The sequence below is a fragment of the Butyricimonas synergistica DSM 23225 genome (genome assembly GCF_000379665.1).
GTDB classification, from domain to species: Bacteria; Bacteroidota; Bacteroidia; order Bacteroidales; family Marinifilaceae; genus Butyricimonas; species Butyricimonas synergistica.
On record NZ_KB903359.1, the window covers coordinates 1,038,085 to 1,153,427 of the forward strand.

The 115,343-nt window shown below is 44.5% G+C and carries 90 protein-coding genes, 7 tRNA genes and 3 pseudogenes (2 of these 100 only partly in view); 41 read left to right on the top strand and 59 right to left on the bottom strand.

Annotated elements, in window-relative coordinates:
* The 7 genes from A3CY_RS0104570 to nfo all read right to left on the bottom strand — a co-directional run.
* Positions 1–75, bottom strand: partial view of a S41 family peptidase gene (locus A3CY_RS0104570; protein ID WP_018336723.1) — the 5' end (the start) only. Its footprint begins 1,515 nt before the window's first position; 75 of the gene's 1,590 nt are visible here — the first part of the coding sequence; it begins with the start codon at positions 73–75; its stop codon lies off the left edge, out of view.
* 96 nt (positions 76–171) lie between these two features.
* Complete coding sequence (locus A3CY_RS0104575; RefSeq protein WP_018336724.1) at positions 172–660, bottom strand: metallophosphoesterase family protein; 489 nt, start codon at positions 658–660, stop codon at positions 172–174.
* Between the two features lie 26 nt (positions 661–686).
* Entirely contained in the window at positions 687–1,616 is a 930-nt protein-coding gene (bla, locus tag A3CY_RS0104580; protein WP_018336725.1) for a class A beta-lactamase, subclass A2, read from the bottom strand.
* Between the two features lies 1 nt (position 1,617).
* Positions 1,618–3,081 carry a DUF4062 domain-containing protein gene (locus tag A3CY_RS0104585; RefSeq protein WP_018336726.1) on the bottom strand — a complete coding sequence of 488 codons (1,464 nt, stop codon included), beginning with the start codon at positions 3,079–3,081 and terminating at the stop codon, positions 1,618–1,620.
* Complete coding sequence (locus tag A3CY_RS0104590; protein WP_169503555.1) at positions 3,082–6,171, bottom strand: AAA family ATPase; 3,090 nt, start codon at positions 6,169–6,171, stop codon at positions 3,082–3,084. It lies immediately after the preceding gene.
* 46 nt (positions 6,172–6,217) lie between these two features.
* A complete protein-coding gene (locus tag A3CY_RS0104595; RefSeq protein ID WP_018336728.1) occupies positions 6,218–7,435 on the bottom strand; it encodes a metallophosphoesterase family protein in 1,218 nt (405 codons plus the stop codon).
* A complete protein-coding gene (gene nfo / locus A3CY_RS0104600) occupies positions 7,432–8,277 on the bottom strand; it encodes a deoxyribonuclease IV (protein WP_018336729.1) in 846 nt (281 codons plus the stop codon). Before nfo ends, A3CY_RS0104595 begins: the two co-directional genes overlap by 4 nt.
* Positions 8,278–8,714: 437 nt before the next feature.
* Here nfo and A3CY_RS0104605 point away from each other — a divergent pair, with 437 nt between their 5' ends.
* From A3CY_RS0104605 to A3CY_RS21885, 6 genes are all read left to right on the top strand, one after another.
* The gene (locus A3CY_RS0104605; protein WP_018336730.1) at positions 8,715–10,292 is read left to right on the top strand and encodes a peptide chain release factor 3; all 1,578 of its coding nucleotides are present in this window, start codon (positions 8,715–8,717) and stop codon (positions 10,290–10,292) included.
* A gap of 505 nt (positions 10,293–10,797) precedes the next feature.
* Positions 10,798–11,940, top strand: coding sequence for a DUF3575 domain-containing protein (locus tag A3CY_RS21875; RefSeq protein WP_018336731.1), 1,143 nt, complete (start codon positions 10,798–10,800; stop codon positions 11,938–11,940).
* Between the two features lie 7 nt (positions 11,941–11,947).
* Positions 11,948–12,991 (top strand): DUF6562 domain-containing protein, encoded by a 1,044-nt coding sequence (locus tag A3CY_RS0104615; protein WP_018336732.1) that lies wholly within the window; start codon positions 11,948–11,950, stop codon positions 12,989–12,991.
* 12 nt (positions 12,992–13,003) lie between these two features.
* On the top strand, positions 13,004–13,795 hold the full coding sequence (locus tag A3CY_RS0104620; RefSeq protein ID WP_018336733.1) for a DUF6562 domain-containing protein: 792 nt from the start codon (positions 13,004–13,006) through the stop codon (positions 13,793–13,795).
* 31 nt (positions 13,796–13,826) lie between these two features.
* Positions 13,827–16,817 (top strand): DUF6562 domain-containing protein, encoded by a 2,991-nt coding sequence (locus tag A3CY_RS21880; protein ID WP_051082679.1) that lies wholly within the window; start codon positions 13,827–13,829, stop codon positions 16,815–16,817.
* A gap of 99 nt (positions 16,818–16,916) precedes the next feature.
* Positions 16,917–19,970, top strand: a complete 3,054-nt coding sequence (locus A3CY_RS21885) for a DUF6562 domain-containing protein (protein WP_051082680.1) — start codon at positions 16,917–16,919, stop codon at positions 19,968–19,970.
* A gap of 247 nt (positions 19,971–20,217) precedes the next feature.
* On the opposite strand, the gene A3CY_RS0104635 is transcribed toward A3CY_RS21885, so the two are convergent.
* Both A3CY_RS0104635 and A3CY_RS0104640 read right to left on the bottom strand, forming a co-directional pair.
* The gene (locus tag A3CY_RS0104635; RefSeq protein WP_026207307.1) at positions 20,218–20,841 is read right to left on the bottom strand and encodes a DUF4923 family protein; all 624 of its coding nucleotides are present in this window, start codon (positions 20,839–20,841) and stop codon (positions 20,218–20,220) included.
* Positions 20,842–21,443: 602 nt separating this feature from the next.
* Positions 21,444–21,516 (bottom strand) — tRNA-Thr (locus A3CY_RS0104640).
* 118 nt (positions 21,517–21,634) lie between these two features.
* On the opposite strand from A3CY_RS0104640, the gene A3CY_RS0104645 reads away from it, so the two are divergent.
* Entirely contained in the window at positions 21,635–22,207 is a 573-nt protein-coding gene (locus A3CY_RS0104645; RefSeq protein WP_051082703.1) for a phosphatase PAP2 family protein, read from the top strand.
* Between the two features lie 114 nt (positions 22,208–22,321).
* The gene (locus A3CY_RS0104650; RefSeq protein ID WP_026207309.1) at positions 22,322–25,153 is read left to right on the top strand and encodes an outer membrane beta-barrel protein; all 2,832 of its coding nucleotides are present in this window, start codon (positions 22,322–22,324) and stop codon (positions 25,151–25,153) included.
* A 43-nt stretch (positions 25,154–25,196) separates the two neighbouring features.
* On the opposite strand, the gene A3CY_RS0104655 is transcribed toward A3CY_RS0104650, so the two are convergent.
* The 11 genes from A3CY_RS0104655 to htpG form a co-directional block, all read right to left on the bottom strand.
* Positions 25,197–25,745: a flavodoxin family protein gene (locus A3CY_RS0104655; protein WP_018336740.1), complete on the bottom strand. Its 549-nt coding sequence runs from the start codon at positions 25,743–25,745 to the stop codon at positions 25,197–25,199.
* 61 nt (positions 25,746–25,806) lie between these two features.
* Complete coding sequence (locus A3CY_RS0104660) at positions 25,807–28,386, bottom strand: beta-mannosidase (RefSeq protein WP_018336741.1); 2,580 nt, start codon at positions 28,384–28,386, stop codon at positions 25,807–25,809.
* Positions 28,379–30,013 (bottom strand): beta-N-acetylhexosaminidase, encoded by a 1,635-nt coding sequence (locus A3CY_RS0104665; RefSeq protein WP_018336742.1) that lies wholly within the window; start codon positions 30,011–30,013, stop codon positions 28,379–28,381. The genes A3CY_RS0104660 and A3CY_RS0104665 overlap by 8 nt, the downstream gene beginning before the upstream one ends.
* A 60-nt stretch (positions 30,014–30,073) precedes the next feature.
* Positions 30,074–32,173, bottom strand: coding sequence for a KamA family radical SAM protein (locus A3CY_RS0104670; protein WP_018336743.1), 2,100 nt, complete (start codon positions 32,171–32,173; stop codon positions 30,074–30,076).
* A 237-nt stretch (positions 32,174–32,410) separates the two neighbouring features.
* Complete coding sequence (locus A3CY_RS0104675) at positions 32,411–32,884, bottom strand: nucleoside deaminase (protein ID WP_018336744.1); 474 nt, start codon at positions 32,882–32,884, stop codon at positions 32,411–32,413.
* A gap of 26 nt (positions 32,885–32,910) precedes the next feature.
* On the bottom strand, positions 32,911–33,771 hold the full coding sequence (gene lgt / locus A3CY_RS0104680; RefSeq protein WP_018336745.1) for a prolipoprotein diacylglyceryl transferase: 861 nt from the start codon (positions 33,769–33,771) through the stop codon (positions 32,911–32,913).
* A gap of 88 nt (positions 33,772–33,859) precedes the next feature.
* Positions 33,860–37,147 (bottom strand): preprotein translocase subunit SecA, encoded by a 3,288-nt coding sequence (gene secA, locus A3CY_RS0104685; RefSeq protein WP_018336746.1) that lies wholly within the window; start codon positions 37,145–37,147, stop codon positions 33,860–33,862.
* 96 nt (positions 37,148–37,243) lie between these two features.
* Positions 37,244–37,564 (bottom strand): hypothetical protein, encoded by a 321-nt coding sequence (locus A3CY_RS0104690; RefSeq protein WP_148375460.1) that lies wholly within the window; start codon positions 37,562–37,564, stop codon positions 37,244–37,246.
* A 72-nt stretch (positions 37,565–37,636) separates the two neighbouring features.
* Positions 37,637–38,293: a uracil phosphoribosyltransferase gene (gene upp / locus A3CY_RS0104695; RefSeq protein ID WP_018336748.1), complete on the bottom strand. Its 657-nt coding sequence runs from the start codon at positions 38,291–38,293 to the stop codon at positions 37,637–37,639.
* Between the two features lie 44 nt (positions 38,294–38,337).
* Positions 38,338–38,955, bottom strand: a complete 618-nt coding sequence (locus A3CY_RS20245; RefSeq protein ID WP_018336749.1) for an HdeD family acid-resistance protein — start codon at positions 38,953–38,955, stop codon at positions 38,338–38,340.
* 96 nt (positions 38,956–39,051) lie between these two features.
* The gene (htpG, locus tag A3CY_RS0104705) at positions 39,052–41,103 is read right to left on the bottom strand and encodes a molecular chaperone HtpG (protein ID WP_018336750.1); all 2,052 of its coding nucleotides are present in this window, start codon (positions 41,101–41,103) and stop codon (positions 39,052–39,054) included.
* A 204-nt stretch (positions 41,104–41,307) separates the two neighbouring features.
* Here htpG and A3CY_RS22410 point away from each other — a divergent pair.
* From A3CY_RS22410 to A3CY_RS0104715, 3 genes and pseudogenes are all read left to right on the top strand, one after another.
* Positions 41,308–41,496: pseudogene (locus tag A3CY_RS22410) on the top strand (tyrosine-type recombinase/integrase); the annotation flags it as partial.
* A 409-nt stretch (positions 41,497–41,905) separates the two neighbouring features.
* Positions 41,906–43,234, top strand: coding sequence for a tRNA (N6-isopentenyl adenosine(37)-C2)-methylthiotransferase MiaB (gene miaB / locus A3CY_RS20250; protein WP_018336753.1), 1,329 nt, complete (start codon positions 41,906–41,908; stop codon positions 43,232–43,234).
* A gap of 37 nt (positions 43,235–43,271) precedes the next feature.
* Positions 43,272–43,847 carry an RNA methyltransferase gene (locus A3CY_RS0104715; protein ID WP_018336754.1) on the top strand — a complete coding sequence of 192 codons (576 nt, stop codon included), beginning with the start codon at positions 43,272–43,274 and terminating at the stop codon, positions 43,845–43,847.
* Here A3CY_RS0104715 and folP read toward each other — a convergent pair.
* Positions 43,790–44,620: a dihydropteroate synthase gene (gene folP / locus A3CY_RS0104720; protein WP_018336755.1), complete on the bottom strand. Its 831-nt coding sequence runs from the start codon at positions 44,618–44,620 to the stop codon at positions 43,790–43,792. The genes A3CY_RS0104715 and folP overlap by 58 nt on opposite strands.
* Before the next feature lie 102 nt (positions 44,621–44,722).
* On the opposite strand from folP, the gene A3CY_RS0104725 reads away from it, so the two are divergent.
* The 3 genes from A3CY_RS0104725 to tpiA are packed head-to-tail and all read left to right on the top strand — an operon-like array spanning position 44,723 to position 47,332.
* On the top strand, positions 44,723–45,259 hold the full coding sequence (locus A3CY_RS0104725; protein WP_018336756.1) for a DUF1599 domain-containing protein: 537 nt from the start codon (positions 44,723–44,725) through the stop codon (positions 45,257–45,259).
* Positions 45,260–45,286: 27 nt separating this feature from the next.
* Positions 45,287–46,531, top strand: a complete 1,245-nt coding sequence (locus A3CY_RS20255) for a BT_3928 family protein (RefSeq protein ID WP_018336757.1) — start codon at positions 45,287–45,289, stop codon at positions 46,529–46,531.
* Between the two features lie 30 nt (positions 46,532–46,561).
* Positions 46,562–47,332: a triose-phosphate isomerase gene (tpiA, locus tag A3CY_RS0104735; protein WP_018336758.1), complete on the top strand. Its 771-nt coding sequence runs from the start codon at positions 46,562–46,564 to the stop codon at positions 47,330–47,332.
* Between the two features lie 58 nt (positions 47,333–47,390).
* Here tpiA and A3CY_RS0104740 read toward each other — a convergent pair whose 3' ends face one another.
* The 12 genes from A3CY_RS0104740 to A3CY_RS0104800 form a co-directional block, all read right to left on the bottom strand.
* Entirely contained in the window at positions 47,391–48,065 is a 675-nt protein-coding gene (locus tag A3CY_RS0104740; protein ID WP_240388121.1) for a nuclease-related domain-containing protein, read from the bottom strand.
* A gap of 105 nt (positions 48,066–48,170) precedes the next feature.
* Positions 48,171–48,878: a hypothetical protein gene (locus tag A3CY_RS0104745; RefSeq protein WP_018336760.1), complete on the bottom strand. Its 708-nt coding sequence runs from the start codon at positions 48,876–48,878 to the stop codon at positions 48,171–48,173.
* Positions 48,879–50,431: 1,553 nt separating this feature from the next.
* Entirely contained in the window at positions 50,432–50,974 is a 543-nt protein-coding gene (locus A3CY_RS0104755; protein ID WP_018336762.1) for an RloB family protein, read from the bottom strand.
* 8 nt (positions 50,975–50,982) lie between these two features.
* The gene (locus A3CY_RS0104760) at positions 50,983–52,227 is read right to left on the bottom strand and encodes an AAA family ATPase (protein ID WP_026207311.1); all 1,245 of its coding nucleotides are present in this window, start codon (positions 52,225–52,227) and stop codon (positions 50,983–50,985) included.
* 389 nt (positions 52,228–52,616) lie between these two features.
* On the bottom strand, positions 52,617–53,696 hold the full coding sequence (locus A3CY_RS0104765; protein ID WP_018336765.1) for an Mrp/NBP35 family ATP-binding protein: 1,080 nt from the start codon (positions 53,694–53,696) through the stop codon (positions 52,617–52,619).
* 71 nt (positions 53,697–53,767) lie between these two features.
* Complete coding sequence (locus A3CY_RS0104770; protein WP_018336766.1) at positions 53,768–54,283, bottom strand: O-acetyl-ADP-ribose deacetylase; 516 nt, start codon at positions 54,281–54,283, stop codon at positions 53,768–53,770.
* Complete coding sequence (locus A3CY_RS0104775) at positions 54,261–54,824, bottom strand: NUDIX domain-containing protein (protein WP_018336767.1); 564 nt, start codon at positions 54,822–54,824, stop codon at positions 54,261–54,263. Before A3CY_RS0104775 ends, A3CY_RS0104770 begins: the two co-directional genes overlap by 23 nt.
* Before the next feature lie 10 nt (positions 54,825–54,834).
* Positions 54,835–55,545: a M48 family metallopeptidase gene (locus A3CY_RS0104780; RefSeq protein ID WP_018336768.1), complete on the bottom strand. Its 711-nt coding sequence runs from the start codon at positions 55,543–55,545 to the stop codon at positions 54,835–54,837.
* A gap of 110 nt (positions 55,546–55,655) precedes the next feature.
* On the bottom strand, positions 55,656–55,946 hold the full coding sequence (locus A3CY_RS0104785; RefSeq protein ID WP_018336769.1) for a hypothetical protein: 291 nt from the start codon (positions 55,944–55,946) through the stop codon (positions 55,656–55,658).
* A 64-nt stretch (positions 55,947–56,010) separates the two neighbouring features.
* The gene (aroC, locus tag A3CY_RS0104790; protein ID WP_018336770.1) at positions 56,011–57,084 is read right to left on the bottom strand and encodes a chorismate synthase; all 1,074 of its coding nucleotides are present in this window, start codon (positions 57,082–57,084) and stop codon (positions 56,011–56,013) included.
* A gap of 162 nt (positions 57,085–57,246) precedes the next feature.
* The gene (locus A3CY_RS0104795) at positions 57,247–57,792 is read right to left on the bottom strand and encodes an FKBP-type peptidyl-prolyl cis-trans isomerase (RefSeq protein ID WP_018336771.1); all 546 of its coding nucleotides are present in this window, start codon (positions 57,790–57,792) and stop codon (positions 57,247–57,249) included.
* A 154-nt stretch (positions 57,793–57,946) separates the two neighbouring features.
* A complete protein-coding gene (locus tag A3CY_RS0104800) occupies positions 57,947–59,119 on the bottom strand; it encodes an OmpA family protein (RefSeq protein ID WP_026207312.1) in 1,173 nt (390 codons plus the stop codon).
* Positions 59,120–59,478: 359 nt separating this feature from the next.
* On the opposite strand from A3CY_RS0104800, the gene A3CY_RS0104805 reads away from it, so the two are divergent.
* Positions 59,479–59,552, top strand: a tRNA-Asp gene (locus A3CY_RS0104805).
* A gap of 115 nt (positions 59,553–59,667) precedes the next feature.
* On the opposite strand, the pseudogene A3CY_RS0104810 reads toward A3CY_RS0104805, so the two are convergent.
* The 10 genes and pseudogenes from A3CY_RS0104810 to A3CY_RS0104860 form a co-directional block, all read right to left on the bottom strand.
* A pseudogene (locus A3CY_RS0104810) lies at positions 59,668–59,915 on the bottom strand (helix-turn-helix domain-containing protein); the annotation flags it as partial.
* Positions 59,916–60,227: 312 nt separating this feature from the next.
* Positions 60,228–61,625, bottom strand: coding sequence for an alpha-L-fucosidase (locus A3CY_RS0104820; protein ID WP_026207314.1), 1,398 nt, complete (start codon positions 61,623–61,625; stop codon positions 60,228–60,230).
* A gap of 70 nt (positions 61,626–61,695) precedes the next feature.
* Positions 61,696–64,002 carry a Gldg family protein gene (locus tag A3CY_RS0104825; RefSeq protein WP_018336775.1) on the bottom strand — a complete coding sequence of 769 codons (2,307 nt, stop codon included), beginning with the start codon at positions 64,000–64,002 and terminating at the stop codon, positions 61,696–61,698.
* A gap of 12 nt (positions 64,003–64,014) precedes the next feature.
* Complete coding sequence (locus A3CY_RS0104830; protein WP_018336776.1) at positions 64,015–64,941, bottom strand: ABC transporter ATP-binding protein; 927 nt, start codon at positions 64,939–64,941, stop codon at positions 64,015–64,017.
* A 118-nt stretch (positions 64,942–65,059) separates the two neighbouring features.
* A complete protein-coding gene (locus tag A3CY_RS0104835; RefSeq protein WP_169503557.1) occupies positions 65,060–66,643 on the bottom strand; it encodes a PKD-like family lipoprotein in 1,584 nt (527 codons plus the stop codon).
* Positions 66,644–66,659: 16 nt separating this feature from the next.
* Positions 66,660–67,355, bottom strand: a complete 696-nt coding sequence (locus A3CY_RS0104840) for a DUF4843 domain-containing protein (RefSeq protein ID WP_018336778.1) — start codon at positions 67,353–67,355, stop codon at positions 66,660–66,662.
* A gap of 16 nt (positions 67,356–67,371) precedes the next feature.
* Positions 67,372–68,865 carry a RagB/SusD family nutrient uptake outer membrane protein gene (locus A3CY_RS0104845; protein ID WP_081619446.1) on the bottom strand — a complete coding sequence of 498 codons (1,494 nt, stop codon included), beginning with the start codon at positions 68,863–68,865 and terminating at the stop codon, positions 67,372–67,374.
* A 23-nt stretch (positions 68,866–68,888) separates the two neighbouring features.
* Entirely contained in the window at positions 68,889–72,281 is a 3,393-nt protein-coding gene (locus tag A3CY_RS0104850) for a SusC/RagA family TonB-linked outer membrane protein (RefSeq protein WP_018336780.1), read from the bottom strand.
* Between the two features lie 167 nt (positions 72,282–72,448).
* Positions 72,449–73,561, bottom strand: a complete 1,113-nt coding sequence (locus tag A3CY_RS0104855; RefSeq protein ID WP_018336781.1) for a FecR family protein — start codon at positions 73,559–73,561, stop codon at positions 72,449–72,451.
* A gap of 62 nt (positions 73,562–73,623) precedes the next feature.
* A complete protein-coding gene (locus A3CY_RS0104860; protein ID WP_026207316.1) occupies positions 73,624–74,205 on the bottom strand; it encodes an RNA polymerase sigma factor in 582 nt (193 codons plus the stop codon).
* 336 nt (positions 74,206–74,541) lie between these two features.
* Between A3CY_RS0104860 and A3CY_RS0104865 the strand changes: the two genes are divergently transcribed.
* From A3CY_RS0104865 to A3CY_RS0104880, 4 genes and pseudogenes are all read left to right on the top strand, one after another.
* Positions 74,542–75,648, top strand: a complete 1,107-nt coding sequence (locus tag A3CY_RS0104865; protein WP_018336783.1) for an SPFH domain-containing protein — start codon at positions 74,542–74,544, stop codon at positions 75,646–75,648.
* Between the two features lie 3 nt (positions 75,649–75,651).
* Complete coding sequence (locus tag A3CY_RS0104870) at positions 75,652–76,740, top strand: hypothetical protein (protein WP_018336784.1); 1,089 nt, start codon at positions 75,652–75,654, stop codon at positions 76,738–76,740.
* Positions 76,741–77,035: 295 nt separating this feature from the next.
* Positions 77,036–77,809 (top strand): annotated as a pseudogene (locus A3CY_RS20265) (class I SAM-dependent methyltransferase).
* Between the two features lie 19 nt (positions 77,810–77,828).
* Positions 77,829–78,440 (top strand): GNAT family N-acetyltransferase, encoded by a 612-nt coding sequence (locus A3CY_RS0104880; RefSeq protein ID WP_018336787.1) that lies wholly within the window; start codon positions 77,829–77,831, stop codon positions 78,438–78,440.
* A gap of 81 nt (positions 78,441–78,521) precedes the next feature.
* On the opposite strand, the gene A3CY_RS0104885 is transcribed toward A3CY_RS0104880, so the two are convergent.
* The 5 genes from A3CY_RS0104885 to A3CY_RS0104905 all read right to left on the bottom strand — a co-directional run bounded on the left by A3CY_RS0104885 (position 78,522) and on the right by A3CY_RS0104905 (position 83,153).
* Positions 78,522–79,760 carry a competence/damage-inducible protein A gene (locus A3CY_RS0104885; protein WP_018336788.1) on the bottom strand — a complete coding sequence of 413 codons (1,239 nt, stop codon included), beginning with the start codon at positions 79,758–79,760 and terminating at the stop codon, positions 78,522–78,524.
* 12 nt (positions 79,761–79,772) lie between these two features.
* Positions 79,773–81,014, bottom strand: a complete 1,242-nt coding sequence (locus A3CY_RS0104890; RefSeq protein ID WP_018336789.1) for a M48 family metallopeptidase — start codon at positions 81,012–81,014, stop codon at positions 79,773–79,775.
* Positions 81,015–81,372: 358 nt separating this feature from the next.
* Positions 81,373–81,894 (bottom strand): DapH/DapD/GlmU-related protein, encoded by a 522-nt coding sequence (locus A3CY_RS0104895; RefSeq protein WP_018336790.1) that lies wholly within the window; start codon positions 81,892–81,894, stop codon positions 81,373–81,375.
* Positions 81,887–82,726: an SDR family oxidoreductase gene (locus A3CY_RS0104900; protein ID WP_018336791.1), complete on the bottom strand. Its 840-nt coding sequence runs from the start codon at positions 82,724–82,726 to the stop codon at positions 81,887–81,889. The genes A3CY_RS0104895 and A3CY_RS0104900 overlap by 8 nt, the downstream gene beginning before the upstream one ends.
* Positions 82,727–83,080: 354 nt before the next feature.
* Positions 83,081–83,153, bottom strand: a tRNA-Lys gene (locus tag A3CY_RS0104905).
* 214 nt (positions 83,154–83,367) lie between these two features.
* Here A3CY_RS0104905 and A3CY_RS0104915 point away from each other — a divergent pair.
* Both A3CY_RS0104915 and A3CY_RS0104920 read left to right on the top strand, forming a co-directional pair.
* Positions 83,368–83,922, top strand: a complete 555-nt coding sequence (locus A3CY_RS0104915; protein ID WP_026207317.1) for a ComEA family DNA-binding protein — start codon at positions 83,368–83,370, stop codon at positions 83,920–83,922.
* Positions 83,923–83,992: 70 nt separating this feature from the next.
* Complete coding sequence (locus A3CY_RS0104920) at positions 83,993–86,503, top strand: AsmA family protein (RefSeq protein WP_018336794.1); 2,511 nt, start codon at positions 83,993–83,995, stop codon at positions 86,501–86,503.
* Positions 86,504–86,571: 68 nt separating this feature from the next.
* On the opposite strand, the gene A3CY_RS0104925 is transcribed toward A3CY_RS0104920, so the two are convergent.
* The 3 genes from A3CY_RS0104925 to A3CY_RS0104935 all read right to left on the bottom strand — a co-directional run bounded on the left by A3CY_RS0104925 (position 86,572) and on the right by A3CY_RS0104935 (position 89,552).
* Complete coding sequence (locus A3CY_RS0104925; RefSeq protein WP_018336795.1) at positions 86,572–87,543, bottom strand: hypothetical protein; 972 nt, start codon at positions 87,541–87,543, stop codon at positions 86,572–86,574.
* Positions 87,544–88,449: 906 nt separating this feature from the next.
* The gene (locus tag A3CY_RS0104930) at positions 88,450–89,406 is read right to left on the bottom strand and encodes an alpha/beta hydrolase (RefSeq protein ID WP_051082704.1); all 957 of its coding nucleotides are present in this window, start codon (positions 89,404–89,406) and stop codon (positions 88,450–88,452) included.
* A 73-nt stretch (positions 89,407–89,479) separates the two neighbouring features.
* Positions 89,480–89,552, bottom strand: a tRNA-Arg gene (locus A3CY_RS0104935).
* A gap of 179 nt (positions 89,553–89,731) precedes the next feature.
* Here A3CY_RS0104935 and A3CY_RS0104940 point away from each other — a divergent pair.
* From A3CY_RS0104940 to A3CY_RS0105000, 11 genes are all read left to right on the top strand, one after another.
* The gene (locus A3CY_RS0104940; RefSeq protein WP_018336797.1) at positions 89,732–90,523 is read left to right on the top strand and encodes a M48 family metallopeptidase; all 792 of its coding nucleotides are present in this window, start codon (positions 89,732–89,734) and stop codon (positions 90,521–90,523) included.
* A gap of 48 nt (positions 90,524–90,571) precedes the next feature.
* Positions 90,572–91,399: an NAD(+) diphosphatase gene (gene nudC, locus A3CY_RS0104945; protein WP_018336798.1), complete on the top strand. Its 828-nt coding sequence runs from the start codon at positions 90,572–90,574 to the stop codon at positions 91,397–91,399.
* Positions 91,400–91,864: 465 nt separating this feature from the next.
* On the top strand, positions 91,865–92,887 hold the full coding sequence (locus A3CY_RS0104960; RefSeq protein ID WP_026207321.1) for a sensor histidine kinase: 1,023 nt from the start codon (positions 91,865–91,867) through the stop codon (positions 92,885–92,887).
* Between the two features lie 7 nt (positions 92,888–92,894).
* On the top strand, positions 92,895–93,644 hold the full coding sequence (locus A3CY_RS0104965; RefSeq protein WP_018336802.1) for a LytR/AlgR family response regulator transcription factor: 750 nt from the start codon (positions 92,895–92,897) through the stop codon (positions 93,642–93,644).
* Between the two features lie 137 nt (positions 93,645–93,781).
* The gene (locus A3CY_RS0104970; protein WP_018336803.1) at positions 93,782–95,269 is read left to right on the top strand and encodes a 4Fe-4S binding protein; all 1,488 of its coding nucleotides are present in this window, start codon (positions 93,782–93,784) and stop codon (positions 95,267–95,269) included.
* 12 nt (positions 95,270–95,281) lie between these two features.
* Positions 95,282–96,682 carry an aldo/keto reductase gene (locus A3CY_RS0104975; protein WP_018336804.1) on the top strand — a complete coding sequence of 467 codons (1,401 nt, stop codon included), beginning with the start codon at positions 95,282–95,284 and terminating at the stop codon, positions 96,680–96,682.
* Between the two features lie 106 nt (positions 96,683–96,788).
* A complete protein-coding gene (locus A3CY_RS0104980; RefSeq protein WP_018336805.1) occupies positions 96,789–99,080 on the top strand; it encodes a TonB-dependent receptor domain-containing protein in 2,292 nt (763 codons plus the stop codon).
* Between the two features lie 11 nt (positions 99,081–99,091).
* A complete protein-coding gene (locus tag A3CY_RS0104985) occupies positions 99,092–99,604 on the top strand; it encodes a hypothetical protein (protein ID WP_018336806.1) in 513 nt (170 codons plus the stop codon).
* Positions 99,605–99,615: 11 nt separating this feature from the next.
* Positions 99,616–99,807 (top strand): Sec-independent protein translocase subunit TatA/TatB, encoded by a 192-nt coding sequence (locus tag A3CY_RS0104990; RefSeq protein WP_026207322.1) that lies wholly within the window; start codon positions 99,616–99,618, stop codon positions 99,805–99,807.
* On the top strand, positions 99,804–100,610 hold the full coding sequence (tatC, locus tag A3CY_RS0104995; protein WP_018336808.1) for a twin-arginine translocase subunit TatC: 807 nt from the start codon (positions 99,804–99,806) through the stop codon (positions 100,608–100,610). The genes A3CY_RS0104990 and tatC overlap by 4 nt, the downstream gene beginning before the upstream one ends.
* Positions 100,607–101,581: a DUF362 domain-containing protein gene (locus tag A3CY_RS0105000; RefSeq protein WP_018336809.1), complete on the top strand. Its 975-nt coding sequence runs from the start codon at positions 100,607–100,609 to the stop codon at positions 101,579–101,581. The genes tatC and A3CY_RS0105000 overlap by 4 nt, the downstream gene beginning before the upstream one ends.
* Positions 101,582–101,605: 24 nt before the next feature.
* Here A3CY_RS0105000 and A3CY_RS0105005 read toward each other — a convergent pair whose 3' ends face one another.
* Positions 101,606–101,794 (bottom strand): HU family DNA-binding protein, encoded by a 189-nt coding sequence (locus tag A3CY_RS0105005; RefSeq protein WP_018336810.1) that lies wholly within the window; start codon positions 101,792–101,794, stop codon positions 101,606–101,608.
* Between the two features lie 221 nt (positions 101,795–102,015).
* On the opposite strand from A3CY_RS0105005, the gene A3CY_RS0105010 reads away from it, so the two are divergent.
* Positions 102,016–102,089: transfer RNA gene (locus A3CY_RS0105010), tRNA-Arg, on the top strand.
* Positions 102,090–102,164: 75 nt separating this feature from the next.
* On the opposite strand, the gene A3CY_RS0105015 is transcribed toward A3CY_RS0105010, so the two are convergent.
* Positions 102,165–102,650, bottom strand: a complete 486-nt coding sequence (locus tag A3CY_RS0105015) for a DUF1062 domain-containing protein (RefSeq protein WP_240388122.1) — start codon at positions 102,648–102,650, stop codon at positions 102,165–102,167.
* Positions 102,651–103,369: 719 nt separating this feature from the next.
* On the opposite strand from A3CY_RS0105015, the gene A3CY_RS0105020 reads away from it, so the two are divergent.
* From A3CY_RS0105020 to tpx, 4 genes are all read left to right on the top strand, one after another.
* A complete protein-coding gene (locus A3CY_RS0105020) occupies positions 103,370–104,488 on the top strand; it encodes a DEAD/DEAH box helicase (RefSeq protein WP_026207323.1) in 1,119 nt (372 codons plus the stop codon).
* 85 nt (positions 104,489–104,573) lie between these two features.
* Positions 104,574–105,032: a cold-shock protein gene (locus A3CY_RS0105025; protein ID WP_018336813.1), complete on the top strand. Its 459-nt coding sequence runs from the start codon at positions 104,574–104,576 to the stop codon at positions 105,030–105,032.
* 71 nt (positions 105,033–105,103) lie between these two features.
* Positions 105,104–105,313 (top strand): hypothetical protein, encoded by a 210-nt coding sequence (locus A3CY_RS0105030; protein ID WP_018336814.1) that lies wholly within the window; start codon positions 105,104–105,106, stop codon positions 105,311–105,313.
* A 274-nt stretch (positions 105,314–105,587) separates the two neighbouring features.
* Positions 105,588–106,088, top strand: coding sequence for a thiol peroxidase (tpx, locus tag A3CY_RS0105035; RefSeq protein WP_018336815.1), 501 nt, complete (start codon positions 105,588–105,590; stop codon positions 106,086–106,088).
* A gap of 32 nt (positions 106,089–106,120) precedes the next feature.
* Here the strand turns inward: tpx and A3CY_RS0105040 are convergent, their stop codons facing one another.
* Both A3CY_RS0105040 and A3CY_RS20270 read right to left on the bottom strand, forming a co-directional pair.
* Positions 106,121–107,497 (bottom strand): tryptophanase, encoded by a 1,377-nt coding sequence (locus A3CY_RS0105040; protein ID WP_018336816.1) that lies wholly within the window; start codon positions 107,495–107,497, stop codon positions 106,121–106,123.
* Positions 107,498–107,746: 249 nt separating this feature from the next.
* Complete coding sequence (locus A3CY_RS20270) at positions 107,747–109,051, bottom strand: DEAD/DEAH box helicase (RefSeq protein ID WP_018336817.1); 1,305 nt, start codon at positions 109,049–109,051, stop codon at positions 107,747–107,749.
* A 234-nt stretch (positions 109,052–109,285) separates the two neighbouring features.
* Between A3CY_RS20270 and A3CY_RS0105050 the strand changes: the two genes are divergently transcribed.
* Both A3CY_RS0105050 and A3CY_RS0105055 read left to right on the top strand, forming a co-directional pair.
* Positions 109,286–109,534 carry a hypothetical protein gene (locus A3CY_RS0105050; RefSeq protein WP_018336818.1) on the top strand — a complete coding sequence of 83 codons (249 nt, stop codon included), beginning with the start codon at positions 109,286–109,288 and terminating at the stop codon, positions 109,532–109,534.
* Positions 109,535–109,684: 150 nt separating this feature from the next.
* Positions 109,685–110,863, top strand: coding sequence for a class I SAM-dependent rRNA methyltransferase (locus A3CY_RS0105055; RefSeq protein WP_018336819.1), 1,179 nt, complete (start codon positions 109,685–109,687; stop codon positions 110,861–110,863).
* A 34-nt stretch (positions 110,864–110,897) separates the two neighbouring features.
* Here A3CY_RS0105055 and glmM read toward each other — a convergent pair whose 3' ends face one another.
* On the bottom strand, positions 110,898–112,280 hold the full coding sequence (gene glmM / locus A3CY_RS0105060) for a phosphoglucosamine mutase (RefSeq protein ID WP_026207324.1): 1,383 nt from the start codon (positions 112,278–112,280) through the stop codon (positions 110,898–110,900).
* A gap of 179 nt (positions 112,281–112,459) precedes the next feature.
* Positions 112,460–112,834 (bottom strand): glycine cleavage system protein GcvH, encoded by a 375-nt coding sequence (gcvH, locus tag A3CY_RS0105065; protein ID WP_018336821.1) that lies wholly within the window; start codon positions 112,832–112,834, stop codon positions 112,460–112,462.
* 299 nt (positions 112,835–113,133) lie between these two features.
* Between gcvH and A3CY_RS0105070 the strand changes: the two genes are divergently transcribed.
* Both A3CY_RS0105070 and A3CY_RS0105075 read left to right on the top strand, forming a co-directional pair.
* Positions 113,134–113,207: transfer RNA gene (locus A3CY_RS0105070), tRNA-Asp, on the top strand.
* A gap of 20 nt (positions 113,208–113,227) precedes the next feature.
* Positions 113,228–113,301, top strand: a tRNA-Asp gene (locus tag A3CY_RS0105075).
* A gap of 96 nt (positions 113,302–113,397) precedes the next feature.
* Here A3CY_RS0105075 and A3CY_RS0105080 read toward each other — a convergent pair.
* Positions 113,398–114,147 carry a GNAT family N-acetyltransferase gene (locus tag A3CY_RS0105080; protein ID WP_018336822.1) on the bottom strand — a complete coding sequence of 250 codons (750 nt, stop codon included), beginning with the start codon at positions 114,145–114,147 and terminating at the stop codon, positions 113,398–113,400.
* A gap of 178 nt (positions 114,148–114,325) precedes the next feature.
* Positions 114,326–115,343 carry the 3' portion of a ribosome small subunit-dependent GTPase A gene (gene rsgA / locus A3CY_RS0105085; RefSeq protein WP_018336823.1) on the bottom strand. The gene runs 38 nt beyond the window's last position, so the window shows 1,018 of its 1,056 coding nt (coding positions 39–1,056); its start codon lies off the right edge, out of view; the stop codon is at positions 114,326–114,328.

Genomic DNA, 115,343 nt, shown 5'->3' on the forward strand with positions numbered 1-115,343 from the left:
CCGCTGTGCCGAAACACTTTGCCAACTCAAACAAGCGATTAACAGAGCAACCGCCGATAGTAAAACTCTTTTCATATAATAATATATTTAGTATTCTTTCTCTTTTACGAGTAATAATTGCAAATGTAACAATCGGAAGGTATTAAATCTATTAACAGAGTCTTAAATTAATTATTTTTCCAATTCTATTAATTCTAAATTCTCAATCCGATCACCGTTGATCTCAAAGCGGACAGCCGTTCTCACCGTATGAAAACCGAATTTTCCCGCCGCACCCGGGTTAATATGCAAACAATCCAACACCTGGTCATATTTCACTTTCGCGATATGCGAATGTCCGCAAACAAACAATTTAGGACGTTCCCGCCGCAAAACCTCTACCGCCTTCCGGTCATAATGACCGGGATACCCCCCGATATGAGTCATCATCACCTTTACCCCCTCGCATTGAAACACCTCCGTCCGGGGAAATATTCTACGTAACAAATCCCCGTCTATATTCCCATACACCGCCCGCAATTGAAAACGTTTCGACAAAGCATCCGTCACCGCCACATCCCCGATATCCCCACAATGCCACACTTCATCACACTCCTTGAAAAACTCCGCGATCTTCGGGTCCAACCACCCGTGAGTATCCGATAACAAACCAATTTTCATACTTCAGATTTTCAACGTTTAATAATTTAGAGTTGTGCCAATAACGCGTACACGATAGCCGATACGCATGCCACAGCTTTCGAGGCTTGCGCTTCATTGCCCTTGAAATCCTTAACAAACACGGCTAAAGAGTAACAGACATTATTGGGCAGCCGGATATAGGCAACATCATTGTGGGCAGCGAGTTCCCCGTTCTCGTTGATGTAACCGGAACCCGTTTTATGTGCAATGGTAATCCCTTCTTTTCCAAGCAACGGTGCCACGATCCTATCTTTCCCGGTAATACATTCTTCCAGTGTATTCATCATGAAACATTGCTTCTCGCGACTGACCAGACTGTCGGTAAACAAACGGTTCATCAGCATCGCCGCACCGAGAGGCGACGTGTAATTGGAATACGCCTTGTCATGATCTACAGACATCTCCCCTTCCGTGTAAGCGATCCGGAAACTCGTACGGGGGATGAGAGTGGCAATAAAACTATCGGTACGGGCAACGCTGACCAATTCCTTGAACATGATATTGCTGGCGTTATTATCGCTTTGAATAAGCGTATAGCGCAATAAATCTTTAACCGTCAAAGAAATCACGGGCTCCGAATGTTCCTTCATCATGGGACTCCACGTCCGCGGGTCAAGCTCGTCCCTTTTTATACACATCAAAGAATCAAGAGAAAGCCCTTTACGGTCAAAATCGTTACAAACGGCTATTGCTTGATGAAGCTTGAACACGCTCATCATGGGATAAATACTCTTGTTATTGACGGTAACGGTATCCATATTATTAATGATTACCGCCACCCCGATCTCTCCCGGATAACCCGATACAATTTTAGAAATCGTATCGGTAAGCATACCCGTGTACAACACAGAACCGTCCTCCTTTTTCGCCGATTCCGACAACAATACCCCCGAAAACCAAACGGCAACACAAACTAAAAATTTCAAACTATTCATACTATTTCTCAATGATTATCCATTCACCCGTTTTGCCTCCCTTTCGAATCAACCTTTCTTCTGCTCTCAACAAATCCAGCATCTTTCGCACTTGTCGCTCGCTTAAATCAAGCGACCTCGCAAGTTCTGCCCTTGATATTGAAGGATTATTTTTTATTAAACCGATAAGATCTTCTATTTCTTTTGGATCGCCTTGGATCACCTTTGGATCGCCTTGGATCGCCTTTGGATCACCTTGAATTTCAGTCGCCCTCCAAATCACTACCCTGAAATCTTCTTCTTGAAAAAACTCGGGTGTTTTCAATCCATAATCACGACATTTCTCTATAATATCTTCTGTACCTGTACCCACTTTCTCTATATAGCCTTTCCAATACATCGGGTCGGCAATCAGAGGATTAGCAGGCAACGACTTGTGAGGTCCTTGCAGTTTCTGCACGGTAAGCCCATACGGCAATTGACCGGGATTCCATATTTCCAACCTATTGCGGAACAACATCACTTGAACACTCGCGTTACTTGTATAATCTCTATGACACACAGCATTGACAATGGCCTCTTTAACCGCATCAATGGGTAATTCCGGACGTGTTGGAACAGATGCCGTTTCTCCCTCATCGCGAGTTCCCACCCAATTATCCACGCGGCTCATCACAAAAGCGGTAGCTTGATCCACCAATTCAAAAACATCTCCCCGGTATATCTGGTATGCCGGCATAGGCTTTCTCACGACATCTCCATAAAACTGAACACATTTGACCTCAGAAGGGATGAAATACTTTTGAGGTTTCTTCCCGAAAAGCAAAATGGCAGCATTGGCAATCCTATCATTATCATCAATCAAATCTAGATGAACAAGCAATTCCTTCATCGGGGTATCTACCGTAAGCGGAAAATTTCTCTTTGAACGGGCCACTTGGACGAAACTATGAATTTTATCTTCACTCAAATCATCCATCGTAGCCCCATTATCAAATGAAGCATCAAAAGGCTTCCACCTGATATACTCTTTCTCTTCCAGGTATCGAACCAGAGAAGCATACACCGAAGTACGCAATCCGTCCAAATCTACAAAGGTCTTGCGAACAATATCGCGCTCCACCTTTTTTATCAATGCAGTTTCTTTCGGATGCCTTTTATCTTCACCCACGCTCTTGATATACACCAAACGACTTTTGTGTAATAAAGCCGCCAAATCATATTCACGCTCTGTCGGTGACACTCCTTCTGCATCTTCATATCCGTACAAATTCCCATACAAACCCAAATAAATGTCGCACAATTCTACTTCTTTCAGATAAACATGACTTGTAGGATATTCATTTGCTGGGACTTCTTCAAAAATAAAAGGTTCAAAAAACTTTCCCAACAAAACATCTGCCCGGATATAATGGCAAAGCATCGCTCGCTCTTCCGCGAACTCACTCTGCACACTACTTATAAATATTTTGATTCGTTTCATCATTTATATAAATATATCCCCATTTTCAATTGTTATCACGCTTCCCCGTTCCGTCGTGTTCTCCACGAACAGGCACGCGGGCAATTCCTGTTGCATCTCTTCCACGTGGGAAATCAAGCCGACCACCCGGTTCTCCTCCCGCAACGATTTAAGGGTCTCAAAAACGACACGCAAAGACTCCTTGTCCAGCGAGCCGAACCCCTCGTCCAAGAAAAAGAAGTTCTGGTTACTCCCCGTCAGATGCCGGATATTATCCGTCAACGCCAAAGCTAACGAGAGGGAAGCCTGGAAAACCTGTCCCCCGGAAAGCGTACGGGCACTCCGGGTGCGCCCCTCGTTCATGAAATCCCGTATCACGAAATCATTATCCTCGTCCAACTCCAACTTCAAACGCTGGCGAGTCATCCGGTAGAAACGCTCGTTCGCCGCGTTGCACAAATTCTGCAAATAAATCGACGACACGAATTTCACGAAATCATTCCCGCGGAACAACCCTTTCAACACCTGCAAATTCCGAAGACGGGCATCCAAAACCTCCAGCTCCTTCCCGATTTCCACGCGGGCAGCCAACCGCGTCTCCATATCCTTGACCCGATTCGCCAAAGCGCCATGTTCTGCCAACAACTCCCTCTCCCGCCGACGGGTCTCCTCCAGCTGCCGGAGTAACTCCTCGTGCTCTTCAACGTTATATTCAACCCCGGCAAGCTGCTTTTCCAATTCCAATTTCCGAACCTGCACCACGTGAAGCTGCTGGTTAAATTGATTAATCCGCTTCCGGCATGCCGGCAAATCCAATTTCTTACCCAACACGTCCCTCACCGCTGAAATATCCTTATAGACACTCTCTTTCAACAATTCGCCCAACTTATTCTCGCTCGTTTTTTTCTCCCCGTTAAGCAGCAATATCTCCTTCTCCTTTTCCTCGACACCGCCTTCCCACTTCCGGTATTCATTCTCCATCTCGTTCAACTTGTCGCTCCCCGCCTGATAATCTCGTCCCAATTTCTCAAAAACAGCCAGACACTTCTCCACCTCATCCTTCAGACCTGCCAAAGTTACCTCCGCGTACGCGGCTGTATCGAAATCTTTCAACTGTTCCCGCAACAACTCCATCTGAGTTTCCCGTTGCACCACCTCCCGGTTGATCTCTTCCAAACGTCTAGAATACTTTTCCAGGTTCCCTCGCTTCAAATCGATCTCCCCTTCCGTCTTTTTCACTTCCCCCTCCTGCCTTTTTCGCTCATCGCCCAACAAAGCGGCTCTATTTATCTCTTCCTGAAGATGTTTCACATCATCCGGGGTAAAACCTTCCCAAACGAAACGGGATAAATGCTCCCGCAATTTTTGCAGGACATTCACTTGCTTTATCTTGACTTGCTTCTGTTTATCCAAATTCGAACGATAGCGCTCTCCCGCGATAGCCAACCGGGAATTCCATTGATTCAACTCCCCCTGTTCCCCTTCCAATGCCGCTATTCTCTCCGCACTTGATCGCAACACACCCTCCACTTCTTCCACGTGCAAAGGCTTAGGGTGCGATAACGCACCACACAACGGGCAAGGTTCCCCCTCGTTCAACTCTTTGGCAAAATCAGCCAAACGCTGGCGGGTATTCAAATGTACCCATTCATCCCGACACGTCTTCAACTCCACGCCTATCTGTTGTTGCCTCTTCCGGCAAGCCTCTGACAACGAATCATACGCATCCTCCTCCACGTCTGCAAACAAAGGATGCGCCCTTTTCCACGCGACAAGCTCCTCCCGATCTCTTGCCAAAGCATTTTCCACTTGCGCACCCTCCTCCCGCGCTTGTTTTTCCTCTTCCTGTAAATGGTGATACACCCCGTACCATTCCCGAATATCGGACAATAGCTTCATATCCGGTATAGACTGCACCAGCTTCTCGAGATTCTCTTTTCGCTCGACCAACTGTTGCCCCAACACCTCCACTTCCTTTTTAGTGGAAACCACCATAGCCTCCCCTTTGGCATATCGTCCCTGCAAATCCTTCTGTTCTTCCGCCAACATTCGCGAACGAGCGAGCCTTTCCAACTGCCCGGCACGCTCTTTCAATCGATCCCGCCCCTCGTACTCCCGCTTCAATACATCATATTGCTCCTTAAAACGCACGAGTTCCCGCCGCATCACGCCCAATCGCTCCCGATAACCCGACAACACGTTCTCCGACTCGGACAAACGACGAGAAACATCTTCCCAATAATGGAGGGGCTGTTGAAAATATTGCAAACAAAACTCATACTCTTCCACTTGCACCAACAAGGCGGCAATCTCATCCTTTTGTTCCAACAGTCGCTTCTCTTCCTCCCCCCGCACCCTTTGTTCGTCCGCCAACAGCTTCACTTTCTTCAACTTCGCTTCCCGTTCCCCGGCCTCCTGTATCGCCTTCTTCAAACATTCCGCTTCCCCTTGCAACTCCACCAACCGCTTTCTACCCTCCGCCAGCATATCCTCGTTCACCTCGCCCAATCCCGTTAACTGCCCCTTCAAATCAATAACTTTCTTGTTGGTTTCTCCTTCCAGGTAAGCCACTTTGCCACCCAAATCATACCGCCGCAACTCCCCGAAAAGCTCCATCATCATCTCCGTGCGCTCCTTGTCCCGAAGCATGAGAAAATCCTGGAACTTCCCTTGAGGAATAATCACGACCCGCTTGAAATTCTGCACGTTAAGCCCGATTGCCGCAATCACATCCTCCCGGCTACACGGCATCCATTCCCCCTCCTCCCGTGCATGATAAAGGAACTTCGGCACCGATATATCAGTAAACTTTTTCTTGTTTCGCTTACATTCCACCGTGGCCCTATACTCTCTAGCCGACTCGCCCGCCTTAAACTCAAAATCCACGAACAAACGATCGGACTGAAGGTTCATCAAGTTATATTTCACCTCACTATTCAGGCGATCGATCACCCCGTATATCACGTAAATCATCGCCTCCAAAATCGTCGATTTCCCACTCCCCACCGGACCGAAAATCCCGAACAAACGGGCTTCCGTCAATCGATTGAAATCTATCGTCTGACGTTCCCTGTATGAATATATACCCTCCAACGTTAACCTAACCGGAACCATAATATAATTGAAAATTGAGAATTGAAAATTGAAAATGAACTTCTTTTCAATTTTCAATCGATAGTGTTTCTTTAAACAAAGCCATAATCTCCTCGTTGGGCTCTTGCCCTTTGCGCTGACGGAAATACTCGGCAAAAAGAGCATTCACGTCCGAACGCAAATCATGAATAGACGCCACCCGCTCGTCCGCACCGGACGCCCCCTTCACCTCGGGAATCAAACACACAATTCCGTCATGTGATTCAAGTATCGCCTTATTCTCGGCAGCCGTCAAGTAAGTATCGGTAGCGACAGTCACCTCCACCCAGACACCGGGATGCCCGGTCAGCCACGCGACGGCTTCATCCACTCCTTCAAAACGCTTACGCGCCAAGGGATACCCGCTCGTCAAAAGGCATCTCTCGTACCGGGCAACCCCTCCCGGCTCCGCTTCCACGATCGTGACATATTTATCCTGTTCCGCCTCACTGAAACTATAACTCAAAGGACTCCCGCAATACACCGCCGGACAAGGCTCCGTATCGACAACCTGCCAACGGTGCAAATGCCCCAAGGCCGCATATTGTATACCCTCGGGTATCATAGATGAATAAACCGCATCCGCCCCGCCAATATTAATCGGGCGCTCATCCTCGGGTTCCTCCGGCATATACCCGCCTTCCCGCGTCACGTAAAGGTGAGTCACCAACAGATTCACCCCCGCCCCGTCACAATATTTCGCGGCTAACGCCCCCCAGTGCTCCCGGAGCACGGCACGCAACTCGACATCCTGTTCTTCCACACCAAGAAAACGACACATCCGCACGCTGTTCGCGTAAGGAGTATGCACTACCCGCAACGGGTAATCGTACCCCGGCAACCGAAACTCGGAGAATCCTTCTTCCGAACGAATTAATCTTATCCCCCCGTCCGTTACCGCGGACGTGAAATTCACCAGCGGATTACCCACGAAAAAAATACCATGCAGCCGAGCCAACACGTCAGGAGAATCCACCCGATCGGGAGAATCATGATTCCCGGCTATCGCCACGACCAACCGTTTCCCCCCGTTCGCCAAACGATATAACGTACCGTACAACAACTCGATCGCCTCCACCGAAGGATTAAACGTGTCAAATAAATCTCCCGCGACCACGACAGCATCCACAGCCCTCTCTTCCGCAACCCGCACGATCTCATCCATCACCTCCACCTGCTCCCGTATCCTCTCCCGATCGTTCAATCGCTTCCCCAAGTGCCAGTCCGAAGTATGCAATATCCTCATTTCACGAATCCTTTCAACATTTTGATCTCCTCCGCCCACAACGACTCGTCCGGGGTTTCGAGAATCAACGGAATCCCGTCAAACCGCTCATCCTGCATAATCCACTTGAACGGTTCGATACCTAACGTACCTTTCCCCAAACTATCGTGCCGGTCAACACGTGACCCCAACTCCTTTTTAGCATCGTTCAAGTGCATTCCCCGCAAATATTTAAAACCTACCACGTTATCGAAATGCTCGAAAGTTTCGGTAAAACCGGAAGCGGTTGCCAAGTCATACCCCGCCGCGAACGAGTGGCAAGTATCCAGACAAACCCCGACACGGGTCTTATCCTCCACCCGGTCGATAATATAGGCTATCTGCTCGAACTTGTATCCTAAATTAGAACCCTGTCCCGCCGTGTTCTCAATCACAGCCGTCACCCCTCGCGTCCGGTCCAAAGCCATATTGATCGACTCCGCAATCAAAGACAAGCAAGCCTCGTCACTGATCTCTTTCAAAGTACTGCCCGGGTGAAAATTCAATCTGTCCAACCCCAACTCCTCGCATCGCTTCATTTCATCAAAAAATGCTTCCCGGGATTTCTCCAGCCCGGCAGCTTCCGGATGCCCGAGATTAATCAAATAACTATCATGCGGCAATATCTGCCCCGGCGCATAACCGTACTGTTCACATCGCTCTTTAAACAGCTTTATACTATCCGCCGACAAGGGGGCAGCCTTCCATTGCCGCTGGTTTTTCGTGAACAAGGCAAAAGCCGTTGCACCTATCTCGTGCGCATTAACCGGCGCATTTTCAACTCCTCCCGATGCACTCACGTGCGCTCCTATATACTTTCCCATATTTCCTTTTTTATTTTTACAAATTTACGATTTAAAAAGACAAAAGGTAAATCCCACGGCAAAAAGTTCATTTTTCAAGCAATTCCCTCCCCTCGCGAGCCAAACAAAAACCTCTTTCCCCCGGCATTTTAGTTAAAATAAGTTACATGAAATGTATCAAATATAAATATCACTTGTAGTTCATTCATACCATCTCCTATTCAATTCCCATTCAACTCCTATTCATCTCCTATTCCAAAGGCAAATAAATAGAATTTAAATTGTATTTGTATAAAATTTAATAACTATGAAATAACTTATATCAATACTAATAGTTACAAGAAGAGTACTGAACACGCCAGAAACTTACTTGATCTCCCTATATTCCCTAAATACAAATTTAAAATTTATTTCTATCTTTGCACCCGCTAAAATAGAATCTAAAATCATCAAGACAAATGGGTTTCAAGGAAGAGATTTTAAAAAGACGAACGTTTGGTATTGTCAGCCACCCGGACGCGGGTAAAACAACATTGACGGAAAAATTATTGTTATTCGGGGGAGCTATCCATATAGCGGGAGCCGTGAAATCAAATAAAATCAAGAAGACGGCGACCTCGGACTTCATGGAAATAGAACGCCAGAGAGGAATCTCCGTTGCCACCTCCGTCATGGGATTTGAATACAAAGACGTAAAAATCAATATTCTTGACACTCCCGGCCACCAGGACTTCGCCGAAGACACCTTCCGCGTGCTGACGGCTTGCGACAGCGTGATTATCGTGATCGACTCGGCAAAAGGCGTCGAGAGCCAAACACGCAAACTCATGCAAGTGTGCCGGATGCGCAAAACTCCCGTGATTGTATTTATCAACAAACTCGACCGTCCCGGACAAGACCCGTTCGACCTGCTGGATGAAATAGAAAAAGAATTACAGATACAAGTGACCCCCTTGAGCTGGCCTATCGGCAACGGCGACGTGTTCAAGGGAATATATAATATCCACAAGGAAAACCTATGCCTTTATTCCGCCAGCGTGCAAACCATTCAAGACGGCATCGAAATCAACGATATCGACTCTGGCGAACTGGATAACCATATCGGCGAGAGATCCGCCGCTAAACTACGGGAAGATCTGGAACTCGTGCGTGAAGTATATCCCGCCGCAGACAGAGAAGAATACTTACAAGGGAAATTGGCTCCCGTATTCTTCGGGTCTGCCTTAAACAATTTCGGTATCCGGGAAATGCTGGATTGTTTTATCGAGATCGCCCCCACTCCCCTTCCTCGTGAAACAGAAGAACGGATCGTACAACCCGCTGAAGAGAAGTTTACCGGATTTGTCTTTAAAATCCACGCGAACATGGACCCCAACCATCGCGACCGTATCGCCTTCGTGAAGGTATGCTCCGGCACGTTCAAGCGCAACACGAACTACTTTCACGTGGGACTCGGGAAGAATCTCAAATTCTCAACCCCGACGGCATTCATGGCTTCCAAGAAATCCATTATCGACGAAGCGTACCCCGGTGACATCGTCGGGCTGCATGACACGGGTAACTTCAAAATCGGCGATACCCTCACGGAAGGCGAAAAACTGCACTTCAAGGGCATTCCCAGCTTCTCGCCGGAATTGTTCAAGTATATCGAGAATGCCGATCCCATGAAATCGAAACAATTGGCGAAAGGCATCGACCAGCTCATGGATGAAGGTGTCGCCCAGCTCTTTACCAATCAATTTAACAACCGGAAGATTATCGGGACGGTGGGTGCCCTCCAGTTTGAAGTCATCGAATACCGCTTGCTTCACGAGTATAGCGCCGCCTGCCGGTGGGAACCGATCAACCTCTACAAAGCTTGCTGGATCGAGGCGCAGGATAACAAGGAACTGGAAGACTTCAAACTTCACAAGGCGCAGTATCTGGCCAAAGACAAATGGGGACGCGACGTGTTCCTTGCCGAATCGCAATACATGCTCCAGATGGCACAAAGCAACTACAAGAAGTTAATCTTCCATTTCACCTCGGAATTCTAACGCACAGGAGATGGTTGTTTTAGTTACTCTTCCTTGCCGCCGAAATTTTCAATCTTCCGAGTTTATACACCATCGGGGAAATCGGGATTCCTATTGGCACTATTATTTTTCTCATTTATACCCGATGTGGAGAAAGGTATCGTAAATAGGGACATTCAGTAAATACCACAAAAAAGCCAACTAATTCGTTATGAATCAGTTGGTTTTTTCTATATTATTTTCCGAATGTCCCCACCTCCGAAACACGTATTTAAAAAAGGGATATGTATCAATAAACGATCGTTTATTGCGATACAAAAGTATGAATTATTTTCGAAAAACGAAAACATAAATATATATTTATTACTTTTTGACACACAAACGTTTATATTTGTTGTGATTTTAGACACGCTATGACGAATTCTTACAGTTATTAAACGATCGTTTAATAACTGTACACAGACATGATAAACGTAAAAAAAATAAGATTCGTCAATATTTTGAATTCATCGCAGATTATGGCGGAATGACGGCACGCCAATACCGAAAACGTGTTTTTCCGATAGCTTATTCTTCACTTGCATTTTTTGCATTATTATGGGTTCAACTTCCTTCTTTCGCCCAGAAGCCACACGAGAGGGACAGCGTGATAGAACAAATTGTACAAGACACTGTCATTTTCCGGTTTGCACCCGGTGAAAAACTATTCCGCGAAGATTATAAAAAAAATAAAACGGCAATCTTTCTTCTCCGTCAATCCATTCAAGAACATCGTCAAGGAATTAAAACAGGAGAAATCAAAGTGCGGGTACGTGGTTTTTGTGGTTCATTCGGTTCGTCAAGAATCAACCTACAAAGCGCCAAGAACCGGAGCAATCAAGTGAAAAGTTATTTTATCACCCACGAAGAATTGAAAGAAGATAACTTCCAAACCACGAACTCAGTCTACTCGTGGAACAATATGTCGGATTTAGTGGTCATCAGCTATCTATTCCGGGAGAAACAGAACGAGATTGTACCGCTACCTCCCCTCCCGGAGGACACCACGCTCATCACGAAAATAATTGCCGACACGATTGCCCCCGAATCAACCTCACAAGTATATTCAAAAGCCGACACGACAAAACACCAGACTCCGGAATCCATGCTCACGGTTTCGCACGAGGAGGAATCGCTCTACCGGTGGGCAATAAAGACAAATATTGCCTATTTGGCAGCCACGGTCGCCAACATCGGTGCAGAGAGAGTCCTCGACGAACATTACTCAGTGGACTTCTCTTTCATTTACAGCCCGTACACCGTGGCTCGAAATTACCGTTTGCGTTTTCTCGTCATTCAACCGGAGTTCCGTTACTGGCCGGACTCACCCATGAAAGGACACTTCTTCGGCTTCCATCTCAATATTGGGGCGTTTAACATTTCCGTGGACAAAGAGAACCGTTACCAATCTCCCGATGGTTTTTACGGTGCGGGAGTCAGCTACGGCTACACGCTCCCCTTCGCCCGGCGATGGGCAGTGGAGTTCACAATTGGAGCGGGTTACATCCACACGAAATATGATACATATTACAATATTCCGAATGGCTCTCGCTATAAAAAAAATACACCATATAACTACTGGGGATTAACGAAAGCCGGTATCAACATGGTTTATAAATTCGGTAAATAAAGGAGGTATGGACATGAAAAAACGAACCATCTATATCATTTGCCTACTTGTTCTCGCCATGACGGGATGCGACAAAACTGTTTTGGAATTCCCGAAAGACGAGGGTGTCGACCCCACTCTGGTGAACGTAGACCTGACATTTGAAATCGACCCAAGCATAGAACCCTACACATCGTCGCGTTCCGAAACCACAATCCCCGGCGGACACGACACACGCTGGATCATCGAGGTGTTTCGTGACGAGATCGACGGTTCCCCCGCCGCACGTCACGTGCTCTGTTGCGACCCGGCTGTTGACGGCAAACATACCATCAGCACCTCGCTACCGTTGCACGCCGCCAAATATCATATCGTAACCTGGATGGACTACGTGCAGGACGGATCGTTAAAAGACAAATACTATATCGTGAATTCACTCGCGTCGATCAGCATCCCCGACACCAAAACGTACATCGGGAACAACGACCACAAGGACACGTACGTCGCTCGCCAGGAACTAGACTTGACTGGGTACCGCAACCAGTGGAACGCAACAGTAAAACAGACTGTCACGCTCCGACGACCGATGGCAAAGATCGAGTTCATCACCACCGACCTTGACAAATTCCTTGACAAACTTTCCGAACGACGATCGAAAACCGGCGTCGCCGCAGACAACTCGCTCTCCCGAACACCTGATCTTTCCACAATTCAAGTAGAGGTGGAATACGCCTGTTACTTCCCGTGCGGTTTTAACGCCTATACCAACAAACCGAACGACGCCCGCCTGGGGATGGCATTCAACAGCAATATAATCCGACTCTCGGAAAAAGAAGGACACCTCGCCAGTGACTATATTTTCGTGAACGGCACTGAGTCCGCGGTAACAGTAAACCTGATTATCCGAGATCACGAAGGCTCTGTGCTCAATAGGGTAGAAGGTATTAACGTACCCATCGTGCGGGGGAAACTGACAACTATACGCGACGAGTTCCTGACACGCAGTTACTCCCCCGGTATTGGTATAGATCCCGATTTCGACGGAGAAATAAATATTGTTATACCCGACTAAAAAGATACGTTGATGAAAAAAATGCTTGCTATATTTCTTACTCTCGTGACCTTCGTCAGTTGCGACAAAAACAACGAAGAGTTTTCCACTCAGACCTCCGTGAAGGGGACGCTCTCTCTCAATACCCAAGCTACCTGGGAAAACGAACCTGATGCCATAAGCCGTGCGAATGCCGATAACACCCCAATAACCTACACGTTCGAGGCGTGGAGCCACGATGCAGTCCCTCGTTGCGTCCTGCATGCCACAGCAACCGGAACACTTGCCGGGGCGGCTATAGAGATTGCACTGGTACCCGGCAATTACGATTTCTTATTCTGGGCAGACTACGGTCGAGAATATTATGACACCGAAAACCTGCGTCAAGTAAAGATTGCTACGACATCTTACACGTCCCCCGCCGACGATAGCCGCGATGCCTTTGCTGGTGTGCTAACGGGCATAACGTGGAAAGGCGGATCGGGTACCGGCATCACGCTGTTACGCCCGCTTGCCAAGCTGCAACTACAGAATAACGCGCCATTCGCCACAGAGCACGAAACGGTAAAAGCGGTCTACCGAAATACCCCGACACGATACGACGTACTCACAGGCAAAACATCCGAACCGCAAGCAATAGAAGTATCCTTCCCGAAAGTGAATGCCGGAACAACGTCTGCAGGCATGGATTTTCTTTTCCCCATTTCTGGGCAAGGAACGGCTATCGGGTTGGAAACGACCGTGGACGGAGTGGAGAAACGACTTGACGTATTACCCTTGCACACCAATTACATCACCAAGGTTACGGCAAAATTTGGAGAATAAATACACAAGAAACACTAAAATCCCATATATTATGAAAAAAATGTTTTTAATAATCGCAAGCCTTGCCCTGACGCTTGTAGCTTGCCAAAAAGACGAGATCGAAGGATTTGATGCCGCAAACTCGCAAACAATCAGCGTAACTATCCCGCGAACGAGTTCCGTGAGCCGTGCTGCCGGTGACGGTACACAAATAAACCGCTGTATCATGGAAATTTACCGGAACGGGGAATTGTACGGGGAACGAAAAATTGCGACTGTATCCGGTAACAAAGCCTCTTTCACGGACTTGCGCCTGGTGACCTCGCAAACCTACGACTTCGTGTTCTGGGCTGATTGCGCTGAAGGTGAAGCGGATAAACACTACACCACGACCAATGGTCTTACAACTATCAAGGCGACAAGGTACGCCGGAAACAACGAGGAATTCGATGCGTTCTTCGCCAAAGAAACGTTCGAGGTAATCGGGGCATTCACGAAAGAAATTACACTTACCCGTCCTTTCGGGCAGTTGAACGTGAAAACGCTTGACTTGGGCGCAATCAAGGACGAAAACTTGAAACCGACCCATGTAAAAGTGAACTTCAAAGCCGTCCCCTCCACGTTCAACGCATTAACCGGAGAAGCGAGCGAGGAAACTCCCCTAGAGTACACCGCCGAAGTTTCCGATGCTGCAACCGGTTTGTTGACCATCGACTACATTTGGGCTACCCCGGAAGAAGACGCCCTGGCAGACTTCTCGATGACATTCACCAATAACGGTAACGAGATCACTACCAACGACGCATTCACCAACATCCCCATCCGCCGTAACTACAAGACCAACGTATCCGGTAACCTACTGACGAAGGCAGGGAACATCAACGTGACCATCGACCCGAATTTCGAGGATAACATCGACCAAAATGTCTATAAAGTACAAAACATCGCCGAGGCTAACGAAGCTTTCGCTAATGGCGCAACAAACGTGATTGTGACCGAAATTCCGACTGAAGCAGCAACCCTCATCCTACCTAAAACGAGGGCTACCGTATCTGCCACCCTACCTAAGTTAACGTACAAATTGACAGTTCTGTACGCCAATGAAGCTAGCGATGAACAAAAACCTGCTATGTTCTATTTGACAACAGAAGCTGATGAAATCGAAATTGAAACACCCAATACAACCGTTACCCTTCTTGGTGCAATGTACCAAAATGTAACGGCTAAAACTGCCGAAAACACCTTAATCGTGGGGGAAGAAACAATTATTGAAAATCTTATCGTGCTACAAGGTAACGTGGATGTTTACGGGACTGTGAAAAAAATCGTCAAAAAAGCTTCTAACACGCAAGTTATACTCCATGCCTCAACTGCCGGGAAACTCTCGGAATTTGCAGAGAACTTAAACAATACAACCAATATATACAACAAAGTAGTACTTAACGCCGACATTGACTTCAAGGGTACCGCCTTCTCGATCAAAAAAGCTAATAAAATCACGTTTGACGGTCAAGGACACACGTTGTCCAACTTCAAAGTGGAAAACACTCAGACTGCCGGTCTTTTCTGTGATGCCATTTCGGTAACTGTTACCGACCTGACAGTCAAAGGTGCCACCGTGAAAGCGGTAAATGATGGCAATGGCAATGCTTATGCCGGCGTAATAATCGGTCGTTCTTATGGAACCATCATTCTCGACAATTGCATCGTAGAGGGTTCAACCGTGGAAGGAGTGAATAAAGTCGGCGGCATGATCGGTTTCGTGGCTGAAAATCATGTCGAAGCTACCAATTGCAAGGTTGTTAATAGCACAATTTCTAACGAGAATGTAAATTCAGAATCCGGTCAAATCGGCGGATTTGCAGGTTACATCGGTAATTGTTACAAATCGACTTGTTTATTCACGAACTGCTCAGTAGAAAATTCTGAAATCAACGCATACCTGTTCCTCCCCTCCTCACGTCATATCAGTAAATTCATCGGTACTTTCCAAGGTAGTGAAGACACTGATGGACTAACTATTGATAATTGCAGCGTGAAGGACGTAACGCTCAACGGAATGAACTCCACTGCCCAATCATTTGTTTCTCTCTACGGTGACTTACTCGGCGGTAATCGCTATGGCAAAGGCAAAATCACCATCACAAATTGCGATGAGAATATCTACATTTCATCACAAGCACAATTAGCCCAATTGGCTTCTATGGTAAATAAAGGCACAAACTTTAAAGGAAAAACACTCAAATTAACAAACAATATCGATCTGGAGAACAAAGAGTGGAAACCTATCGGTTTACAAGACAAAGCATTCCAAGGAACTTTTGACGGTTGCGGCTACACTATCAGTAACTTAAAAATCAATCAACCCTCGAACCAGAACGTGGGACTGTTCGGTTACACGACCAACGGGGAAATCAAAAACTTCACGCTTCATAATGCAACTGTTTCCGGTTATTTAAATGTAGGTGCAATAGCAGGAACTCCCTATACTTCAACATATTCTGACATACGACTGACCGGGAAGGTACAAATTAACGGTTATGCTTACGTGGGAGGCATGTTGGGCAAAAATGCCTATGCAAACCTGAATAACCTGACAATCGATGTAGAAGAAGGAAGCCTAGTTCACGCCCAAAGTGAAGCATATCGTAGCTACGTGGGTGGTTTAGTCGGCTTCATGGGCGAAGGAAATATTCTCGTATCCAACATCACATCAAATATCAACGTGACAGGCTCCACTTGCGATGTTGGAGGTATCACCGGTATAGCCCATTACAATAACACGTTTGAAAACTGCATCTGCACGGGCAACGTGACTTTACAAAACGCAAATGACCCCGGTGATGAACAGGAAATTGGTGGTATCGCCGGGGTATGGAATAACACAAACGGAACAAAAGTTATTTTCCGCAATTGCCGATTTAACGGAACTCTCTCATCAACACTAAAAGGCGAGGACAAATCGGAAGAAATTGCCGACAGTAACCGAATTACCGGTCGCAAATACAGCACAGACGGAACAGGAGAATTAATTATAGAATAATTATATGCAACCAGACCACCCGGGCGGAGCTTGATCGCTCCCCCGGGTACAAAATTAACTTCGGGGTTGCGAATGGCAACTCCCTTAAAATAACAAAACATGAAAAGATTCCTTTTAACAGCAGCAAGCTTTGCGATGATGCTTATCGCTTGCCAAAAAGATGAGATCGAGGGGTTCGGAACGAACTCGCAAACGATCAGTGTAACTATCCCACAAACAAACACAATGAGCCGTGCCGTTGGTGACGGAGACGGAGCTCAAATCAATCGTTGCATCCTAGAAATCTACCGGGACGGTCAATTGTACGGGGAACGGCAGGTAACCACCGTAACCGGGAACAAAGCCTCTTTCGACCTGCGCCTGGTGACGTCACAAACCTATGACTTCGTATTCTGGACTGATTGCGCGGACAACGGACAAGACAAATACTATGACACGAAGGACTTAACCCAAATCAAAGCGGTGGACTACACCGGAAACGACGAGGGATTCGATGCCTTCACCGCCACAAAAACTTTCACGATAAAAGAAAGTTTCGCGGAGAACGTAACCCTCACCCGTCCTTTCGGTCAATTGAACGTGAAGACACTTGACCTGGATGCCATTCCCGATGACGAGTTGAAACCCACGAAAGTCAAAGTAGCCTTTACCGCTGTTCCCGCATCATTCAACGTCTTGACTGGCAAAGTAAGTGAAGATATGATCGCAGTGCAATACGAGAAAGAGGTCGTGAACGGGGAAGGTTACCTCACCATGGATTACCTTTGGGCTCCCAGCGATGAATCCACGCTGGCGGATTTCACGATGACGTTCTATAACGACATGACCGAAATCACGAGCAATGACAACTTTAAAAATATCCCTATCCGCCGCAACTATCGCACCAACGTGTCCGGTAATCTGCTGACGAAACAAGGTACGATAGAAGTTACCATCGACCCGATATTCGAAGGAGAATACCCCGTGGTTGTCAACGGTGCCCTCAACCTCTCTACCAACAAGGAGTACTCCTCGTTGCAAACAGCCATCAACGAAGCATCTGACGGGGACGAAATTTGCGTATGGGGTGTAATCGACGAAGACATCGTGGTCAACAAAAAGGTTACGATCAAGGGAGGCTCCGACGGTATCATGACTGCCTCCGCGGAAGAAAATGCCGTGTACGCAAAAATTCGCACGTTGAACGTGGCAGCCGGCACAACCGCTACTTTCGAGAACATCCAATTCTTTGGAGCCAAGGACATTACCAACTCCAAAACCAGCGTATTGGTCAACAACGTGAAAGAAGTGACATTCAAGAACTGTCTATTCGCGCAAGAAAATGTGACGGAAGAAGATATGCGCCCGATAGAAACGGCTTACAAGATGACCGGTAAATTGACACTCAATAACTGCGTGGTAAAAGCAGGCAGCAAGAACGCGTATTTTAACGCATTGGGCAGTGAAGGAACTCTCGAGATCACCAATTCCGTGTTCGAACAAATCGTCACGATCGATCCATTGATTGCAACCACGCAAAGTGCAGGAACATACCTAATCCAAGAAAACCAGTTCATGAAGGGTGTGGCAATAACGGCTCTATCAGGAGCATCTGACGCAAACGGTCTGAACGCTGCCGAAAAAGCATTTACCAACAGCATTATCAGTAACGGTAATGTTTTTGATAACGAGGAAGAAAAAGTAAAGGTATACGGTAGTCAAACTTTCTGGGTAAACGATATAGCTCCCGCTATCTATAACAAAGAAACGGGTACAGCTTATGAAAGCGTGCAAGAAGCCCTCACTGACGCCCAAAACGGAGAAACGGTAATCGTGAGCGGTACCACTTGCACTGAAACGCTCGAGGTTCCTGCCGGCGTTACACTCGACGGGAACAATACCACGACCTTCACGGGCACCCTTGCCGCGGCAGAAGGTGCAACGCTCCGTAACTTCACGGTAAACTCTGCTACTCACCGTTGTCTCAAGATTACAGCTTCAAATGTAACCTTGGATAATCTCAATATGGTTTACGAAGGAAGTGAAAAGAGACAAGAAGGCGTATCTTTCTATGAAAACGTTAAAAACGTGACCGTCAAGAATTGCCATTTTACCGGCTACTGGAAAGGAATGTACGTGGGAAACGGTGCCGAAAACTTAACGATCGAGGGATGCACGTTCGAAAGCATGAATCCGTTCGGCATGGACCAATGGTTCCCGACGTTGACCGTGAAAAATAATACTTTCACAGGAAATGGTTCCAGGAGTAAAGCTATCCACCTCACCGTGGCAAAAGGCACGGAAGGAATGGAAGGAACCACGAAATTCCAAGAGAGTTGGCCAAAAGAATTGAAAGAAAGCGTGTACGCCATCATGACTGAAAACACATTCACCAGTACTCCTTACATACGTATTAGTCACAGGAAAAATGCCCAAGAGTACTATTGGGATTACAATTTTCTCTACTTCTCTCTTAACGACTTCAACAACGGATACTTGAAAAACGCCGAAAACGCTTTCACACAACCTGATCGTTACCAACCTTCCGCTGTCGACTTCATTGAATTTGACAGTAAGAAGAATGTATTACACTACACATTAGACAGTCGTACCAATCAAGCAAATCGTGGCACGACTTATAGCGGGCACTTCTACAACACCCAAGGACGCCACTTCAACGTGTTCAACCCCGCCGAACTCACGAAATGGGAAGTAAGCGGTAGTATTTATGTCAACGAAGACTACATCACCAGCCAGAAACCTTTCCGTTCCGAATTGTGGACCGCTGCCAAAAACACAACCACCGGCGAAGATGCCTACCCGATGCTCGGCATTGCCAACGTGGTAGAAGATGAAGGCGGCATTTACCAAAGCACGAGAGAGAAAGCCGTTGTACGTATCTGGGGTGACAAGGGTTGGAGCGCAATTGAAAACGTAGAGGTAACTGCCGGATGGCATACCGTGAAGATGGTATCTGACGGCACGAACGTAACCTACTATTTCGACGGAGCCGAGATAGGTAAACTTTCTGCCTCACCGGCTTCTATCACAATCCACTCCATTATGCCACAGGCATTCCATTACGATTATCAACACACGGATGGAAACTGGTTCGCAGAAGGTTATACTTGCGACACCTATTTCTGTGATATTCAATACAAATTGAACAAATAACAAATACCAGTAAAGGTTTAATAAAAGTGGGTGTGTCAAAACACACCCACGGGTCCATAAGGTCGAAAAGTCCATAAAGTCGTAAGGTCAAAATATTACGGAATCACGAACAATTATACTGACAACCAGTAATTTGTGTAACGTTTGACTTTATGAACTTTCAGAACCGAAGGTTCGACTTTATAGACTTTATGAACGAGGAGGTGTGTTTTGACACACCTCCTTCACTTTTACAGAATACAAGTCATTATTTCTTCATCTCGAACCCGAGAAGCATCCCGTCATAACCTTCCATGAGAGAAGTCAAAGTAGAAGATGTATCCGATTTTTTCACCATCGCCGACAACACCTTCACAAATTTCATCAACCCGTCGACATTAAAAAGCAATGAAACTTGATCGCCCGACTTTGCCAATTGTACCTCGGTTCTCTTCACGGTAAAGGCGTTCCCCAGCGTGTAGTTCAATACCAACACTTTATTCTTTTCGTCTAAAGAATAAGTTCCTTTCAGCGTCTTCTTCCCGATAACATTCGTGAAAGTACTATCACTATTGAAAGTGTACGAAAACTTACCGGGGACAATACCCACTTTCGTGTAAACCGCCATGATCTTCTTCTCCAACGCCGAAGACATCAATGCTCCTCCTGCCTCCTTCAACACATCCTCGCTCGTCATCTTGCACGCGGGTTCCACGTAATTCCAAGTTCCCTGCAAATCAGAAAATTTAATCACATTCCCCGTGAGCGTGTTCACAACGTCCTTTACCGTCGAAGAGCTTAAAATATCCTTCCACGACTGTGCATTTGTATCATTCACGCCCAACAAAACACTACAAGCCAATAGGCTTAAAAAAAATCTTCCTTTTTTCATAAATACAAGTAAATACATATAAATTAGTACATTCAGACCTAAAAATCATATCATTTATCGGTACAAATTTAATAAATTTTGCCATTTGCCCGTCGTTTCACAATCGCAGATTCAACTTAAAAATAAACACAATTCAGTTCAAGTGGAAAAAATGATCCGATCATCAGACAGGCAACACGACATATAATTAAGATTTTTTTTATTTCAACTTTTCTATCAATTTCGTAAATTTGCAACTCAAATAAACCAAGTTATTTGGTTCAACAAACGCCGATCCTCGCACGGGAGAATTCTACACATACACACCTTCTTTATTCTCCCGTGCTTTTTATTATTATAGCCGCAAAACTTCTTGGTCGTGAGATTCGGAGTCGTCAGCATGAATAAAACTCTTATCAATCCCGATTCTTCAAAACTCAGCCTTCAATAAAGCATTTACCACCAAGAACCGATTTCTTGGCGTGTATACCTTATACCCACTGCCTTACCGAGAGTATGTGATCCTGTTCCCGACTTTTTCACGTGAACCGTTTTGTATAAAAAATAGGCTAAACCTTTTTGATTTAGCCTATTTTCATATCTAACTGATTGATTTTCAGCGGAGCCAATTTGGGGACTCGAACCCCAGACCTACGCATTACGAATGCGTTGCTCTACCAGCTGAGCTAAATTGGCGATAACGGCTGCAAATGTACGACTATTTTTGAAATTTGGAAACGATAAACCAATTTTTTTTCGGCTTCTTATCACACATTTTTTATACATTTGCGGCGACCTTTTAATAATCAAGAAGATGAAACAACAAGCCCTCTCGAAAAAAAATTCACTCGTTATATTTTGTAGTTTATTTATTATCCTAAGCCTATCATTTATTTCTAATCTATCGGCTCAGAAAAAAGCGATAGAAACCTCTGGGGATATCATCTACTATGCCACACCCGTCATCAGCCTGGCGACGACATTACTAAAAAAAGATTACCAAGGAACAAAGCAACTTGTCTTTTCCGCGGTAACAGCCGTCGGAGCAAGCTATATCCTAAAACACACGATACGCAAAAAACGTCCTGACGGAAGCGATCACCATGCTTTCCCCTCGGGACACGCCACCGTTACCTTTCAAGGAGCATCGTTCCTGCAACGCCGTTACGGGTGGAAATTCGGGATCCCTGCTTATCTTCTATCGGGATACGTGGCGTGGACCAGAACGCACTGTGACAAACACGACTGGTGGGACATTTTGTGCGGTGCTGCGATCGGCGTCGGAAGCAGTTACATTTTCACCAAACCATACGGGAAAAGCCACATTTCGCTCACGCCCACAATCATCGGGAAACGAATAGGAATACATGCCTGTATCACTTTCTAATAAATTCCTAAATAATTTGTTAAAACAGTATTTAAAGAAATCATAAACCCTCTTTTTATTGTGGTTCATCCATAATATTATATCTATTTTTGTTTAAAATAGAAAAGAAAAATCATGCTGCATTATACGTTCAAAATAGTCATTCTCCTACTCATGCTCATCAGCCCGATGACGCTATTAGCCCAAATACAAGCAAGAGATTCGGTTAGAAAAGACACGGTTAAACAAGAAGAAAAGAAAACAGTAAAATACACGCTCAAAGGAATTGTCATCGGGGATTCGGATGACGATTCTTTACCGGGAGCCCATATATACTTGGGAAGTGAAAAGAAACCTGTAACAGTAACGAATGCCATGGGAGAATTCACGTTAAAAGACTTGGCTCCCGGAGAAGTCATCGTTACCGCTTCCTATGTCGGATTCAGACCCACTACAAAAAAATATCTAGTAAAAGCGGATACAAATGTAGGCATGATTAAACTTTTACCAGAAGAATTAGACGAGGTTGTTATCACCGCAAAACCTCCCCTTATCATTCAAAAAGGCGATACCACGGAATTTAACGCGGCAGCCATGAAAGTTCCGGAAGATGCAGAACTGGAAGACTTATTAAAGAAATTGCCCGGTTTTGAACTCGTGGACGGCAAACTCATGGCAAACGGGGAGGAAGTAAAACGTATATATATTGACGGTACAGAATATTTTCTTGATAATCCGATGGCTGCACTGCAAACTCTACCGGCAAATATCGTTTCTAAAATCAAAATGTTTGACGGGAAAAGTGAAGAAGCGAATTTCTCTGGTTACAATGACGGAAAAAAATTCCGATCTTTAAATATCGAAACAAAGAATCCGGATCAACTAAAAATATTTGGTAAAGCTGAATTAGGCTATGGTATATCGGATGATGTCGAGGATTCTTTCAAAAATAACAATTACAACCTAGATGCCTCCGCGAATGCTTTCAATCGAAAACGCCGATTCTCCATCCGAGGAAGTTTACGCAACACAAATCAAGGCTCAGACCTGCCGAACGCTTCCTATCAGGGCAAAGGAGGACATAACAGGGGCAAAAATTTTGGAGCCGACTTTTATAACTCCTTCAAAAAAGGCATAGATCTTACCGGAGGTTATAGTGGCAGTGATAACGAATCATATTCCGCCAGTTTAACCCGTGAAGACTACTTCCCGTCCGAGAGTTATCAAAGTAAAATTTTCAATAACGAGAGTCACTCGTGGTCTGAAAGTTCCAACCATAGCGTCACTACCCGTTTCAATTACGAGATCAACGAAAAAAACAGGATCAACTTCTCCCCCTCCTTCTCTTTCCGGAAATCGGACAGCAGATCTATTAGGTTAGGTAGTAGTATTCAAGATAATGATACACTAAATATCACGAATGCCAAAAACCAAAACCACAATGAAAGCTATTCTTTTGGCGGGAATTTTTCATGGATGCACGGATTCGCAAAACAAGGGAGAACACTGACCTTAAACGGAAATATAAATGTCAATAATTCCAAAAGTAACGGGATACAACAAGATAGTAGTATCATCAATAAAAAAGATACCTTACGCAATTTAATAAACAGTACCAAAAGTTTTTCAAATTCATTAACCAGTTCCGTATCTTATTCCGAACCATTGACAGAGCACGCTCGTTTATCTTTCAATTACTCGTTAAGTTACAACCAAGACGAATCGGACAAAGAAAGTATATCGTACAAAGATGCCCTCTTCACGGAAGTTATCGGCGTAGATTCTTCCCTAACGAACAAAATCAGTAATACAAGAATAAACAATAGCATAGGTATCAATTATAACTATTACAAGGAAAAGTTTACCTTTAATGGAGGAGGTTCTATTAATATATCCAGGGAAGAAAACAAATACGAGTATTTAAACGCCCCGGATTCACTCGTGAGAAACAATTATCTGAATCTTTCTCCCCGACTTGACTTCAGGTATGATTTGACCAAAAGAAGTAATTTAAACCTTAGTTATAGCGGGAACACAAGTTCTCCGAGCGCAAGCCAACTACAAGATGTATTAGATGTGAGTGACCAATTGAGTGTATCAAAAGGTAATCCCAACCTGAAAAAAACATTCTCGCAATCCGCTTCAATCAATTTTAGTAGTTCAATTGTTTCGGAAGAGAAATTTAATTTCCTAAATGTAGGGCTTAGTTTCAACAATTCCTTCAACAATATAGCGTCAGCAACCCAGTTCATTGAAAATGACACCGTCATTAATGGGTACGAGGTGCTGAAGGGAGCCCGGCTTTCTATGCCCGTGAACTTGAACGGTCAATGGAGTATATCCATGAGATCCAGTTATTCCTTCGGAATTAACTCACTCAAATTAAGATTGAGTCCGTCTTTATCTTACAGCTATTCTCGTACACCTTCAATCTACGACAATATCAAGAATTTCACGAACTCACATCGTGCCTCTTTCGGCTTGGGAATAAATAGCAATATATCGGAAAATCTTGATTATAACATTCGATCCACTACCTCCTACACGTCATCGACAAGTACAACGACAGAAGGGTCTACATCATTCAGCCAATCTGTAAGTGCTAACGCCAATTGGGTATTCTGGAAAGAATTCATCTTAGCCGGTGATTATTCTTATAGCTATACCTTGAGTAAAAAAGGTGGAAATATCAACCAATCCAATAGCATGTTAAACTTGGAGATCGGGAAAAAATTCCTAAAGAGAAAACAACTTCAAGTAAGATTCAAAGCGATGGATCTATTGCGCCAAAGGAATTTATTGAATTACAGTATTCAAGATCTTTATACACAAACCCGGTACAGCACAAACACTCAAAATTATTATATGTTGACCGTATCTTATCGTTTCAACACGATGGGAAGCAAAAAAGCAGACCGGAAAAGATCAGGAGAAAACTCACCTCCGGGGTATTTTGGAGAATTCTAAAAAATAAACAAGAGCAGTGCTATAAAAAACACTGCTCTGTTATTTATTGTGCCCCTAAATTACGGGCTTGTTCTATATATTCCGTATCCCTCACCTCTCCTTTCTTGTCAACTTCAAAAGCGATCACGTGTCCGGTATCTTGCCATTGCATATATTTCGTCATAATATCATACGTGGAAAGCAATCCTTTCAATTCCTCGGGTTCATCCGTGGCACAAGACACGAGCAGAGCACATTCTTTACCCTTCACCTGCCGCACACTATTTTCCACGTAATAAGGATACAAGCGGTCTATCACGCATTTTATCTGTGCAGACAAACCGAAAAAATAAAGAGGCGACGCAAACACGATCAAATCCGCCTGTTCTATTTCAGCGTACAATTTTCCCATGTCATCCGACTGCACGCAAGGACTTCCCATAGACCAGCACATATTACAAGCGAAACAACCGTTTATCTTGTACCCCGGCACCTTCAACACGCTTACCTCGTGTCCTTTCGATCTCGCTCCCGCGGCATAAGCTTCCGCCAACAAATCACTATTTCCGTTCGAACGGGGACTTCCTTCAAGAATCAATATATTTTTACCCATAATGCAATTATTGTTAGTTACACCACAAAAATAGAAATTTATTGCTTCATTGGATTTTTATCTAACGCAAATAACGATATTTTATTTGTCGCTCAATCTCCGCAAGGGAAAGTTCCGTCTTCACCTTTATCTTATACGTCCGTCCCGGCAATATATCGATATAGTTATCCGAAAAGAAAGCCATTCCCCCCGGTAAAGCGAACATCACGTTACACGCCAATTCATTAGCGGTCACCAAAATATACTTATCTTTTCCCTCTTCCTGGACCCGAATAGATAATCCCGGATCTTTCGGCAAATTCAGATCTTTATGATATTCAAAATACATATTTTTTTCATCCACGACCTGTCCTTCTGAAGTCAAACGAATCACGGCAAGTACATCCGCACCCGTAAGTCCGCGAAGTAAAGAAGAACATTTCGTTCCCGCCAAGACCGTCGACGTATTAGCCGGAATTTCAACATCAGACTTTTCCATGCAAATGATTTTCCCTGAAAAATCCATCACCTCTATACACAACTCCGCATTCATTGGTCGCAAACGATCACTCACGGCATACACGAGTAAACTGTCATTCCGCCATTTTGGAGCCACGATAACCTCTTTAAAACAATCCCGTATCATGTAATGTGCCGCTTTCCACTTGTGATAATAATCCGTGGTAGACCAACTCGCCACAGACCAACAATCATTCAACTGCCAAACCAACGATCCCATACAATAAGGCATATTCCGGCGATGTGCCTCTATCGCCATTTTTGTAGAAAGTCCTTGCAACACGTGCGTCATATAAATAAATTGTTCGAAATCCTCCGGCACACGATAATACATTTTCATGTAATCCAAAATACGTCCGTTACCGATATAACTTCTTTGGTGTGATTTCATCACATCCGAATCAATATCATAATCTTCCGGCAAAGCATACTTCTGTATAGTACTCATTTCCGGGAAAGACTGGAATCCATACTCGCTGCAAAAACGGGTTGTCACTTCATCATAACTTTCCAACGGGCGGAATCCATGCCAAACACCCCAATAATGCTGGTCGCCGGAAGTAGTCCCATCCAATCCATGTTGCGTGGGTTCCGGTCCCGCCATCGGGGAAGACGGCCAATAATCACACCCGGGCATATATTCATCCACTACCCGTGGTAACAAATCATGAAACACGTCATAATAGGCTTTGAACACGGTGTCCTGCTGCTCTTTCGTGAATTGTTGTTTCCATCCCCAGCCCCCGGGCGAACCATGACGCCATGCTAAAGCATTTTCGTTATTACCACACCACAAAGCGATACAAGGATGATTACGCAACCGTACCACGTTATCGATTGCTTCTTGTCGAACATTATTCAAAAACTCCTCATTTCCCGGATACATAGCACAGGCAAACATAAAATCATGCCAAACCATAATCCCGTACCGGTCACATAATTCGAAGAATACATCATCTTCGTATATTCCACCACCCCATATCCGAAGCATATTCATGTTAGCATTCGCGGCATCGGCAATCATTTTCTCGTACAATTCAGGCGTCACCCGGGGCAGAAATATATCATTCGGGATGACATTCGCACCTTTAGCAAATACAGGTATTCCATTTAACTCGAAACCGAATGATTCGCCCCATTGGTCTTTTTTCCGCACTAATTTCAATGACCGCAATCCCGTCGTGATTTCCTTTTCTGCAATAATACCCCGATCGCCCTTTACCCGAATAGTAAACGTGTACAGATTTTGTTTTCCCAAACCATTACTCCACCACAACCGGGGATTCACAATATCGAAAGGCACAGAAATATCATTCTCCCCTTTTTTCAATTTCTCCTTAGCCGCAACCAATATTTTCCCATCATTCAATATCTCAACTTCAACATTTTGCACGTCATCTGCCTTTACCCGTACATTCGCGCTCAATGCAGCCAACTTTCCGGAAACCTCCGCTTGTTTAATATACACATCTTCCACCTTCATTCCATCCCATACTTCAAGCTGCACCGGACGCCATATCCCGGAAGTCACCAAACGAGGTCCCCAGTCCCAACCGTAATGATAAGGAGCTTTACGGGTATACACGCTCACCCTATCTTTTCCCATTTCCCCTCTCTCGCTCTGGTCATTATCGGCAGGCAATCTCAATCCATAACGCTTCATCTCCTCCAATCCCCTTCTCGTGGGAGAAGCAAAAACGACACGCAATTCATTGTTCCCGGCTTTCAATTTCCCGGCAATATCAAACACCCATGTCCGAAACATATTATCCGCAGAACCAAGTTGTTCTCCATTCAAATAAACATCGGCATACGTATCCAATCCTTTAAAAATAAGCCTCTGATTTTTCTTTTCAATCAAATTTCCATCAACAAAAAACACGGTCTTGTATTCCCAGTCTTTTTTGTCAATCCACTGTAACCCGAGTTCGTTCATGCGATAGAAAGGATCTTCGATCTTCCCGTTTGCCATCAAATCTGTGTGAACCGTACCCGGAACTGTCGCCGGAAGCCATTCTCCACTATCCTTTTGGCGGAATTGCCATCCGGAAGCGATTTCCGTTCTTATCTCCTTTTCTGGAGAGCACCCGAGTATCCCCCCAATGCTACAACAGAAAAAGGCGAACCATAATATCTTATTCATTTACTTTTGGCTCTTGCAAAATATGTTTAGCAAAATTATAACCTAAAGCATCATACCTCTGGGTCAACAATTTAGCCCGATTCAAGAAATTCGGATACTCTCTCTGCGCCTGTGGTGTCCAAGCCACCTCAGCCAAAGCCGCCATACGAGGTAATAACATATATTGTGCATGACTGAAGGTAGTTATATATTCAGCCCATAAATTAGCCTGTACACCCATGATTTTTGTTGCTTCCTCCGGGGTCAATCCTTCCGTGGGATCCAAGCTATACACTTTTTCCACGGGCACGTATCCACCGATACCAAAAGGTTCATTCTCCACCGGTTTCGCTTGATAATAATCAAAATAAGCATAATCATTCGGGACCATGATCACGTCGTTACCCCTTTTCGCTCCAGCAATCCCGCCACTCTTACCTCTCCACGACATAACGATTGCCGTTTTAGACACATCCCCTTCCAATATCTCATCCCAACCGATAATCCTCTTGCCTTTCGTTTTCAGAAATTCCTCAATCCGATGCACCACGTAATTCTGTAAATCACCTTCTTGCTTCAAGTTTTCTTTTTTCATCCGGGCTTGACACTTCTTACATTTTTTCCATGCATCTCTCGGGCATTCATCCCCTCCGATATGAATAATATCAGACGGGAACAACTCGGCAACCTCCTCCAACACACCTTCCCAAAACTCGAAAGTCTTCTCGTTTCCCGGGCAGAATACTTCGGGGAATACACCCCACATTTGACAAACCTCGTAGGATCCTCCCACACACCCCAATTCGGGATAGGAAGCCAATGCAGCGAGAGCATGTCCCGGGAGTTCTATTTCCGGAATAACCGTGATGTAGTGATCGGCTGCATATTGAATGACATCTTTGATTTCTTCTTGCGTGAAAAAATAGGGGCCGTAAGGAGTCCCGTCATATTTTCCTGTATTTTTACCAATCACGGTTTGTTTACGCTGGCTTCCAACTTTCGTGAGATTCGGATATTTCTTGATTTCGATGCGCCATCCCTGGTCATCCGTCAAGTGCCAGTGAAACACGCTTAATTTATGCATCGCCAACATATCGATAAAAGTCTTTACCTCATCTACTGTAAAGAAATGACGGCAAACATCCAACATGGTTCCCCGGTACTTTAAACGAGGTTCATCTTGAATCCGTACATTTTGGATTCTAAGCCGGTTCATTTTCTCCCCTTTCTCTATCCCTACTGGCATCATCTGTCGCAAACTCTGCATGGCGTAAAATACAGCCTTCGAGCTTCCTCCACGAATATCGATAGCTTTCTTGCTCACGTCCAAAACGTAAGCATCTAATTTCATAGAAGGATCGACATTGATATTCACTGCATTACTCTTGTTCTCTCCATACTCCACCTTCAAAGCTTCGCCGAAAGATTTCTCCGTTAATGTACTAAGGAAAGTACAGGCAGGAGTTAAATCATCCGCTCCTTTCACCACGTTAATCACAGTTTTCGGCGACAGAATGAATCCTCCGCCTGCAACAGTTACACTTTGAGGCTGAGGAACAATATTCACCTCTTGATTCGGTTCTCCTGCACATCCGGCAAGCATAACAATACACAATACTACAATTGAAACTAAATTGATCTTTTTCATAAACGTATTTTTAAACACAACAGCCAAGATAGGCTAAAATTTATAAATACGCAATTCTTTTTAAGACTCTACGATCAAATTTGTAAAATCTCCCGTGATACCCGTGTATTGCCGGGAATACTCGAACAAAGCAAAACGAGCCTCCGTCTGTCCTTCCGAATAATGCCATATAGAAAAATAATCCTCGACATCTTCTCCCAATTCTTCCAATTGACGTAAATATGCTGCGATAGATTTATTCTCTACAATATAAATATCTCCAATATTATCCACACCAGGACTATGCCTACGATTCACGTCCAACGAAAAACGCAAAATACGTTTCCCCTCTTTCGTCAATCCCACGGTCACGAAAGTCATACTCTTCCCTATTCCCGGCAAATTCATCACGTTCCGGTCGGTAGCTAAAAAAGGTTGGTCATACTTATCCAGCAAGCGGGCAAGACCGGGATTTAAAAGTTCCGGCTGCTCCAATATCTTCAATACTTCATTTTCCAATTCTTGCGACAATTGCCCGTACACTTTTTCTTCTTTCACCTCTTGCTCTGATCGACTATTCGGGGCAAACAAGGCATAATTCTCACCAAATCCCTTTACTGAAAAAGTATAATAAGTCAAAACGCCAATCTTATTCAACTCTTCCCGCAATCTTGCCGTATGTCCTCGTCGGGAAGCAGCCACGGTAAACACAAGCTGATTCGTGATAATCCATCCGGCATCCAGTAACCGACGTACCGCTTGCACCACCTCTTCCGTGATTTCCAAAGGGGACTCGAAATGCGTTTGTATAAAAAATTGTTGTATTCCCGCGTGTACCGCTTTTTCCCGGAACCGTTTCAACACATCAATCAATCCGTCATCAATCCGGCTCGGTAAATATGCCAACAGGCGAGACCCCAATCTTACCCGTTGAATTTCAGCATACTTCTTTCCTTTCACACGATACTTATTCGTCTCTATTTTACGAACAGCCATCTGATAAACAGCATCCAATATCTTTTCTAACGTCGAATTCTGACTCATCAAAGCATCCCCACCTGTGATTAAAATATCTCGTAATTGAGAATCATACTCGTAATAAGTCATCAGGCGTTCCATCTTGCGTTCCCAGCCTTCAACCGGCTTCAATCGTTCCAGATTAAAATTCAAATGTCCTTTCTGGAAATCATACATCCGTTGGCAAAGAGCGCACAATCCTCCACAAGCTCGTCCCATGGAATCCGGAATAAAAATAGCGACTTCCGGATAACGCCGATGAATATTTGTCGAGTTCGGCAACAACCATCCCGCGGCATTAGGCTTGCCGGCTTCCACGACATCCTCTTTCTCCCAAGCTTGAATATGTCCAAAATGCACCACCAGTTCACGGGAATAAATCACGTAACTCCGAATCGTGGAATCATCATATCCTCGTTCCTTAATACTTAATAAAGACAAATAATAAGGTGTCACGAAAAACGGGATACCCTTCAATTTCGCATCATGCAAAATATCCATAGTCTTATCTGATAATGTATTATCTAAAAACAGATTCAATTCATCCGGATCCCGTATAGCCATCGACAAATGAAATTTATAATCTTTCCACCATTCGTCAATCAACCCTCGTTTCTCTCCATCTTCCATTTCCGGCGTGAAACGGTAACGGGAATTCATCTTATTTCTCCGTTCGATCTTCCCGATCAACAACTGACAAATTCGCACTCTATTTTCCCGGCGTTCATAACTAACATCTTCATCTATACCCACCTTCCAACGCTTTCTCCAAGATTTGCTTTGCTCACTGGAAGGCAAAACATCAAAACTATCTTGATACTGCTTGAACAAAAAATACCGATCAATCAAAAAATCCCGGTGTATATCCATGGCTTCTCCCCGTAACGCCTCCCACAGCCATTTTATCGGCTCGTAACGGATTTTCTCTCCTGTCGAAAAATCATGTATATACCGGGAACGATTCACGAACATTCTAAAAAATCGTCGTATAGAAAGAGGGGAAGGACGTCTGATTAAAGTTGCCCGAATATATTCTTTCAGGAATCCCTCGAAATCTCTCCAATCGCCGCATTCTTTGGCTGCTTGTGCTATACCCGGGAAATCCCTTTCAAACAAATCAATTAATTCGGTATACGAATATTTCAGTACATTTCTCACCTTCACGTTCCTCCTTTTTCTATTGGTTAAACAAAAACACGGCATAAAATACCATAGCGTCATCGGACGCCCTCGAAAGCCATGGGTTGGCATGTATTTATACAGAAAGTAAATACCTGAGGTTTACAAATTTAATAAAAAAGAAGAAGAAGGCAAGAAACAGGATAGTTAAAAAACGTATTTACAAAATAAACCCCAAAAATCACATCCGACTTTTGGGGCTCTTTCTATTTTTTATAAAGCTCAATATGCCACTTTATCATTCTTCGCCTGCCAAAGTTTAAACTCTTCTCCGGCACCCTCTTCCCGCTGATTCGTGAAAGGGATAAAACGTTGAGCCCCATCCAACACAATCTCTTTATAGATAAAAGAATCATCAAATCCACCCTCAGCCGCATCCTCTTTCGTGCAAGCATAATACACGGCTTTCGGGCGAGCCCAATAAATAGCTCCCAAACACATCGGGCATGGCTCACAACTGGAATAAATCTCGCATCCCGTCAATTGAAAAGAATTCAACCCCTGGCACGCCTTACGAATAGCATTCACCTCGGCGTGTGCGGTCGGGTCATTATCCGGGACCACCGTGTTTCCGGAAGAGGCGATAATCTCCCCATCCTTCACGACAACAGCCCCAAAAGGACCTCCCGTCCCATTCTTCACGTTCTCCACGGCAACACGAATTGCCTCCTTCATAAATTCACTATTATAAGCCATGAACTATTTTAGATTTTAAATTTACCCTATTTTTTCATTTTTACTTTTGCACTTTCAACAATCAACGGTTTCCTGTTTCTCCAAATCATGTAAATCCCGACAAGTACAAAAGGTATACTCAACCATTGTCCCATGTTCAAGGTCATCGAAGCCTCGAAAGCCTCTTGATTTTCTTTCACGAATTCAATAAAGAAACGAGCCGTGAAAATCAATATCAGAAACATTCCGAAAAGAAAACCTTGTTTATCTTTCACGTTCGTTCTCCAATACAGATGCATCAGCACAGCAAAACTAATCAAATAACAAATTGCCTCGTACAATTGTGCGGGGTGACGAGGTAATTCGGGATGCTCGATACCGTGCCCGTGAATAAAGATAAATCCCCACGGCAAATTAGTCGGAAGTCCCACAATCTCCGAGTTCATCAGATTTCCCATCCGAATAAAGAAACCTGCCAGAGCAATAGGAATTACAGCACGGTCTAAGATCCAAAAAATAGACTTTTTACTCACCTTCTTGGAATAATACCACAATCCCGCGATAATCCCGATCGCCGCACCATGGCTCGCTAATCCCTGATACCCGGTGAACTTAAACGGACTCAACTGGAAAGGCAAAATAATCTCTAACAAATGGTTCTGATAATACTCCCATCCATAAAAGAAACAATGTCCCAAACGGGCTCCGATTACGGTCGCCACGGCAACATATATCCACAACTTATCCAACCATTGCTGACTCAACCCTTCCGATTTGAACATCTTCTCTTCTACCTTGTAGCCGCAAACAAACGCCAAAGCAAACAACAAGCCGTAATAACGAATAGAGAAGCCTCCTAAATTAAAAATCTCGGGACTAACGTCCCAATTGATAAATAATGAAACCATAACGATTCTGTGATTTTATAATTTATGATTAAGAGACTCAATAAAAGCGTAATCGGCAATCATTAAATCTCTCAATCACAAAATCTATTTATTCTTCTCTACCGTGGCAATTCTTGTACTTTTTCCCACTTCCGCAAGGACAAGGATCATTACGTCCCACCTTAGGACCCACTTTCACCGGTTCAACCTTACGAGGTCCTTGATTGGTCTGTGCGGCAGGGGCATCAGAACGTCCCGTACGCATCTTACTCAAATCCGTACGCTTTTCTTCTGCTTGTTTCACTTCCTCGGGAGCCTCGAACGGTATCTGTCCCTTCATCAATGTAGAAACCACACTCTTGTTGATCTTATCTACCATTGTCTTGAACAGGTTGAACGACTCGAACTTATAGATCAATAACGGGTCTTTTTGCTCGTAAGTAGCATTCTGAACCGATTGTTTCAAATCATCCATCTCACGCAAGTGCTCTTTCCACGCGTCGTCAATATGGGCAAGCATAATTGATTTCTCGTATGCACGAACCAACTCTTCGCCTTCCGTGCGATATGCCTTTTCAAGGTTCGTAACCACGTTATACATCTTCTTGCCATCCGTGAAAGGGACCACGATATTTTTGAACATCTCTCCTCTTTGCTCGAACACATTCTTGATTACCGGATACGCCTGTTTCGCGATACCTTCCACCTTGCGGGAGAACGTATCTCTCGTTTCTTTATATAACTTTTCGGTCAAATCGGATGCCGACATCTTCTGGAATTCCTCTTCTTTTATATCGAAATTCACGGATAGATATTTCAACACATCCAATCGGAAAGCTTCCACCTCATTATTTTCCTTGTGTTCTTCAACCAAAGCCTCGCAAACATCATACATATTATTCGCGATATCGACACCGATTCTCTCCCCGAGCAACGCATGCCTTCTCTTCTTGTATATCACCTCACGTTGAGAGTTCATCACGTCGTCATACTCCAGCAAACGCTTACGGATACCGAAGTTATTCTCCTCCACCTTCCGTTGCGCACGTTCAATGGACTTCGTAATCATCGAGTGTTGGATAACATCACCTTCCTCGTGTCCCAAGCGGTCCATCACACGAATAATTCTCTCGGAACTGAAAAGACGCATCAAATCATCTTCCAACGACACGAAGAACTGGGATGAACCCGGGTCTCCCTGACGTCCGGCACGACCTCTTAACTGACGGTCTACACGACGAGATTCATGACGTTCCGTACCGATAATGGCCAAACCTCCGGCAGCACGTACCTCCGGACTCAACTTGATATCCGTACCACGACCCGCCATATTGGTTGCAATCGTAACCACTTGCGATTTACCGGCTTCAGCAACGATATCAGCCTCCCGTTGATGTAACTTCGCGTTCAACACGTTATGCTTGATTCCGCGCATTTTCAACATACGGCTCAATAACTCAGACACCTCGACAGAAGTCGTTCCCACCAACACGGGACGCCCGACTTCTACCAATTTGGTAATTTCCTCGATAACTGCATTATATTTCTCCCGCTTTGTCTTGTACACGTAATCATTCGCATCTTTCCGGATAATCGGTTTATTCGTCGGGATAACCACAACATCCAATTTATAGATGTCCCATAACTCACCCGCTTCAGTTTCAGCCGTACCGGTCATACCAGCCAGCTTATGATACATACGGAAATAATTCTGCAATGTAATCGTGGCAAATGTTTGCGTGGCAGCTTCCACTTTCACATTTTCTTTCGCCTCGATAGCCTGGTGCAAACCGTCTGAATAACGACGACCTTCCATGATACGTCCAGTCTGCTCGTCCACGATCTTCACCTTATTATCGATCACCACGTACTCCACGTCCAACTCGAACAAGGTGTACGCCTTCAACAACTGGTTCACCGTGTGCACCCGTTCCGATTTAGCAGCATAACTTTGAACCAACTGGTCTTTCTTCTCGACCTTCTCTTCATCCGTCAAGTTAGACTTGTCAATCTCTGCCAACTCTGAACCGATATCCGGCAATATAAAGAATGTCGGGTCTTCTCCCGCTGCCGTAATCGTATCGTGTCCCTTATCCGTTAAATCGATAGAATTCAATTTCTCGTCGATCACGAAATAAAGCTCATCCGTGATCTCGGGCATACGGCGGTTATTCTCCTGCATATATATATTCTCGGTTTTTACCAAAGTCGCCTTATTTCCCTGTTCACTCAAGAACTTGATTAATGGCTTATATTTCGGTAATCCCTTGAAAGCTCTCAACAACAATATAGCCCCCTGTTCCTCTTGTTTCCGGTCCCCACTGGCAAGCAAAGTCTTCGCCTCGTTAAAAATTCGTGATACCAATTCACGTTGCATACGAACCAACTTCTCAACACGAGGTTTATACTCGTCAAACATCTGGATATCCCCCTTCGGTACAGGACCGGAAATAATCAACGGGGTACGGGCATCATCAATCAACACGGAATCCACCTCATCCACGATAGCGTAATTATGCTTCCGTTGCACAAGGTCTTCCGGGTGTATCGCCATATTATCTCTCAAATAATCGAAACCGAATTCATTATTCGTACCGAAAGTAATATCCGCCTGATAAGCCTGTCTTCTTTCAGGGGAATTAGGTTCCGTCTTATCAATACAATCTACTGACAATCCATGAAACATATATAACGGTCCCATCCACTCGGAGTCACGTTTAGCCAAATAGTCATTGACCGTTACCACGTGTACGCCTCGTCCGGTTAAAGCATTCAGGAAAACAGGCAAAGTAGCCACCAACGTCTTACCTTCACCGGTCGCCATCTCGGCAATCTTACCCTGGTGCAACACGGAACCTCCGATCAGCTGCACGTCATAGTGCACCATATCCCAAGTTATCTCGGTTCCTCCGGCAAGCCATGAATTGAAATAAACGGCATCGTCACCGTCAATCTCCACGAAATCCTTGCTTACCGCCAAATTCCGGTCAAAATCCGTAGCCTTCACCACGATTTCCTTGTTCTCGGTAAACCGTCTTGCAGTATCCTTCATCACGGCAAAAGCCACTGGCAGAATTTCATTCAAGACATCTTCCAGCTTTTTGTCGATCTGTTCTTCCAGCTTATCAATCCGATTATATATTTCCTCTCTTTCTTCAATAGAAGGTTTATCATTTTCGACCTTTGCTTTCAACGCGGCAATCTCATCCTCTTCCGATTTCACGTGAGCGTGTATCTTCGCCTTCAAATCGGCAGACACCTTTCTCAGGTCATCATTGCTCAAGCCTTTGATCTTCTCCCACTCCGTATTTACTTTTTTCACAACCGGTAACAACTCTTTCATATCACGGTCAGCCTTGTTACCGAACAACTTCTTTAATATATCGTTAAATCCCATACTTTTTTATAATTGAAAATTGAAAATTGAAAATTGAAAATGATAAAACACAGTTTATCCCTTCAATCGTAAATCTAGAATCATAAATTTAAAATTTCAGCATTTCCCCGGCGCTCGTATGGGATTAGCTGCAACTTCCGGAACTTTCCATCCCGGAAGAACAAGTGGTGAATAAGAATAATAAATTTTTACACGATCTATCGAAGCTGTATAATTCGGATGACTAGAAATACCATAATCCCAATCATCAACAGTCCTTTTATCCGTGCAGACCGTTATAATTTTCTCGGTAGGAGAAGAAATCAACAAACGATAGCTGTCATTCGCCACGGGGACATTTCCGGCACGCACTCCTATCGGGAGAGTTGCCACACACCCGGCAAATACATATAAAGCAGCTATTAAATATTTGTTCATTTCCATGACGTCAAAGATAATGCTTTAATCTAAACCTTCAACTTTTAGCTTTCAGTTTTTATCTTTTACTTCTCACAATTTTTCTCCGAAAGCAAGATCTCCCGCATCCCCAATACCCGGGTCGATATAACAACTCTCCGTCAAACCCTCGTCCATGGCCCCCGTCCATATCGTAACCGGCTCATCTTTCAAAGCCTCCGTGATCTTTGCTAATCCCTGGCGACTGGATACAATTGCAGCTATATGCGTGTGGGCGGGTTTCCCGCCTTGCTTCAACAATTCATGATAAGCCACCACTATTGAAGCCCCCGTTGCCAACATCGGGTCTACCAACAACAACTGCTTTCCCTCCAAACTTGGTGTATAAATAGAATCGAAACGTATTTCAAAATCAATATGATTCTCCTTGTATTTTCTTCTTGCAGAAATAAAAGCATTCCCAGCACGGTCAAAATAATTCAAAAAACCTTGATGAAAAGGAAGTCCCGCACGCAACACGGAAGCCACCACCACATCTTCATCTGCCAGCCTCACGTCAGCCACGTTGATCGGCGTCTGCACCTGACGCGATGAATAACGAAAAGTCTTACTAATCTCGTAAGCCATAATCTCCCCCACCCTCTCCAAATTCCGTCTGAAACGTAAAGGATCTTTCTGTATCTCCCGATCCCTAAGCTCTGCCAAAAAACGATTGTAAACCGAATCCTCCTTGTTAATAATATACACCATTATATATTTTCTTTAATAAAACTATCGTAAACACACGAATTCCCTCAATTTTCTATTTCCTCGTACTCCGCGTCCTCGATCTCCCCGCCTCCCATTTTCTGCTGTTGCTCGGACTCGTGAGCCTCTTTTCGCATTTGATTAATCCGGCGTTGGTTAATTAAATCGGTAATCCCGTAGAAAATAGATATAGCCCCGAAAAACGTGATAATTCCCTCTTTCGCGGAAAACGGGTTCGCGAAGATAACCACTCCTGCCAAAAGCACGATCACCGGGAACAAATAACTCATTCCGCTAATTTGCCCGAATCTCCTGGCAGAAGTAAGAACAACCAGTTGCCCGATACCCGCCACGACTAAAATAAATCCTAACAGATACATCAATATATTCGTGAAAGTATCCGCCATCACCCACAACAGGATACCCAGAATAATACTTCCGATCCCGTTAAAAGAAATCAACCCTCTTGGGGAGCCGTCCCCTTGATCTCTCAAGGAAACCAAAAAAGAAACGATCCCGGCAACACAAAATACGGCACCGATAATCTTAACCGTGTAATTCAAAACTTCTGTCGGCCACAGCACGAGTACAACCCCCATCACGATTGCCACGATCGACCTCACCATCGTTCTTTTATAAGACCCGGAAGAAAATATAATCTGCATAATTATTATTTTAAGTAATTTCAATCAAATTCACCCAACGAAAGTAATGATTTTTTCTGAAATAATTAAGCCGGACGAGCGCCCGGCTTAACTTTTTTATTTTATTAATTCCACGCTTCGCTTGACAAACTTGTTCAAAGCCTCTCCTTTCAATAGTCCATTCGCCAACAATGCCAAGTCAATTAACTGACCTACAACCTTATTACCCTTACCGTATTCTTCCAGCAAACTTTTTTTCCGTGTCTGCAAATCAGAAATAGCTTTACTGTATTCAGCCTTCCGGTCCTTATCCACTTGCGGAATTTCCTCCTCTTTCTTACCCTTATTCAATTCATCCAACTCCGCTTGTTTCTTCTCGGTTTCCTTAATCTCGAAATAAATCGGCTCTAGCTTAGCCTGCATCTCGTTCTTTTCTTCTTCGAGAATAGCGTTCACCAGCTTGTGATCCGTGTTCACGACCAACGTGTACTGGTCGCCCATGGCTCCATAGAATCCCATTCCCGGATTCATTGCCGCCATATCCTTCATACGGCGCATAAACTCGGAACGCGTCACAATCACCGGATCGCCATTCTCACCCATCGCCTCGAAATTCACCATAAACATCCCCCCGTCTTGCGGCAATTGAGAAGAGAACACGGCACGTAACTCTTCTTGCTCCTCATGACTCAAAGCCACCTCTTTCACGTCCTCTTTCGGGATCAGCTTATCAATCACGTCCGAATCCACCCGCACGAAACGATGCTCCGGATTCTTTTGTTCCAGGTGATTAATAAAGTGCGTATCCAGCTGACCGTCCATCAGCAACACATCATACCCTTTTCCCTTTGCCGTCTCGATATACGTGTATTGCTCCTTCACCTCCGTCGCGTACAAGAATACCACTTTTTTATCTTTATCCGTCTGATTAGCCTTGATCAAATTCTCGTACTCCTCGTAAGTGAAATATTTTCCCTCGGTATTCTTGAACAAGAAAATACTCTTTGCCCGTTCATCAAACTTCTCGTCCGTCAACATACCGTATTGGATGAAAATCTTCAAATCATCCCACTTCTTCTCGTAATCCTCACGCTTGTTCGTGAAAATATCATTCAAACTATCGGCAACTTTCTTCGTGATATGACTGGAAATCTTCTTCACGTTACGGTCGCTTTGCAGGTAAGAACGCGATACATTCAACGGAATGTCCGGAGAATCGATTACCCCGTGCAATAACGTCAAATATTCCGGCACAATCCCTTCCACGGAATCCGTCACGTACACTTGATTGCTATACAGTTGTATTTTATTCTTCTGTATCTCGAACTTGTTATCAATCTTCGGGAAATACAAAATACCGGTTAAATTAAACGGGTAATCCACATTCAAATGAATATGGAACAAAGGATCTTGAGCCATCGGGTACAACTCGCGGTAGAACTTCTCGTAATCCTCCTCCTTCAAATCCGCCGGTTTACGTGTCCATGCCGGATTCGTGTCGTTAATCACGTTATCCACATCCGTATCCTTGTATTCACCATCTTTCCATTCCTTCTTCTTCCCGGAAATAATCTCGATAGGCAAGAATTTGCAATATTTCGTCAGCAATTCATTCACCTTCGTATCTTCTAGAAAATCCTTCTCCTCCTCGTTGATATACATGATAATATCCGTACCCCGCTCGGCTTTCTCCGTCTCTTCCAAAGAGTATTCCGGGTTTCCCTCGCACGACCATTTCACCGCTTTCGCCCCCTCTTTATAAGATTTCGTCACGATCTCCACCTTGTCACTCACCATGAACGAAGAATAGAAACCTAACCCGAAATGCCCGATAATAGCAGCAGCGTTATCCTTGTATTTATTCATGAACTCCTCCGCACCGGAAAAAGCAATTTGGTTAATATACTTTTCTACCTCTTCTTGGGTCATCCCGATACCGTTATCCGACACCGTCAACGTGCCTGCCGCTTTGTCAGCCTTCACCCTTACTTTCAACTCACCAAGCTCACCCTTGAACTCCCCGTTCGAAGCCAATACTTTCATCTTCTGCGAGGCATCCACCGCATTCGAAACAATTTCTCTCAAGAAAATATCATGATCCGAATACAAAAACTTCTTGATAATCGGGAACAAATTCCCTGTTGAAACTCCTATCTTTCCTGTTGACATAACTCTATATTTTTAATTTAATTGTACTTCAAATTTTTACGACAATTAAATGACAATTGTTATGCCAAAAAACATTCTCTGCCGATTTGGCAGTTCCACTAAAATCCCACGCTATCCTTCCCACATTATTTTTCACGATAAACATAAAAGCCTCTTTCCTATTCAACAACTTTGTAATTTCTGATAATACACCTTTTATCCCTAAAACTAAAATATCATAGACGCCGCCATAGCTTTGCCACTCGATGTATTGAAGCAGGATGCGATTACAAAACAGAAAGCGTGATATTGGGACATTCTAACATATCAACGACGCTCAATCTATATGTTCATCCCAACATGGAACAGAAGAGACGCTGTATCAACAAAATGTTCAAAACCTTTGAAAAATAACAACAGCCAGAAGGGAAACAAAAACTTACCCCGAATACGTTATCCTTACTGGAAGCGGGATAAGTATATTGCCGCAAAAGAGCTAAAATCCATTCTTCGGCAATATGACATTGATTATTCTGCCAAAAAAATTTAGAACGAAGTAACTGTACTGACATCCCCCGCCAACCACAACGCTCCCCCTGCCCTATCACAAAAACCAAGCATAAACCAATCACGGAGGAATCATGAACGCAAATTTACGTTTATGCTACGTGCATGATTGGTGCATGATTGGTTCACGAGGTAGCGAATCGGTAGACCAAGCATCAAGTATCCCTATACAAAAGGTTTATACAAACCAAGTAAACCGTTTTTAGGATTTTGCCCGAATTTCACTACATTTGCACCTTGGAAATAAAACTTGAAAATGGATACACGCAAATTTTATATAGAAACATACGGCTGCCAGATGAACGTGGCAGACAGCGAGGTAGTTGCAGCCATACTGGAAGACAAAGGATACTCCCGAACCGAGGATAAAAACGAGGCGGACGTAATTTTAGTAAACACTTGTTCCGTGAGGGAAAATGCCGAACAGCGGGTTCGTGGACGGGTACAAGGCTTCACGGAAGTAAAAAAGAAGAATCCGCACGTGCTAGTCGCCATCATGGGATGCATGGCAGAACGGTTGGGGGCGGCTCTTTTCGAGCAGGAGAAAAACGTAAATATCGTGGTTGGACCGGATGCTTATATGGATCTTCCCCAGTTGATCGAGCAAGCGGCTAAAGGCGAAAAAGCCATAAATATCGACCTGTCGACCACTGAAACGTACAAGGACATCTGCCCCTCCCGCATAGACGAGACGGCAATCTCCGGTTTTGTATCCATCATGCGGGGATGCAACAATTTCTGCACCTACTGCATCGTACCCTACACCCGGGGACGCGAGCGTAGCCGAAGCCCGAAAAGCATCATAAACGAGGTACTCGACCTTCATTCCAAAGGATACAAGGAAGTCACCCTGCTCGGGCAAAACGTGAATTCTTATCTTTGGCGAGGCGAAAACACGGAAGTGGACTTCCCGGCTCTACTAGCCCTAGTCGCCCAAACTGTACCCGATATGCGTATCCGTTTCGCCACGTCACACCCGAAAGACATGAGTGATGATATACTTCGGACTATCGCCGCATATCCCAATATTTGCAAGCACATTCATCTCCCCTTCCAATCCGGGAGCAACTCTGTGTTGAAAGATATGAACCGGAAATACACCCGAGAATGGTATCTGGATCGCATCCGTGCCATCCGTGAAATTATCCCGGATTGCGGAATCTCCACCGACGTGTTCGTGGGCTTCCACAACGAAAGCGAGGAAGACTACCGACAAACTCTTGACTTAATGAAAGAAGTCATGTTCGACTCCGCCTTCATGTTCAAGTATTCCGAACGCCCCGGCACCATGGCATCCCGAAACTTACCGGATAACGTGGACGAGGAAGTCAAAGGCAGACGTTTACAGGAACTTATTGATATGCAAGTGGAAATATCTCACCAGAGCAACTGGAAAGACGTGGGAAAAGTTTTCGAGGTCATGGTGGAAGGTGTTTCCAAAAAGAAATCCGACGAACTTTTCGGACGCACCAGCCAGAACAAAGTCATCGTATTTCCGGACAACGGGGCCAAAGCAGGCGACCTCGTCCAAGTTCGCGTGACCGAATGCACGGCCGCCACGTTAATCGGCGAAGCAATAAACTAAAAGCAATCATGAATAACCCCAACAATTTTCAATTCCCATGTCCCATCGTAAACTCCTCAACGAAGAACTGAACCGCCTCTCCACGGAAGAATACAAAGAGGCGGCAAAACTCCCGATCGTGGTCGTGCTCGACAACGTGCGTAGCCTGAACAACATCGGTTCGGTATTCCGCACCTCGGACGCCTTCCGGTTGTCGAAAATATACCTTTGCGGCATCACGGCTACCCCACCCCACAGGGAAATACACAAAACAGCACTCGGCGCCGAGGAAAGCGTGGATTGGGTTTATTTCGAGGAAACGACAGATGCCGTGCAAGAATTGAAAAACGAGGGGTTTACCATCCTTGCCGTGGAACAGGTGGAAAACAGTATCTCTTTAGAAACCTTCACCATCAATCCGGAACAAAAATACGCCTTTGTGTTTGGAAACGAAGTCAAAGGCGTGCAACAAGAAGTCATCGACCTCTCGGACAATTGCATCGAGATACCCCAATTCGGCACGAAACACTCCTTCAACATCTCCGTCACAGCCGGAATCGTGTTGTGGCAAGTGCTTCACCCTTTCATCGCCTCCACGATCTTCACGGCTTCCACGGCTTCACGCACATCGTGAACCCGAAGGATGTGGGCGCCTTTCAACAAAGAGATCGTGTTGAGCACGGTCGTCCCGTTCAAGGCTTCTTTCGGGGTGATACCCAGTAGACGCCAAATCATGGTTTTACGGGAAATACCGACCAACAGCGGATACCCCAGATCGAGGAATGACTCCATTTTATCCATCAATTGATAATTATGAGCCACGGTTTTCCCGAAACCGAAACCTTGATCCAAAATGATATTATTAAATCCCAGAGCGTTCAAGCGGGCGATACGTTCCGAGAAGAACTCCCGGACTTCACGTACCACGTCGTCATAACGCGGGTTTACCTGCATATCCTGGGGTGTTCCTTGAATGTGCATCAAGATGTAAGGCACACCCATCTCGGCAACCGTTTCAAACATCCGTTCATCCATCGTGCCGCCGGAAATATCATTCACGATAACCGGACCCAAACAATGATTGATCTCCTTTGCCACACCCGCCCGGAACGTATCGATCGAAACCGAAATCTCCGGATGGTATTTACGCACTAATTCGACAGCAAAGCTTAACCGGGAAAGTTCCTCTTCCTCGCTCACGAAAGCAGCCCCGGGACGAGTGGAATAAGCTCCCACGTCGACGATTCCTGCCCCCTGTTCCACGATCTCGTCCACACGATTTATCACCTCGATTTCACTCAAATACTTTCCCCCGTCGTAAAAAGAGTCGGGAGTCACGTTCAGAATACCCATCACGACAGGTTTCTCCAAACTAATTTTTTTATCTCCCAGTACGATATCCATCATAATTTTCGATTTTCAATTTCCAGTTTTGAATTATTTGACTAATTTTACACTTCAAAGAAACAACTTATTTTTCAAATTCCGTTATCAAAAAACGATAGAATTATGCCAAACACAGCGCAAGAATATGATAAAGTGATAGATATATGCCAAGATATTTTCGTGAAAAAAATGCAGGACTATGGCACGGCGTGGAGAATACTCCGCCCGACCTCTATCACGGATCAGATATACATCAAGGCTAACCGCATCCGCAGCATCGAGGAAAAAGGCGTAACGAAAGTGGGAGAAGGCGTCATCCCCGAGTTTATCGGTATCATCAACTACTCCATCATGGGATTGATCCAATTGCAACTCGGACCCGGCAACGACACCCCGGAAGAAGATATTCTGAAACTCTATCAAGGCTATTTCCAACAGGCAAAAGAACTCATGCTCGCCAAAAACCACGATTACGACGAGGCGTGGCGGGAGATGCGTGTCAGCTCGTACACGGATTTAATCTTGATGAAAATCAATCGGACAAAGCAAATTGAAGACCACCAGGGTGCTACCATTATATCGGAAGGCATTGACGCAAACTACTTCGACATGGTGAATTACGCCGTATTCGGGCTAATCCGCCTGGTCGTGGAGAAATAGAGATTCAATGGTGTAAAAATAAAAGAAATGAGGAAAGTCATTCAAAATCTTTGCAGAATCGTGGTCGGCATCATCTTTATCTATTCCGGCTTCGTGAAAGGAATTGACCCGTTGGGATCGGACTACAAGTTCACCGATTACTTCAACGCTTTCGGCATGGGTTGGATGAACTCCTCCACGCTATTTTTCTCGTTCGCCCTCTCGCTGGCTGAATTTCTGATCGGGATTGCGCTATTATTCAACCTTTGGGTATCCCGCCTTGCATGGGGCGCTTTGCTATTCATGGCATTTTTCACCCCATTGACCCTCGTGCTGGCATTGACCAACCCGGTAAGTGACTGCGGGTGCTTCGGGGACGCCTTGGTGCTAACGAACTGGCAAACCTTTGGGAAAAACATAGTCTTGTTACTTTTTGCCATTGTCGTTTTCGTCTACCGCAAAAATTACACTCCCCGGTTGACCTCGCTAGGTCAATTCTCCATGCTCGTGCTGGCGGCAGCGGGCATGTTATGCCTGTCCGTGTACTGTTACCGCCATTTACCCGTGATTGACTTTCGTCCTTACGCCATCGGCACCAATGTTGCCGAAGGAATGCGCCTCCCGGAAGGCGCAGAACCGGACCGATACGAGGTCACGTTAAAATACCGAAATAAACAGACGGGCGAGATTCAATCATTCACGGAAGAGAATTACCCGTGGCAAGACACCGTGAACTGGGAATACGAAAGCAGCACGGAAAGATTAGTGAAGCGAGGATACATCACCCCCATTCACGACCTCGTGATCGAACACCCGGACTTGGGAAATATCACGGAAGAAATACTCGAGGATGACAATTACACGATACTTGCAGTAGCTTATAATATCAACAAAAGTACCCCGGATGCCCAACCCGCCCTCAACCGCTTGGCGAACTTTGCCCGGGAAAAAGGATACCGGTTCTACGGGCTGACCTCATCCTCTCAACGGGATATCCAGAGGTACAAGAACCGCCACCACGTGCCGTACGAATTCTGCACGGCAGACGAGATACAGCTTAAAACCATGATCCGTTCCAACCCCGGCGTGATCATCTTACGCCAAGGCACGATTCTCGACAAACGGGCGGGAAAAGATATTCCGGACATCAAAGATTTAAAAGACACGGATTTGGCAGCTTATTGCCTGCAAAGTCAACAAGAAATGCGGCAGAATTATTTGGTTTACTCCTTTATCCTTCTTTTCTTTGCAGCATATTTACTTTTTCCACGTATAAAGAAAAGAAGAAACTAAGTTAAAACACAACGAATTAAATCTATAGACATGAGAAAAAAGATTGTAGCAGGTAACTGGAAAATGAACAAGACTTTCGCCGAAGGTGTTGAATTGGCAAGAGAAGTGAACGATTACGTGAGATACAAGGAAGGCGCAGAAGGCGTACAGGTCGTTCTGGGAACCCCATTCATCCATCTGGCAAAGGTGGCTCACAATATCACGGAACCTTCCATCATGGTTTCAGCGCAGAATTGTGCAACCGAGAAATCCGGAGCCTACACGGGTGAAGTATCAGCCGAAATGATCGCTTCAACAGGAGCAAAATGCGTGATCCTCGGACACTCGGAAAGAAGAAGCTATTACGGGGAAACAAGTCCTATCCTCGTGAAGAAAGTAGCACAAGCACTAGACAGCAAACTGGAAATCATCTTCTGCGTGGGTGAAGTTCTGGAAGAGAGAGAAGCGGGTAAACATTTTGAAGTGGTGAAACAACAACTCGTTGAAGGTCTTTTCAACCTAACCCCGGAACAATTCGCTCACGTCGTGATCGCTTACGAACCCGTTTGGGCTATCGGAACCGGTAAAACCGCCACTCCCGACCAAGCTCAGGAAATGCATGCATTCATCCGCTCCGTGATCGCCGAGAAATACGGCAAAACTGTTGCGGACGACACTTCCATCCTTTACGGGGGAAGCTGCAACGCCGGCAACGCCGATGCCATCTTCTCCAATCCCGACGTGGACGGCGGATTGATTGGGGGGGCTTCCCTGAAAGCTGCCGACTTCTTTGAAATCATCAAGGCTCGGGCAAGACACTAATAACTTTCCAAAAATAATCAAGGGTTGTCAATTAATTTGGCAACCCCTATTCGTTCTATTATATTTCTCTACTAGATTGAGGCGTGTTGCGATCATAATATGCAGCTGAATTGATTTGCGAAGAAACAATCATCGGGTCATTGCCATTTTGCACCGCCTTAGCGAATACATCCATTATTTCGTATTTGTTTCCGTAATTAGCATTAGGTTGCATCAAAATTTCGGCTACCACCTGACGTATAGAACGAGGATATATTATAAAAGTATTGTTTGCATTACAAGTAACATTCTTAAACTCACTATTCCCAAAGAATACGATAACAGAATAAATTGGAATGCCAGGATTTTGCAGTAAACATTGCCTAATGGCTTGAATATGCCCGGAATTTTGCATAACAGGATTATAGAAACGATGCTTTTCCTTACCATACGCCAATAATTGTGTCCAATATTTCTGATGTTCATTTCCGAAAATCCAACCACTATAATCCTTGACTTCAAACACGATAATGCCCGCTTTTGTCGTAACGGTTACATCCACTTGCGTGTATTCTCCATTTGGTTTTTGAATATACAAGTCATGAAATATGGCTTTAGGATTGATACCTTCTTTCAATAATTTCAATACCACCCTCCGCTCCGACCATTCGCCACGAGTAATGGACGTAACTTGCTTAATGAGTTCTCGCTCTTTTCGTTTGATACAAACAAAATAAACAATACCTGTTATCAAACAAATCAAGAATATGATAGACGTGAGTGACATTAATGATTATTCCATAAATTAACGAAACGCTATACAGAATGTTTAAGTAATGAAATCGCAATACCTATATGTTTACTTGAAAGCAATTATTGGAATTACTTTTGTATCTCCATATTGTTGATACTTATAGTTTCCAATTTGTCTTGCGCATTTCCCATGAGGAGCTTTCACTATTTGTTTGTTGTAAAAATTACTGCCCTCTTGAGCTAATATTAAGACTTCTAAATCAGAAGTAAATATATATCCCGAAATAACTTCTCTAATTTCCAAAGCAATAGCATCACCGGATTCCAAAACCTCCTGTACTTCAAAATTTTTCTGGCTTACACAATCTCCGGGTTTATCAAACAATGTCTTGCCAAAATTATTTTTAGCTGTAACTGTTTTATTTGACTTCGGCAATTCTACACCATCAATTATTCTAACAGCCGGTACTGTTTTCTCTATTTCCATTTTGGTGTTGTATTTATAAGTTCCCACATGTTGAGCACATTGGTTCTTTTTAAGGACAATTTTTTGATTATCATAAAACTGTTGCTTTTCATTTGGTATAATAAAAACTATTGCACCAAAAGAGTCATCGGAATAAGCTAATGCACACCCTAATTCCACCACTTGAAACACCTCAAATTGTGAGTATTCCATATAATCTCCGGGTTCTTCAAACATTTCAAGTCCAATAATTCCAGAATTGTTAAATAAACTAACACAAAAAGCGAAAGCAAATGTGAGCATAACACCTGTGATTATACCAAGTACATAGATAAACCATTTTTTCATATTTGTTGTTTTTGTTGATTATATAGTAGTTAATAAATTAAAGTTTTCTGTTGTAATATATGTTGAAGATATCATCGTATGGGTACATACTTCTATTTTCGCTATTGTGAAATGCTTTGTACTATTTGAACAACTTATTAAGTTTTTTTCTTATTACACTTAGGGCTATACTTTGGTCGTGGCTTACCGTTATTCCTATACCACTACCTTTTATAACAGCTATACTTTGCTTGGTGTTATAATCGTAAAAAGTTACTACTATATATGTATGCCCTCCATCCCATTTTTCAGATGTAACATGAATATTTGGCGTGAGAATACTATCAAACACTCAAAAATTTTTAGAGTATTGGAGGCAGATAAAACTGTTAGATTCGTTTCTGCTATCTGATTTTGAACAGACATTACTATATCATCTAATTCTCTATCTCCAGATGTTTCCTTCCCGAAAATGACATATTTGTACTTACTTATGTTTGCATCATTAGATAGAACAATCTTACCTGAAGCACAGGATGTCATTAAAATCGTAATAATAGCGATAAGTACGAGTTGTATAAACTTTTGTTTCATTTCTTTCTTATGCCTATGGCTCCTTAGTTCCAATTGAGCCGTTAATTACAAAGAAGCGTGGAACTGCAGATGCCACGTTCTGAATTGGAGGTCGTAGGAAACCCGTACACACGAATGTAGTAATAGCAGTCCATGCTATAGCGTGAAAACCACTATGCCATCCTTGTGTGTAATTGTGAAATTTCCTACGTTTCCAATTCACAAGATAAGCATAACGCTTCTTTTATATCTATGTCATGGACCGGACTTTCCCAATCCAAATGCAAAGATATAAAAATCCCACAAAAAACGCTCACTGTCAGACAGAAATCAGCGTTTTAAGACTGATTTTTATAGCCCATTTGTACTCCATTGGTTCTCAAAAAGTAAAAAACACTGAAAATCAATAGAAACAGTAATTCCTTGTCAACATCGTTGTGGCTACGCCCCGTATTGGAATGTTGCAATAAAATGTAATTTGAGCTTACGCAAATAGTCCGACACCACTCCCCCAATATAATCCGATGAATTTCCTATTGTGAGATTGTAGTGACATTTTTCTGATTGGACTCATTTTATAGATGTTTGATCATATCGTATATATAATTGATATATAACGATATATATCCACATAAAATTAACATCATTACAGAAGCAATAATACCCCGACAGTCTTACTATGTCAAGAACTTTACCACCTTATCTGCAAGCAGGAACGAAATCTTTATCCAACTTATTAGTCTCTATTCTGTGGAAAATAAAATTTACAAGCCTTTATTTTCCAATATAAAATACCATCAATTGCATATCTACAGCTTTGCTGCTGATTTTGGATTTATATCCTAATGCATTTACAACAATATGTTTACCAGTTCCAATATCTATGGCGATTTAATAGCTGCTTTTATTCGCTCTGCCATCAGTTTGCACCTTTATCTTATGATTCTGACAAGATATTAAAAAAAATATCGCTAATGTTATTTTCCTTCTTCATCTTCAAATTACAAACTTTCCAGCAGTTCTATCATTTTATAGATGGTAGTTGATGGATTATCATATGTCTCCAACACCTTGGCTCTTGCCGTTGCCTCTGATGTTTTTTCGGACAGTTGCTGTTTCTCATTTAATGCCAAAGTCCCCTTTGCATAGTGTTCAAGATGTCTTTTCAGTTTCTTGATGCAGGCGTTTTGAGTTAGTTCGGCATGACACTTCTCAAAGTGTAGCAAATACCACAACTCAATACATGGATTCGACACTAGCAATACCGCATTTGGAATACTTTGCAGGTGTTCCAGCATTCCGTTCACATCTAGGTCAAACATTAGAAATGTTTTATCATTTTTGGTTGCGACATATTTCCGTTTACAATTCTCTATATACCGAACGGATATGTTCGAATCGCTCTTTCTTGGGATAATCTGAATAGGCGCACGGTATTGCGAACGAAGATGACTGATATAAGCAACCTCAGACTCCCCCTCACAGAAAACAAAGAAGTTTGGCTTCATTGCTTTGCCTTTGGATTTTCTTATTTGTCGTCCCATATCAGTTTCTATTTTATAAAACTATCCGTCTGTTCGTCAATATACGGGATAGCATCAAAACGCCCTTGCAAATATGCCTTCTCCGCATCTAGCCCGTCGCGGAAATCTTTATAATCAAACAGCGAATACAAATCCGAGGACCCGTCATCCCGTTTGTTGACAAAATATATCTGATCCTTACGCAACTTATTGGTATTAAGCAAGTATGTATTGTGCGTAGTATATATCAACTGCGCCGATTCGCTTTTATTGAACAAACCGATAATATACTCTACCAGTTTTATATGTAGCTGCGTCTCGATTTCATCTATCAACAGGATTTTATTATTCTTGACGATATCCATAATCGTCAGCATCATCTCGAAAAGACGTTGTGTTCCGGCTGACTCTTCTGCAAAAAAATTGAAAGGAACATCCGGATTATTCCTGTGATAAGTCGTAATGACCAGCTGTGGTTTCTGAATATCTTCTACCGACAATATTTGATTGTCTGCAGGGTCTATCACTGCAGTCGAAAATACTTTATTCTCATGCCTGCTGTCGATTTTGACAATGTCGCTGTCGGCAATTCGCAGCACATTAAGGAACTGCTCTTTGTTCTCATTCAACAAGCGCTCGACAGAGAACGAATTATATCCGAAATAATTCAGAATAAAACGCTCATTGAAATACCGAAAAACATCTTTTGCGACATCTCGATCCATCTGACTGGCACGTGATACAAAAAGCGTTTTCTTGGACGTATTGGCAGCAACATCCATAGGACGGCGAATCACCGATCGGAATTCATAGATATCCTTTTTGTCGGGACCCTTTGTCTCATCACGAGAAAAAACCAGTGAACGACGACCATTCGGATAATAGTAAAGTGCCTCTTTCAGTATCTCAACTTTATTGAGTTCAAAAGAATATTCATATTCGATACCTTCAAGAAGGAAGCGAATGAAAAATGTGCTTGACTTGCCAATACCCCCGAATTTGAACGGAGTAAAGGCAAATATCGTATTCTCGTTGTAATTGTGAGATGAGAATATCATTCCCACACAAGCGCGAATAGCCTTGATAACACTGCTCTTTCCTGACGCATTTGCACCATAAATGGCAACAGTTTTAAGCAACTGCTCATCACCGCATACAAATGTATTTTCTTCAAGTTCCTTTGCCTTTTTGGTCTGTATGCTTGCTGCCCGCATATCCAATACCACCTCATCTTTAATTGAAAAAAAGTTGCTCAAACGAATTTCAAGTATCATTTTATCCTCCAAATTTGTAATTATTTCGCAAATATAACAAATTAAATGGCAAAACCATAATTTGGACTACTTTTTATGGATTAGAGGTAGCCTGCATAAAGTATTGTTAAATACCCAAATCCCACAGAAAACACACTGAAGAACCAAGATAATCATATCCCTCTCACGTTCTCGCTCCGTTGATGCCGTAGAGATGCTATAATCTCACATATAGAAACATTATAGCAAATTGGTTCATAGAACGTGCGCATGTTATATCTTCCTTGGGACTTCGGTAGAATTACTACGGGACTTCAGTAGTAAAAGGTCATACTTTTTTTGAAGGTTTATAAAGTTGCCAAGCATCAAAATGCAGATATTGGCAACTTTATAAACCTTCATTCTTCACATCATTTCGTTACTCTCACCCGGTGAGTCGTTTCCCCGGTTTCCTCGACCGCCTCGACAACATGGCGGGCTAAATCACGGAATGCCTGTCCGGTAATGGTATTCTCGTCCAGAGCCACGGGAGTACCGGCCTCTCCTCCCTCCATGATACTCTGCACGATAGGAATTTGTCCCAACAGACGCATACCCCTCTCGTCAGCCAGTTTCTTGGCACCTTCTTTACCGAAAATGTAGTATTTATTATCCGGCAATTCGGCAGGAGTAAACCAAGACATATTCTCCACCAATCCCAACACGGGAACTTGTATGCCCGGGGATTCAAACATGTTGATACCTTTTATGGCATCTGCCAACGCCACTTGCTGCGGGGTACTTACCACGATCGCCCCGCTCAAGGCTACCGTCTGCACCAGCGTCAAGTGAATATCACTCGTTCCCGGGGGAAGGTCTATCAACATGAAATCCAACTCATCCCAAAAACCTTCTTCCACCATCTGTTTCAAGGCATTGGAAGCCATCGGGCCTCTCCACACGGTAGCGGAGTTGGGATCAACGAAGAAACCGATAGAAAGCAATTTCACCCCGTATTTTTCCACGGGATTTATCAATTCTTTCCCGCCAACCTCAACCATGTAAGGATTGGCATCTTCACAAGCGAACATTTTCGGGATGGAAGGACCAAAGATATCCGCATCCACCAAACCCACTTTATACCCCAATTTAGCCAAGGCAACAGCCAAATTGGAAGCAACGGTAGATTTACCGACGCCCCCTTTCCCGGAAGAAACGGCAATAATATGTTTCACTTTCTCTAAAGCTAACGGTTTTTCCAAGTCATGCACGAAAACCGTTTCAATCTTCACCCCCGAATAATTCAGCTTCTCTTTCAGCAAAGCCTCGCATTTCTTGCTCACGGCACCAATGAACGGGTCGTTCGCTTTCTGGAAAACCAAACGGAAGCTCACGTTCCCGTCTTCTACCTTAATATTCTGCACCATATCCAGTGCCACGATACTTTTCGATGTCCCGGGGTATTTCACCTCCGCCAACACGTCACGTACCTCTTTTACAAGTTCTTGCATAATATATCTAGTATGTTTTTGTAAATCTCTCTCGCGAAGATACAAATAATACACCTCACGAGAGAAGGATTTTAAATTTCCATGTTCAATTTTGCATCCTCCACGATTTCACGAGCCCGGCGATTGAAACAAGCCACGATAACCTGCTCAAACTCCGGATGTTTTATCAGGAATGTCACGATCTCCCGGAGCGCGATCCGGGCGGCATCTTCCATCGGGTAACCGTAAACACCCGTGCTAACCAGGGGAAATGCCACGGTCTTCAATCCATTTTCAGCTGCCACGGCAAGACTATTGCGATAACACGCGGCTAAAAGCTCCGGTTCCCCGTGGCGCCCATCGGAATAAACCGGTCCCACGGTATGAATTACGTGCCTGGCTTTCAAGCGATACCCCTTCGTGATCTTCGCCTCGCCGGTCTTGCATCCGCCCAAAGTGCGGCATTCCGCCAGCAACTCCTTTCCCGCGGCACGATGAATTGCCCCGTCGACACCACCACCTCCTAACAAGGAAGAATTGGCAGCATTCACGATGGCATCCACGTCCAACGTAGTTATATCCGCCTCAATAATTTTCAATCTTTCCATAGGAACTCATTTTATCAAGTATTAACATTTCCACTTTCTTCAAATCAAACGCCTCGAAACGCTTATCTGGTTGCTCGAAACCGCTCACTTGCAGGTATACTTTCAACCTCAACTGCTGCAATGCCCGACGGAACATATCCTCGTGGTCGAAAGCCAGGGGAGGCAATTCGCGGACATCAAACCAACGGGCATCCGCCGCATCATCCTGTCCCGAAACTTTCATCCCGCGGGAATTCACCAAAGCATAAAAAGCCACCGTGATCGTTCTTCCCCGGGGATCCCTGTCCACCGCGGAAAAGGCATGAAATTGCTCCACGAAAACATCCTTCAGTCCGGTTTCCTCCTCCAACTCCCGTGCGGCACATTCCTCCACGGTTTCGTCCATATTCAGGAAGCCCCCGGGAAACGCCCAGCTTCCCTTGAAAGGCTCTCCGCCCCGCTCGATAAGCAACACTTGCAGTTTCTGTCCGTCAAAACCGAAAATCACACAATCGGTAGTCACTGACGGGCGAGGATACCGGTAACAATATTTCTCTTCCATAATTTATCTTTTATACCCGTGTATTATACTGTCGCAACCGCTCTCGAAGTTTCATACAATCGGGACAAACTTTCTTCATCAACGCCCAAAAATCGGCAGAATGGTTCTTTTCCACCGTGTGGCAAAGCTCGTGCAGGATAACGTAATCAATGATCTCGTCCGGCAACTTCATGAGTTTCACGTTCAAACTGATATTATCTTCCGACGAACAACTCCCCCAATTCGATATATTATTGCGGAAAGACAATTCCCGGTACCGGAAACCGAAACGCTCGGCAAGCTCTTTCACCCTGCCCGGCAAATAGCGTTTACTCTCCATACGGTATATCTCTATCAAAAAATTCTCCACGTAAGGGGCTATCTTCTTGTAATCCGTGTTCCGGGGAATATACAAGCGAATCTCCTTGCCCTCTATCTTATAATGGGGACGGGCATCGTCGCAAGCGAGCACTTTCAACACGTGGAACTTCGTTTTCACCTCGGAATCCATGCCTAATCCCACCCCCGTGTCTTTTTCGTAAGTTTGTATCTTCGCGAGATTTGTTCTGATCCATTCCTGTTGCGAAACGACAAACTCTTCCACCTGTCGCCCGCTCACCCCGTAAGGAACGTTTACCCACACCCCTCTGCCCGGGGCGATACGCACCGAGAGAAAACGGATATTCATCCCCCGTCTTACCTTCACTTTCCCGATTCCCGGTAATATGATCTCGTCCTGCATAATTAAAAAAGGGCTACCGATTGTTTACTTTCGGATAGCCCTGAACCTTTTAGCTTTAAACTTTTAGTTTTTAGCTCTTACTTTTCCACGGCAGCTCTGGCTATCGTGAACTAAGCATTTTTTTTAATAACCTCGCTCAAACGAGTAAACTCACCATCTACCGTCTTCAACAACTCAATTGAAATTCCTTTATAATATGCTTTCGCTTCCTTCTTGTCGTTAAATGCCTTACGATTAGAAATTTTGCTTCTTACTTCATTCCTATATTCAACCATATCCTTCACGATATTGACAACCTCCGGGTCATTCTTCTCCGTGGTGGAATTATAATTCATACAATCAGCGATTACCGCGAAAGTCAAGTAATCAACATCTTTCTTCAATCTTCTTATACTTGCCATAACAATTGATATTTAATTTCTACAAAAGTAATAAAGATTACGTCCAAATCAAACAATCGGGCGACTAAAAATTCCCCCGTCCCGCTTCCAGCATCATGTCCAGCACCAACATGGCAGCCATAGCTTCCACTACCGGAACGGCACGAGGCACAACGCACGGGTCATGCCGCCCGTGTGCCGAGAAAAGGACCGCCTTGCCCGAAAGGTCTACCGTCCGCTGTTCCCGTCCTATCGTCGCCACGGGCTTGAAAGCCACCCGGAAATAAACATCCTCCCCGCTTGTAATGCCACCCAATATGCCTCCGGCATGATTGGTCAACGGCTTCACCAGCCCGTCCGCTATCGTGAAAACATCATTATGCTCGCTTCCCCGCATGGCAGCAGCCCGAAAACCTTCCCCGTACTCGAATCCTTTGGCAGCATTTATACCCATCATATAATGCCCCAAACGAGCTTGGAAACGGTCGAAAACAGGTTCACCCACGCCTGCCGGAATACCCCGTATCACGCAACTCACCACCCCTCCGATACTATCCCCTTCCGCTTTCACCTTCCGTATCAAATCCTCCATTTCCCCTGCCAGCTTCTCGTCCGGGCAACGAACCGCATTCGCATCAACCCGGCTTAAATCCAACCCTGTGTACGGTTTATCCAACTCCACGTGACCGATCTGTGACGTGTACCCCTGCACGGAAACTCCCCGGGTACGGAGTATTTGCTTGGCTATCGCTCCCGCCACCACACGTGCCACGTGTTCGCGTGCCGACGAACGTCCCCCGCCCCTGTAATCCCGGATTCCGTATTTCTTTTCCAGTGTAAAATCCGCGTGCGACGGACGGAACACGTCTTTCATCTCTTCATAATCCCGGCTCCGCTGGTCACGGTTGCGCACGATAAAACCGATCGGCATCCCCGTCGTCACCCCCTCGAGGATACCGGAAAGCAATTCCACCTTATCCTCCTCCTTCCTCTCGGTTGTCAAATCCGACTGTCCCGGTCTGCGCCGGTCGAGTTCCCATTGCACCTCATCCGTCGATAAAACAAATCCCGCCGGACAACCGTCAATAACTCCTCCCATCGCCTCCCCGTGCGATTCCCCGAATGATGTCAACGTGTATAACTTCCCGATCGTATTCATTTGGTTCAATTGAAAATTGAAAATTGAAAATTGAAAATGAAGGAATCATAATCAATCGTGCAATTTCCAACGGTTTATTAGAACTTCAAATATAGCAAAAATGGAAAACCAAGATCACGAGAACCCTAATTTTCCATTTTCAATTTTGCATTTTCAATTAGATCAGTGGCAGCAACCGTCACTACAACCGGAACCGCATCCACCGTTGTCAGAACCACAACCGTGACATCCGCCACACTTGTGTGAATGCAATGCTTCCAATTCCTCGTCGGTAGCATCTCTCACGGCCAACACCTTGCCTTTAAAATACAAATCCTTGCCAGCCATCGGGTGATTGAAATCCATCTTCACAGTATCTTCCCCAACCTCGACAATCGTACCGTTCAAATGGCGTCCCAGGCTATCCTGCATGGGCAACACGTTCCCGGGTTGCAACTCACCTTCCTCGACCTCGGCAAATATATCTTTAGGCAAATCTACAATCATGTCCTCGTTCACCTCACCGTAACCGTTTGCTGCCGGAATATGGAAATCGAAAGAATTTCCGGTATTCAAGTTCAACAGATTCATCTCGAAATATTCAAGCGTCTGCCCTTGCCCGCAAATAAATTCCAGCGGCGTACTGGCATCCGCAATCTCGATGGGTTCTGCATCCGCTGCCGTTCTCAGCTCGTAGCTCACGGTTACATGCTTATTCTTTGTTATCATCTCTTTGTTTTTTAATTATTCAAGATGCAAAGTTACAATTAAAAGCTGAAAGCAAAAAGTTAAAAAACAGGTAAAACAGAACGGACACGTTAAAACGCATCCGCCCTGTTTTAATGAGATTCCCTAATCTTGATATATAGTAAACCCTCTCTAGTTATTCAACGATAACCACCCGGTTCATAACTTTGTCAGAGAAGTCACTGACTCCACCTTTACCGACAACTTCAAGTTGGCTGGCATTCACCCCGAATTTCTTAACCAGAGCATCGGCAACACTACGAGCCCGTTTCTCACTCAACGCTTGGTTGAACGCAACTGAACCCGTGGCTTTATCGGCATAACCGTACACTTTATATTTCTTACTCGGTGAATTTTTAATCACCTCGGCATAAGATTTCAGGTTTTCCAGTTGGCGCTTATCAAGATTTGCCTTGTTTATCGCGAAGAACACGTACAAAGCAGGAGTCTTCACCTCTTGTTTTGCTACCGGTTGTTTCTGGCGAGCCTGATCCAATTCGCTCTGCAACTTGTCGGCACGACGAATAGCATCTGCCAAGCGGGCTTCTGCCGCCGTCAACATCTCGGGAGAAACACCCGTGTTAACGATCACCTTTTCATTCTTTGCTTTCTTGAAAAAACGGTCTTTAAATTTGTAAGTAAACCCGGCTGTTAAGCTCACTAACCCTTCACCTCTGTGGCGATCCGTCTGTCCGTCAAATTCCTGCGGCACCAAATGTCCCCTGATCTCCACGTTAAAATCAAAAGCATTCGAGATTCGGAACTTATTATTAATACCACTCACAAACATAAATTTAGTACTACCGCCGCCCGTGTAAGCATGTATCATACCGAATCCGGCAAGGAACACCGTTTCATAAAAACGATCCGTGCGATACCCGCCAATCCAGTTGGCAAGATTCACCAAACCGTCAACATGTACATTAAACTCGTCCCAGTCCTGTTTATACAGCCCGCGGGCATCGGCTGCCCCTTCGGCATAAATATTATTAGGATCGTTCGTCCTTCCCTTCAAGTTAAATCCCCCGGCTTGCACTCTCACTCCGAAAGTCGGCAGAAACCACTTACCCACAGCAATATCAAACGACGGGCTTATACGCCGCCCGAAGCGGCTATGCTGATCTTGTTCCCCGAAATAGACCTGTCCACCAGCTCCAGCCGAAATGAACCAATTGTCCCAGAAGCGATTAGTTACGAATCCCCGCCATGAACCGGCTTCTTCTTCCACTATTACGGTCTCTTTTGCCTGTTGTGCTGAAGTGAGTAAAGGCAATACCACTACCAGCAGCATAAAAAATGTCTTTTTCATACTCTCTACATTATTTATAATTTTGTCGATTATTTGCTAATATATAGCTTCTTTATAGTACCTGAAAATACGGTAACGCTTGTAAAAACGTTACAGAAAATACAAACAAAAATTGTGTAAAAATATAATTTAACAAATTCACACATATTACCTATTAAAGCCAAATGAAATAAATAGCCATATAACTATCTACTAATCATATAACAAACCATCGAATCCATTTCCTGCCACAGGAACATCTCATGAATGTTACAATCACTAAAATTTTCCCCTTCCCTATTGTAGAATCAAAAACAAGTACTATATTTGCAACCGCAAACAGGAATAACAGCGGTTATTCCTCCCTGTATTCAAAGATTGGTTCGGTAGTTCAGCTGGTTAGAATACATGCCTGTCACGCATGGGGTCGCGGGTTCGAGTCCCGTCCGAACCGCAAAAACACTGTATTTCACTTGAAATACAGTGTTTTTTTGTCCCTTAATCAATGTTTGGCTACCAATCGATTACAATCAACGAGAGAATGGCAATTTTTCTGTATAAGTTGGCGATTATTCCTGTTTTTCCTTTTTCCGGTACTCGGAAATGCTTTCCCCGTCATTTTCTTGAAAAAACGGCTAAAGGCGGCAATATCCTCAAATCCCAGAATCGAGCCGATCTCTTTCGCACTTTTACTCGTGTAGAGCAACAAGCGTTTGGTTTCTGCCTCCACCCGCCCGTGGATTACCTGCAAGGGACTCGGGAAGCCGTATTCCGAGAACAGGTTGGACAGCGTCTTAGGTGTACGGAACAACAAGTCATCACGACGTTACCGTTCATCCGGATATTAAGACAATATTCCATAGCAAGCCTATTTTTTCCAAAAATACACAATAAAGGAACACAATGGACAAACTACGGCATAAAATAAAAAAAGAAAGTAGCTGGCGAGGAGTGTCCATGGATAAAACGTGTGTGGTACTGAAATATGGAAACCAGCTACTTTCAAGAAACACTCAAAAAGGCTTTCACCGCCGATATTCAAAGATATGCACTTTATTTCTTTTATCAAAATAATTGGAAATCAATAATTCTCGACAAGAAGTCTTTTAGGTGGAACACATATTAACAACTAAAATCTGCAACGTTCACAATAAACGCCAAACTCTGCTATCGAAAGCGTCCCGTTAAACTTCAACGCTGTTATTCGCACGGCATCTCCCCACACGGTGTCAAAACGATGAATTTTCACCCGAGAGCTCGCGAGAACCTTTCCCTCGTAAATTGTTTTCCACACGCCATTTACGCGATACTCTATACGATACTCCTGCATACAATCGTTGTTTCGTTCCGTGATAACCACCATATTGAAAGGTTGTTCCCGACCAAGAACTACGGTCAACCATGGAGTTTTTACCTCTGGATTAGAATTCCAACATGTACCGAAATTATCGTCATTAGCAAAATCCATTATAGCATAATCACTACTCCATCCTCCTTCGGCAGGTTTGAATTTGGCTATATTGGAAGAAATAATCGGAGCCTCTGTTTCGGGGAGTATAGCTACTTGACCATCATTCTTCCAGAGTTTACCGATTTCTTTCAGTGCTTTCAACGCATTAGCATCCATAAGCCCTTCCCTATTGGGTGCTACATTCAAAATAAAATTACAATATACCTTCCCCATCGGAATAATATTCTCGTTCACCATGCTTTCCGGATTCTTCACTGCCGTGGAAGGAAAACTTTCTTTCCAAAACCAATTGGCTTGCAACGGCAAACAAGATAATGCCGGTAAACGATTGGATTCTTTGGAAATATGTTGTCCCGCCCCCTGCTCGTAAGATTTTATATCCGTGTAGAACAACGCTTCCGCCGGATACTTAGCGGCATTCAAATCCATCACCAGACAATCGGGTTGGAGCGATTTAACCAAACGATAAATATCTTCAAAAGGAATCTCATCATACGAGATACGAGACCATGGAGCATCCCACCCATCAATAATCAAAGCACTAATTTCCCCGTAATTCGTGAGCAATTCACGAATCTGCTCTTTGATCATCTCCACGTGTTTCGGGGTGATACAATGTGGGCGCAACCGGGCATGCATATCCAGTATAGAATAGTAAAGCATCACTTTCAATCCCTCAGCCCGGAAAGCATCGGCATATTCTTTCACCACATCACGCTTAAACGGGCTACTCATGACACTATAATCAGTAGTTTTGGTATCCCAAATACAGAATCCGCTATGATGCTTCGTGGTCAAACACCCATAAGTCATATTTGCCGACTTCGCCGCTTTCGCCCATTGCTTACAATCCAATTTGGTCGGATTGAAAAGTGCAGGCGAAGCATCCGGATCAGGCCAATCTTCATTAAAATAAGTCGGCATATTAAAATGAATAAACATACCGAAACGCAAGTCCACGAACTCCTGTTGTAACTGGTGGAGCGATTTACCTTGGGCATACACCAACTGTATGGAAATCATTCCCAGAAATAAAACTATAAGCCATCTCTTCATCTCACAATAATCACTAAATTAATTATCTATCTTATCTGCTATTTACGAATCCCCCAATTCACCACTCAACCTATCTGCCTTTTCTACGAATCCAAATAAAAATCCCCCCGAAAGCCAAGAGCATGGGCAAAATAGCTACAAACGACCATTTAACCACCTCATATCCCGTTCTATTCACATACACTTTATCATCCGGCAAATCGGGACGTCTTATATCAATCGGCACCTCCCCATTTGATAACCAACAAAAAACTCCCGTGATCAACGTATAATTCGATGCCTGCTTCCCGGCAAGCCTTCGTCCAAATTCGCCATTACTGATACAATCCGCATCACCCGTTAAAACAATTTTCTGTACTTTATCCCCAACACTTTTAGACAATGCCACGACCGTGGAATAATGCTTTTCTACCTCCCCTATCGAAGGATTCAAACGGACTACGCCATCAACAAAATCAGTCGTTTCCAATTCATTCCAAACACCGGTTGTATCCGTCTTGAACATGGGAATCACTTTATATCCCTTATCAGCAACTTGTTCCAACCCCGCGACACTCGGTGTCGACAACACGAATTTACGCGTATACATACGCTCGAATTCATAAGAAATACTATCAACGGCTTCTTTCGTCGGATAAGAAAGAATCACATCCGCCTGGAGGTTTGAATCCCGCTTAACCAACACGCCATCTGTCATCTCGAAACCGAACTTGGCGAAGAGTGGATTCATGACCTCTCGACGCTTGGGTTCTCCCAAGATAAATAAATTTCCGCCACGTTCAATATATTGCTGCAAATTAAGCTCTTCTTCCGGAGTCAACCATTCACGCATATCAGAAATCACAATGATATTGATATTTTCCGGTATTCCCCTGCCCAAAGAAACACGTTCCACGTCAAATCCCTGGTTCATCAAAGCGTTACGGAAGGTTTTTTCGCTCGCGAACAAACTATAATCCCGATCTTTTCCACCTTCGCAACTCCGTTCCCCATGTCCCTCGACCATCCCCACGACCGGAAGTTTCATCACCATCCGTTTAAAGGCAGCTGAAATCTCCCGTTCCGTCGGGAAACGCTGCATATCATTATATATCCTTAACCACGCTTTCTCACCATTCTCCCGTACAATTTGACGGACAAAAGTATTTTTTTCTCCCGATAAATCAATTTTTGCACGAATTTCTTCCGGGCTCATGAATCTATTTGAATCCAATCCATACACCTTACATACTTCACACATCTTTTCTCGCAACGTTTTACCCGGGAAACGTCTATCCAAATCTGGATTCGGGGTTTCATCATAATAATACACGTATTTCAATTTCATATCCGGCTTGAAACGCAAATATTGATCAAAACGCTCCATATCCGGCTTCAAAAAGTTGTATGCCGCAAACCATGATCCACCAGGCTCCAGGACATTAATATAAGTAGTAATCGTCACCCCTCCATCCAATTTAGCCACAATTTCCTGGCTATTGAGTGTCAACGTGTTCTGTTTGGTTTCCGTCACGTCACAATACACCTTCATTGGAGGAAGCGAAGAAAGATAACCTAAAAAACAACATAAAAAAATCACCCCAAGATTCTTCCCCACGGTAATAGAAAAACGGATTTTTTGTCTTACGGCATTCAAACGAATAATCGTCAATGCCAGGAACAAGCATATAACGATGATAAAATAAAGCAAATCCTCGCTACAAATTAACCCGTTCACGAATTTACCACATCGTCCGGATATCGCCAGCCAATAAGTTACATCCCGTACAAAATCATATTCTTGCCACCATCCGCCGATCATGTTCAAGATCATCAACACCGCCAATGTGCCAATTGCCGCGACAATTTGATATGATGTTAACGAAGACATAAAAATACCGATTGCCGCATAAGCACAAATTAATAAATATAACCCCAACAATCCGGTCAACACCAAGGGAAAATCAAAATCCTTGACAAAGCCCCAGCTACATAAAACAAGTAAAAAAAGTACACCAATCATAACGAAGGCGTAAATCATCATAGAGAAAAACTTACCCACGATAATCTGAAAATTAGTGATCGGGGAAGAATACAATAAACGAATAGCCCCACTACTCAAATCCTTACTAACCAACCCCATGGTCAAAAGAGGTATGTAATAATACAAATACTTCTGCATAATCACGAAAACACCACCCCAGTAAACCGAGAAAAGGCGTTGCGTGCATCCATAAGGAATATATCCCATTTCTTGGGAAGACACGGTATTCTGAAGTTGACCGGCAAACTGCAATCCGGCTTGTATGCCGAAAGCAACCAATATAAACCACGCGACAGGAGAATAAAACAACATCTGTAACTCCGTTTTCGCTATATTAAATATCATTTTAAACATAACCCTACTCTTTTATTGTACTTTTTTAGATAATTCCGCGAATATTTTATCCAAAGAACTTTTCTCCACTCTAATTTCAGATAAATGCCAATCATGAATCGCGCATTGCTTTACAATATCATCAATAGCTCCTTGAGCATCATTAAAACGGACACGGAATTTCCTCTCTCCTAATTCTTCCACGCCCAACACGTTTTCTAAACTATTCAATACTTCCACGGCAGGAGGATCCACGATAGAAAGATAGAGCGTATTAGGAACTATATAATTATCAAATTCATCCACGCTACCCATGAAAACAAGCTTTCCCTGCTCAATCATCATGATATGATCGCAAGTTGCTTGCACCTCCGGCAAAATATGAGTGGAAAGAATAACCGTGCGCTCTTGCGCTATATCCTTTATCAAATGACGCACCTCCATTATTTGATTAGGATCCAATCCGTTCGTCGGCTCATCAAATATCACGATGTCGGGTTTATGGATTATGGCTTGCGCTATTCCCACGCGCTGTTGGTATCCCCCGGAAAGATTTTTTATCAAACGTTGTCGGAAATGAGTGATACCACAACGGGATAGAACTTCTTCCACGGCAGACTTCTGTTTCCTACTCGGCACCCAGCGCAAACGGGCTGAATAACGTAAAAACTCCTCCACGGTCAAATCCCCGTACAAAGGCGGCTTTTGAGGCAAAAAACCGATATGACGTTTCGCGTCAATCGATGACTTTCGGGCATCTATGCCCTGAATATAAACCTTCCCCTCGGTTTGCTTGATAACCCCACAGATAATATTCATCGTGGTCGACTTACCCGCCCCGTTGGAGCCGAGCAACCCGTAAATCCCTCGCTTAGGAATTTCAAAACTAATATCCCTTACCGCCCATTGAATATTATAACGGTGGGACAAATGTTCAATTTTTAAAATAGATTCTTGCATAAATTTAATACATAAACAACACAACATTCCCTGCCAAAAGAATATTTTGGCTTTATATCTTGTAAACCTAAAAAATTGTTTTTCAAGAGTAGGGGTAAAAACCCCTACTCAAAATATATTACCACGGGGCACTTGATCCACTACTATTCGAAAAATTCCCGTACTTAAATATCACCTGTTTGATCTCTCCCAGATCAACATCATCGGGTGATTCATACATATTTCCCGCAGCCCATGGATCGGGTGAACCCAACACCTGATCTATCGAGTGGAATATAAAGAATTTTCCTCCTTCCAACGCAATCAACAACCGTTCGCCATTATAATCCCGAGTTAAATGTGTAACATTCCTGTCAAAATCATGTATCGGATACACGATCTGTCTCATCCCTCCGGTTTCATTACGAAACTCACAACAGTATAACGACTTCCCTTCAGCAAAGTACATATACTTTCCATTTCTCTGCAGAGCATACACCGTGCGATCAGATACTTTATCAGAACCTTCAAACCGCCACTTACCTTTATTTGACAAGTTAATATTCGTAGAACTATATTGCTTGGCCAACGTGAAATTTTGAACATAAAATTCATCCCCCTTTTTGAATACACACCGATAATTCCCACTACCGTAAGCACCGTCCTCGTAAGTGGTCACCCAAACCAAAGAATATTCGCCAAAATTTGTCAAGTTTACAAACTCATCGGAATTTGCCGAATTATCCTGAATTTCACACTGTTTCCCTGATGTCGGATCACCATTGGTAGAAATAGCCACAAACCGGTTATTCGCTTTATCATGCATCAACAATAAACCAGCCCAAAAATGAGCGGGAATGATCCTGTCAATATAAGTATTTGCCTTGTCAAAATCAAAGGGTATACTCATAAAACGAGCCAAATGAAAACCGTCCGGTTGAGTGGCTTTAGGATAAATATACCGGGAATAAGCTTTCCCGTCATCCCCTATCATCACATCGATAGAACTACAAAACGCCAACAACTTCGGATACACGCCCTCCGGATAACCACCATAAAACTCATCTTCCAAGGCAACTTCTTTATTTAACAACGCCCCGTTCAAAGAAACACATCCCCCCTCTTTCTGAAGTATCGTCAACTCATCTCCACCCTTATTCGGAGTAGTGAAATTCTCCGCAATATAAAACGGTTTCCGCCCTAAAGGATCATCCGGATACAAGGAACTATAAAGATTATAAAAAGGAGTATAATAATACGGGCTGTTCTCAGGCTTTTCCAATCGCAAAAAATGAAGTTCTGTCGCTCCATTACTCTTTTCAGTCAAAAGGGCAAACCCATACTTATACGGAGAATCGATCTGCAGAGACACCGAACCGGTATATACCTGCCCGGACTTCCGATCCGTCACGAATAGATCAAGAGCATAAATCTTACATACCCCTTCATGTGTGTATTTCAACACGCGTTCATGTGAAATAACCGTTGTGTCAAGTTTCCACGTGTAATCAAACTCCAATGTATCCGACGGATTTTGAAATGTTAACCTCGGGGCAACTGTAAGTTCTTCCCCAAGATAACCGTAAATCGTGTACGTACCCTCCGGTTTCACGGTAACCGTCACCTCGTTTACTTCAATATAATCATAGTTTCCCTTGTCCTCATAGCATCCGCTAAATAACCACGAAAACACTATTCCAAAAAATATAATCGCTTTTTTCATCATATATTCCATTTAGTCAACCTCCAATTACAGTCACGGTCATTTCCGTGTGTCCGTCTTTCTCGTACACGGTTTCATCGTTTGCCTTTTTTTCATTCAAATACTTTTTCAAGAGCAACGCGTTATAACGACAAGCCGCAGTATCGTCCGAATCCAAATATCCGAGACCGGTAACCTCAATGAACAACCGGTACTTTTCATCAGAATAACTCCCCAAATAACTATTCACGATCGTACTATTCCACCAATCCGGTCGAGAAATCTTGTCATTTATCCAAATGATTCGAGCGGTATGAGATGTCTCCCCAAGCATAAAATCTCGAGTCGGTTCCAGACGAACGGTCAATCTTACCGGTGCCGTTTGCAAATCCGGAGTTTTTATTAACTTTATCACCAACTCGCTTCGTTCCTCATTTTTTTCCAGCATACAACGTTCTGGCAATATATAATTCTTCGAGGTAGCCGTCGTGTAATCATCCACGACAACGACCTTATACTCTCTCTCCCGATCTTCCGGTTTCCCGACCAATTTCACACCCAAAGGATACTCTATCGTATCCTTGTTCGGGTAAAAAGTAAAAGAAAACTCCAAAGAATCTGTCATCTTGCCCGTGAACTGAATATAAGCATCATTGCCATAAGTCATGATATGCTCTCGTTCACAACCGGAAAAAAGATACAACACTCCTAATATTAATAATATTCGTTTCATAAATTCTTTTATTAAATTAATACGACGTTTCATTATTAGGATATTCTGCTATAAACTTATCCGCCGTCATTGGAATATCCTTATCCCCGTTAAAAATGCCATGATTCAATCGCTTATACATAAAAAACGTTTGTCCTTCCGTCAATCCTTCGCGAATCATATCGTTCACCAACTTTTCTTTCAAATCATCCGGATCATCCGGCAAAACATATTCTTTCACACCTCGCTGGTTTCTCAAAGTGGAAAACAATTCCTTTGCTTCCACGATCTTTTTCTTGTTAATCAGACACTCGATCATGATATGATACATCTCCGGGAAACGGACTATGGGGATAAGCGGACACTGGTAAGTAATTTGTGTGGTTACAGTACCACTCGTATTACTTGAAGATGCTACCGGACGTTCCCATACCAGATAACGGCGATCATTATCATACCGGTTATAAAATTTATAACGATAATCATCCGTTTCCGACCCGAAAAGTTTTTCCATTTCATTCATCTTGAAAGACTCAGGAGACAAGATTGCCTTCTCAAAATTGTCCAGATTATCCTTATTATAGAATCCCAACAGAAGCTCTTCCCATCGTTTAGGATCCGAATATTCTGGATATGCGCTAACATCCCCATGCTGACTAGCTCCTGTCCACTTAAACCACCCCTTTACGTCCACAAATCGTTTAATTATTGCGGCATTTTTGTAAGCCATCTCCTCGTTGCCCATCCACATATATATCCGTGCCAACAAAGCGGTAGCCCCCCAATAATTCATGCGCGTTCCCCGGTAATTCAAAAAATCATCCCCTCCTAACGGGGTTTCATGGGCTCCCGACATGAAACGATGCTGCCTCCCTTTCGTCCATTTCTCGAATTTCAAGGTATCCAAAGGTCCTAACTTCTCTTGCGCGAACTCCATATCCGAAACAATATTTTCGAGTACTTGTTCCATGGTCATACGCATGGGTTGGTGATCCGGGTATTTCGTCACGTAAGGGATTGCCGGATCACCTTGGTTTTTGGAGGAAGGAACCGGACAAAACAAACGCAACATATCAAAATGCAGCAACGCCCGCACCCCACGCATCTCGGCAAGTATCAACTGCTTCTCCACATCCTTGTTATAAAAAAAAGAACTGTCTTTTTTCTCCACTTGCTGTATAATATTATTGCAACTGGCTATCACGTTATAAGCTTTAGCCCAAGTCTTTTCCGTCACATCCAGTACACTGGAATTTTTCCAATTCCGATTAGAAGCTTCCGCCAAATCCGAGGATAACCCAGAATTAATGTAATTCAAAGCCAAAGCGCTTGCGAATCCCCAGCTCAAGTTCTTCCCGTACAAATCCGTAACACTAATTTCCCGGTACACGCCGTTCACTGCCATCTGCACCCCGGTATAATCACCGAAAATCTCCTCTTCCAATAACACGTTATCGGACTTTATATCTAGCCAATCATTGCACGAGGTCATCACCATCGCCGCCAACAACCACTGTATTAATCTTTTCATTTTCATTTCACTCTATTTTTAGATTAGAAACTTGCATTTAAAGTAAAAGTAAAGGTTCTGGCAAAAGGATAACTTAACCCCATTTCCCGCTTGATAGAAGAAATCGTGGCAATATCATTCATGCTAAACTGAAGCCTTAGCATATCCAAACCGATACGTTGAATCAAACTCCGACTGAAATCATATCCCACGTTCAATGAATTGAACGTCAAAGTCCGATCCTTTTGCACGAACCGGGAAGTCGGTCGGGTAACATAATAACGATCTTTCAAGGATTTCAAAGAAGTCACGTCACCCGGCTTTTGCCAACGTTGGGAAAGTACCCGGCGATCGGCGTTATTCCGCCACAAGTTGACATTCTCCACGTTATCTACCAACGTTTGGTTATACTTATCACCGCCGAATTCAAACATAAATGTCGTATAGAAAGTAAAGTTCATAAAACGCACATTAATACCCAACGAACCGTTTCCCCAGGGCTCCGTGTCCCCGATCTTTTGTTGCTCGTAAGTCGACCACTCGTAACTAATTGACCCGTCGCGATTGAGATAAATTTCCTGTCCGTCAGCCGGATTTATCCCTTTCGACTTCATACCGTAAATTGCTGTCGTCGAATTACCCACCTCGTATTTCATCACCGGTTTTGAAAACTTCCGGTTATCATCCGATGTCCACAAAATAGAGGTCAACGGTGAATTGGAATTAGCTTCTTTATAATCCTTAAAATGCTCGTCCACCCGGTCATTATACTCTTCCAACGCCTTGGACAACTTTAAAATCTTATTTTCATTATGTGACAGAGAACCGTACACCACGATATCCAATTTCTTGGAAGTATAAGGTTTCACGTTCAAGTAAAACTCCATACCCCTGTTCTGAATCTCTCCGGCATTGCTCTTGTAACTGGAGAACCCAGCGGAAGCCGGTAAAGAAACATCCGTGATGCCGTCTATCGTCTTCCGGTTGTACCAGTTAAATCGACCGTACAAAATTCCATGAAAAACACCGACTTCCATTCCCAAATCCCAAGAAAGCGTTTTCTCCCATGTCAGTTTATCGTTTCCCATGGCAATCAAAGTTGCCCCAATCCCGGTAGGATACCATTGGTCCAGTTTCGTTTCAAAAGAATGACGGGCAGCATAAGGCGGGAAATTCAACTTACCCGTCTGCCCGTAAGTAGCTTTCACCTTCAATTGATCCAAAAACTTCCATTCTTCAGCAAACGCATATTTATGAATATTCACCCCGGCACCGGAAGACCAGAAAGGTCCCCATTTCTTGTCATTCCCGAATTCTGACGAACCGTCACCCCGGAAAGAAAAATCAAACAAATAAATGTCATTATAACTATAATTCAACGTAGTAAAGAAACCTAACAAACGGGTTTTATTATCCGTCACCGTGGGCTTCTTCACGATCTCGTAAGCATAAGATATCGCATGACGTTTGGCATTGGGAAAACCTTTGTACGCGGACTCCTCGAACGATCTCTGATCCTCCTTCAGGTTGATACCCACCGACAGATTGATATTATGCTTTCCCAAACTCCGGTTATACGACGTGAATAGATTCACGTTCCATCCAAAACTCTTCGTTTCAGTCAGATTGCGCTCACCCTTGGTGAAAGCGGAAGCCGTCGCACTGTAAGTAGAAGAAGCCGGGTCCGTGAACTTGTCCGTATCCGAAATGTTATAATTTAGAGCCAACTGCCCTTTAATTTGCCAGAAATTATTGATATACCAATTTACCGTCAAATTATTAGTCAAATCCTTGTATCCCGATTTAGAATAATTTTCCAATGTAGCCTCGTACAAGGGATTTTTCTCAATTGTTCCAGTGAGACCGTAGCTAGGTAACGTCGTTACATAATTACCATCTTTATCCACCCATTCGTCATACGGGTGGCGCCGAGTATAATCGGCAAAAGTACCGTAAGGCGAATCCTTCGTACGCGTGATATCAAAGGTAGTTTGATTCCTTACCTGCAATCCTTTATACCGGTAATCCAAAGCGACCCCGGCTCCTAACCGATTCCGGTAAGAATCCTTCATAACTCCGTTTTGATTATTATAACGCAAATCTACACCAAAACGCACGCTCTCGCTTCCCCCCTCCACATAAACGCTATGGTTAGCGTTAACCTCCGTCCGCAAAGGCTGCGATAACCAATAATTATCCACCCCCTTAGCAACCTTGTTTAATTTTTGCAAATAATATCCATTATTAATCCGTATCTGCGATATCGCATCTTGATAAGTTATGCCCGGATCATAATCAAACAATCCGGCAGCAACCTCTGCTTCCAAAGCTTCCTTGGCATTCATCAAATTATAAGAGGACAAATCCGGGGCGGTAATACTCAAATTCCCGCTATAACTAACCCTTAACTCTCCCGGGGTCGGAGCTACCGATTCTATCACGATTACCCCATTGGAAGCCCGGGAACCATACATGGCAGTCGCCGCCGCATCTTTCAGAATCGTAATATTAGCAATCCTGTTAATATCAAAATCATACACTTTTTCAACACTCACCTCGAAACCATCCAAAATAAAAATAGGAATATTCGGATTGTTTGTCAACGCAAATTTAGTAACACTAGAAGAACTTCCCATCTCGTCCAATTCCTTCACGCTAGCTATTCCCGAACGTCCCCGTACGTAAAACTCCGGCAAGGTATTTGGGTCGGAACCCATTTCGTTATTTTTGACCAGCCGTAACGAGGGATCAAATACAGCCAAGGCACTTATCAAGTTGAAAGAAGACACTTTCAAAATCTCCTCCCGGCTCACTTGCGTGGCAGAACCGGTAAAACTGGATTTTTTGATATTGGCGTATCCCGTCACAACCACTTCTTCCACACTCTTGACATCCTCCCGCAATACCACGTTGATCGTATCCTTCCCCTTGTATTTCACTTCTTGAGTTTCCATACCAAGAAATGAAAAAAGCAAAGAAAAATCATCCATCTGTGGCAACGTCAAGGCATACTTCCCATTCACATCCGTGGCAGTACCGATAGTTAATCCTTTCACCAAAATCGTCACGCCAGCCAACGGCAATTTCTTCTCGTCCGTCACCTTTCCCACGATCCTTATCTCCTTCTTCTCGTCCTTTACCGGGTTGAAAGTCACCACGATCAAGTTATTCATAATCTCCCACCGGTAATCTTTTCCCAATAACTTTCCCAATACTTCATCCAACTCCTTATCCTTCACCGAAAGTGAAACTTTACGCTCCACGTCCAGCACCTTGTCATTGAAAAAGAAGTACAGGTTCGTCTGTTTCTCCAATTCTTTCAACACTTTTGAAAGAATCTCATTCTCGCACTTCAGCGACACTTTCTGCTGCTGAGAATACGTTGTCGCACTCACGTGTATAAAGCACACGCACAAAATAAAAAACGTTAATTTCATAACACGAAGCATTTTTTGCCATAAAAATCCTGATCGAGCAACGTGTAATTGCTTTTTTTTCATAAATTTGAACTTTGAAGTTAGACAATATCCGGACTTGCTACCAACAAGACACCGGATTCTGATGAATCTGCCGATAGCCGCTACCAACAGCTATCGGTAGTTTTCTATTTTAATTTCGTAACAATGACATTCCCTCCTTTCAACGAAAAATGGACATCTACCACCTTTTCTATCACCTTAAAAGTTTCCTCCGCCGGCAGATTCTTGTCGATCATCCCGGTAAAAGTATATTTCTCGATCTCGCTGTCAAAGAACACGATCCGCAAGCCGTACCAGCGTTCCATCTGTTGCATGATCTCTTTCAGCGACATTCGGTTAAAAATAAATAACCCATCCTTCCAACTCGTAAACTCCCGCACATCCACTTTCTTCACGTCGATACTGCCATCCAGACAAGATGCTTGTTCTCCCGGCAAAAGCACAACCTGCTTCGCCCCACTCGTCACCCTCACTTTTCCATTCGCCAGTGTTGTTTGCACGCCCTGCTTTTCCGGGTAAGCATTGACATTGAAACTCGTACCCAATACCTCTACTTCCACGTTTCGGACTTCCACTTTAAAGGGATGAGCTTCATCTTTCACTACCTCGAAATACCCTTCTCCTTCCAGAAATACTTTTCGCTCGCTTCCCTTGAACGCAATCGGATATTTCAACTTACTGCCGGAATTCAGATATACCACGGAACCGTCGGAAAGCCGTAAACGAAAATCGGCGGCTACCGGAATTTCAAGCACGTGATACCGTTGCACAGTGTCGTCATCCGTCGTCGTTTCATAAACCAACCCTTTCGTGCTATCTTGTCGAATTTCCACCACTTTCTCTTTCGTCAGGTATTCCTGTTGTACTTTCCGCAAGTCCAATTCCGAACCGTCGGACATGGTCAGAAGGATCGCATTTTTAGGGCGTTCGTATGACATGGGTACCACTTCCGTACTCTCTTGATTCAACAAGAATATCCCACCCAATACTAGTAATAAAGGCAGGGCTATCACAGCCGCATACTTCAACATTTTACGCAAGACATACCGCCGCTTGAAAGCTTTGTCTTTTATCACCCGATTCCAGATCCCGGCATAATCAGGTTCCGGCATCGCCGACAGATCATACAAATGTTCTATTACCTCCCGCACCTCGGGATCTATCTTTTTCTCCCAGGGAGGATCCCCAGGATACAATACCTCCCATAACTTCTCGAATAATTCATTTTTTGTTTTCATGAATGCATCCTTATTATTGTTACATTACTAATGCACTCGAACCTCTCGAAAGGGTGAAAAGATTACAACATTTTTTTCAATAAAAGTAGAAATAATAATGTAAATGCCGTATTATCAGGATTATTCTGTACTGAATCTTTTATCTTTTTATAAGCAATTCTTACTTGGGACTTCACCGTGTTGACAGCCACACCTAACGACGCAGCAGTATCGGCATAACTCGTCCCTTCAATCACAGCCATTACAAATATTTTACGACATCCTTCCGGCAAAGAATCAACCACCGCCCGGATAGCCTCGATCTTCGGCGTAATATCCTCTTCTTCTTCATTCAGGAAAATCTGCTCCCGGATAATATCTTCTTCTTTCTCGGCTCGAACCTTCTGGTGACGTAATTGATTCAGGACATAATTTCTGACCATCTTTCGCAAATAACTTACAAACGAATGTTTTACATTTATCTGCTTTCGATGACTCCACAAATACACGAAACTTTCCTGCACGGCGTCCTCTGCGACCGCCGGATCATGACTCAACCCCAGCGCAACAAAATACAATTCCCGGGAATACTCCCGGAATATTTCCTCAAAAGCCGCCACATCACCAGCTATTAATTTTTGTACCGTACTCTGTTCATCTAACATATCCGACATCCTATTAAAAAAACAAAGATAGAATTAAATTTTTAATATCAATACCCCATATTAGTTAAACGAAAAAAGTAAGTTCTTCCCCCGTATTCCCAAAGTAATACTACCTCACCCCGGTTACTGGACTCTTTCAACACACTTACAACACCACTGCCGGACGGCGAAATAACTGTACAGAATCCGGGTTGAAAGTACGTTAAGGTAGTATAACCTTGGGATTACCCAAGGATTTCAGTGAAAAAAGATAAGGTTACAGCAAACGAATCGAAAACATACCACGAAAAAAACTATATTTGGGGTGAAATTACAATAACACTAAAAGTAAAATATATGGGTCTTTTCGATAAACTTAGAGGTGAGTTCATAGACATCATCGAATTTCTGGACAATACCCAGGATACCATCGTTTACCGCTTCGAGCGATACGGCAACGAGATAAAAAACAACGCCAAACTTATCGTCAGGGAAGGACAGACGGCAGTTTTTATTAATGAGGGGCAAGTAGCGGATATATTCACCCCGGGGACATATACTCTCAACACGGAGAACCTACCGATATTAAGCACGCTAAAGGGCTGGAAATACGGGTTCAACAGTCCGTTCAAGGCAGAAGTATACTTCGTGAGCACGAAAAACTTCATCGACCAAAAATGGGGAACGAAAAACGCCATTATAGTGAATGACAACCGTTTCGGTATGGTTGAAATCCGGGCTTTCGGCATCTACACGTTCAAAATTACCGATGCACCCGTCTTCATCCGGGAAATCGTGGGAACCAACCAATCGTTCACGACCCAGCATATTTGCGAACAATTGAAAAGCATCATCGTCACCCGTTTCTCCGATGCCACGGGCGAATCGAACTTACCGATAGAGAATTACGCATCTAACTTGAACGAACTGTCTGACGCTATTTTCAGCTATATGCAGGGTGACTTCGCTGCTTACGGGATGGAAGTAACCAAATTTCTGATCGAGAATATCTCAATGCCGGACGACGTGAAGAAAGAAATATTCGAACTCAGCCGCCTAGATAAAATTGACTTGAATAAACTGACCGCACTGAAAGCCGCTAAAGCCATGGAAGTAGCCGCCGAGAATCCCTCCGGAGCAGCGGGGACTGGCGTAGGCTTAGGCGCAGGTATCGCTATGGCACAACAAATGACCCAAAGTATGATGAACTCGTCGAGCAAGCAAAACGAACAAGCCACACCCCCACCGTTACCTGGAGAAACCTTGTATTACGTGGCGATCGACGGTCAACAAGCAGGTCCCTTCAACTTAAGCCAACTGGAAGAACTGGTTGAAAAACAAGTTCTGAATCGCGATACACTGGTTTGGAAAAAGGGACTGTCCGCGTGGGTTCTCGCGAGCGAACAGGCAGATTTACAAAGTCTATGGACAATGACCCCTCCCCCGCTTCCAAAACAGGAATAAGACATGACGGACGAAACTGAAAACAACCCGCTGACGGGTGAAACATTCGTGTGCGAATGTTGTGGGGCAGCCTTGAAATATGAACCGGGAACAGCATTCCTGCATTGTGACTATTGCGGGTCGGACACCCCGATAGAAACAAAATTAGTCGTCGACATAAACGAGTTGGACTACACGCAGTACATCGAGCATTACGAAGAGATCAACACGCAAAACACGAATGTAGTCAAATGCCGTAAATGCGGAGCGGAATCAACGTTCGACGAGAACATGAAATCCATGGAGTGCCCATACTGCAGCACACCCTTGATCGAAGCCGACGTACATTATGAACGGTTGATTAAACCGTCATATCTGCTACCATTTCAGGTATCTGGCAAAGAAATAGACGATTACCTCTACAAATGGTTACGCAAATTATGGTTTGCCCCCGGCAAACTAAAGGAAAGAGCCCGGTGCTCGGAGAAACTACAAGGAGTATATATTCCCTGCTGGACATATGACGCCCAAACGGAAACGGAATACACCGGACAACGGGGCATCACGTACACCGTCACGGTAGGTACAGGCAAGAACAGGCGCACGGAAACCCGTACCAGATGGACTTTCCGAAGCGGGCATATTTCCCTCTTTTTCGACGACGTGATGGTGCCTGCATCCAAGCTAATCGCCTCGCAAGTCGTGGCAAAGATCGAGGATTGGGACACGGAAAACCTCATGGAGATGGACAACCGTTTCTTGAGCGGTTTCGTCACCGAAAAATATATATTAAACCTTACCCAAGGATTTGAAATCGCCCAAGGCAAAATGGCAACTGAAATAGAGTCCGCCATCCGGCGTGACATCGGTGGTGATAGGCAAAGGATTTTATCCAGAAACACCCGGTTCAATGACGTCAAATTCAAACTGATATTACTCCCCGTGTATATGTCATCCTACACGTATGGCAAGAAAGTGTATCATTTTTTCGTGAACGGAAGAAACGGAGATGTTACCGGCGACCGCCCGTACAGCACCTTAAAGATCGTATTCACAGTCATTTTAGGACTTCTGTTACTCGGGGGTGCCATCTATTTGATGAATAATCGATAACAAATAAACCAGTAAACTCACGCATTTTGTAAGCAAAAACACTATCTTTGTATTTGAAAATAAAATAATCGCTTTTTGAAAACAACAAATTCTAAGAAGATAAATGCATAATTAACAGCCTGTAATCTTTCAGGCTGGACCACTCAAACCCGAGAATCTCATTCGGGGATAATTTCTATTGACTTATTTCTATTTTGAGCGCATCCACGGGTGCTTCAACAATTATAGACCGAATCTTTATGCCCAAAAAGCGTGAGATTCAAAAACAATCGTTATATTTAAACACAATTACATCATGGAAGAAGAATTAAAATTAGTCGCAGACTTCGACATGGCAATGATCGAGGATTTTTTTCTACCCTTAGACCGTCAAGGTCCCGGTAGCGAAGAGGTTACCAAACTGGCATTAAGCTTTATCAACAACCTCTCCCCGGAATCCAAAATTGCCGACATCGGCTGTGGTGCCGGAGGACAGACCTTGACTCTAGCAGCAAATACACAGGGAAACATCATCGCCATCGACCTGCTTCCCCGAATGATCGCACGGGTGAACGAACGGATGAAACAACAGGGTTTCAGCGACCGGGTAACGGGAATCACGGGCTCTATGGCGGAATTACCCTTCAAGGAGAACGAGATGGACTTGCTCTGGGCTGAAGGGTCGATCTATAATATAGGATTCCGGAAAGGGTTGAATGAATGGAAAAAATTCTTGAAACCGGGAGGCATGATTGTCGTTTCGGAAGTATCTTGACTGACACCTACCCGCCCGGAAAAAATCGACCGTTTCTGGACGTTCAATTACAGTGAAATAGACCTCGTTTCCAACAAGGTGAAACAAATGGAACAGGCAGGATATACCCCCGTGGCACATTTCGTGCTACCGGAAAACTGCTGGACGGAGAACTTTTTCCGTCCCATGCGGAAACACGCCGAAGCATTTCTCCAAAGACACGGGTATAGCCAAGCTGCCCGTGACTTTGCCACACGAGAATTGGACGAAGCCAACATTTACCAAGAATACAAATCATATTATGGTTACGTGTTCTACATCGGAATTAAAAACTAATACACGAAAAAGAAAAAACATGAAAATAACAATCAGACAAGAACAAGAGAAAGACTACGCATACGTCGAAAACATGACACGAGAAGCGTTCTGGGACGTGTACCAACCGGGAGCATCGGAGCATTTCGTGCTCCACAAACTCCGGGAAGCGGATTGCTTTATTCACGAACTGGACTTCGTTGCCGAACACAAGGGAAAGATCGTGGGGCACGTCATAAGTACCTGTGCCAAAGTCGTTGACGAACAAGGCGAAGTACACGAAATCCTTTGCCTGGGACCCATCTGCGTGTCGCCCGAAGTGCAGGGACAAAGTATCGGTTCACAGTTGATAGAACACACAAAAAACGTTGCCCGGCAAATGGGCTTCAAAGCGATCGCCCTTCTCGGCAACCCCTCATACTATCATCGCTTCGGCTTCGTGAACGCGGCACAATTCCACATCACCACTCACGAGGGAGTAAATTTCGACCCCTTCATGATTCTGGAATTAACCACCGGAAGCCTCACCGGTATCTCCGGAAAATTCTACGAAGACCCCGTGTTCTTCGTGACAGAAGAAGAAACCGAAGAATTTGACAAAGCCTTTCCTCACAAAGAAAAGCACGTCACGGACACACAACTGTCTGTTTAGATTGCCTATTTTAATGACAGAAAAGCTTGCCGAAGTAGAATTGTATTCCAAAACTCCCCTTCCTCTTCAACTATTTTTGTATTACCGATTTCCATTCCGTATCTCCTCGATGACCATCTCGATAGCCTTCACGGTAGCTTTACCAATATTTCTTTCACGGGTAAACGAGAAAGTGAATTTCCGGGCTATCGTCCTCTCGGGACCGGCAACCCCAATCCAGACAGTACCGACCGGCTTCCCCGGCGTACCACCCGTGGGACCTGCAATCCCGGACGTGGAAACAGCATAATCGGTACCAATCAAACGACGTACTCCCTCTGCCATCTGGCGCACCACGGGTTCACTGACCGCCCCGAATTGTTCCAAATCCCCCGGATGTACTCCCAACACCCGTTCTTTCACGTCATTAGCATAAGCGACCACGCTTCCCCTGAAATAAGCAGAAGCCCCGGCAATAGAAGTCAACTGGGCAGCGATATTTCCACCCGTGCAACTCTCGGCAGTGGACAACGTCCTCCCTTTCATTAATAATAACTCCCCTAACTCCCGTTCCGTACCCCCGCTCTCACCCTCGGTATAATGCAATCCTTCCAGCGCCTCTTTCAAACTATCGAAACGGGCTTCCAGGTTGTACACTTGTGCCCCCTTCGCCGTCAGGCGCAACATGACAAATCCCGGTGAAGGCAAATAAGCCAAACCGAAACCGTCAGGCAGCACCTCTTCCCATCGGCTCAAAAGAATAGCCAGTTCCGATTCCGGGATATCGTACACTTTCAGCATCCGAAAATCCAATTGCAAGCGCGGGAACAAACGTTGCAACTCGGGAATCACGCTCTGCATCATCAGGTCTTCCATCTCGAAAGGCACGCCCGGCAAAGAAACGAGCACTTTACCGTCCCGCTCGAACCACATCCCGGAAGCCGTGCCCTTACGGTTGAACAGTATCTTTGCCGTTTCCGGTTGGAGAGCTTGGCTACGGTTAGCCTCATTCATATTCATGCCGCCGTTTTCCAGCAATTTCTCGATCCATTTCAACACCTCCTCGTTCATCACCAGACGAGTATTGAAATAGTCTGCCAAAACCTTCTTGGTAACATCGTCTTTCGTTGGTCCCAGTCCCCCGGTCACGATCACCAGCTCCGCTTGGTTCATGGCGTAATCCACCCAATGGCATATCTCTTCCCGCTGGTCGGCAATAGATAAGATATCCATCACTTCTGCACCCAAACGGGTTAATTGCTTCGAAATATATTGTGAATTCGTGTCCAGTATTTGTCCTAACAGGATCTCGTCACCGATGGTAATAATAATCGCTTTCATGGATTTATCTTTTTATTCGTGAATACGTTTTATCGCTTTTACCCGTTTCAATAAAGAAGGATGAGAATAATAAATATACTCGTACAACGGGTGAGGGGTCAAATTGCTCAAAGCCTTTACCGATATTTTCTTCAACCCCGACACGAGGTAATCCCCCTCGTGATGCAGCGCGGCAAAGGCATCGGCTTCATATTCGTTCTTTCGAGACCACACGTTCATCCCGATACCCAAAATCAAATTGACCGGCGAATAAAGAATCGCGAAAGCCATCAACCCCAACTGAAAATAAGCCTGATCGCCTCCCAGAGCCCCCGACAGCGCGGCATTATTCACGCAGAGGGAAAACAACCAAAGAATGACACCCGTCTGCACGATAGAGAATCCCATCGAACGCAGCGTATGCCGTTTCTTGTAGTGCCCGATCTCGTGAGCCAGCACGGCAACGATCTCCTCTTCTGTAAGATTGTCGATCAAAGTGTCGTACAAAACCACTCGTTTCTTTGGCCCTAATCCCGTGAAATAAGCGTTTGCCTTTGTCGAGCGCTTCGAACCGTCAATCACGTATATATTATCCAACTTGAACCCTACTTTCCCGGCAAATGCCTGAATTTTATCCCGCAAACTCCCCTCTTGTAACGGGGTCTGCTTGTTAAACAAAGGCACGATCAACTGGGAATAAAACATTCCCATGAAAAGGGAAAACACCGTCACGGCACCCCACGCGTACAACCAAAAAGAAGTGCCCGCCCACGTGTAGAACCACACGACAAGCGCCAGTAGGACGCCTCCCATCACGAGCGAAAGCAACAATTCTTTCACCGTGTCCAGCCAAAACGTTTTCCTCGTAGTTTTGTTGAACCCGTATTTTTCCTCGATCCGGAACGTACCGTAATAATCAAAAGGAATATCCAAAACGGAAGAAGCCAGCGAAAGCCCTACCACGAAAAGAATCGTCTGCCACACGGCACTATCGGTCTGGGCGACCACCCAACCGTTGTACCACCCGAAACCGCCCGCCAACAGGAAAAGCATCATCACGACAAACCCGAATCCCGAACTCCAACTGTCCAGCCGCCCGTTCTCCCGCTTGTAAGACTGGAAACGCCTATATTCCTGTTCATCATATATTCCTTTCAGACTTTCAGGCAACATGGGCGACATATGCTTGGCATTCAAATACTCCAACACCCGCTCAAAGACAAAATCCAGACAGAGAAAAACAATAATAACGATAAATATAGTCCCGGAACTCATTGTAATATATCTTTTTTACAAAGACAAAGGTACAATAAATATTGTTTTTCAAACCAAACTTTAACCAATCAATCGTACATCCAAAGATGTAATCCTTAATTAACCAAAGCCCATGCACTGCCACACCATAACACAAATACACGAGAATAGGGTTAATATGGCAAGGAAACGAAGACTCTCCGAAGAGAGAAGAATACAAGCATTATTCTTGAATTATATAAACAATTAAAAATAAACATTCCAAGGTTGAGGATGTGTCAAAACACATCCTCTGGTTCATAAGGTTCATAAAGTCTATAAGGCCCGTGCGGTCAAGAATGCTATAGAAAATATTTTCTGTTTCATATTCACTACCTGTTTATATTCTTCTAATTACACGTGCCGGATTTCCCACGACTATGGTATTTGCTTCTACATCACGCGTAACGACACTGCCTGCCCCGACTACGCTGTTTTCCCCGACTGTCACACCCGGAAGAATGGTTGCTCCCGCGCCAATCCATGCTCTTGTGCAAATGTGTACAGGCTTGCAAGTGATAACCATGCGGTTTTCAAGATCGTGGTTATTCGATATAAGCTGTACATTGGCTGCTATCTGAACATCGTCGTCAATAGTAATACCACCAGCCGACATCATCAAGCAGCCATTCATTATGATGACGTTATTTCCTATTTTTACATTATGAGGGCGGATAACCGTTAGCGGAGTATTTATTCTGCTATTCATCCCCATAGTGGGGAAAATTTGATGAAGCAAACAGTCATATTCTTTAGTCATTGGCATGGTGTGGTTCAGCCGGAACACAAGTTGGGCATGTACTTTTGCCAAAGCCAGTTCATCTGAGCTTTGATGAGCACAATCTATTCTAAATTCATTCATTGCTATTAGGTTTAAGTTGTCCATAAAAATACGATGCAGTTGCTCCACCGTCAACCAAAAAGTCAGCCCCAGTAATAAAAGCACCTTTTTCACTTAATACAAGTTCCGCAACATGTGCAATTTCATCTGCCGTTCCCGGACGGCCAGCGGGACATCTGGCAAACATATTTTTATAAAACTCACCACGTGTGCCGTTTAATTCGTCCATGGCGAGTGGGGTGATTATAATACCGGGAGAAATAGAATTAATCCTTGCCCCCCGTTCTCCCCATTTGACAGCTTCAGCCATAACCCGTTTTACATTACATCTTTTAGCCATTTGATAAGCATGTAATGTATCTTTAATGTTTCCTTTTTGAAGAACTTCAAGGTTTAGTAAATCTTCAGAAGGTGTTGTTGCCAATAATTCATCTATTTCGGGCGATAGTGCCGGCATCCGATGTCCTGATTGGCTGGAAATAGTTACACCACTTCCTCCCGGGGCTATAACCTTACCTACTTCTTCCAATAACACGGCAGTCCCATAAAGGTCCACTTTCAAAATAGTTTCTATTGATGCTTGGCTGGGTGATACTCCCGCGGAGTTTACTAAATACTTGATTTCCCCGTATTTTAGTGCTTCATCTATCACAGAAAGAATAGAATTTCTTGATGAAAGGTCTGTTCTTAGTGCTATGGCATCAAATCCGACTCTTTCCAAGAGTGCAGCAATGCTTTGTGCCTTTTCCAAATTCTTATCTGCAACAAGGATATATTTACCTGTCCCGATACGGCGAATAATAGCAAGACCTATTTCTCCTGCCCCGATCCAAATAACAACTTCTTTTTTCATAATTCATCTTAACGTTTTCATATCAATAACATAACGAAATTTCACTTTGCTACCGATACATTTTGGTGGGAAATGCAAGTAGCGTCGTTTTGTACAAATGAAGTCATAGCGAAAAATACGAATGTTAATATTGAAATAATTTTTTTCATCACTTTATCCTTTCATTGTTATGATACAAAGGTAGACAGCCAATTTGTATATTATGGTAGATAAATTACAGATTTAGCAACCAAATTCACAGATCCTATCGATAATTATTTATCGCATCAATCGTTAATCTTGTGATACCATCGTGGTACCAAAAAAAAAACACCTGATATTTATTGACTATCAAGTGTTTAATTTCTACTTTCGTGATCCAGCTGGGACTCGAACCCAGGACCCCAACATTAAAAGTGTTGTGCTCTACCGGCTGAGCTACTGAATCCTTCAATTGTGTTTCTCAATTGCGGTTGCAAAGGTATACCTTTTTAGTTTTCTCACAAATTTATTCTCAACTTTTTTCATAGGTTTTTCGCTAAACCGGGATAAAATATTCATTCTAACTTATTTAAGTAATAATATTTTTAATTAGCCCCTATTACTTGGAATTCTCGTTAATATTCACTTAATTTATCAACTCATAGTTTAAAATAGATACCATGTTTTTAAGGAGATCGGAAAAAAGGGGCATTATTTTTCTAAGCGTCATGATTCTCGCTCTTTTCGTGTTACCCTTGGCAAGCCGGGAACGGGAATGTCCTCTATTCCTGCTTACCCCCCCGGCAACATCCGACACGACGGGAATTTCTCTGACAAAACCGCTTCCCTCCCCGATTGAACTGAACACGGCTGACAGTTCCACGTTAGTAAAGATAAGAGGAATAGGATCATACTACGCGTCTAAAATCATCCGCTACCGGGAACGTCTCGGGGGATTTCACACACCCAAACAATTAAAAGAAATCAAATTCCAGTATCTCGATATAGATACCCTCCTCGCCCGTTTCACCGTGAATCCCAGTCTTATCCGGCAAAAAGACCTCGACACGATGACATTCAAAGCAGTACTTAAACACCCCTATTTAGCTTACGAAGACGTACAACTCATTTTCAACGCCAAGCGAAAGTTCGGTAAAATAAACTTCTCTATTCTGAACTCAGAAAAGATTTTACCGTTATATAAACTACAAAAAATAAAACCTTACTTCAAATAATTTGTATAACTTTGTAACAATAGCCAAGCATTGGCAGTTGAAAATAACACACACGTAATACATATAAGACATGAAAAAAGTATTTATCACACTAGCAATTATCATCGTGCTGATTATCGTCGCACTCATGGTTATCCCTGTCTTTTTCAAGAGCGATATTCTTCGACTAATCGAGGAAAAATCCTCTAAATACATTCAGGCAGAACTGGCTATCGGTGACGTCAACCTCAGTATGTTCAAAAACTTTCCAAACCTCAGCGTCACTCTCGAGAACGTAATGATCTCCAAGGAAGAGAATAACACACGTGACACCCTCGTCAATATTCCGCATTTCGAGGCTTCCGTGAACTTGAAATCCCTTATTTCCGGGGATGAAATCATCATTAATAACATATTATTGAAAGATTGTCTTTTTAGCCCGAAAGTAAATGCCGAAGGAAAAGCCAACTGGGACATCATGGTGCCTTCTGACACGACAGAAGTGGCAACCCAAGAAACAGTACCGGAGGAAACGGCTGACCCCGACTCGGAAACAGCCGTCGCTTTCAACAACATCGAAGTCCGGAATCTAGTATTGGATTACAAAGATTATCAAGCTTCGACCTTCGCCCACGTGGATGCGGTGAACTTGAACCTAAAAGGAAACTTCTCGGAAACCAACACGATTCTGAACGTGCTGCTTTCCTTGAAAAATATCTCTCTATGCCAAGGAAACAGCGTGTGGGTCAACAACACGGACTTCAACTGGCAAGCCGACATCGCCGCCAATCTGAAAGATATGCAATTCGACATCCAGAAAAATGATATGGCGCTCAATGACTTAAAACTCGATTTAATCGGCAGCCTCGGCATCAAAGAAGACAAGTACACAATGGATTTGAAACTGAATGCCCCGGACACGAAATTCGAGAGCTTGCTCGCTTTGATACCCAAGGATTTCCAGAAAGAAATAGAGGGAGTGAAAACTTCCGGGGAATTCCAGCTAAGCATGGAAGCCAAAGGCGAGTATTACGAAAATAACCTTCCGGCGATCAACTTAAATTTCAATATACTGAATGCCAGCTTAAAATACCCGGAGTTGCCGGAATCGGTAGAAAAAATCAACCTCAAGTTGAACGTCACCAATCCTGGCGGAACGGTGGCGCAAACCGTGGCAAATCTAAGTACGCTCACGTTCACGATTGCCAACAACCCATTCAGCATGAACGTGCTTGTTTCCAACTTGGACGATCCGACATTCAAGGGAGGCATGAAAGGCGTTATCAACTTCGAGAGCTTGAAAAAAGCACTTCCCCTCAAAGATATTACCCTCAACGGGATGTTGACAACAGACCTCTCCTTTGACGGCAAATACCAGTACATCGAAAAGGAACAATACGAGAAATTCACGGCAAACGGGAAGATTGCCTTGAAAAACGTGTTATTCAAAAGCGCGGATTTCCCGGAAGGCATTTCCGTACCGTCAGGGGAAATAACCATTACCCCGGCACGTCTGAACTTGAAGGATTTGCTGGTGAAGATCAAGTCTTCGGACTTCAGCCTGCAAGGATATGTGTCGAACTATCTGCCTTACGTGTTTAAAGACCAGACACTAAAGGGCAACTTCACGCTGACTTCCAACACAATCAATCTGAACGAATTCATGACAAGCACGAATTCCAGTTCGGAAACCGCTCCCGCCGAAAACGAGAACACGACTGCCACTCAACCGGCTTCCCCTGAAGCCGAAGAAGGAATAGCCATCCCCAAGAATATCCAAGTGGCATTCAACACGAACATCAAGCAGATTCTATTTGACAGCCTAGTTATCAAGAATATCAAGGGAAGCATTGAAACAAACGGGGGTGTCGCCACACTGAAAAACTTGAGCATGGATATGCTCGACGGCAACCTCGTGATGAACGGATCGTACAATACCGCCAACCCGGCAAAACCGTCCGTAGACTTGAACTTACGGGCTTCGGACATCGATATAACTTCCACTTACCACGCTTTCTCTTTCATCAAAGAAAGCATCCCTATTGCCATGAATTGCAGTGGTAAAATCTCCGCCGCCATGAAATTCAGTTCCGAACTAGACAAAGAAATGAGTCCCATCATGACCACGGCAAACGGAGGTGGCAGTCTGTCCACAACCGGATTCCTAATCAAGGATAATCCAGCCATGCTACAACTCGCCAACTTGCTGAAAAACGACGAATTAAGCCGTCTTAGTATCGCAAATCTGAAAATAGATTTCAAGATCAACAACGGAAATATCACGGTAGAGCCTTTTACGACAAACATTGCCGGCAACCCGACTACTTTCCAGGGGACACAAACGGTGAACGGCGAAATGGACTACGTGATGTCAATGAACATCGCCCGTAAATATTTCGGGAAAGACATTGACAACGTGTTGAAAGCGATTCCCGGAGCCAACAACATCAAATCCCTCGACGTGGACGTGAAGATCGGCGGTACTTTGTCGAAACCCACGGTTACCCCGGACTTGAGCAAGGCGCTGAAATCAATAGAAAAAGAAGCCGGGAAAGAACTTAAAAACAACATTCTGAAAGGATTGGACAAGCTGTTTAAATAAACAGGATTAAAAACTAAAAGTTAAAGGTTGATGTTGCTATCAACCTTTAACTTTTAATTTTCACCTCTCTACAAAGTTTCTATCAACCGTTTTTGTTCCTCGAAGAACATCACCCTTTGTTTTTCCCCGCTGACCGTTATCAACGTGGAGGAACGCTTCAAAGATTGCAGCCAACTCCGTAGCCGCTCGAAGGTATAAGCATCCCGCGAGATAAGCATATTCAAGGTAAACGCCTTCAGCATGCTCAAGTGGAAATCGCCCGTACTCAGGTAACAATAATTCGTGTCGAGGTTAATGTTCGACAAGTAAATAAACATCTCGTTTCCCGTATCGCTAAAACGTCCTTTTGCGGCAAAATGTTCCATATCATCCAGCAATTGCATCAATTCCTCTTTTAAAGCCTGTACCTCGTCGGGTGCAATCAAATTGATGCTGGCAAAGAACTTAATATCCGTCACAAGATAGTGAAAAACGAGATGATCAAAAATAAAATAATTCGATTTCAATTGCCGTGTAGTCCGTAAGTATTCCTGCTGCATCTCGGCTAACTTGGGCGATATTACCACCTCCCGAAAAGATTTCAAAGAATCAACATGGCTATACTGGTACAGCCACTTGAAGTGATAGAAACGCGTAATGTTGGAATAATAATAACAAAATGCCCGGGGAATGATATTCGTCGAGTGTCCCGCCTCCAGATCTTCCCTGTCTTTCACCGTTGCGAGCATATTGATAAAGTCCCTCATCATCTTATAATCGGCATCTGCCGGATTAGCGTACTCTACCAATTTTAATTGGAAAGGACGGCTCTTTCCCTTTTCTGCCAACGTCAGATTATCGAGGGAGATTCCCAGCTCTTTCGAGATGGTCATCACCTCGATAAAAGTAAAAGGAACCTCACCCCGTAACCTGCGGTAGACCGCCTCACGCTCAATATAGAGCATATCCACCAACGCGTTTGTCAACTCGGCTCCCCGCAGAAATCTCTTTCTCAATTCGGCAAGAAAACCGTCATACAATGTTACTTCTTTCATGTTCATACGCAATAGTTTTTAACAACCCACTACAAAAGTAGGGGATTTCGAACCGAAACCTTCGCAACAAAATCAGTATATTATGACTATTTTCGACACCAGACATCCTATTTTCCTCCATAAATAAATATCCAACATTAGACTTATTTCCCCGCTTGTAAAAAATGGAAGTTTACAGAGCATCTCCTTCCCTTCCGCCATTCGACCGGATGAAAAAACGGAGTTCTACAATTCCCGCAAAAAAGTTAACCCGGACACTTGATTTACGCCTACAAAAACAGGATATTCTTTTTTAACTTTACATCAGATTAAGAAAGATAAATATTAATAAAAACATATTATAATGGAAGTTTACCCGAAAAATATAGTAACCATCAACGCTCCCCCAACAATATCTTGTTCTCGTAGAAACGGCGGGGAAAAGTCGTGCGACGCCCCGTTGCCGGGTAGCAATGATCAAAAGTCAAATCAGGTGTACTTATTGGACACCGTTTACACAGTTCATTCTTTTTTTCACAAATTGTTTAACGCAGGGATTAGTCATCCTTGCTATTAGTCAGGAAAACGGGGTTAGGGAAGCATATTCCCTGACCCTACTATTTTAAACGAAACTAACTACAACCATAGAAAGAGGACGAATCATCCCCAATGCGGACTAACGGGATGAAACTATCAAGAGCCTCTCGGGACTCGCGCATCCTTTCGATGATGACCCAAATACTCCATTAACCAGGCGCGAGTCCCTTTTTTCTTCATCCGTCCCCCATCAAGAACCACATACCCAACAACATGACATCACGAATTAAAAGTTACAAGTTACAGGCTACAAGTTGACATCAATCTTCTTCATCACACCTTAACAGCTACCAACTCAACCTGCAACCTGTAATTTTCAAGTCATACGTCACTAAGTTATGGTTTGTTGCAATATTTAAAAAAAACAAATATCTCCCGGTACACCTTCTCCCGAACCTCTTTCCGGGAAAGTAGCAGATCGTGCAGTCCGCCGGGAATAGCGACCATATCGACCTTCCCCCGAATATTGCGGGCAATCCGTTTAATATCCTCCACGTTAAGGATAGAATCCCGGGTTTGTATTTGTTCCTTGTCCTTCTCGTTGGTAACGGACTTTTCCGAGTGTAGCACGAGGAAAGGATGAGCGACTCGGAACGGCTTCTTCAATTCCCGTTGAGCCTTATAGATTGCCCGCACCCATCCTAGATTGATGCAGGGAGCCACGTGCGGTTTCCAGGTCAGGTCATATTCCCATTCCCCTCGGTACGAGCGATGAAGATATTTCCCGTATTCCTCGGTAAATCCACCCGCAATCTTCACTTCGGGCACATATTTTCCGATGAAAGCCACCAACGGCAACAACATCCGTACCATCCGGCTCTTGTTGAATTCGAAGAAGGGGCTATTTAGCACGATAGCATCGAAAAGAGTTCTATCGGCTCTTTCTTTGGCAAAAAGCGTGACAATCAATCCTCCCGTGGAATGTCCCATGAGCACGGTATAACGGCTTCCCTCCTCCCGGATGATTCTCAACGCTTCCCCGATCTCCTCGTAATACGCCCTCAAATTCCGGATATCATTGAACTTCTGGTGAGGCAACCACGAACGACCGTATTTTCTCAAATCCAAAGCGTAAAAATGAATCCCCCGTTCATTAAAGCGAAAAGCCATTTCTTTCTGGAAAAAATAATCGTTAAAACCGTGGATATACAACACGGCTTGCCCGTTTCCCGGGACAGCCAAACGGCGCACAAGCATACTCATCGCCCTTCCCTCGTAATCATCCCGCAACGGGATCTCCCTTCGCTCGAACCCGTCTTTCAAAATATCTTCCGTATAAGAAATTTTAGCCATACTCGTCATGCTTTGGATATAGTTCTCAAAGATACAAAAAAACCGCCCGAGAATCAATCTTCGGGCGGTTTCGTGAACTCGGCGGGAGTCGAACCCACAACCTCTTGGGCCGTAACCAAGTGCTCTATCCATTAAGCTACGAGTCCGTTTGCTTGAGCGATGCAAAGGTAATATAATTTCCTTTACAAGTACCATTCGGGCAAAAATATTTTTCAAATAATCCGTAACTATTGCCCCATCAGCAATAAATATATAATTTTGCGCGTCAAACAAAAACGACCTCAGAAATAAAATAAAACACTTGTAATAACTAAAAATACTAGAAATGAAAACATTACTGATATTTGCTCTTTTTTTCGCGGGGATTACCGCATCACAAGCTCAAATCAAAATCGGCAAAATGAAAATCGACACGAAAAAAGCTATCCAAGCGGGGAAAGATGCGGCAGGGGCAATCACCCTTTCCGATGAAGACATTGCCGCCATGAGCAAAGAATATATGCAATGGATGGATACCCACAACAAATTGGCTGCCCCGGACAGTGAATTAGGCAAACGATTAGCCAAAATCACGGCGAATTTTCCCAAAATAGATGGTTTGAAATTAAACTTCGGGGTATATGAAGTGATTGACGTAAACGCTTTCGCTTGTGGTGACGGGAGTATCCGGGTATGTGCCGGGTTAATGGAGATCATGACCGACGACGAAGTGCTCGCTGTGATCGGGCACGAGATCGGGCACGTCGTTCACCACGATTCCAAGAATGCCATGAAAAACGCTTATCTCCGTTCTGCTGCCAAAAATGCGGCAGGAGCTATGAACGAAAAGGTTGCCAAGCTCACCGATTCCCAGCTGGGCGACCTGGCAGAAGCTTTTATGGGAGCTCAATTCTCTCAGAAACAAGAGAATGCCGCAGACGATTACGCTTTTGATTTCTGCCTCCGTCAGAATGTCGACCCGTATGCCATGTCCAAGGCACTAAACAAACTGGTAGAATTGTCCAATGCCGGGGGCGAAAAGGCAACACGCATCCAAAAGATGTTCTCTTCCCATCCCGGAAGTGCAGAGAGAGCTGCCCGTTTGAAAGCAAAAGCAGACAACCTGCAAAAGAAATAAAATTCCCCATTTGACTCTGGTTGCCCGAGAAGTTAATTTTAAGCTATCATGATTCAAGACATTGCACCACACAAGTTCTCGAACGCTTATTCAAACCGCCGACCGGAGGCAACAGACTTTGCCCTTTGTTTTAACGATCACACCGTTCTCTTACACGAACAGAACGGTGCGATCCGTTTTCCCCGCTTTAACGAGTTGACTGGCGATACGAATACACTTTTACAAACCGCCACTTACCTATTCGCCATTGACGACAACCGTTTTTACTGGATAAACCAACCAGCAAAAGAACAAGGTGATTTCCGCCTGGAGAACATCTCCGTGTTCAGGAAAGCCTTTCCCCGTCATTCCGCATTTGCCGGGATTACCGCTTACAGCCTATATAAATGGTACGACAATCATCGTTTTTGCAGTCATTGCGGGGAAAAACTCGTTCCCCATGACAAGGAACGGATGATGTACTGCGAGAAATGCGGAAACTCGGAATACCCCAAGATCATGCCCGCCGTGATCGTTGCCGTCACCAACGGCGACAAGATACTGCTCTCCAAATACGCCAACCGGGAATACACGAGGTATGCCCTCCTTGCTGGGTTCACTGAGATCGGCGAATCCGTGGAAGAAACCGTCCGCCGGGAAGTCATGGAAGAAGTCGGCTTGCACGTCAAAAATCTAAAATACTACAAGAGCCAGCCGTGGGCATTCTCGGACACCCTTCTCATGGGATTCTTCGCCGAAGTCGAAGGGAACGACCGCATCACGTTAGATCGGGAGGAACTCGCTGTTGCCGAGTGGTTCCCCCGTCAGGATATCCCCGCCAGCGAATCGGACATCAGCCTCACCAGCGAAATGATAGAATACTTCAGAAAAAATTGAAAGTTGCTGCCCCCAGATATACCGCAAGATTAACAACACAGACAACACCCACAGCGTGAGAAAATCAAATCACTAAATCACTGCACGAGGATCGTTTTGTACAGTTGAAATTTAAAATTAGTAAATTTCATTCGCCTTTATCCCCATTTTTTCGCTTTGTTCGGCAAACGATAATAAGATAACCTCATTATATTTTTCTTTGTTACCAGATACAACACAAACGCCGATCGAGGGACTCGGTTACCGGAGGGCAACCCTTCAACCATCCTTTTTTACAACACCCTCTATTCCCCGACGGACACGGGGAACTCCCTCCAAACAACCATCCCTTGCCGCCCCGGACACCCCGTCCGGGGTTACTTCTGTAAAGTTTTCGCTTTCCCGCTCCTTTTTTTCGTTTTACCTCCTTTCCGAGAGCGAATAATAATTATTTTACTTTTCTTTGTAGTGATAAAAAAGACAATTATGGATTCATTTGACTTGTACATATCCCGTAAACTGCCACTCATCAGCCTGACAAGTGCCGTTTTCATCATATACCCCAACCTCTCCTGCCTCCCATGGGAGATAAACATGATACCGGAAGAAAGCTACCCGCTATATTTTACCTATTTCATCTACCGCCTATTATTTTTCTGGGGATTTATCGCTTGGTTGATACGCTACAACCTAAAAAAACTCCCCACGGCACCGTTTCGCCAGCGACTCGGACGTAACTTCCTGATGACGCTGGCAACCTACCTCGTCTTCCTCGGCATCTCCTACACGGTATCGCGCTACGGCATCCGCACCGACTTCCGAGGCAGCACTCTGATCTCGCAGTTTGCCGTGTCGTGCGTCTTGTGTACCGTGATCGGGTATATCTCCATGCTCTACACCCGGCAGCGAGAAAAAGAGAATGAGATCGAACGCCTGCGCTTCGAGAACCTGAAAAGCCGTTGTGACGCCCTCGCAAACCAGATTAACCCTCATTTCTTTTTCAACTCACTGAACGGCATATCTTCCTTGATCCGCAAGAAGGATGACAAGAAAACGCTGACCTACGTCAACCAGCTGTCGGACATCTTTCGCTATATACTCCAAAGCGACCACAAGGGACTCGTGCCGCTACGTGAGGAACTCGAATTTATCGAATCGTTCCGCTACGTTATGGAAGTACGTTTCGCCAACAAGCTGGACTTCTCCATAGAGGCTGATGAACGGGAGAAGGACACGCTAGTACTGCCAGTACTCTCCCTGCTCCCGCTGGTAGACAACATCATCGTCCACAACCGCATCGACAGCGAGTGCAAAATGACCATCACCATCCGGCTCGACGACCGTGGCGAACTGGTCGTGGCGAACCCCATGCACCCGAAACTGACCCCGCCCGACACGAACGGGACGGGACTCGATAATCTCAACAAGCGCTTTGAATTATTGATGAACAAACAAATCCGGGTAGAACATGATGCAAACGCCTTCCGTGTCTACCTCCCATTAAAATAACACCGCTATGAACATATTGATTGTAGAAGACGAAACCGCCGCTTACGAGAATCTCGTGGATATTATCACGGAAGTTGACCCACACATCCGGATAGCCGGTAACACGGAGAGCGTTACCGGCACCGTGCAGTGGTTGCAGTCGAACCCGCTGCCAGACTTGATCTTCATGGACATTCACCTGTCGGACGGCTCGGCATTCGCCATCTTCGACAAGATCGCAGTGGAAACCCCCATTGTCTTCACCACCGCCTACGACCAGTATGCCATCGAAGCATTCCGCGTGAACAGCATCGACTACCTGCTGAAACCGGTAAAAGTAGGCGACATACGCCACGCCCTCGATAAATACAGCAAACTCACCCGTCAGGATCTCGTGCAATACCTGTCGCAACTCACCCAACTTGCGGCTCCCCCAAAATACCAAGACCGCCTGCTGATACCGATCAAGGACAAGTTAATCCCGGTCAACCTACGGGACGTATCCTGCTTCTACACCACGGACAAAAATACTTTCGTTTACCTGAAAAACGGGGAGAAATATCCCTATTCCAAAACCCTCGAGCAGATCATCGCCACCCTCGACCCAGCACACTTCATCCGGGCGAACAAACAATTTATCGTGGCGAAAGACAGCGTCACCAACATCACCATTTGGTTCGACAACCGCCTGCTCGTCACCCTCGACACGGAAGTTCCCGAACGCATGTATATCAGCAAGAACAAAGCCTCCGAGTTCAAGTCGTGGATCGTCAAATAAAAAGAGGTTGTCCCCAAAGTCTCGTTTCCCAGTAAGTTTTCGTCATCAGTTTACAATTTTTCGCTTTAACGCAACGCCTGTATGATTCAAGGTATTACCCGAATATCTTTGCTACATAACTCAAAAACAAAGACGTGATGTTACGAAAAATCAGACTAACACTTGCCATTATTTGCTTTACCCTTATCACCCTGCTGTTTCTCGATTTCACGGGAACGCTGCATGCGTGGTTCGGCTGGTTAGCAAAAATACAATTCCTCCCTGCTGTTCTGGCACTGAACACAGGAGTTGTAGTGCTTCTTATCGCTCTCACCTTGATCTTCGGACGCATATATTGTTCGGTGATCTGCCCGCTCGGCGTATTTCAAGACGTGATAGCGTGGTTCTGGAAACGACGAAAGAAACTACCTTACAGCTATTCCCCCGCCCTCTCGTGGGTGCGATACGGCATCCTCGGGATTTTTATTATCACCCTCATTACCGGGGCTGGCTCCATTGTAGCCTTGCTGGCACCGTACAGCGCTTACGGGCGCATCGCCAACAACCTGCTCGCCCCGCTATGGCAATGGAGTAACAACCTGCTCGCCCACGCGGCAGAACGGGCAGACAGTTACGCCTTCTACGAGGTGGACGTCTGGATAAAAAGCCTGCCGACCTTCCTTATCGCCGCGGCAACCTTCGTGATACTTATTACCCTTGCATGGCGTAACGGACGAACGTATTGCAACACAATCTGCCCCGTGGGTACCGTGTTGGGATTTCTCTCCCGCTACTCCCTATTCCGGGTGACGATCGATGCAGAGAAATGCAACGGGTGCAGTCTTTGCTCGCACAAATGCAAGGCAGCGTGCATCAACTACAAAGAACACGAGGTGGATTATAGCCGCTGCGTGGCGTGCATGAACTGCCTCCAAACCTGCAAGCAAGGAGCTATCAGCTATAAACCGCACTACAAACGACCAGCACAAGAGCCCACGCAGGAAGCCGCAGACGTGAACAAATCCCGCCGCAATTTCCTCACTGTCGCAACCGTACTCGCGAGCACTTCCGTGCTGAAAGCGCAGGAGAAAAAAGTGGATGGTGGGCTTGCCGTTATCGAAGACAAGAAAATCCCTCATCGTGACACACCCATCACGCCTCCCGGATCACTGGGCACTCGCAACATGAACCAACATTGCACCGCCTGCCAGCTATGCGTAACGGTATGCCCCAATCACGTACTGCGCCCCTCCGGTGACCTAAGCACCCTCATGCAGCCGGAAATGTCCTACGAGCGAGGATATTGCCGTCCCGAATGCAACAAATGCTCAGAGGTATGCCCGGCGGGAGCCATCCTGCCGATAACGGCGGCGGAAAAATCCGCCATCCAGATCGGTCATGCCGTGTGGATAAAAGAAAACTGCGTGCCCCTGACCGACGGGGTGGATTGCGGCAACTGCGCCCGCCACTGTCCCACGGGAGCCATCCAAATGGTGGCGTCCGACCCGGACATGACGGACTCGCCCAAGATTCCCGTGGTGAACACCGAACGTTGTATCGGTTGCGGCGCTTGCGAGCACCTGTGCCCAGCTCGCCCGTTCAGCGCAATTTACGTGGAGGGACACGAGATGCACAAAACCATTTAACAAATAAGAAACATGAAAAACAAGAATAAAAAAGAAATAGACCGCCGTACTTTCCTGAAAATATTCGGTGCAGGAACGGCAACCACCGCAGCAGCCCTGTACGGTTGCCGTCCCCGGAATAACTCCGTCGTGAACGGCGGTTCGGACAACGCACAAACCGGAGAAATGACCTATCGCATCACCCCCACCACGGGCGACAAAGTATCCCTGCTGGGCTACGGTTGTATGCGCCTACCGACTACCAGTAATTCTAGTGCGAGAGACAGTCAGGACGAAATAGACCAAGACATGGTGAACCGCCAAGTGGATTACGCCATCGCCCACGGGGTGAACTACTTCGACACGTCGCCCGCATACTGCAAAGGGCGCTCGGAACACGCCATGGGGATAGCCCTCAGCCGCCACCCGAGGGACAAATACTTTATCGCCACGAAGCTGTCGAACTTCTCACCGGACACGTGGAGCCGGGAAGCGTCCATCGCCATGTACCGCAATTCGCTGAAAGAATTGCAGGTGGATTACCTCGATTATATGCTGCTTCACGGCATCGGCATGGGAGGCATGGAAGCGATGAAAGGTCGTTATTTGGATAACGGCATCCTCGACTTCCTCATCGAGGAACGGAAAGCGGGACGTATCCGTAACCTTGGCTTCTCGTACCACGGGGACATCGAGGTATTCGACTACCTGCTCGCCCGCCACGACGAGATAAAATGGGACTTCGTGCAAATTCAACTCAACTACGTGGACTGGAAGCACGCCAAGGAAATGAATACCCGCAACACGGACGCCGAATACCTGTACGGCGAACTCGTCAAACACGGTATCCCTGCCGTCATTATGGAACCACTGCTTGGTGGACGTCTGGCAAACGTGCCAAACTACATCGTCAGCCGATTGAAACAACGCCGCCCGTCGGATAGTGTCGCCTCGTGGGCATTCCGCTTCGCGGGCTCACCGGAAGGAGTGCTGACCGTGTTGAGCGGCATGACCTACATGGAACACCTGCAAGAAAACCTACATACCTATTCCCCGCTAGCCCCCTTGACCGATAACGACAAGGATTTCCTGGAAGAAACGGCACAACTATTACTGAAATACCCCACGATACCCTGCAACGATTGCAAATATTGTATGCCTTGCCCGTATGGAATAGACATCCCGTCTATCCTGATACATTATAACAAATGCGTGAACGAGGGGAATATCCCCGCAAACACGCAGGACGAGAATTACCGCAAGGCACGCCGGGTGTTCCTCGTGGGCTACGACCGTAGCGTGCCCCGCTTGCGCCAAGCGAACCACTGCATCGGATGTAATCAATGCGTGCACCACTGCCCGCAAAACATTAATATCCCCGGGGAACTGCACCGCATCGACAGATTCGTGGAACAATTGAAAATGGAGAATTGAAAATGAATAAATTCAGAGATTTCCGATTAATACCCGTAATTTATATAACAACCGCACCAGAGAAACGCAATAGTTTTGTACCGGATGAACTAAAAAGAATTGCCTTATGACAGAAAACATCATAGAACTACTACACATCGGCGGCTACTCCTGCGTAATCGCAAAAGGGACAGAAGTCCGCACCTTTCACCAGCGAGGCGTGGCAGACCTGTACGAGCTGCTGGAAGAAGACCCCTCATTCATGAAAGGGGCACACGTGGCAGACAAAGTGATCGGCAAAGCAGCTGCTGCCTTGATGGTACTTGGCTGTGTAGAAAACGTATACACCGACACCATCAGCGAACCAGCGCTGGCGTTACTGCAAGATGCGAGAATAGACGTCCGCTACATAAAAAAGGTACCGCACATCGTGAACCGGGACAAGACTGGCTGGTGCCCGCTGGAATCCGCCTGCTTTGAAATAAAATCGGTGAAAGACATTTACCCCGTGATCCGGAACTTTATCTCGAAAATAAGGATAAACAAAAAAGTAGCCTGCGCCCTATTCTCCGGCTTCCTTTTAAGCACGAACTTACAGGCACAATTGCGAGAAGGCACGACCGACATAGCCCGGACTGACACTATCAAAGAAGTCGTCGTAACCGGCACCCGCAATGAAACCGACGTGCGCCACCTGCCCATGACCGTTTCCGTCGTGAACCGGGAGGCGATAGAAAAACGTTTCGAACCTTCATTACTCCCGATCCTGACGGAACGGATACCGGGACTGTTCATCACCAGCCGGGGCGTCATGGGATACGGCGTGTCGACGGGGTCTGCCGGCGGCATGAGCCTGCGCGGTATCGGGGGAAGCTCCAATACCGAACTACTCGTGCTGATAGACGGTCACCCGCAATACATGGGATTAATGGGACACCCGATAGCCGATGCCTACCAGACCATGCTGGCAGAACGCGTGGAGGTTGTGCGGGGTCCGGCATCGGTGCTCTACGGATCGAACGCCATGGGTGGGGTAATCAACATCATCACCCGGAAACAGCGGGAAGACGCAGTGAAAACAAATGCCCGAGTAAGTTACGGGTCATACAACACATTAATCACCAAAGCAAGCAATAGCATGAAACGGGGACGCTTCACGAGTATCGTGACCGGTTCGTACAACCGCACCGACGGGCACCGCCCGGACATGGAATTCGAGCAATACGGCGGGTACGCCAAAGTGGGATATGAACTGAGCGACGCATGGAACCTTTCCTGCGACGTGAACGTCACGCACTTCAACGCTTCCAATCCCGGAAAGACCAACGCACCCCTTATCGACAACGACTCACGCATCACCCGAGGCATGACCTCCTTCGCCCTTGCCAATCGTTACGAGAAAACCTCCGGAGCTTTGAGTTTCTTCTACAACTGGGGACGCCACGAGATCAACGACGGCTATTCCGAGGGGAAGGAACCGTTAACCTACCGTTTCAACTCGAAAGACCTCATGCTGGGGGTTTCCCTGTATCAAAGTGCCACCCTGTTTGAAGGTAACCGCATCACGGTGGGCGTGGATTTCCAGCATTTCGGCGGAGAAGCGTGGAACCATTTCGTCACGGACGGGCATGAGGAAGGCATTTCCGATAAATCAGAAAACGAGGTTGCCGGATACGCAGACTTCCGCCAGACATTTTTCTCGTGGCTCACGCTAGATGCAGGCGTACGAGTAGACCACCATTCGGTGACCGGCACGGAATGGATTCCACAGGTCGGTCTATCGGCATACCTACCTAACAACAGCAGCGTGAAAGCGATGGTGAGCAAAGGATTCCGCAACCCGACCATCCGAGAATTGTATATGTTCCGTGTCGCAAACGCCGACTTATTGCCGGAACGGATGTGGAATTACGAAATCTCCTACTCCCAACACTTGATGAAAAACAGGTTACACTACGGGATAAACCTCTTTTACATCGACGGGGACAATATCATCACCCAAGAAACCGTGGACGGTCGACGAATGAATGTCAATACCGGGAAAGTTGAGAACTGGGGAGCGGAAGCCGACATGAATTACCGTATAAACACAGCATGGAACATCTCTACCAATTACAGCTGGTTGCGTATGATACACCCGCTGGTTGCCGCACCGGAACACAAACTATACATCGGGGCTGACTTCTCGCGGGGACGCTGGACAGCATCCTCCGGCGTGCAGTACGTGGCAGGGCTTTACACCACCACGGAAAAGAAAGAGAATTTCGTACTGTGGAACGCCAGAGCCAGCTATCGCCTGTGCCCCTTCGCCCATATCTTCGTGAAAGGAGAAAACCTTCTGGCACAACGCTACGAAATCAATGACGGTTTTCCCATGCCGAAAGCAACTTTCACGGGAGGAATCAATCTAAACTTTTAAAACAATCAGATATGAAAACAACAACCATCCAACTTTACTCGTTAGACTACAAAGAAGTCAAAACGTACTTGACAGCATCGCTTTTCATTGCCGGCAACATGGTACTACCCCAATTGTTCCACATCGCATCGCAAGGCGGAACGACTTGGTTGCCGATATACTTCTTCACCTTGATCGGAGCTTATAAATACGGCTGGAAAGTCGGTCTGCTGACAGCGGTATCCTCACCTATCCTGAACTCCCTGTTTTTCGGGATGCCGCTCGTGGCATCCTTACCAGCAATACTTCTGAAATCCGTACTACTGGCTATCGCCGCAGGGTATGCCGCCCAACGTTTCAAACGAATCTCTATACTCATTCTCGCGTGTGTTGTCCTCTTCTACCAAATAGCGGGCACCCTCGGGGAATGGGCAATCATCGGTGATTTCTCCCGTGCCGTGCAGGACTTCCGTATCGGATTGCCGGGAATGGCATTGCAAATCTTCGGGGGGCACCTGTTTATCAAGTATTTAATTAACAAATAAAACATCAACTTATGACATCTATGATTATATTACTCATCGGAACACCGGAAATACTATTTATCGCCCTCGTGGTATTGTTACTTTTTGGCGGGAAAAAAATCCCCGAATTGATGAAAGGCATCGGGAAAGGCGTCCGCAGTTTCAAGGACGGCATGAACGGCATTGACCCTTCCGCAGAGAAAGACACTACCGAAGAAAAATGAACACAACAGACAACATAGAGACACAGACGTTCTGGGAGCACCTCGATGAACTGCGCAGCTGCTTGATACGAATTGGCGCAGTCATCGTGGTATTCGGGGTCGTTGCATTTTTGTTCAAGGACATCCTGTTCACGATTATCCTAGCTCCCCAGAAGGATAGCTTTATCACTTACAAGGGATTCGCCCTCGTAAGTGATTGGCTGTCCCTATCGGACATGACGCCGGAAGCTTTCTCTGTCAAGTTGATAAACACCGGGCTGGCGGAACAGTTCATCATACATATGCGGACAGCCATATACGTGGGAATCCTCATCGCTTCCCCCTACATCCTATACGCCTTATTTCGATTTGTTTCCCCGGCTTTATATTCCCAGGAGAAAAAATACGCCTCACGGGTCGTCGGAAGTGGCTACATGATGTTCATGTTGGGCGTAGCGTTAAGTTATTTCCTGATATTTCCTCTGACCTTCCGTTTTTTGGGGACTTACCAAGTGAGTGACGACGTGGAGAACATGATTTCCCTGCAATCATACATGGACACGCTTATGATGATGAACTTGATGATGGGCATTGTCTTTGAAATTCCCATCCTGTGTTGGTTGCTCGCCAAATTCAACTTGATCTCCGCTACTTTCATGCGCCGGTATCGCCGCCACGCCATCGTCAGTATCCTTGCCATTGCGGCAATCATCACCCCGACATCAGATGTATTCACCCTGCTACTGGTGTCGTTTCCCATGTGCCTGCTATACGAAGCCAGTATTTTAATTGTTAAACGCACGAATAAAAAAGAATTAATATGAAAGCAAATCTATTACCTGTTTTAATTATGACACTTGTGTCCCCACTCTCTACATTTTGTAGTAACCCCTCCCCCGAAGAGAGTGACAAGAACACTCTTCCCAAAGTCTACATGATTAAAGAAATCAGCCCGAAAAGCCTTCTCCGCATATACGAGGCTCTCGGGCGGGAAGCCACGGGAAAAGTAGCCGTCAAAATTTCTACCGGGGAACCGGGCGGAAACAACTACTTGAAACCTGCCCTTATCGGCGATCTCGTGAAAAAAGTAAAAGGTACAATCGTCGAATGCAACACCGCTTACGGCGGCGGACGAGCAAACACGACCGCCCACCTACAAGCCGCCAAAGACCACGGTTTCACAGCCATCGCAGAGGTCGACATTATGGATGCGGAGGGAGAAACCGCACTTTCTGTCAAGGGGGGCAAGCACTTGAAGGAAGACTTCGTGGGCTCGCATTTCCTGAATTATGACTTCACGATTATTCTATCGCACTTCAAGGGACACGCCATGGGCGGTTTTGGTGGTGCGATCAAAAATATGTCGATTGGTATCGCTTCCTCAGCTGGAAAAGCGTGGATACATAGTGCCGGAAAAACAAAAGGCGACCCGTGGAGCAACCTGCCCGAGCAAGACGATTTCCTTGAATCCATGGCAGAAGCCGCCAAAGCTATTGCGGATCATTGCGGCGAGAAGATTCTTTACATCAGCATAGCCAACAACCTGTCGGTAGATTGCGACTGCGCCGCCGCCCCCGAAGATCCGAAGATGGGCGACATCGGCATCCTCGCCTCCCTCGACCCCGTGGCTCTGGACAAAGCGTGTGTCGACCAAGTGTATTCTTCCCCGGATCACGGGCGTATCCATCTGATCGAACGCATGGAATCCCGCCACGGCATCCACACGCTAGTTCATGCCGAGAAACTAGGCATGGGTAGCCAACAATACGAGTTAATTATGCTGGACGCAGAATAACTTTTAGTTCTCCATATATTCTTTTCATTTGTAACGGAGTTTTTTCAAAAGGGTCATTAAACCATAAAGCGTATCGAACATATATCTTTTACGTTTTGATTCTTTTAACTCCGTTTCAAACACTTTTTCCAAAGAATCCAGCACGATACCACCTTCAGCAACTTCCAATCCCGACATCCGGGATATTTTCTCTACCAATTCTGTCCTGTTCATATTTTCATTATTTAGTTATAGAACAAAATTACAATTCATTCCTATTCGATTCTGAATATGAGACAAAGCCTCCAATTCTAAAGACAAAAAACTCCAATTATGATACTAAAATAACAAGACTTAAAGGATACTGAAAATAATAAAACAAAAAAGTACCCCCAAAGTTTGTATTTATAGCAGAAACCGCTATATTTGCACCGTCAAAAAAAATAACGACACTCGGTTCGGTAGCTCAGCTGGATAGAGCAACGGCCTTCTAAGCCGTAGGTCAAGGGTTCGAATCCCTTCCGGATCACTAATACAAATAGGACTCGTTGGAATCCAACGAGTCCTATTTGTATTAGGAACATATTTCGGAATATCTATCTCATTAATTTCCAACTCTGCATAAATTTATAGTATCATTCGATTGGTATATATGTTTTGCATTTAGTGGATAACCTTCTGGTGTAAAAAACGCTTCAGTTTCAATCATGTGATTTAACAAAGTTGCAGATACCCCCAAACAATTTCGAATGACTGCAGGCAATTTCAGTCCAAACTCAAAACGGGTTTGAATTTTGAATGCCACAATTTCATTTTCTACATTCAAGATGTCATTTATCGAAATATCATCATGCAGAATCTCGTATTCGACACTACTATAATCAAATTCTACGCTATTTTTCTGTCCTATTTCGGAAGAAAAAGCATATTCCCAAGAAAGATCTTCATCATTTTCTGAAAACTTCAAGAACAAATCTTTTTTTATCAGCTCAGGTTTTGTACGTGACAAAATAGTCAGGTTATACGTGTTGTCACATTCCACGCATCTATAAATTAACCATACATCAATGTTCTTTTTCTGGGCATTCATTCTAAATTTGTTGCTACAATAAAACCAATTACAATTACAACGATTACATTTTCTTTTTAAAACAGGAGTGTTTTTGACCTTTACCTCCCATATATACTCAGTTCTCATTATCTATACCGCACTTAATAATTCTTTGAAAGATTTTATGATCGTTCACGGCATTGTAGTTTATAGCAAACACAGGAGTTGCCATAAACTACCTTATCCTCTCGAAAAGGTCATGTCGTAAATGAAAAATATAAAATAAGAAACCACCTCAAGTAGAACTACTCAAACGAAAGAATTATTAACCTGTGGTTTATGAGGCTAATATTAAGCCAGTATAAATTTAAAGATTCCTCTCAAAATATGAATATTTAGGATTACGGTGCAAACTTACATAAAAACCTTCGATATTCACGCCTGTTAAATAAATAAAGAATGTTATTTTCCAGGATAATTTAAAATCAAGCCTTTATAATTGCTTTCTCGATTTATTTTGTTACCTTTGTACTCAGTTTGAGTAATGAATCATTATTGTTATAGTTCTTCTTTATATATATTATAAGCAAGTCTTTCCTATAATTAATTATCTTCCTCACTCTAAGAAACGAACAATTCAGGAAATTTATATCGTTTCACTTAAGACAAAGAATTATAAAGATTCAGACTTTCTCTTTTCGAGACAGCCGGGTCTTTGATTATTAAACCGCCACTTAAACATGGCACAAATAACAGATATGACATTTAAAGAATTAAATATAACCGAGCCTATTTTAAAAGCAATAGAAGAAAAAGGATATATTACACCGACGCCTATTCAGGAAGCAGCTATTCCTGCCGCATTAGCAAAAAGGGACATTTTAGGTTGTGCACAAACAGGAACAGGAAAAACCGCCTCGTTTGCCATACCCATTATCCAACATTTAGAAAAAGAGAGAAGCAACCGGAAAGAAATCAAGGCTTTGATTTTAACTCCCACGCGTGAACTCGCCCTACAAATCAGCGAGTGCATCGATGATTACGCAAAATATACCCGAGTACGTCATGGAGTCATATTCGGTGGAGTAAAACAAGGTCCGCAAGTAAGCACCCTGCAAAGAGGCATCGACATACTTGTCGCAACCCCGGGACGTCTGCTCGATTTGATGAGCCAGGGATACATCCATTTAGACTGTATCCAATATTTTGTACTCGACGAGGCTGACCGTATGCTGGACATGGGATTCATCCACGACATCAAACGGATACTACCCAAACTACCGAAAGACAAACAAACGCTGTTCTTCTCGGCAACCATGCCGCCCTCGATCGTTTCGCTCACGAACTCGTTACTAAGGAACCCGGTTAAAATAAATATCACACCCGAGTCTCCCACGGTGGAAGCTATCGAGCAATTTATCTATTTCGTGGAGAAGAAAGAAAAGGGACAATTGTTGATTTCACTTTTGCGGAAAAACAAGAATCAATCGGTACTCATTTTTTCACGCACGAAGCATAACGCCGATAAAATTGTCCGGGTATTAAGCAAAGCCGGCATTGGAAGCCAGGCAATCCACGGTAATAAAAGTCAAAATGCAAGACAACAGGCATTAGGCAATTTCAAATCGGGAAAAACACGAGTTATGGTTGCCACGGACATCGCTTCCAGGGGAATTGACATCGACGAATTACCACTCGTGATTAACTATGACCTACCCGACGTACCGGAAACCTACGTGCATCGCATCGGGCGTACCGGAAGAGCTGGACGTGCCGGCACCGCCCTAACCTTTTGCTCGGAAGAAGAACGCAAACTGGTAAATAGTATTCAAAACCTAACAGGCAAAAAACTCTGTAAAGCTGAATATTCAGCCTGAAAAAGGGAAACGCCCCGATAGTACAGCGTTTCCCCAATATTAAAAATAATTCATAAACAATTAGTACAAATTAAAATCAGATTAAATGGCAAAACCCACAACATTTGGTAAACGAGAAAACGAAAAGAAAAAACAAGCCCGACGACTTGAAAAACAAAAGAGAAAAGAAGAAAGAAAACAATCCGGTAAAGCGAACGGCTTTGAGGATATGATTGCTTACGTTGATGAAAACGGCAGAATCACAATGACACCCCCGGAAGAAAGAGAACAGGAAACGGAAATAAATCAGGAGGAAATCATGATATCGACTCCTAAACAAGAAAAAGAGGAAACACCCGTTCTCAGGGGGCGCATAGAACATTTCAACACGTCAAAAGGCTATGGTTTTATCAAAGATCTCGCGGGAACAGACAAATATTTTTTCCATGTGAACGATACGTCCACGGCTATTTCTGAAAACGACATTGTTACATTCGACCTCGCACGTGGTAAAAGAGGCATGAACGCAGTCAATATTTGCCTTGAAAACAAATCGGCAAGCTAATGTATGTAATATCCAAGAATATATCCTCCTTTCGAGGAGGATAATTATAACACGATGAATAAATTCAAAACATGAAAAAGAGTAATTTTATCGGTTCCGAGATGAGTTCATCTAATCAATCGTCAGAGAACGTACTGAAAGAGTACAAGAAAAAAGTAGGTAAGGTCATTTATGTTGCCATTAGTGCACGGACAACCATCGAGTTACCGGCTGATCTAACCCAAGAAGAAATAGATACTCGTGTAGAACACTACAAAAAGCTACACCCCTCGAGAATATAATCGAGAGCCCAAAGATTCATCATACGCTAAAAAGATACGTTTTCCGTTCGTCACGGTTAACTGTAGATCATATTGCCTGATAATCGAGACCTTCTATCAACATCTTCTAAACTCCGGGATACAAGAGAAATATTATTTCATTCTTGAACAATTATTACAAACTTTTTTAACGAATGCCCGTAGAAGAAAATGTAAAATTTCTCTTTGCGAAACAAGAATTAAAATTATACATTTGAAGATAGATATTAAGTCAAACATTTAAATTTAAAACACTATGGCAAAAGTAACACTTGCTGGCAACAGCATAAACACGAAAGGTAACTTACCTTCAGTTGGTTCCGTGGCTCCTGATTTCAAATTGGTGAAGACGGATTTGTCTGAATTGACATTAGCCAGCGAAAAGGGCAAACGTGTTGTTCTAAATATTTTCCCGAGTCTTGACACCAGTGTATGTGCAACTTCCGTGCGTACTTTCAATAAATTAGCCGCCGAGATGAAAAACACGGTGGTACTCGCTATTTCCAAAGACCTGCCGTTCGCCCACGCCCGTTTCTGCACGACGGAAGGCATCGACAAGGTAATTCCGCTATCTGCATTCAGAGATCACGCCTTCGGGGAAAAATACGGTGTTGAAATGGTAGACGGACCGTTAGCCGGATTATTAGCTCGTTCGGTAGTTGTTATCGACGAAAACGGAAAGATCATTTACGAGGAACTTGTTCCGGAGATCACTCACGAACCGAATTACGACGCCGCATTGGCAAGTTTGAAGTAAAAAGAAGGGAAGCTAAATGCTTCCCTTTCTTGTTATTTAGCACGCTCTAGTTGAACGGTAAAGTGACGCATTAACGGTGCTTCCCATGTAATCTGGAAACCACGAGTAATCTGCTCACGACGATCAAATACATTTTTCAAAGCAACGGCAATCACATCCATATGATTATTCGTGTACACTCTTCTCGGGATAGCCAGACGGAGAAGATCCAAGCCCCCGAAACGGTTTTCGCGAGTCACCGGATCACGGTCAGCCAAGATATAACCGATCTCGCAACCACGAATACCAGCTTCCAAGTACAATTCCACGGTCAAAGTCTGTGCCGGAAATTCTTCTTTCGGAACATGAGTCAACACTTTCGGAGCATCAATAAACAAGGCATGACCACCGGCAGGACGTTGATAAGGAATTCCGAATTCATCCAAACGTTTTGCCAGATACTCTACTTGTTTGATACGAGTTTCAAGGTTATCGAACTCGGTATTTTCATCCAAACCGATAGCCAAAGCGTTCATATCGCGACCATTCATACCGCCATAAGTCAAGTAACCCTCGAACTGTACGCAGAAACCTTTAGCTCCCTCGAACCAATCCTGGTGACGAGTAGCAATGAAACCTCCCATATTCACGATAGCGTCTTTCTTGGCACTCATCGTCATACCGTCGGCGTTATCAAACATCTCTTTCACAATCTCTTTGATCGTCTTGTCTTGATAACCTTCCTCGCGAGTTTTGATGAAATAAGCATTCTCAGCAAAACGGGCAGAGTCGAACAATACACGTTTGCCATATTTATCAGCGATAGCACGTACTTCCTTGATATTCTTCATGGAAACAGGTTGTCCTCCTGCCGTATTATTCGTAACCGTCACGATAATGAACGGGATTTTGTCAGCGTGTTCAGCCAACACCTTCTCCAATTTCTTCGGATCAAGATTTCCTTTGAACGGCACTTCCAACTGGGTGTCTTTTGCCTCATCGATTGTCACGTCCCAAGCGATAGCCTTACGTCCCTCGATATGCCCTTTCGTGGTATCGAAGTGAGAGTTACCCGGTACGATATCGCCTTCTTTTACCAAATAAGAGAAAAGCACGTTTTCTGCCGCACGTCCCTGATGAGTGGGAATGATGTAATCAAAACCTGTCAAACGGGTAATCATATTTTTCAGATTGAAGAAAGAAGATGCCCCTGCATAACTTTCATCACCCAACATGATGCCAGCCCATTGGCGATCGCTCATGGAACCGGTTCCCGAGTCAGTTAATAAATCGATATACACTTGATCGGCACGCAACTGAAACACGTTATAGTGTGCCTCTTTGATCCATTGTTCTCTCTCTTCACGAGTACTTTTACGAATGGGTTCTACCATTTTGATTTTCCAAGATTCCGCGAAAGGTAATTCCATAATCTTTAAACTTTAAATAGTTAATGATATAAATAAATTATAATATGATCTCAAATAAAATACCCCCGATGTTATCGAGTGAAGTAAAAAATAAGGAGGTACAAAAGACCGCCACCTTTACCGAACGAAGGTGTCGCGCTTCTTAATGTTTAAGAAAAGTTTACTTACTAATATGACGCTCTTGTCTTTCATCGAAGCAAAATTGGGAAAAATAAAAAAAAAGACCAAGAAAATCTTGATCTTTTTTTATTATTTCTTCTTTTTCTTCGCGTTCCGCTTCCGCATCACGTTCCGGCGATTGTCTTCCGCCGTGTAACTATTTTTAGCTTTCTTCACGTGGAAAGCTCCCCCTCCTTGCGGTCGTCCCTGCTGGTACACGATATTGTTCGTCTGCACTTGCTCCTCATCCAACAGCAATTGAGAGATTTCCAGCTTCTCCGGCAAATCCAAAATCTCCACGTTCTGGTTAATCAACCGCTCGATATCAGTAAACCGGTCTTCCTCGATCTCCGACACGAAACTGATAGCCACACCCTCTTTTCCCGCACGAGCAGTACGACCAATACGGTGCACGTACTCCTCCGCCAAAGAAGGGATATCGAAATTAATCACGTGCGACACGTCCTGCACGTCGATACCGCGAGCCGCCACGTCCGAAGCCACCAGAATACGGGTTTCTTCTTCCTTGAAAGCACGCAATGCGTTCAATCGGGTATTCTGCGCCTTGTTCGAGTGTATTACGCTCAACTCTCCTTTCCAGTGATCCGCCAGACGTTCCACGATGCGGTCGGCATTCTTCTTCGTTTCGGTGAATACCATGACTTTCTTGTAAGTATCCTTATCCGCAAGTAAAAGTTTCAACAAATTGATCTTTGTTGAGATATTCGGCACATCATAGCGGAATTGCTCCACGTGTTCAACTGGCGTAGCCTGACGGGCAACCTCTACACGTACCGGATCCTTCAAGAAATCACTTGCCAAACACCCTACAGCCTCGGAAAATGTAGCAGAAAACAACATCGTCTGAAGTTTCTCGGGCAATACCTCGAATATACTTTTCAATTGTGGAAGAAAACCCAAATCCATCAAACGGTCTGCTTCATCCACCACAACTGTTTTAATCATTTTTGTCCGGATTATACCATTATAATATATATCCATGAAACGTCCCGGCGTGGCAACTAATAAATCGACACCCTCAAACACCTTATCCTGTTGTGTCCGTATGTTCGTACCACCATACACGCCCACGCAACGAATATCCATATATTCCGTCAACAACTCAACACTCTCGCACACTTGCACCACCAACTCCCGCGTGGGTACAACAACCAGCGCTCTCGGCACTAACCCTTGCGCGTAATGCAATTTCATCAACATCGGGATCAGGTAAGCCAGCGTCTTCCCCGTACCCGTCTGCGCTATACCAATTAAGTCTTTCCCGGACCGACTGACCGAGAATACTTCTTCTTGGATAGGTGTCGGATTCTCGAACCCAGCCTCTTCCAACGCCATTAATATCTGCTTACTTATATTCAAGTCTTGAAATCCCATACGTATCTTGTTTAAGTCTATGTACCGCAAAGGTACAAAAAAGTCGTCACTTGACAGAAACAAATTTATTTATAAAATAAATTGTATCTAAATATCACAAATATTTCTCTCACAATCAGCAGGATATAAAGAAACACTTTTGAAACAAAAAGCAACGAAAACGATTTCTGATTTGGTTTTATCAAAATAATGTTCTAAATTTATTGCAGGTAAAACCTCTAAAATTACTACGCTATGACTTATACTATTACTTTTAACGAGTTAAGGAAGATCAAAGACATGTTACCCCACGGAAGTATGCAAACTATTGCAGAGGACTTGGGTATCAGTACTGACACAGTGCGTAACTACTTCGGAGCCGATAATTATGACAACGGAGGTTCTAGTGCCGGAATTCACGTGGAGCAAGGACCGGACGGAGGGTTGGTAGTCTTGGATGACACAGCCATTCTAGATAAGGCGAAAGAGCTCCTGAACGTGTAACAAAAAAAATTTAGTACCGGGAATAGTCGAAAAAACGTTCCCGGTATTTTTTTACCGCTTTTTTATCTACTTTTGCAACGGCAAATCATGGGATTAACCTGTAACCTGCCAACCTGTAACTTGTAACGTCGCACAGCGACACAAAATAATATGAGCAAAATAGTTCTAAAAGCCGGTAAAGAGAGGTCTTTGTATAGACTTCACCCGTGGGTATTCTCGGGCGCCATCGCCAAAAAAGACAATGACATCCAAGAAGGAGATATTGTGAAAGTATATAACCACGACAACGAGTTCATTGCCATTGGGCATTACCAAATCGGGAGTATTGCCGTGCGTGTACTCAGTTTCAAGGAAGAACCTATCGATTACCCTTTTTGGGTAGAGCGTATCCGCCAAGCTTACCATACGCGAGTTGCCATCGGGTTGGCAACCTCCCCGAACAACAATGTCTACCGTTTGATACACGGCGAGGGGGATGACCTTTCCGGGTTGATCGTGGATTATTACGCCGGGGTTGCCGTGGTACAATTCCACACCGTGGGAATGTACAGAGTGAGAGAGGAAATCGCCAAAGCCATCCTTGAAGTTATGGGCGACAAGATCATCGCCATATATGACAAATCGGAAGGTACCCTCCCCTATAAGGCGGGTCTGAATCCCGAGAACGGTTACTTGTACGGACATACCGACAACTTCACTGCTATTGAAAATGGTCTGAAATTCAACGTGGACTGGCTGGAAGGACAAAAGACCGGATTCTTCATCGACCAACGGGAAAACCGTAGCCTCTTGGAACAATACGCCCGGGAAAAAAATGTCCTCAATATGTTCTGTTACACGGGAGGATTCTCCTTCTACGCCATGCGCGGCGGAGCAAAACTCGTTCACTCGGTAGACGCCTCGGCACGAGCCATCGAGTTAACCAACCAAAACGTGGAATTGAACTTTCCGAACGACACTCGGCACGAGGCTTTCGTGGAAGATGCCTTTAAATTCCTTGAACAATCATACAATAAATACGATCTCATCATCCTTGATCCCCCGGCATTCGCCAAACACCAGAAAGTATTGGACAACGCCATCCAAGGATACAAGAAACTCAACCGTAAAGGTATTGAAGTCGTGAAACCGGGCGGTATTATCTTCACCTTCTCTTGTTCACAAGTGATGACCAAAGACCTGTTCCGTCAAACCGTATTCACGGCAGCAGCAAACACTGGACGCAAGGTCAAGATACTGCACCAATTGACTCAACCTGCCGATCACCCGATCAGCATCTATCACCCCGAAGGGGAGTATTTAAAGGGATTAGTATTGTACGTGGAATAAAAAATAGGGAGCTATTTTAAGCTCCCTTTCTATTTTAATATAAACTCTTTGCTACCTTTATCACCTCTTCTGCCAATTGATTGGCGGCAGCTTCGTCTTTCGATTCGGAATAAATGCGGATGATCGGCTCTGTGTTTGATTTCCGCAGGTGTACCCACCCGTCTTTAAAATCAATTTTCACACCGTCAATATCCGTGATCTCTTCCGAGGCATATTTTTGCTTCAATCCTTCCAGAATCTTGTCAACATTCATTTCAGGAGAAAGCGTCAGCTTATTCTTCGAGATAAAATACTGTGGATAAGTGGCTTTCAATGCTGTCATGCTTTTTCCTTCCGCCACGAAATGAGAAAGGAACAGACCAACTCCTACCAAGGCATCGCGACCGTAATGGCTTTCCGGGTAGATCACCCCCCCGTTACCTTCACCACCGATCACGGTATGTGTTTCTTTCATTTTGGTTACCACGTTTACCTCACCCACGGCAGCAGCACAATATTTCTGACCGTGAGCCAACGTCACGTCACGCAATGCACGAGACGAAGAAAGATTGGAAACCGTGTTTCCCGGCGTGTGTTTCAACACGTAATCGGCAACAGCAACTAAGGTGTATTCCTCTACGAACATCTCCCCGTTCTCGCAAACCAAAGCAAGACGATCCACGTCCGGGTCAACCACTATACCAAGGTCTGCGCCACACTCCTTAATCTTTTCAGAAATCTGGGTCAAGTTCTCCGGTATTGGTTCCGGGTTATGCGCAAAGCGTCCCGTCGGTTCGCAATTCAATTCAACAATCTCTTTCACTCCCAACGCTTTCAACAAAGCAGGGATGACAATTCCTCCCACGGAATTTACCGCATCAACCACGACTTTCAAGTTAGCTTTGGCAATAGCTTCCCGGTTTACCAACTTCAAATCCAACACATGTTGAATATGGTAATCCGTGTAATCTTTGCGAGTAATAGTACCCAAATCATCCACTTCGGCATACTCGAAAGATTCCTGTTCTGCCATTTGAAGCACTTGTGCCCCATCTTCGGCGGACAAGAACTCACCGCAGTTATTCAGTAACTTCAAAGCATTCCATTGCTTCGGGTTATGACTAGCGGTCAAAATAATTCCCCCGTCAGCACCTTCTGCTGTAACGGCAATCTCTGTTGTCGGCGTGGTTGCCAAACCGATATTCACCACGTCATGTCCCAAACCGGACAAAGTAGCTTCTACCAGCTTCGCGTACATATCTCCCGAAATTCGAGCATCACGTCCTAACACGATCTTCGCCCTTTCCTTCCCGGCTCCGATTTTCAGCCACGTAGCATAAGCAGATACAAATTTCACAATATCCAGAGGCGTGAGGTTATCTCCCGGGCGACCGCCAACCGTTCCTCTGATACCGGATATAGATTTTATTAAAGTCATCGTAAAGCAATTGAAAATTGAAAATTGAAAATTGAAAATTGAAAATTGAAAATTGAAAATGCGCAATGCATATCCAATCCGACTTTCAATCGTTAAATCATTAAATCAGGAAATAAAAAAGAACTGTATCCATTACCCCAAAGAGATAACGCATACAGTTCCCGTCTTATCAAATAAAATTAGATAGATGCCTTATAAGCGTCAGCGCTCAACAAACCGTCTAATTGTGACTCATCACCAACTTTTACTTTGATAATCCAACCTTTTCCGTAAGGATCTTTGTTTACCAAGTCGGGTTGGTCTTCCAATTCAGAGTTAAACTCCAAAACCTCTCCGGCAACAGGCATATACAAGTCAGAAACAGTCTTTACTGCCTCGATACTTCCGAAAGTATCACCAGCTTCCAGTTCATCACCTTCTGTTTCAACTTCAACAAATACAATATCGCCTAATTGACTTTGTGCATAGTCAGTAATTCCAACATATGCTTCTTCACCCTCAACACGAATCCATTCGTGTTCTTTAGTGTACTTTAATTCTGCAGGTACGTTCATTATCTTATAAGTTAATTTAAATTTGACAATTATTGTAAGCCACAAATATAAGCAAAAATTTAAACTCCAATAACAGAAACTCAAATTTTAGAGATGATTTATCGTTTTTGTTATTAATTCTTTCATTTTCAACAAGAATCTCCCGTATCCCTTTGCCTGCAAGCGTTCCGGGAACCCATCAACTTTAATTAAAACGCATTTTTTTTCTATTTTTCGGTAGCAAAATATTGCACAATAAGAAAAACTACCTATCTTTGCACCGCAATTGAGAACAACAGCGGTTGTTTGATGCAAAAAAAGGTTCGGTAGTTCAGCTGGTTAGAATACATGCCTGTCACGCATGGGGTCGCGGGTTCGAGTCCCGTCCGAACCGCCTTTTTTGGGAAACATTTTGGTCTGGTAGTTCAGCTGGTTAGAATACATGCCTGTCACGCATGGGGTCGCGGGTTCGAGTCCCGTCCAGACCGCAAAACTCCTGTTAATCTTGATTAGCGGGAGTTTTGTTTTTACATTCGGTTTACTGTTTTAAAACACGTTCTCGTAATCGACGGGGAAAAGCCGAGTTATTTTTTGAGTATCCTCTCCAAGTAAGTAATGTCCAGCAAATTCACCGTTTCAAAATAGCCTTTATAGAACACTCCCCAATTATTGAAAACACAAGGTAATTCCTTCGCTTTTTGTAGTGAATCCACTTGAATTAAAGATGCCGGAATGCAATACATTTCACAGTATTGCTTTATTATCTCCATTTTTTGATAGATATATGGGCATTGCATATCATAATAGATAGTTAGTTCTTTGCTCTCTATCTTCTGTTTCTTGGCATTAGGAGCGAACTTTGGTGTTGTCCCGTCAAAAGAAAGCGCAAACAATTCATACCCGTTATCGGTAGTATCGACTACCTCGAAGCCAAACTTCTTCGCGAATGCCTGGTCGGAAAGCCAAGATTTTTGCTTTTTCGTCCCGAGCATACAAACGCCGGATTTACCTTTTTCTTTAGCATCAGCCAAACAATACTCCATCAGTGATTTCCCATACCCTTTTCCTTTGTCACTCCCGGCAACCCACAAACAATACAGATAATAATAATTATCACCGATCACAGGAACCCAAGCTGTTTCAAGAGGAGCATATTCAATAAAAACCGTGGCTTTTGCGTTTAACTTTCTGAAAACATGACCTTCATTCAGCCGATCTGAAAGCCATTGCCGTTTTGCCTCGATACCTTGATGAGCCTTTTTACTGCGGATAATACAGCATAAATGCTCGGTGGCAAGGTTTTCTGTTGTTAAGTTTACAAAATCAGTATTCATGTGCACTCTCCCTCCAAACTTAGATATTCAACCGATTGTAATCGCATTATTCTATTCAAGCACAAATGTAATGAATTTAAATCAATTCTTTAAAGAATCTCGTTCAGACCACAACACAAAACTGAAAGAGATAACAGTGCGGTATTCCCGTACAAAGAATACCGACACTGTTTGAAAGCTAGAAATTCGCTTTACGTTTCTTCACCTCGTCCACGAGTTTTGAAAAAGATTTATCTCTTTTACGTTTTTCATGTTCCGAAGTAGAGAAGTGCCACGCTTCCCGGCGAAGTTTCAAGTAACTCTCGTAAACTTTACGATCCAGCACCCCGCTGTTCACCGCTTCTAGAACGGCACAACCCGGCTCGTTAATATGCTCGCAGTCCCTGAAACGACACGAGCCTGCATAATCGGAAATATCCAGTACTTCTGCAAGTGAACCGGGCTCATCAATAGCCAAGCCAAACTCCCGGACACCCGGGGTGTCTATCAAAACACCCGCCCCGTCCATCAACACCATTTCCCGGCGGGTCGACGTGTGCCGACCTTTTCCCGTGGAAAGGCTCGTGTCGGACGTGAGCAATACCGATTTCTCGCAAAGCGCATTGACCAAAGAACTTTTCCCAACACCCGAAGAACCAACAAACACAACCGTTTCACCTTCCGATATGAATTCTCGCAACTGAGAAATTGTCTGCGGCTGATGAATACTCGTGAAAAACACGGGCACCTGACAGGCAATGTGTTTCATCTGTTCCTCAATTTTGAGCCTGTCAAAACTTAAATCGGCTTTATTAAGCACTAACACGGGATGGATACTTTCTTCCAATACCTGAACCATAAAACGTTCTGCCCGGCGGACATTGAAGTTATCATCCAGACTTTGCACGATAAATGCCTTATCAACATAGGAAGCGATGGCTTGCTTATCGGCAACCGTCCCGCTCTTCTTGCGATACAGCGTCCGTTCTCGGGGTAACATATCGACGATAATTCCTTTATTCTCGTCGAATGATTGAAAAATGACCCAATCTCCTGTACAGGGTAATTCGAAATCCGATTTCCCATACATCATATTTCCCGTTAGTTCACACTGCAACAGCCCGTTCTCGGAAATAACCTCGTAACACGTCCGGTGTACGATGGATACACGACCACGGGCGAGAGTGCTGTACGCGGATGCCTGTTTCAGTTGGTTT

Coding starts and splice junctions, on each gene's coding strand:
- A3CY_RS0104770 (WP_018336766.1), bottom strand. CDS start 54,283: ATGGAAAGATTGAAAATTATTGAGGCGGATATAACTACGTTGGACGTG.
- A3CY_RS0104650 (WP_026207309.1), top strand. CDS start 22,322: ATGCTGCATTATACGTTCAAAATAGTCATTCTCCTACTCATGCTCATC.
- A3CY_RS0104745 (WP_018336760.1), bottom strand. CDS start 48,878: ATGAAAAAATGGTTTATCTATGTACTTGGTATAATCACAGGTGTTATG.
- A3CY_RS0104775 (WP_018336767.1), bottom strand. CDS start 54,824: ATGGAAGAGAAATATTGTTACCGGTATCCTCGCCCGTCAGTGACTACC.
- A3CY_RS0104825 (WP_018336775.1), bottom strand. CDS start 64,002: ATGTTTAAAATGATATTTAATATAGCGAAAACGGAGTTACAGATGTTG.
- A3CY_RS0104655 (WP_018336740.1), bottom strand. CDS start 25,745: ATGGGTAAAAATATATTGATTCTTGAAGGAAGTCCCCGTTCGAACGGA.
- A3CY_RS0104840 (WP_018336778.1), bottom strand. CDS start 67,355: ATGAAACGAATATTATTAATATTAGGAGTGTTGTATCTTTTTTCCGGT.
- A3CY_RS0104575 (WP_018336724.1), bottom strand. CDS start 660: ATGAAAATTGGTTTGTTATCGGATACTCACGGGTGGTTGGACCCGAAG.
- A3CY_RS0104975 (WP_018336804.1), top strand. CDS start 95,282: ATGAAAAACAAGAATAAAAAAGAAATAGACCGCCGTACTTTCCTGAAA.
- A3CY_RS0104660 (WP_018336741.1), bottom strand. CDS start 28,386: ATGAATAAGATATTATGGTTCGCCTTTTTCTGTTGTAGCATTGGGGGG.
- A3CY_RS0105040 (WP_018336816.1), bottom strand. CDS start 107,497: ATGGAATTACCTTTCGCGGAATCTTGGAAAATCAAAATGGTAGAACCC.
- A3CY_RS0104980 (WP_018336805.1), top strand. CDS start 96,789: ATGACAGAAAACATCATAGAACTACTACACATCGGCGGCTACTCCTGC.
- A3CY_RS0104855 (WP_018336781.1), bottom strand. CDS start 73,561: ATGAAAACAAAAAATGAATTATTCGAGAAGTTATGGGAGGTATTGTAT.
- aroC (WP_018336770.1), bottom strand. CDS start 57,084: ATGAATACGATCGGGAAGTTATACACGTTGACATCATTCGGGGAATCG.
- A3CY_RS0104620 (WP_018336733.1), top strand. CDS start 13,004: ATGAAAAAAATGCTTGCTATATTTCTTACTCTCGTGACCTTCGTCAGT.
- A3CY_RS0104900 (WP_018336791.1), bottom strand. CDS start 82,726: ATGAAAAAAGAAGTTGTTATTTGGATCGGGGCAGGAGAAATAGGTCTT.
- A3CY_RS0104635 (WP_026207307.1), bottom strand. CDS start 20,841: ATGAAAAAAGGAAGATTTTTTTTAAGCCTATTGGCTTGTAGTGTTTTG.
- A3CY_RS20270 (WP_018336817.1), bottom strand. CDS start 109,051: ATGGGATTTCAAGACTTGAATATAAGTAAGCAGATATTAATGGCGTTG.
- A3CY_RS0104970 (WP_018336803.1), top strand. CDS start 93,782: ATGTTACGAAAAATCAGACTAACACTTGCCATTATTTGCTTTACCCTT.
- A3CY_RS0104690 (WP_148375460.1), bottom strand. CDS start 37,564: ATGAACAAATATTTAATAGCTGCTTTATATGTATTTGCCGGGTGTGTG.
- A3CY_RS0104885 (WP_018336788.1), bottom strand. CDS start 79,760: ATGAAAGCGATTATTATTACCATCGGTGACGAGATCCTGTTAGGACAA.
- A3CY_RS0104725 (WP_018336756.1), top strand. CDS start 44,723: ATGCCAAACACAGCGCAAGAATATGATAAAGTGATAGATATATGCCAA.
- A3CY_RS0104870 (WP_018336784.1), top strand. CDS start 75,652: ATGACGGACGAAACTGAAAACAACCCGCTGACGGGTGAAACATTCGTG.
- A3CY_RS0104820 (WP_026207314.1), bottom strand. CDS start 61,625: ATGAAGAGATGGCTTATAGTTTTATTTCTGGGAATGATTTCCATACAG.
- A3CY_RS0104615 (WP_018336732.1), top strand. CDS start 11,948: ATGGACATGAAAAAACGAACCATCTATATCATTTGCCTACTTGTTCTC.
- folP (WP_018336755.1), bottom strand. CDS start 44,620: ATGATGGATATCGTACTGGGAGATAAAAAAATTAGTTTGGAGAAACCT.
- A3CY_RS0104880 (WP_018336787.1), top strand. CDS start 77,829: ATGAAAATAACAATCAGACAAGAACAAGAGAAAGACTACGCATACGTC.
- nfo (WP_018336729.1), bottom strand. CDS start 8,277: ATGGGAAAGTATATAGGAGCGCACGTGAGTGCATCGGGAGGAGTTGAA.
- A3CY_RS0105055 (WP_018336819.1), top strand. CDS start 109,685: ATGAGCAAAATAGTTCTAAAAGCCGGTAAAGAGAGGTCTTTGTATAGA.
- A3CY_RS0104605 (WP_018336730.1), top strand. CDS start 8,715: ATGGGTTTCAAGGAAGAGATTTTAAAAAGACGAACGTTTGGTATTGTC.
- miaB (WP_018336753.1), top strand. CDS start 41,906: ATGGATACACGCAAATTTTATATAGAAACATACGGCTGCCAGATGAAC.
- A3CY_RS0104665 (WP_018336742.1), bottom strand. CDS start 30,013: ATGAAAAAGATCAATTTAGTTTCAATTGTAGTATTGTGTATTGTTATG.
- A3CY_RS0104590 (WP_169503555.1), bottom strand. CDS start 6,171: ATGGTTCCGGTTAGGTTAACGTTGGAGGGTATATATTCATACAGGGAA.
- A3CY_RS21885 (WP_051082680.1), top strand. CDS start 16,917: ATGAAAAGATTCCTTTTAACAGCAGCAAGCTTTGCGATGATGCTTATC.
- bla (WP_018336725.1), bottom strand. CDS start 1,616: ATGAATAGTTTGAAATTTTTAGTTTGTGTTGCCGTTTGGTTTTCGGGG.
- tatC (WP_018336808.1), top strand. CDS start 99,804: ATGAACACAACAGACAACATAGAGACACAGACGTTCTGGGAGCACCTC.
- gcvH (WP_018336821.1), bottom strand. CDS start 112,834: ATGAACGTACCTGCAGAATTAAAGTACACTAAAGAACACGAATGGATT.
- A3CY_RS0104845 (WP_081619446.1), bottom strand. CDS start 68,865: ATGAAAAGATTAATACAGTGGTTGTTGGCGGCGATGGTGATGACCTCG.
- A3CY_RS0104645 (WP_051082703.1), top strand. CDS start 21,635: ATGAAACAACAAGCCCTCTCGAAAAAAAATTCACTCGTTATATTTTGT.
- A3CY_RS0104965 (WP_018336802.1), top strand. CDS start 92,895: ATGAACATATTGATTGTAGAAGACGAAACCGCCGCTTACGAGAATCTC.
- A3CY_RS0105050 (WP_018336818.1), top strand. CDS start 109,286: ATGACTTATACTATTACTTTTAACGAGTTAAGGAAGATCAAAGACATG.
- A3CY_RS0104585 (WP_018336726.1), bottom strand. CDS start 3,081: ATGATGAAACGAATCAAAATATTTATAAGTAGTGTGCAGAGTGAGTTC.
- A3CY_RS0104985 (WP_018336806.1), top strand. CDS start 99,092: ATGAAAACAACAACCATCCAACTTTACTCGTTAGACTACAAAGAAGTC.
- A3CY_RS0104915 (WP_026207317.1), top strand. CDS start 83,368: ATGTTTTTAAGGAGATCGGAAAAAAGGGGCATTATTTTTCTAAGCGTC.
- A3CY_RS0105000 (WP_018336809.1), top strand. CDS start 100,607: ATGAAAGCAAATCTATTACCTGTTTTAATTATGACACTTGTGTCCCCA.
- upp (WP_018336748.1), bottom strand. CDS start 38,293: ATGGTGTATATTATTAACAAGGAGGATTCGGTTTACAATCGTTTTTTG.
- A3CY_RS0104830 (WP_018336776.1), bottom strand. CDS start 64,941: ATGCAAGAATCTATTTTAAAAATTGAACATTTGTCCCACCGTTATAAT.
- A3CY_RS0104755 (WP_018336762.1), bottom strand. CDS start 50,974: ATGGGACGACAAATAAGAAAATCCAAAGGCAAAGCAATGAAGCCAAAC.
- A3CY_RS0104865 (WP_018336783.1), top strand. CDS start 74,542: ATGGGTCTTTTCGATAAACTTAGAGGTGAGTTCATAGACATCATCGAA.
- nudC (WP_018336798.1), top strand. CDS start 90,572: ATGATTCAAGACATTGCACCACACAAGTTCTCGAACGCTTATTCAAAC.
- A3CY_RS0105030 (WP_018336814.1), top strand. CDS start 105,104: ATGAAAAAGAGTAATTTTATCGGTTCCGAGATGAGTTCATCTAATCAA.
- A3CY_RS0104795 (WP_018336771.1), bottom strand. CDS start 57,792: ATGATAACAAAGAATAAGCATGTAACCGTGAGCTACGAGCTGAGAACG.
- tpx (WP_018336815.1), top strand. CDS start 105,588: ATGGCAAAAGTAACACTTGCTGGCAACAGCATAAACACGAAAGGTAAC.
- A3CY_RS0104850 (WP_018336780.1), bottom strand. CDS start 72,281: ATGAAATTAACGTTTTTTATTTTGTGCGTGTGCTTTATACACGTGAGT.
- A3CY_RS0104890 (WP_018336789.1), bottom strand. CDS start 81,014: ATGAGTTCCGGGACTATATTTATCGTTATTATTGTTTTTCTCTGTCTG.
- A3CY_RS0105025 (WP_018336813.1), top strand. CDS start 104,574: ATGGCAAAACCCACAACATTTGGTAAACGAGAAAACGAAAAGAAAAAA.
- A3CY_RS0104595 (WP_018336728.1), bottom strand. CDS start 7,435: ATGAGGATATTGCATACTTCGGACTGGCACTTGGGGAAGCGATTGAAC.
- A3CY_RS0105080 (WP_018336822.1), bottom strand. CDS start 114,147: ATGAATACTGATTTTGTAAACTTAACAACAGAAAACCTTGCCACCGAG.
- A3CY_RS0104860 (WP_026207316.1), bottom strand. CDS start 74,205: ATGTTAGATGAACAGAGTACGGTACAAAAATTAATAGCTGGTGATGTG.
- A3CY_RS20255 (WP_018336757.1), top strand. CDS start 45,287: ATGAGGAAAGTCATTCAAAATCTTTGCAGAATCGTGGTCGGCATCATC.
- A3CY_RS0104780 (WP_018336768.1), bottom strand. CDS start 55,545: ATGCAGGACGAGATCATATTACCGGGAATCGGGAAAGTGAAGGTAAGA.
- A3CY_RS0104715 (WP_018336754.1), top strand. CDS start 43,272: ATGTCCCATCGTAAACTCCTCAACGAAGAACTGAACCGCCTCTCCACG.
- A3CY_RS0105020 (WP_026207323.1), top strand. CDS start 103,370: ATGACATTTAAAGAATTAAATATAACCGAGCCTATTTTAAAAGCAATA.
- glmM (WP_026207324.1), bottom strand. CDS start 112,280: ATGACTTTAATAAAATCTATATCCGGTATCAGAGGAACGGTTGGCGGT.
- A3CY_RS0104800 (WP_026207312.1), bottom strand. CDS start 59,119: ATGAAAAAGACATTTTTTATGCTGCTGGTAGTGGTATTGCCTTTACTC.
- A3CY_RS0104765 (WP_018336765.1), bottom strand. CDS start 53,696: ATGCAAGAACTTGTAAAAGAGGTACGTGACGTGTTGGCGGAGGTGAAA.
- A3CY_RS20245 (WP_018336749.1), bottom strand. CDS start 38,955: ATGCAGATTATATTTTCTTCCGGGTCTTATAAAAGAACGATGGTGAGG.
- A3CY_RS21880 (WP_051082679.1), top strand. CDS start 13,827: ATGAAAAAAATGTTTTTAATAATCGCAAGCCTTGCCCTGACGCTTGTA.
- A3CY_RS0105015 (WP_240388122.1), bottom strand. CDS start 102,650: ATGAATGCCCAGAAAAAGAACATTGATGTATGGTTAATTTATAGATGC.
- A3CY_RS0104960 (WP_026207321.1), top strand. CDS start 91,865: ATGGATTCATTTGACTTGTACATATCCCGTAAACTGCCACTCATCAGC.
- tpiA (WP_018336758.1), top strand. CDS start 46,562: ATGAGAAAAAAGATTGTAGCAGGTAACTGGAAAATGAACAAGACTTTC.
- lgt (WP_018336745.1), bottom strand. CDS start 33,771: ATGGTTTCATTATTTATCAATTGGGACGTTAGTCCCGAGATTTTTAAT.
- A3CY_RS0104930 (WP_051082704.1), bottom strand. CDS start 89,406: ATGGCTAAAATTTCTTATACGGAAGATATTTTGAAAGACGGGTTCGAG.
- A3CY_RS21875 (WP_018336731.1), top strand. CDS start 10,798: ATGACGGCACGCCAATACCGAAAACGTGTTTTTCCGATAGCTTATTCT.
- A3CY_RS0104925 (WP_018336795.1), bottom strand. CDS start 87,543: ATGAACATGAAAGAAGTAACATTGTATGACGGTTTTCTTGCCGAATTG.
- A3CY_RS0104920 (WP_018336794.1), top strand. CDS start 83,993: ATGAAAAAAGTATTTATCACACTAGCAATTATCATCGTGCTGATTATC.
- A3CY_RS0104835 (WP_169503557.1), bottom strand. CDS start 66,643: ATGAAAAAAGCGATTATATTTTTTGGAATAGTGTTTTCGTGGTTATTT.
- A3CY_RS0104785 (WP_018336769.1), bottom strand. CDS start 55,946: ATGGCAAGTATAAGAAGATTGAAGAAAGATGTTGATTACTTGACTTTC.
- secA (WP_018336746.1), bottom strand. CDS start 37,147: ATGGGATTTAACGATATATTAAAGAAGTTGTTCGGTAACAAGGCTGAC.
- A3CY_RS0105005 (WP_018336810.1), bottom strand. CDS start 101,794: ATGAACAGGACAGAATTGGTAGAGAAAATATCCCGGATGTCGGGATTG.
- A3CY_RS0104940 (WP_018336797.1), top strand. CDS start 89,732: ATGAAAACATTACTGATATTTGCTCTTTTTTTCGCGGGGATTACCGCA.
- A3CY_RS0104760 (WP_026207311.1), bottom strand. CDS start 52,227: ATGATACTTGAAATTCGTTTGAGCAACTTTTTTTCAATTAAAGATGAG.
- A3CY_RS0104990 (WP_026207322.1), top strand. CDS start 99,616: ATGACATCTATGATTATATTACTCATCGGAACACCGGAAATACTATTT.
- A3CY_RS0104895 (WP_018336790.1), bottom strand. CDS start 81,894: ATGAATGAATTTAGAATAGATTGTGCTCATCAAAGCTCAGATGAACTG.
- htpG (WP_018336750.1), bottom strand. CDS start 41,103: ATGTCAACAGGAAAGATAGGAGTTTCAACAGGGAATTTGTTCCCGATT.
- A3CY_RS0104675 (WP_018336744.1), bottom strand. CDS start 32,884: ATGGCTTATAATAGTGAATTTATGAAGGAGGCAATTCGTGTTGCCGTG.